The sequence below is a fragment of the Ruminococcus sp. 1001136sp1 genome (assembly GCF_039841815.1).
Lineage (GTDB): Bacteria > Bacillota > Clostridia > Lachnospirales > Lachnospiraceae > Blautia_A > Blautia_A faecis.
In genome coordinates this window covers 230,686-316,209 of record NZ_JBDPGY010000002.1, presented here as the reverse complement: position 1 = coordinate 316,209, position 85,524 = coordinate 230,686, and the positions used below count along the sequence as shown (strand labels likewise).

Annotated in this window: 78 protein-coding genes (1 of these 78 only partly in view); 5 read left to right on the top strand and 73 right to left on the bottom strand. The window is 44.5% G+C overall.

Features of this window, described 5'->3' with window-relative positions; translation table 11 throughout:
* Positions 1-148: 148 nt before the first annotated feature.
* The 8 genes from ABHC48_RS03420 to ABHC48_RS03385 form a co-directional block, all read right to left on the bottom strand.
* The gene (locus ABHC48_RS03420) at positions 149-883 is read right to left on the bottom strand and encodes a hypothetical protein (RefSeq protein WP_195699885.1); all 735 of its coding nucleotides are present in this window, start codon (positions 881-883) and stop codon (positions 149-151) included.
* A 21-nt stretch (positions 884-904) separates the two neighbouring features.
* The gene (locus ABHC48_RS03415) at positions 905-1,840 is read right to left on the bottom strand and encodes a lambda-exonuclease family protein (protein ID WP_195699884.1); all 936 of its coding nucleotides are present in this window, start codon (positions 1,838-1,840) and stop codon (positions 905-907) included.
* Positions 1,841-1,893: 53 nt separating this feature from the next.
* Entirely contained in the window at positions 1,894-2,238 is a 345-nt protein-coding gene (locus tag ABHC48_RS03410; protein ID WP_195699883.1) for a DUF3848 domain-containing protein, read from the bottom strand.
* Between the two features lie 125 nt (positions 2,239-2,363).
* Positions 2,364-3,296 (bottom strand): DUF932 domain-containing protein, encoded by a 933-nt coding sequence (locus ABHC48_RS03405; RefSeq protein ID WP_195699882.1) that lies wholly within the window; start codon positions 3,294-3,296, stop codon positions 2,364-2,366.
* 96 nt (positions 3,297-3,392) lie between these two features.
* Entirely contained in the window at positions 3,393-4,346 is a 954-nt protein-coding gene (locus tag ABHC48_RS03400; protein ID WP_195699881.1) for a DUF5688 family protein, read from the bottom strand.
* A 162-nt stretch (positions 4,347-4,508) separates the two neighbouring features.
* Complete coding sequence (locus ABHC48_RS03395; protein ID WP_195699880.1) at positions 4,509-6,278, bottom strand: RING finger protein; 1,770 nt, start codon at positions 6,276-6,278, stop codon at positions 4,509-4,511.
* Between the two features lie 133 nt (positions 6,279-6,411).
* Positions 6,412-6,843 (bottom strand): hypothetical protein, encoded by a 432-nt coding sequence (locus tag ABHC48_RS03390; RefSeq protein ID WP_195699879.1) that lies wholly within the window; start codon positions 6,841-6,843, stop codon positions 6,412-6,414.
* Positions 6,844-6,867: 24 nt separating this feature from the next.
* On the bottom strand, positions 6,868-7,047 hold the full coding sequence (locus tag ABHC48_RS03385) for a hypothetical protein (RefSeq protein WP_195699878.1): 180 nt from the start codon (positions 7,045-7,047) through the stop codon (positions 6,868-6,870).
* 187 nt (positions 7,048-7,234) lie between these two features.
* Here ABHC48_RS03385 and ABHC48_RS03380 point away from each other — a divergent pair, with 187 nt between their 5' ends.
* The 3 genes from ABHC48_RS03380 (at position 7,235) to sstT (ending at position 9,799) form a co-directional block, all read left to right on the top strand.
* Positions 7,235-7,570, top strand: a complete 336-nt coding sequence (locus ABHC48_RS03380; protein ID WP_195699877.1) for a helix-turn-helix transcriptional regulator — start codon at positions 7,235-7,237, stop codon at positions 7,568-7,570.
* Between the two features lie 306 nt (positions 7,571-7,876).
* Positions 7,877-8,377, top strand: coding sequence for a QueT transporter family protein (locus tag ABHC48_RS03375; RefSeq protein ID WP_148461260.1), 501 nt, complete (start codon positions 7,877-7,879; stop codon positions 8,375-8,377).
* Between the two features lie 198 nt (positions 8,378-8,575).
* Positions 8,576-9,799, top strand: a complete 1,224-nt coding sequence (gene sstT / locus ABHC48_RS03370) for a serine/threonine transporter SstT (protein ID WP_118578572.1) — start codon at positions 8,576-8,578, stop codon at positions 9,797-9,799.
* Between the two features lie 93 nt (positions 9,800-9,892).
* Here the strand turns inward: sstT and ABHC48_RS03365 are convergent, their stop codons facing one another.
* From ABHC48_RS03365 to ABHC48_RS03245, 25 genes are all read right to left on the bottom strand, one after another.
* A complete protein-coding gene (locus tag ABHC48_RS03365; RefSeq protein WP_173735236.1) occupies positions 9,893-10,615 on the bottom strand; it encodes a SigB/SigF/SigG family RNA polymerase sigma factor in 723 nt (240 codons plus the stop codon).
* Between the two features lie 12 nt (positions 10,616-10,627).
* The gene (spoIIAB, locus tag ABHC48_RS03360; RefSeq protein WP_118583239.1) at positions 10,628-11,053 is read right to left on the bottom strand and encodes an anti-sigma F factor; all 426 of its coding nucleotides are present in this window, start codon (positions 11,051-11,053) and stop codon (positions 10,628-10,630) included.
* Positions 11,053-11,397 carry an STAS domain-containing protein gene (locus ABHC48_RS03355; protein ID WP_148461256.1) on the bottom strand — a complete coding sequence of 115 codons (345 nt, stop codon included), beginning with the start codon at positions 11,395-11,397 and terminating at the stop codon, positions 11,053-11,055. Before ABHC48_RS03355 ends, spoIIAB begins: the two co-directional genes overlap by 1 nt.
* Positions 11,398-11,520: 123 nt before the next feature.
* Positions 11,521-12,900, bottom strand: a complete 1,380-nt coding sequence (locus tag ABHC48_RS03350; RefSeq protein WP_187564999.1) for a hypothetical protein — start codon at positions 12,898-12,900, stop codon at positions 11,521-11,523.
* 15 nt (positions 12,901-12,915) lie between these two features.
* On the bottom strand, positions 12,916-13,068 hold the full coding sequence (locus tag ABHC48_RS03345; RefSeq protein WP_021925740.1) for a hypothetical protein: 153 nt from the start codon (positions 13,066-13,068) through the stop codon (positions 12,916-12,918).
* Between the two features lie 67 nt (positions 13,069-13,135).
* The gene (locus ABHC48_RS03340) at positions 13,136-14,428 is read right to left on the bottom strand and encodes a folylpolyglutamate synthase/dihydrofolate synthase family protein (protein ID WP_173735234.1); all 1,293 of its coding nucleotides are present in this window, start codon (positions 14,426-14,428) and stop codon (positions 13,136-13,138) included.
* A gap of 373 nt (positions 14,429-14,801) precedes the next feature.
* Positions 14,802-16,814 (bottom strand): LTA synthase family protein, encoded by a 2,013-nt coding sequence (locus ABHC48_RS03335; RefSeq protein ID WP_347505138.1) that lies wholly within the window; start codon positions 16,812-16,814, stop codon positions 14,802-14,804.
* A 14-nt stretch (positions 16,815-16,828) separates the two neighbouring features.
* Positions 16,829-19,480 (bottom strand): valine--tRNA ligase, encoded by a 2,652-nt coding sequence (locus tag ABHC48_RS03330; protein WP_118583247.1) that lies wholly within the window; start codon positions 19,478-19,480, stop codon positions 16,829-16,831.
* 441 nt (positions 19,481-19,921) lie between these two features.
* The gene (locus ABHC48_RS03325) at positions 19,922-23,992 is read right to left on the bottom strand and encodes an FtsX-like permease family protein (protein WP_195699876.1); all 4,071 of its coding nucleotides are present in this window, start codon (positions 23,990-23,992) and stop codon (positions 19,922-19,924) included.
* Positions 23,993-23,999: 7 nt separating this feature from the next.
* Positions 24,000-24,716 (bottom strand): ABC transporter ATP-binding protein, encoded by a 717-nt coding sequence (locus ABHC48_RS03320; RefSeq protein ID WP_118583251.1) that lies wholly within the window; start codon positions 24,714-24,716, stop codon positions 24,000-24,002.
* A gap of 253 nt (positions 24,717-24,969) precedes the next feature.
* Entirely contained in the window at positions 24,970-25,941 is a 972-nt protein-coding gene (locus tag ABHC48_RS03315) for a hypothetical protein (RefSeq protein ID WP_195477035.1), read from the bottom strand.
* Between the two features lie 141 nt (positions 25,942-26,082).
* Positions 26,083-26,304 carry a CotH kinase family protein gene (locus ABHC48_RS03310; protein WP_330673727.1) on the bottom strand — a complete coding sequence of 74 codons (222 nt, stop codon included), beginning with the start codon at positions 26,302-26,304 and terminating at the stop codon, positions 26,083-26,085.
* A gap of 213 nt (positions 26,305-26,517) precedes the next feature.
* Entirely contained in the window at positions 26,518-28,200 is a 1,683-nt protein-coding gene (locus ABHC48_RS03305; RefSeq protein ID WP_195699875.1) for a GGDEF and EAL domain-containing protein, read from the bottom strand.
* 320 nt (positions 28,201-28,520) lie between these two features.
* On the bottom strand, positions 28,521-29,825 hold the full coding sequence (locus tag ABHC48_RS03300) for an O-acetylhomoserine aminocarboxypropyltransferase/cysteine synthase family protein (RefSeq protein WP_118583257.1): 1,305 nt from the start codon (positions 29,823-29,825) through the stop codon (positions 28,521-28,523).
* A gap of 173 nt (positions 29,826-29,998) precedes the next feature.
* Positions 29,999-30,598, bottom strand: coding sequence for a pyridoxal 5'-phosphate synthase glutaminase subunit PdxT (pdxT, locus tag ABHC48_RS03295; RefSeq protein WP_195699874.1), 600 nt, complete (start codon positions 30,596-30,598; stop codon positions 29,999-30,001).
* A gap of 1 nt (position 30,599) precedes the next feature.
* Positions 30,600-31,475, bottom strand: coding sequence for a pyridoxal 5'-phosphate synthase lyase subunit PdxS (gene pdxS / locus ABHC48_RS03290; RefSeq protein WP_173735228.1), 876 nt, complete (start codon positions 31,473-31,475; stop codon positions 30,600-30,602).
* A 380-nt stretch (positions 31,476-31,855) separates the two neighbouring features.
* The gene (locus tag ABHC48_RS03285) at positions 31,856-32,044 is read right to left on the bottom strand and encodes a small, acid-soluble spore protein, alpha/beta type (protein WP_118583262.1); all 189 of its coding nucleotides are present in this window, start codon (positions 32,042-32,044) and stop codon (positions 31,856-31,858) included.
* Positions 32,045-32,253: 209 nt separating this feature from the next.
* Complete coding sequence (locus ABHC48_RS03280; RefSeq protein WP_021924744.1) at positions 32,254-32,439, bottom strand: PspC domain-containing protein; 186 nt, start codon at positions 32,437-32,439, stop codon at positions 32,254-32,256.
* 95 nt (positions 32,440-32,534) lie between these two features.
* The gene (locus tag ABHC48_RS03275; RefSeq protein WP_195699873.1) at positions 32,535-33,401 is read right to left on the bottom strand and encodes a DUF4097 family beta strand repeat-containing protein; all 867 of its coding nucleotides are present in this window, start codon (positions 33,399-33,401) and stop codon (positions 32,535-32,537) included.
* Positions 33,398-34,123: a DUF1700 domain-containing protein gene (locus ABHC48_RS03270; protein WP_195699872.1), complete on the bottom strand. Its 726-nt coding sequence runs from the start codon at positions 34,121-34,123 to the stop codon at positions 33,398-33,400. Before ABHC48_RS03270 ends, ABHC48_RS03275 begins: the two co-directional genes overlap by 4 nt.
* A 5-nt stretch (positions 34,124-34,128) precedes the next feature.
* Positions 34,129-34,482, bottom strand: a complete 354-nt coding sequence (locus tag ABHC48_RS03265; protein ID WP_148461245.1) for a PadR family transcriptional regulator — start codon at positions 34,480-34,482, stop codon at positions 34,129-34,131.
* Positions 34,483-34,755: 273 nt separating this feature from the next.
* A complete protein-coding gene (locus tag ABHC48_RS03260; protein WP_195699871.1) occupies positions 34,756-35,268 on the bottom strand; it encodes an HD domain-containing protein in 513 nt (170 codons plus the stop codon).
* Positions 35,265-36,377: an RluA family pseudouridine synthase gene (locus tag ABHC48_RS03255; RefSeq protein WP_243284544.1), complete on the bottom strand. Its 1,113-nt coding sequence runs from the start codon at positions 36,375-36,377 to the stop codon at positions 35,265-35,267. Before ABHC48_RS03255 ends, ABHC48_RS03260 begins: the two co-directional genes overlap by 4 nt.
* Positions 36,378-36,670: 293 nt before the next feature.
* Complete coding sequence (locus ABHC48_RS03250) at positions 36,671-38,164, bottom strand: hypothetical protein (RefSeq protein WP_195699870.1); 1,494 nt, start codon at positions 38,162-38,164, stop codon at positions 36,671-36,673.
* 75 nt (positions 38,165-38,239) lie between these two features.
* A complete protein-coding gene (locus tag ABHC48_RS03245; protein ID WP_195699869.1) occupies positions 38,240-40,741 on the bottom strand; it encodes a LuxR C-terminal-related transcriptional regulator in 2,502 nt (833 codons plus the stop codon).
* A gap of 300 nt (positions 40,742-41,041) precedes the next feature.
* Here ABHC48_RS03245 and ABHC48_RS03240 point away from each other — a divergent pair, with 300 nt between their 5' ends.
* Entirely contained in the window at positions 41,042-42,451 is a 1,410-nt protein-coding gene (locus tag ABHC48_RS03240) for an RsmB/NOP family class I SAM-dependent RNA methyltransferase (protein ID WP_195699868.1), read from the top strand.
* A 272-nt stretch (positions 42,452-42,723) separates the two neighbouring features.
* On the opposite strand, the gene addA is transcribed toward ABHC48_RS03240, so the two are convergent.
* Together addA and addB are read right to left on the bottom strand one after the other, a co-directional pair.
* Positions 42,724-46,479, bottom strand: coding sequence for a helicase-exonuclease AddAB subunit AddA (addA, locus tag ABHC48_RS03235; protein ID WP_195699867.1), 3,756 nt, complete (start codon positions 46,477-46,479; stop codon positions 42,724-42,726).
* The gene (gene addB, locus ABHC48_RS03230) at positions 46,479-49,811 is read right to left on the bottom strand and encodes a helicase-exonuclease AddAB subunit AddB (RefSeq protein ID WP_195699866.1); all 3,333 of its coding nucleotides are present in this window, start codon (positions 49,809-49,811) and stop codon (positions 46,479-46,481) included. The genes addA and addB overlap by 1 nt, the downstream gene beginning before the upstream one ends.
* 185 nt (positions 49,812-49,996) lie before the next feature.
* On the opposite strand from addB, the gene ABHC48_RS03225 reads away from it, so the two are divergent.
* Positions 49,997-50,458 (top strand): hypothetical protein, encoded by a 462-nt coding sequence (locus ABHC48_RS03225; protein WP_173717448.1) that lies wholly within the window; start codon positions 49,997-49,999, stop codon positions 50,456-50,458.
* A gap of 87 nt (positions 50,459-50,545) precedes the next feature.
* Here the strand turns inward: ABHC48_RS03225 and ABHC48_RS03220 are convergent, their stop codons facing one another.
* The 38 genes from ABHC48_RS03220 to ABHC48_RS03035 form a co-directional block, all read right to left on the bottom strand.
* Positions 50,546-52,462 carry an NAD(+) synthase gene (locus ABHC48_RS03220; RefSeq protein WP_195699865.1) on the bottom strand — a complete coding sequence of 639 codons (1,917 nt, stop codon included), beginning with the start codon at positions 52,460-52,462 and terminating at the stop codon, positions 50,546-50,548.
* A gap of 111 nt (positions 52,463-52,573) precedes the next feature.
* The gene (hslO, locus tag ABHC48_RS03215; RefSeq protein ID WP_173717446.1) at positions 52,574-53,452 is read right to left on the bottom strand and encodes an Hsp33 family molecular chaperone HslO; all 879 of its coding nucleotides are present in this window, start codon (positions 53,450-53,452) and stop codon (positions 52,574-52,576) included.
* 71 nt (positions 53,453-53,523) lie between these two features.
* Complete coding sequence (locus ABHC48_RS03210) at positions 53,524-54,294, bottom strand: class I SAM-dependent methyltransferase (protein ID WP_195699864.1); 771 nt, start codon at positions 54,292-54,294, stop codon at positions 53,524-53,526.
* Positions 54,295-54,334: 40 nt separating this feature from the next.
* On the bottom strand, positions 54,335-54,679 hold the full coding sequence (locus tag ABHC48_RS03205; RefSeq protein WP_118173824.1) for a helix-turn-helix transcriptional regulator: 345 nt from the start codon (positions 54,677-54,679) through the stop codon (positions 54,335-54,337).
* 61 nt (positions 54,680-54,740) lie between these two features.
* On the bottom strand, positions 54,741-56,186 hold the full coding sequence (locus tag ABHC48_RS03200; protein WP_195699863.1) for a site-specific integrase: 1,446 nt from the start codon (positions 56,184-56,186) through the stop codon (positions 54,741-54,743).
* Positions 56,186-56,470, bottom strand: coding sequence for a hypothetical protein (locus ABHC48_RS03195; protein WP_173769005.1), 285 nt, complete (start codon positions 56,468-56,470; stop codon positions 56,186-56,188). The genes ABHC48_RS03200 and ABHC48_RS03195 overlap by 1 nt, the downstream gene beginning before the upstream one ends.
* Before the next feature lie 144 nt (positions 56,471-56,614).
* Positions 56,615-58,237, bottom strand: a complete 1,623-nt coding sequence (locus tag ABHC48_RS03190) for a hypothetical protein (protein ID WP_195699862.1) — start codon at positions 58,235-58,237, stop codon at positions 56,615-56,617.
* A 58-nt stretch (positions 58,238-58,295) separates the two neighbouring features.
* On the bottom strand, positions 58,296-58,610 hold the full coding sequence (locus tag ABHC48_RS03185; RefSeq protein WP_173769009.1) for a phage holin: 315 nt from the start codon (positions 58,608-58,610) through the stop codon (positions 58,296-58,298).
* Positions 58,600-58,965 (bottom strand): hypothetical protein, encoded by a 366-nt coding sequence (locus tag ABHC48_RS03180; protein WP_118173830.1) that lies wholly within the window; start codon positions 58,963-58,965, stop codon positions 58,600-58,602. The genes ABHC48_RS03185 and ABHC48_RS03180 overlap by 11 nt, the downstream gene beginning before the upstream one ends.
* Before the next feature lie 14 nt (positions 58,966-58,979).
* Positions 58,980-60,074: a reverse transcriptase/maturase family protein gene (locus ABHC48_RS03175; protein WP_195274098.1), complete on the bottom strand. Its 1,095-nt coding sequence runs from the start codon at positions 60,072-60,074 to the stop codon at positions 58,980-58,982.
* A 306-nt stretch (positions 60,075-60,380) separates the two neighbouring features.
* Positions 60,381-60,731: a diversity-generating retroelement protein Avd gene (gene avd, locus ABHC48_RS03170; protein WP_118173832.1), complete on the bottom strand. Its 351-nt coding sequence runs from the start codon at positions 60,729-60,731 to the stop codon at positions 60,381-60,383.
* 51 nt (positions 60,732-60,782) lie between these two features.
* The gene (locus ABHC48_RS03165) at positions 60,783-61,847 is read right to left on the bottom strand and encodes a hypothetical protein (protein WP_195699861.1); all 1,065 of its coding nucleotides are present in this window, start codon (positions 61,845-61,847) and stop codon (positions 60,783-60,785) included.
* Positions 61,848-62,222 carry an AAA family ATPase gene (locus tag ABHC48_RS03160; protein WP_195274094.1) on the bottom strand — a complete coding sequence of 125 codons (375 nt, stop codon included), beginning with the start codon at positions 62,220-62,222 and terminating at the stop codon, positions 61,848-61,850.
* Positions 62,223-62,235: 13 nt separating this feature from the next.
* Complete coding sequence (locus tag ABHC48_RS03155) at positions 62,236-62,811, bottom strand: hypothetical protein (RefSeq protein WP_195699860.1); 576 nt, start codon at positions 62,809-62,811, stop codon at positions 62,236-62,238.
* The gene (locus ABHC48_RS03150; protein WP_195274090.1) at positions 62,808-63,107 is read right to left on the bottom strand and encodes a hypothetical protein; all 300 of its coding nucleotides are present in this window, start codon (positions 63,105-63,107) and stop codon (positions 62,808-62,810) included. The genes ABHC48_RS03155 and ABHC48_RS03150 overlap by 4 nt, the downstream gene beginning before the upstream one ends.
* Positions 63,104-64,033, bottom strand: coding sequence for a putative phage tail protein (locus tag ABHC48_RS03145; protein ID WP_195274088.1), 930 nt, complete (start codon positions 64,031-64,033; stop codon positions 63,104-63,106). The genes ABHC48_RS03150 and ABHC48_RS03145 overlap by 4 nt, the downstream gene beginning before the upstream one ends.
* Positions 64,030-65,205, bottom strand: a complete 1,176-nt coding sequence (locus tag ABHC48_RS03140; protein ID WP_195274086.1) for a baseplate J/gp47 family protein — start codon at positions 65,203-65,205, stop codon at positions 64,030-64,032. Before ABHC48_RS03140 ends, ABHC48_RS03145 begins: the two co-directional genes overlap by 4 nt.
* A complete protein-coding gene (locus tag ABHC48_RS03135) occupies positions 65,202-65,630 on the bottom strand; it encodes a DUF2634 domain-containing protein (protein WP_195274084.1) in 429 nt (142 codons plus the stop codon). Before ABHC48_RS03135 ends, ABHC48_RS03140 begins: the two co-directional genes overlap by 4 nt.
* Positions 65,617-66,099, bottom strand: coding sequence for a hypothetical protein (locus ABHC48_RS03130; protein WP_195274082.1), 483 nt, complete (start codon positions 66,097-66,099; stop codon positions 65,617-65,619). The genes ABHC48_RS03135 and ABHC48_RS03130 overlap by 14 nt, the downstream gene beginning before the upstream one ends.
* A gap of 93 nt (positions 66,100-66,192) precedes the next feature.
* Positions 66,193-67,182 (bottom strand): glycoside hydrolase, encoded by a 990-nt coding sequence (locus ABHC48_RS03125; protein ID WP_195699859.1) that lies wholly within the window; start codon positions 67,180-67,182, stop codon positions 66,193-66,195.
* 15 nt (positions 67,183-67,197) lie between these two features.
* Positions 67,198-67,917, bottom strand: coding sequence for a hypothetical protein (locus ABHC48_RS03120; protein ID WP_195699858.1), 720 nt, complete (start codon positions 67,915-67,917; stop codon positions 67,198-67,200).
* The gene (locus ABHC48_RS03115) at positions 67,918-72,564 is read right to left on the bottom strand and encodes a phage tail tape measure protein (protein WP_195699857.1); all 4,647 of its coding nucleotides are present in this window, start codon (positions 72,562-72,564) and stop codon (positions 67,918-67,920) included.
* Between the two features lie 175 nt (positions 72,565-72,739).
* Positions 72,740-73,345, bottom strand: a complete 606-nt coding sequence (locus tag ABHC48_RS03110; RefSeq protein WP_207661918.1) for a hypothetical protein — start codon at positions 73,343-73,345, stop codon at positions 72,740-72,742.
* 57 nt (positions 73,346-73,402) lie between these two features.
* Positions 73,403-73,819 (bottom strand): phage tail tube protein, encoded by a 417-nt coding sequence (locus ABHC48_RS03105; protein ID WP_195699856.1) that lies wholly within the window; start codon positions 73,817-73,819, stop codon positions 73,403-73,405.
* Positions 73,820-73,835: 16 nt separating this feature from the next.
* The gene (locus ABHC48_RS03100) at positions 73,836-75,218 is read right to left on the bottom strand and encodes a phage tail protein (RefSeq protein WP_195274072.1); all 1,383 of its coding nucleotides are present in this window, start codon (positions 75,216-75,218) and stop codon (positions 73,836-73,838) included.
* A gap of 1 nt (position 75,219) precedes the next feature.
* Positions 75,220-75,438, bottom strand: a complete 219-nt coding sequence (locus tag ABHC48_RS03095; RefSeq protein WP_118173846.1) for an oligoribonuclease — start codon at positions 75,436-75,438, stop codon at positions 75,220-75,222.
* Positions 75,439-75,453: 15 nt separating this feature from the next.
* Positions 75,454-75,912 carry a hypothetical protein gene (locus tag ABHC48_RS03090; protein ID WP_195699855.1) on the bottom strand — a complete coding sequence of 153 codons (459 nt, stop codon included), beginning with the start codon at positions 75,910-75,912 and terminating at the stop codon, positions 75,454-75,456.
* 12 nt (positions 75,913-75,924) lie between these two features.
* Complete coding sequence (locus ABHC48_RS03085; RefSeq protein WP_195274067.1) at positions 75,925-76,443, bottom strand: HK97 gp10 family phage protein; 519 nt, start codon at positions 76,441-76,443, stop codon at positions 75,925-75,927.
* Entirely contained in the window at positions 76,440-76,838 is a 399-nt protein-coding gene (locus ABHC48_RS03080; protein WP_118173849.1) for a hypothetical protein, read from the bottom strand. The genes ABHC48_RS03085 and ABHC48_RS03080 overlap by 4 nt, the downstream gene beginning before the upstream one ends.
* 12 nt (positions 76,839-76,850) lie before the next feature.
* The gene (locus ABHC48_RS03075) at positions 76,851-77,078 is read right to left on the bottom strand and encodes a hypothetical protein (protein ID WP_195699854.1); all 228 of its coding nucleotides are present in this window, start codon (positions 77,076-77,078) and stop codon (positions 76,851-76,853) included.
* Positions 77,079-77,089: 11 nt separating this feature from the next.
* Positions 77,090-78,103 carry a major capsid protein gene (locus ABHC48_RS03070; RefSeq protein WP_118173851.1) on the bottom strand — a complete coding sequence of 338 codons (1,014 nt, stop codon included), beginning with the start codon at positions 78,101-78,103 and terminating at the stop codon, positions 77,090-77,092.
* Positions 78,104-78,121: 18 nt separating this feature from the next.
* Positions 78,122-78,517: a hypothetical protein gene (locus ABHC48_RS03065; protein ID WP_195699853.1), complete on the bottom strand. Its 396-nt coding sequence runs from the start codon at positions 78,515-78,517 to the stop codon at positions 78,122-78,124.
* A 17-nt stretch (positions 78,518-78,534) separates the two neighbouring features.
* A complete protein-coding gene (locus tag ABHC48_RS03060; protein WP_118173853.1) occupies positions 78,535-79,308 on the bottom strand; it encodes a hypothetical protein in 774 nt (257 codons plus the stop codon).
* A gap of 177 nt (positions 79,309-79,485) precedes the next feature.
* The gene (locus ABHC48_RS03055) at positions 79,486-80,589 is read right to left on the bottom strand and encodes a hypothetical protein (RefSeq protein ID WP_195699852.1); all 1,104 of its coding nucleotides are present in this window, start codon (positions 80,587-80,589) and stop codon (positions 79,486-79,488) included.
* Positions 80,590-80,599: 10 nt separating this feature from the next.
* On the bottom strand, positions 80,600-82,231 hold the full coding sequence (locus ABHC48_RS03050) for a phage portal protein (protein WP_195566394.1): 1,632 nt from the start codon (positions 82,229-82,231) through the stop codon (positions 80,600-80,602).
* A 15-nt stretch (positions 82,232-82,246) separates the two neighbouring features.
* A complete protein-coding gene (locus ABHC48_RS03045; protein WP_347505137.1) occupies positions 82,247-83,170 on the bottom strand; it encodes a hypothetical protein in 924 nt (307 codons plus the stop codon).
* 1,100 nt (positions 83,171-84,270) lie between these two features.
* Complete coding sequence (locus ABHC48_RS03040; RefSeq protein WP_195699851.1) at positions 84,271-85,029, bottom strand: HGGxSTG domain-containing protein; 759 nt, start codon at positions 85,027-85,029, stop codon at positions 84,271-84,273.
* A 192-nt stretch (positions 85,030-85,221) separates the two neighbouring features.
* Positions 85,222-85,524 carry the 3' portion of a hypothetical protein gene (locus ABHC48_RS03035; RefSeq protein ID WP_195699850.1) on the bottom strand. The gene runs 39 nt beyond the window's last position, so 303 of the gene's 342 nt are visible here — the last part of the coding sequence; its start codon lies beyond the right edge, outside the window; its stop codon occupies positions 85,222-85,224.

Here is an 85,524-nt window from a genome sequence, read left to right as displayed (position 1 = left end):
TGTAAAAAAAAGTATCAAAAGTAACCCATTCCACTAGCTTTGCCACGGTATATACCGTTCCAGATCTGACGGTCGTTTCTTTTGATACTTTTCCTTAAGAAATCTTCTGCTGAAATTTCAGCATTGATAGCAGATAATGGCACAGGCTTTATGCTGCACTTTTGGTTCGTTTCAAACCATTGAGCGCTCTTTTATAAGTCACCTGGTCCAGTTCCTGTACAGATGAAATTCCATACCGCTTCAAGATCTGCTGCATAGTAACCCCTGTTCTTCCAAGCTCCGCATACAGAATCTGAATTTCTCCATCTGATATCCTCTGAACTTGCACTTTCTCACTGTCAATATCTGTCACTTGAACAGCAGCTACCTGTAACATCTGATAGCTATATACCGTTTCACTTCTTTGGTTTACAATTTCCAGTGCTGTAATCACCTTGTCAGAAGTGGTCTGGATATTTTTTATTGAGAAGCTGTCTTTCACAGACTTTTTCCCATTCTTCTCACTCATCCGTACTTTATTTATCGGAATATAGATAAACGGTGCCGAATACAATTCCCGTCCAATCCCAATATTAAAGCAGGCTCTCTTAAAAGAATCTGATGCAGCACCTTTTGCCTTTTCATACTCGCTTTCCGTACCTACGTCTTCCTTCTGTACCCACTGCTTTTTCTCATCATCCCAGATACTGAGAATGCAATACAGCTCATTTCCAATCATATTATGCCGTCTCTGCCATCCACAAATGCCAAATACCTCATCCAGTATCGTCTGGTCTACCCTTGCATTTTTATAAAGGAGCAGAGTAATCCCCTGCTCCATGATTGCACCTACACGGCACTCAATCTCTTCCGGATTTAAATTCCGGATTCTTTTTTCTGCCATTAGCTTTTCCCCCTGTAATCCCTATGCAACAGACAATTTTCTATATGAGCTGACATTGCTATACTCTGCAAATATTTCTGGTTTTTCCCTTCGAAGCCTTCTGCCGTCCACAGATTCCCGGCTGAATTTCTTCCAGGAAACAACGATTCCATCTAGTTCACCAGTCTCGTATGCCCCCATAACAGCCTTGATCTGATTGGCAAGTCCAGTTTTCTTTTTCTCAAGTTCTTTGACTTTTGAATCAACGTCCTGGTACTCTGCTATAACTTTTTTCATGTCTACATTAAGCTGAATCGTACTTGCAACAGAATTGCTATATTTTGTATTCAGATATTCCTGGGTTGCCTCAGAATCATCTACAACAGGCTCTGTGTCCGTAAGTACGCACTCTTCCCAGAACTCCTTTTCTTTGACGATCAGTTCTTCAATTAAGGAATCATCTCTGTAAATTATGGTGAAGACAAATTTATTGCCACCAATCAGTGCCGCTATATATGCCTTATTCATGCCGCATACCGCCAGGTAGTGCTGTACCTGCAATACATATTCCTCGGGTACACCATTTTTCCACTGGTCAGCCTTATACTGACTCGCTGTCTTTGCTTCAAAGATACATTTCTCCCCCCGCTCATCTGTAACAATTCCGTCCACATCTGCAAACAGATATGGATACTCTTCGTGAAAAATCATTGCATGTTTCTGGCGCACCTTAAGCCCGGTACGGTTCATAAATTCCTTACGGATAATCGGCTCCATCACATTTCCCCAGTAAGTAAATTCGTTTCCGTTATCTGCAACTGGCAGCTTTCCTATTTTTTCTTCCCACAGCTGTAAAATACTTCTGTAAGGATTTTTTCCCATAATCACAGAAGCATCGGAACCACCGATTCCGTTTCTTCTAAGCTGTAACCATTCTTCTCTTGTAAGGTTCCCTGTTGGTGTCATTTTTCGTCTCATAATTCCTGGCCTCCTGTTTTCTTTCATTTTCCAGACTTTTATTCCTTGCTTCTTTATACCGCTTCCGGAAGGTCATATCCTTCCAGGTCTTCTACCTCATGTCCCACATACTCTTCCAGTTCCTGGTAGGAATGGTCTTTTACACCAAGCCATTTCCTGTACATACCTTCCAGAATCCCGCTTGACATATTCAAAAGGTTTAAAAGTGCAACGTCACTAAGCTGTGCTGATTTTGCCAGAAGCACCTCATATAATGATGAAAAGGTCTCAATCTTGTATGCCTCGGCGATCAGATCTGTCGGGTTTTCACACAGCAGATGTTCTCTGTAAGTGGAAAATTCCCCGTAAAGTTTCTGGACAAATTCCTGTTTTAATTCTTCTTTCACTTTTTGCTTCATTATGCCTGTCTCCTATACTCTGAAAAAACATAGGACTATCGCATCCGCTGATATCCATACACGATATAGATGTAATATCCATATTCTGTATAAAAACTGCTTATTGCGATAGCCCCATCGATAATTCATGCTGCCTTGACCAGCTGGTACGCCCGGTCAATCATTGGGTTGCCATCTGCTGTTCTGGCGAAAATATTCTCTTTGTAATTTGCTGTCTTTCTTCTTGGCGTAGAATGTGTTGCAAAATCAGATACTGCATTTACAAAACGGTACCCATTGTTCCCTACGTCTTTCAGATCGGGAGCGTCAAAATAACGCATTCTCATATCTTCCCGAAGTTTCTCAATTCCACGCTTCTGTTGTAAGGTATAATTTTCTTCCATTGGAAGAAGAATCTTAATATAATCCAATACCTGCTTCTCTGACAGCTTGATTTTTCTCAGATTCTCAAATTCCTGTCCCAGCGCAGTCATATATTCATCTGCCAAAAGCAGGGTGTTTTTGGCTTCTTCAATTTTTCCACTGATATCCCCAGTATGGATCATAGACCAGCTCCGCTTTGCAGTACGGAGTGCCAGGTTCAATGTGTTATTGCAAACAACACGGATTGGAGTCAGGGCAGTCTTCACAGCTCCCGAACCGTCATGGGTATTGGAAAATACCATATACGGACTGATCCGCTCACCGCCAATGATAAACTCCCTTGGCAGTCTGGCAAGCATCCACACACGGCGTCCTTCCTGCAGGGAACCGGCTGTCTCATAACGGACACCCTCGCCCAGTAATGTATCTGTAAAAGCAAAGGCTTCTTCATTCTGGATTACCTTGTAACGGTCTGTTACTACGCCCAGCACCTTGCGGTCTGTGTCTCTTACATTCGCTTTGTACCCCTGGATCAGTTCTTCATTTTCTGTGTAGACTGGCTCCTGGAGAACTTTCCAGTTAAGTCCTGCTAGGCGCAATGCATCCTTTGAATTTGGTGCTTCTGCTACCATTGTTCCCAATCCGTGCCATGGTTTTTCTCTTGTATAAAACATTGTCTCCACATTTGCTGCCATAATTATTTCTCTCCTTTTCTTTTCATGATCTCGTCCCAGATTACAACTGCTGCTGATAAAATACTGATAATGATTCTCTGCAATTATGATTCCCCCTTATTCATCACACTGAAACACGTTTCCCTCACCTTTTGCCAGACGGATGCAGTTACTTTTTCCATCATAGCAATAAACCTGTTCTGTCAGCTTCTCTTCGAGTTCTTTTACTGTCCTGGATCCGTTGTGCAGTCTTCTCTGCATTTCTTCCACTGACATATCTGCCCTTACTGCAGATACCATAACTTCATGGACAGATGTGAACACCAGATACAAACTTTCTGCACCTAATACTTCACAGATTTTTCTGCAGACTCCCGGATAGAAAATTGCAGCTGCACCATGATGTAGTATGGTGGTGCTGATACACTTGTCCCCACTTCCTTCCAGAAGGACAGAAGAACTGTCCTCTTCCATGAAATCTTCCCCTTTATACTCCTGCATAAACAGGGCTTTCAGAAAATTGTAATATCTGGCAGGATATAATTTTGATGAATTCCTCACGGCCTCCTTTATTACTTCGTTTTCATCTGTCTTCCATAATTTCAGAAATTCCGGAGCAACTTTCAGTCCGATCATCTTACCGTTTCGGTCTAACAGTTTAAGATTTGGACAAATTGCAATATCCCCCACAGTCTGATATATGCACTGTGTCAGTGCTTCCTCATTGTAAATACTTTCTGCACTAATAAATAAATGCTCTCTTGCCAGCTTGTAATTTTTGCACTGGCTTACCGCCTGCGCCAGACAGAATCTGTCATCCTCACAGATTGTCCCGATAACTGAATCCGCTATGGATGTAATACTTTCCCCAATCTGGTATCTGGCATACAGTTCCGGGACTCTGATGGAAATAACAGATGCATCTCTGTCGGTATTCATATAATGAATCTCCAATGCCGTATCCGATGTCGGTCCTTCATCCGTCAGACTCCCCATACAGTCAGATTTCCAGCCTGTCTGTGAATAAATTGTCTGTTTTAACGTTTCCATGAATTCTTTGTAGTTTAACATTTCATTCCTCCCTTGATGAAAGTAAAAAGAGCTGAAACGCATATTCACGTCTCAGCTCCGTATAACAGGTTGCTATTTGTTATGTAATTAGTTTCCTCCTTCACGGAAATATTACATTAATATATTTTATAATTATACGCTTATAATATTTATATGATTAGTTTACTTTTTTAACAAATTAATTCCATTCAACTTTTGATAATGCTCAATAATCTTATATATTACTTCTTCCGTAAAAAAATATCCTGGTTTATTGTATAAACTTTTAAAAAGTACTTTTGAACGTTTTTTATATTCAAATTCATAAGAATCTTGAACCGATTTTATTATCAATGAAAATTTCTCTTCATTAAAGCTACACCCTACAATATCTTTAAACAAAAATATTTTACCAGTAGTAAAGAATACTATTCCTACATCAAAGATACCAAATCCATCTTTCCCATAAAAGAAATTGCCATTATCATAAATAAGTAAATATTTCTTTCCCTCTTCAATAAACTTTTTATCATATACTTCCTGCAAATCGTTTTTAAAGATAAATGGACCTTGCATTTCTGTTCCTGCAACCCACATACAATCCTTATACCCTCCAAGACTATGCTCATCTGTGTGTCTTTTTATTAGTAAAGGAATATATTCTTCCATAGGTGCTTGCTTTTCCTCAGTACTTTCATCTTTTGATACATCTGAAATCTCGCACTTTAATATGTAATCATACAATCTTGAACAATTTGCACTAGCCATATATTCAGATTTCAAAAATTCTTCCTGTACTTTTCCTATAGCTTGTTTCGCCTCATAATATTGATCCGCTGTAAGCTTATCAAAATCAAATTTTGATAAATCCACCCATTGCTCTAAAAGGTGATCTACTTTCATATATTTTGCTACAGTTGTCTCACCAATTTTCGCATTTATTCCAAAAAAATCTAAGAAATGATATATACTGGCTTCTTCTGGTGTTTTTTTATATTTTTCATATAAAGTAGCATATGGGGAAAAATAATAAGGATATGTAGTAATTGCATTTAAACATCCTATAATTATTTTTTTATCATCTGTTTCATATTTAGTTGTAGCTGTATAAATATTTCTTGCTTGACTCCAACGTTCTTCATTAAATTCTACCCTACCCAATACATTATTTTCGCACAGTTCATTAAAAACAGCATTAAACACACCAATAATTACGTTATAGGCACCACCGATTAGTTTCTGGTGCACTTCCTTGGAATTTCTTAAAGCATTAATTTGACTATTAATATATTCGTCATCTGATTTTCTTTGTGCCGCATCTCCAAAACTCCGCATGAAATCCGTTCCTGCATTTAACATACCAGCCATAATAGCACCTTTAACAGCACCTTTAACCCCAAATCCATATCCTCTCCACTTACTTCGTGAAGCTTTTTGCATTTCTCGATATTCTGCTAATTCAGATTGTTTATTTGTTACCTCCGCATACTGTTCTACAACTTCTGTAATTATTTCATTATAATCCAAATTATAATATTGACCACCAGCATAGTAATTATTTTTTTCAAAGTATTTCTCAAGAAAATTGTCCACTGACATTGGAATATTATATTCATACAATAACTTCATACTCCAATCTAGCATTTGATCCATCCTCACTCCAACTATGTTCGGAAAACTCTTTATAATGGATCCAAAACATGCCGCATTTCTATAAGCCCCTTGTAAATCCAGCATTAATGTACCTGCTGTTAATTCATATACCTTACGCAACTGTATATAGTTCCAATATTTTCCATTAAATCTCACCCTATAACGACCTAACATGAGAACGATATAGTCTTTTTCATCTCTATTTATTAACGACACGAACCTACTTTTAGGGCATCCACACTCCGGACACTCCTTATTACTATCTATGATTTTTTTTGCACATTCTGGACATATTATCACTGATATCTTCTCCTTTCTTTCCATCTGATTACGTAGTTACACTCTAGTCATTTATTCTCTTCTGAATACAAAACAAGCGAACAAAAACCGTTCTTGTTCGCTTATCCCTCTATTTTTACTTTATCACTTCTTTTTATGAAATCTTGGCAATGCTCTTTACTGCGGTTACAAATTCTTCTGTGACCTTTTTACTTCCCGAATATAGAACCGCTTGATTTCCACTTCTCAAGCTAATTGTAATAATTCGATTCATTCCAAGCCACGCAAAAATCGGAACTAATATTATAGTATATGGTGCCGCAAAGCAACAAAGAAGTGCCACAAGCATAAAAAAGATATAATAACCTGTAATCTTCTTAGTTACCCTTACGTCTGTTATGTCCTCATAATAAAGTACCGGAATAGTACTTTTTTTCGCTGGCTTAGTTTGAATGGTCATTTTTTCTTCATCCATTGTAATCGTACTGTAGATACGTCCTTTTCCCAACGCTGTCATGAATGTCCCACTTGCTGATACTAACTTATATTCTTTTTTTGCAATTTCTGTTTTTGTCTCTTCACTCATCTTTTTGCCTCACCACTAATATTTTTATATAAGACCTATTGCACTGCCCACTAATCCAACAATAATTGCGCCAATCATAATACACCAAAACCATTCAGTAAACACACTCTGGAAACTGAAATGAATAACTGTAAAAAGACTGGAATAAATCTTATGTACAATTAATCCCATTACAATGATTAAAATTAGTAATACAACCGACATAGTCTTTCCTCCCTCGTATTTTTATATTTTAACTTTCTATGTACTTCTACCAAAACCATTATTGTAGAAATATCATATTTTCTTTTATTATACCCTCTATAATTCTATCAGTCAATGTTTGATTCTATTAGTTCATTCGTATTTTTATCTTTTAAGGGCATAATCTTTGTTAAAAGGAGGATTTTCCATGAAATCAATTGATTATACCGAGATCGGACATAAAATTCGACAATCACGCATTTCCCATTCCTACTCCCAGGAGCAACTGGCAGAATTAACAGGAATCTCCACAGCCTTTCTCGGACATATTGAGAGAGGAACCAGAGCTATGTCCCTGGAGACGCTGGTCTCTATTTGTTCAGTTCTGAATATCAGCATTGATTATCTACTGCTTGATGAAATCTCCGAAACAGATTCTGAAATAACGGCGCTTATCTCCGAGGTAAAGTCCAAAGGCGATGTCCAGTACCGTAAATTTGTTAATATAATGAAAGCACTAACCCTAGTTGCTGATAAGATTTAAAATGCGTATTTCAACGTTCGATTTAATATAATATATACTCAAAAAACTTCCAGTCCTTATTGTGAGAACCGGAAGCTTTTTCATATTAGCGTTACTATAAATCAACCACTTATGCAAAATGGGGTACAAATGGGGTACGACCACATTTCCTCTTGCATTCCTCTCCCAAATGTGCTATACTCATGCCCGTTGAAAAGCCCGTAAAAATAAGGTCTTAAGCGGCTTTTCCGCCGATTCCCGGCGCAAAATGAATCGAGTGTTCGTGACCTTCCACTCGTAAAACAAAACTAAAGGAGACAAATGAATATGAAAAACAAGAGTACCCTGTTTCTGGTGCAGGCAGCGCTAATTGCGGCTGTCTATGTTGTACTGACACTGGTGTTTGCACCGTTTAGTTATGGAGAGATTCAGGTTCGAATTTCCGAAGCCCTGACCATTCTTCCATTCTTCACACCAGCTGCCATTCCTGGTCTTTTTGTAGGCTGTATCCTTGCCAACCTGCTTGGCGGTGCAATTCCTCTGGATATTGCATTCGGAAGCATCGCAACCCTCATCGGAGCTGTATTTACTTACAAACTTCGTAACAGCAACAAATGGCTGGCACCAGTTCCACCAATCGTAGCCAATGCAGTTCTGGTTCCATTCGTACTTCGTTACGGCTATTCCGTCAATCTTCCGATTCCACTTATGATGCTTACGGTAGGTGCCGGAGAGATCATTTCCTGCGGAATCTTTGGAATGGTACTTCTCACTGCACTTTCCAAGTACAAGAATACACTGTTTGGCAAACAGGCTGCTGCTAAATAATTTTTTTAATTTGCAAACCCGGGTAAGAGGTTTTTATGCTCCTCCTTACCCGGATTTTTTTCTCTATTTTTTCTTTTTTTCAAAAAAGTCTCTCATTTTCATTAATTTCATCATATATTTTATTGCGAATCCTCCCTGCATACTATATAATTAATTAATCTTTTATCAAATTAAAGAGGGAAAGAGGTAAAGAAACAAATGAAAAATTTATGGAACAAATGGACCGGGATTGCACTGGTGAAACGAATCGTCGTTGGTCTGATTCTTGGTGCCATCCTTGGAGTTGCAGCCCCCGGTGCAACCAGCATTGCCATCCTTGGCGATGTATTTGTAGGTGCCCTGAAAGCTATCGCACCCCTTCTGGTATTCTTTCTGGTTCTCAGTTCACTGTGCAACGCAGGAAAATCCCATGGCGGCGTTATCAAAACAGTAGTTGCCCTTTACATGTTCAGCACTGTACTGGCAGCTGTGATCGCCGTTTTCGCCAGCATGATTTTCCCTGTACACCTGACACTTACCAATGCAGCCGCAGACGCCAGTGCCCCACAGGGTATTGTGGAGGTCCTCAGCAACCTTCTTCTGAATATTGTTGCCAACCCGGTATCTTCCCTGGTGAATGCAAACTATGTAGGTATCCTTACCTGGGCCATCCTTCTTGGTCTTGCCCTTCGTACAGCAAATAACACCACAAAAAAAGTCCTTGCTGACATCGCAGACGGAATATCCCTGGTGGTCAGCTGGATCATCAACCTGGCACCCTTCGGAATCTTCGGTCTGGTATTTAACACCGTATCCACCAACGGATTAGACATTTTCACTACCTATGGAAGACTACTGCTGCTGTTGGTAGGCAGCATGCTTTTCATCTACTTTGTAACAAACCCGCTTCTGGTTTACTGGTGTATCCGCAAGAATCCATATCCGCTGATTCTGCACTGCCTGAAGAAAAGTGCCATCACCGCATTCTTCACCAGAAGTTCTGCTGCCAATATTCCAGTAAATATGAAAGCCTGTGAGGAGATGGGGCTCGACCGTGACACCTATTCCGTAACCATTCCTCTTGGTGCAACCATCAACATGGACGGAGCTGCTATCACCATCACCGTTATGACAATGGCAACTGCTTTTACCCTTGGAATCCACGTTGATATCCCAACAGCTATCATCCTCAGCCTTCTTGCAGCCCTTTCTGCATGTGGTGCTTCTGGTGTTGCCGGCGGATCCCTCCTTCTGATTCCTATGGCCTGCTCCCTTTTCGGAATTTCTGACGACATTTCCATGCAGGTTGTAGCCGTAGGCTTTATTATCGGAGTTATCCAGGACTCAGTTGAGACAGCCCTTAACTCATCTTCTGACCTGCTTCTCTCTGCTTCTGCAGAGTTCAGACAGTGGCGTCTGGAAGGAAAAGAGATTAAATTCTAACACCCAATAATGCTCTGGAAAATATGAGAAAATACTTTGCTTTTTTCTCCTTTTCCAGAGCGTGTTTGAAAAAGGCTCTCTGCAAAATGTGCATCACAATTTGTGGGAGATTTCTCTCAGCTTCTTCAATATCCTTTTCTCCATCCTGGAAATCTGAACCTGGGACATTCCCATTTTTTTTGCAACCTCTGTCTGTGTCATATCCTGAAAATACCGAAATACAATCAGTCTTTTCTCCTCTCCTTCCAATTTTTCCAGAATTTCCTCCAGAAAAATCCGGTTCAAAAGCTTTTCATGGCGATCCTCTTTTTCCGGAAGCCTGTCCACAAGCTGCAAATCCGTTCCATCTCCCTGATACACAATCTTGTAAATAGAATCCACCTCTGCAGCCGATTCCAGCGTCATCGCCAATTCTTCCATCGGCATATCCATAGCATCTGAAAGTTCTCTTAGATCCGGCTCACGGCCTAACTTTTTCTCCAGTTCCTCCCTCATTTTACAGATCTTATATTGATTCTCTTTTATGGAGCGGCTCACCTTCAGAATTCCATCATCCCTAAGAAACCGCTTAATCTCTCCAATGATCATTGGTACTGCATAAGTAGAAAACTTTACATCAAATTCAGGATTGAAATGATCTACAGCCTTCAAAAGCCCGATGCTTCCAATTTGAAAAAGGTCCTCCATTTCCACCCCTCTCCCCAGAAAACGCCTGGCAACACTATACACCAGTCCCATATTTTCCGAAAACAAAGTATCTCTTGCCTCTTTATCTCCCTGGTGAATGCGCCCAATGAGAGCAAGAGTGTGATCCATGCTTCCTCCTGATCAATTACCGATTTTTTTGCTCATATGCACACAGGTTCCTTTTCCAACCTGTGAGGTGACTTTAACCTCATCCATAAATGCTTCCATAAAAGTAAACCCCATTCCTGACCTGTCCTGATCAGCGCGGGTCGTATATAAGGGCTCCATTGCTTTTTCCACATCTGCAATCCCTATGCCATCATCCTCAATATCCAGATAAATTGTTCTCTCTTTTCTGACACACTTCATCCGTATCTTATGTACCTCGCCTTGATAGCCATGAATGATACAGTTGGTTACAGCCTCTGACACAGCCGTTTTCAAATCTGCTACTTCCTCCAGTGTGGGGTTCAGCTGGGTGCAAAATGCCGCAGCAGCTACCCTTGCCAACCCTTCATTCTCCGGACGGCTGTCAAAAATAATGGTCATTTCGTTGGAATTTCCCATCAGACTCCCCTCCCTTCCAGCTGCATCTCATTTTCTGTTCTTTCCAGTTCCAGAAATTTACTCACACCTGAAAGCCGCAGCAATTTTTCAATATATCCGCTTACATGGCAGGCCTTCATGCAGCCAGAACGCATCCCCAGAGCCCGGTATCTCCCCATGATCAAACCTACGCCCGAACTGTCCATAAAAACAGTATTTCCAAAGTCAAAACAAATGGTTCTGATATATATTTTTCCCATAATCCTGTCTGATTCTCTCCGGATCAGCTCAGAAGCCGGATGATCCAGTTCCTCAGGCAGTTTAATATTCAGACAGGTTCCCGTAGTTTCAAAAACAGGTTTCATAAATAAAATCCCCCTTTTTTACTCTATTTTGACCCTCTGCACAGGAAAAAGAAAAAGAGATGTGTAGGTCTATCCCGCACATCCCCGGTTCAGAGGTTTCTCATTATTGTAATTCAGAAATTTTTATTCATAATACTGAAAATCACCATTTTCATCATAATATCCGTTTTCGTCGCTGTAATCAGAATATCCGGATTCATCATACCCACTGTCACCAGATGCATCATTGTAAGAACTGTCATAACCAGAGGAATCCGTTTCAGAGGAATCCGTTTCAGAGCCTTCTGTTGTATTGTCAGTTCCATCATTGCTTTCGGAATCAGAGGAATCTTCGCTACCCTCAGACTTACTGTCTTCCGTGATTCCAGACACACCAGTAGCTGAACAGATGGTATTATAAATTCCCATTACATCATCTCCCAGCTGATCTTCATAAACCTTCTGGATTTCCAACGCAGCTGCATCATACTCATTCTGTGTATAAGCTGCATACGCATTCAGAAGTGCCTGATAACTGGTGCTCTTCTTCTGCTCGGCATCAAGCTGCTGGGTGATTTCCTCTGCCACATCTCCGGATTCCTTCGCCTCACCCTGGGCTTTGGAAAGCTCCGCACCCTGGCTGACCAGAGACTCGCTGTACTTTACAATCTGTTGATTGGCTTCTCTGTAAATCCCCTGCTTGATAGCCGGAACTGCCAGAAACCAAAATGCAGCCGCACCTGCTGCCACACCCGCCATAAGTGTCACAAACAGTGAAATTCTGGAATTTTCCCTGTAAACTGCCGGCTGTACCACAGTACTTCTGGAAATCTCATCCGAACCTTCTGTCTTGCCCTTGGCACCAAAAAGTCCTTTTTTCTGTTTCTCAAGTCTGGTCGTTACACCGGTTCTCTCATCTACTTCACGAAGAAAACGTAATGTAGTTGTATTGGTCTTGTCAATACGAGCCGCCTTTTTTAAGGTTCTTCTTGCCTTGCCCCAGTCATGATTCTTCATATAGATCAGCGCCAGCAGATGATAACCTTTGATCAGCTTGGTATTCTGGTTCAGAATTTTGCGAAGCTGAATGGCAGCCATATCCTCATGGCCTTCCCTGCAAAGAGCCAGGGCATTATTATATTTTCTTATTGTCTCATTAATAGCATCCAGTTTATTCGAATTCGCCTGAAGACGATTAATATATTCATTCGCAATATTCCGGGTAGGCTGCAGATTCTTACTGATCACCCACTCGCTAAGAGCAGCAACCACCTCTCCCATTTCAAAATACACAAGACCCAGAAGATTTCTCGCCTGGATATTTCTCTTGTTAAAGGTAAGGCTCTGCTTCAGACAGTTAACGGCTCCTGAAAGGTCCCGGATACTGGCCTTCTCCAAGCCCTGATTGTAATAAAGTTTGGATAGATACTCCACCTTTTTCTGGATCAGGACGTTGCACCCGCAATGAGGACAGTAATCCAGATCCTTATCAGCCAGGAACGCGCCGCAATTCATACAGTTCATTAAGTATCTCCTATTCTATTTCATCCTGCGTCCGCTTTTGGACTCCCTGAGCATTTCCTGAAGAATGTCCAGAATATCCGTCAGCTCTCTATCGTAAATAGCCTCTTCTGCGTCTGTCACATCCAGACAGGGCTCAAATTTCTTCAGTTCCTCTTCGTAATCGATCATAAAATTCCTCCACAGACTCCTGAAAAATCAACCAGAAATCCCATGTTTTCTTTTTTCTGCAGACAATTTACTTTTTCAACAAGAGTGTCTTAATCTCTCCCACCAGGTAAAGAGAACCCACGCAGAACAGCATTCCGTCCTCTCCTTTGGCCTCGTGCGCCATATGAAAAGCTTCTTCAATATTATCAGAGTTTCCAACATCCTTACAGCCTTCTTTGCAAAAGATCTCTGCCAGCTCCGCAGACGGCACCTCACGGTATCCCCCAACCTCTGTGGTCACAACTTTACGGAATTTTATCCTGCTGCAAATTGTATGGATCATATCCTGGTAATCCTTATCATTCACAGCAGAAAATAAAAGTGTCAGCGGATACTCCTTCTGAAACCGCTCTGCAGTCTCCACAAACCTGCGCACGCCATCCTCATTATGTGCACCATCCACGATCACGCCCGGCAAAATGGTCTCCATTCTGCCCTGCCATCTGGTATTTGCAATTCCTGCCTGCAGCTGTTCCATGGTCACCGGAATCCTGTCTTTCAGCACTTCCATAGTTGTAAGCGCCAGAGATGCGTTCATCACCTGATACCATGCAATAAAAGGAATATGGAACCTGGTATCCCCATAATAATCGTCCTCCAGGGAAAAATCAATGCCATCTTTATTATTTCCCAGTACCTTTGCTCCAGCCTGAATTACTTTATAAGCCGGACTTCCAAGCTCCTTTGCCTTCGCAGCGATCACTTCTGCCGCATCCTTGTCATTTCCATCATAGATTACAGGAACTCCCGGAACAATGATTCCAGCCTTCTCCCCTGCAATCTCTCTTACCGTATTTCCCAAAAACTGCATATGATCCAGACTGATAGATGTGATCACGCAAGCCACAGGATTCTCTACCGCTGTAGTCGCATCCAGCCTTCCGCCAAGCCCAGTTTCCAAAGTCACATAGTCCACCCCTGCCTCTGCAAAGATCACCATTCCCATAAGAAACAGCATCTCAAAATAAGTAGGATGGTAACTACCTTCAGCCACAAGCTCGTCCGCCAGCACTTTCACTCTCTCAAAAGCTTTCAAAAAGGTGTCATCATCAATATTCACCTCATTGATCTGAAACCGCTCGTTGATCTTCACCAGATGGGGAGACGTAAACAGACCGCAGGAATACCCTGCCTCCCTGAGAATAGATGTGAGAAACGCACAGGTACTCCCCTTTCCATTCGTTCCCGCAACATGTATCACCTTAAACTTCTCCTGTGGATTCCCCAGTCTCCTCAAACATTCCTTCGTATGCTCCAGACTGTTCTTTTTGGTAAACTTCGGAGTCTCCTCAATATAAGCAACCGCTTCCTCGTAATTCATAATCTAAACCACCATTTATCTATCGTATTTCGTCCGTAACTTCTCATGCTCATAGTAAGCCTGGCAGAATACTGCCTTCTGAATCGTTACATTACTCTACCATTATATAATAGTCACACCAGAAGTCCACCCCTAATCGTAACTTTTTATCCGACAAACCTCGCACAGAAGAAATCAGAGAGGTTCCGAAAAAATCTCATACGGCAGAATTTGGGGTTAAAAAAGGAGAGGACACAGTCTGAGCTCCAGCGGAGCAAATTTGTCCTCTCCTTTCTTCGGTTTCAGCAAAATTCTGATGTTTTTAATTTTTTTTGGCCGCACACCGCGCTCAGAGCAGACCTGATGAGACCAGGTGCCCAGCCGGGAAACGTTCCTATCGGGAATTCACCTTCCACTGACTATCATACAATGCATAAACCGCTCTGTCAAAGCTCTTACTAAGAGCCTTCCTCGTCGAACTGTTACTTCTCTGTACAACTGCCAGTCTGTCAAAATCCGACAGCTCCGTACCCGAGATCACCAGCATGTTCGGACTTACATATGCCGTATCATACCACTCTCCATTCAGCTTCACCTGACTGGACGGGGTGAAATTCGTGCCTTGGATATAATAAGTCCAATCTGTACCCGACACTAACCGAATGGAATCTAAGGTCACATCATAAAGTCCCATCCGCATCTTTGTTCTCTCAAAAGGATTTTCTCCTCCATAAGCATATCGCTGACCGTACAGCACATCATACTGCAGTGTCTCCAGATCGACCTGATAATTCTTGGTATTTCTTCTTGCCTGATGATATTTCATGATCGTACCCTCATGAATACCAACTCTGTCCAGAACCTCTGCTGCGATCTGATAAGAAGCCAGATTCTCATCCTTCTTGGTAAGTCCCATATTATCCCAGATTACATACTCCGTCTGGAAAAGATACTTATTTTTCAGATCCTCCACAGTCAGTCCCATAGTCGGCAGATGATCCCCATACATAACCAGGATCACATCCTCCGGATAGTCTGCCAAAGCATCTGTTAACTCTTTCACAAACTGATCCATCTCATGAATCTGATTCACATAGTACTCCCATTTACAATTCAGCTCATCCGTAGGAGAACCGGAAACTGTAATAGAAGGATTGTCCAGAATGGGCTCGCTTGGATAATCACCATGTCCCTGCACGGAAATGGTATACACATAATCCGGACTGTCAGTAGAATCCAGACACTTAATGATCTCATCCGTCAACACACTGTCTTTTACCCATCCAAGAGGATTCTGCAGGTTCTCATCTGCCATATACTCTTCAGAAGTAAAGGTGTCAAATCCCAGATTGGGGAAAACAGACCTTCTTCCATAGAAGTTGGCTTCATTATTATGTACCGCATGTGTAGAATACCCCAGATTTTTCAGAACATAGGGCACACTTTCGCAGGTAGTCTCCTTAAGAATACTCTTATAAGGATATTCACCTGGTCCAAAATAGTGAAGACTCATACCTGTAATGGTCTCAAATTCCGTATTTGCCGTACCAGCTCCAACAGAAGGAACCTTGTAATATCCGGAAGAATATTCTTTCATCAGCTTCCTGAAGTTCGGGATTGGATCTTCAGAAATATCCAGGTAATTTACCAGTGTTGGGTCAAAGAAAGACTCAAGCTGAAGGAACAGAATATTCGGTCTCTTTCCATCCTCCTTGGTCTTTGGAAGATTGGACTCTGTCTTCTCGATCCGGTTAATCTCATCCTCAGAATAATCCCTCGGCTCACTGATGCCTGTATTAAAAATAGTAGTCGCCAGACAATAAGGATAACCATAATCCTCATAAGCAAACGCAATATTGCCAAAATAATTAGACAAAACCCTTTTTTCAAGAGCCAGCTGTGTCACGCCTCCAAAAGCCACAAAACCAGCAATTACCAGCGGAATCACATACCGGTACTTAATCTTCTGCTCATACTTCGGTCCCTTGACCAGTAGGATCAAAAGCCCCAGCACCACAATTCCGATCAAAATACATCCGATCACCACACCATAAAACGGCAGATATTTCTGCATGATTGCAATACCATCCGTCAGCATATGCAGATCCGGTCCGGTAAATGGTGTAACACGGTTCATCAGAAGAATACAGTTTACGATTCCCAGAAACAGCCAGAAAACGGAAACCACAACTCTCCAAAAGCACCGCCTGTGAAACAGATAAACGATCAGCATTGTAGTAAAAATAAACATCGTATTATAAGCAAATACCAACGGTTTTCCCGTCATATAATCCCAGGCCTCCACTACAGAATGGCGGCACAGTGCCTCTATAAGGAAATAGAGCACTGCGCACCAGAGTGCCTGGAGAATCAGGGAAATCTTATTGCAAAATTTGCTCAGCTTCATGCAAAATCTCCTTTTTATCTCTTAAGCTGCTCAAGCTGTGTTTCAACCTTATCTTTCATCTCTTTGTACTTCGCAAGCTTCTCCTTCTCTGCATCAACCTTGGCAGCAGGAGCCTTATTTACGAAATTTGGATTATTCAGCATTCCCTCACAGCGGGCGATTTCCTTAGTCAGTCTCTCCTGCTCCTTTGTCAGTCTCTCAAGTTCTTTTTCCTTGTCAACAAGGTCTTCCAGAGGCATATAAACAACTGCATTGGAAACAACAACAGAAACTGCATCCTCACCGATACCAGTCTTATCCTGCTGAACATGGATTTCTTTTGCAAAAGCAAGATTTGCAAAGGATTTCTTGCTGTTCTCATACATCTGACAGATAGCAGCATCTTTTCCAACAATGATCAGATGTGTTTTTCTGTTCTGCGGAACATTCATGCTGGTTCTTGTGTTACGGATGCCACGGACAACTTCCTGGAAACTTCCGATTGCAAGCTCAGCCTCAGGAGAATTCCACTCGTCCTTATATACCGGCCAGTCAGAGATCATTATGGACTCTTCCTCCGGAAGCAGTGTGCAATAAATTTCCTCTGTGATAAATGGCATAAACGGATGAAGCAGCTTCAGTCCCTGGGTCAGCGCTGTGCGAAGTGTCCAGAGAGCCTCGTTTGCCGCCTTTGGATCCTCTTCTGCCTTCCACAGACGAACCTTGGCGATCTCAATGTACCAGTCGCAAAGCTCATCCCACAGGAAATCATAGATTTTCTGAACCGCAATACCCAGCTCATATTTTTCCATATTGTCGGTTACTTCTTTGATCACATTGTTCAGTCTGGAAAGGATCCATTTGTCCTCAGCGCAAAGAGAACCAATCTCCGGCTCCGTTACATCCTTTCCTTCCAGATTCATAAGAACGAAACGAGAAGCATTCCAGATCTTATTTGCAAAGTTACGGCTGGATTCTACACGCTCCCAGTAGAAACGCATATCGTTTCCAGGTGCATTACCAGTCATCAGAGTAAGACGAAGAGCATCTGCGCCGTACTTGTCGATTACTTCCAGCGGGTCAATACCATTTCCAAGGGATTTACTCATCTTGCGGCCCTGGGAATCTCTTACCAGACCATGGATCAGTACATGATGGAACGGTGTCTTGCCAGTCTGCTCAAGAGCAGAGAATACCATACGGATAACCCAGAAGAAAATAATGTCATATCCGGTTACCAGTACATCTGTTGGATAGAAGTACTCCAGTTCCGGTGTCTTATCCGGCCAGCCAAGTGTGGAGAATGGCCACAGAGCAGAGCTGAACCAGGTATCCAGCGTATCCTCGTCCTGATGAAGATGCGTACATCCGCATTTCGGACATTTTTCCGGCATTTCTCTTGCAACTACAGTCTCACCGCACTCATCGCAGTAGTAAGCCGGGATTCTGTGTCCCCACCACAGCTGACGGGAAATACACCAGTCACGGATGTTCTCCAGCCAGTGAAGGTAAGTCTTGTCAAAACGCTCCGGAACGAATTTCAGATCTCCATCCTCAAGAGTCTTGATAGCAGCTTTGGCCATTTCGTCCATCTTTACAAACCACTGAGGCTTGATCATCGGCTCTACGGTTGCATGGCAGCGGTCATGTGTTCCAACGCTGTGATTGTGCGGAACAACCTTCACCAGAAGGCCAAGCTTGTCCAGATCCTCTACCATGGCTTTTCTTGCTTCGTAACGATCCATGCCGGCGTATTTACCACCCAGCTCATTGATGGTAGCATCATCATTCATGATGTTTATTTCCGGAAGGTTGTGTCTCTTTCCAACCTCGAAATCGTTAGGGTCATGTGCCGGTGTGATCTTTACGCATCCGGTACCAAATTCTTTATCAACATACTCATCGGCAATAACCGGGATCTCTCTGTCTGTGAGAGGAAGCTTCAGCATTTTGCCAACAATGTCTTTGTAACGGTCATCATCCGGGTTTACTGCAACTGCAGTATCTCCAAGAAGTGTTTCCGGACGTGTTGTTGCGATTTCCACGAATTTTCCTTCTTCTCCAACAACCGGGTAATTGATGTGCCAGAAAAATCCGTCCTGATCCTCATGCTCAACCTCTGCATCGGAAATGGAAGTCTGGCATACCGGACACCAGTTGATAATACGGGAACCTTTGTAGATGTAGCCTTTTTCATATAACTTGATGAAGACTTCCTGTACGGCCTTGGAGCATCCCTCATCCATGGTGAAACGCTCTCGCTCCCAGTCTGCAGAAGCACCAAGCTTCTTCAGCTGGTTGATAATTTTTCCGCCGTACTCTTCTTTCCACTCCCAGGCATATTCCAGGAATTTCTCACGGCCGATTTCTGCCTTGTCGATGCCTTCTTTTTTCAGTTTCTCAGTAACCTTAACCTCTGTAGCAATAGCTGCATGGTCAGTTCCTGGCTGCCACAGTGCTTCGTAGCCCTGCATTCTCTTGAAACGGATGAGAATGTCCTGCATGGTCTCATCAAGTGCATGTCCCATATGCAGCTGTCCGGTTACGTTTGGCGGCGGCATAACAATGGTAAATGGTTTCTTATCCGGGTTTACTTTTGCATGAAAATATCCGTTGTCCATCCATTTCTGGTAAAGACGTTCCTCGATTCCTTTTGGATCGTAGGTCTTTGCAAGTTCTTTGCTCATAATTTTCCTCCTAAAAAAAGAGCCCCTCACACAATTGTGTGAAGGGCGAAATTAACGCGGTACCACCTTCATTATGTGCAAAATGCAAAGTACTGTTTCCCTGAATGTATTTACAGTCTTCGCTCTGTTGTACACATATCTCTTTCCTGTAACGCTGGAATTGCGTGAAAACTTACTGCAGATATCACTGCCTGTTCAGTTTCCCGGCTCAGAAGCTACCTTCAGTGAATGCGGATCTCGAAATGTCTTCCACCACAGTTATCCCTGGACATTTCTCTCTGGGAGGGCATTTACTTACTCCTCTTCTTCAACGCTTTTCGCTGCAGCGGTCTGATCTCCTTGTAAATAGCCGGAAAAAGCCGCCACTTTTATGGATATAACTATAATTGCATTCTTCCGGCTTGTCAAGCTAATTTAAAAATTTCACAATTACAATAATTTTTATTCCACACTCTTTAAGGATTCCACCATATCAATGGTTTTCAGCTTAAAATGCATCACCCCATTCACCACAATGGAAAATATGCTTGTCAGAATTCCACTGTATAAAAAGCTCAGCGGCTTAATATTTCGTCCAAACATAACTGCATCTACCTCAACCGTAGTAATCACATACCTGTGAATGAGAATTCCAAACACTGCTCCAAACATAATTCCAAGCACTGTCAGGATCACGTTTTCCCGAAGCACATACTGGGAGACCTCTCCGTCATAGAAGCCAAGCACCTTCAAAGTTGCCAGTTCCCTCTGTCTTTCTGTAATATTGATATTATTCAGATTATACAATACCACAAAAGCCAGCATTCCTGCGGAAACGATCAGCACCAGGATCACCGCATCCAGAGTGCTCAGCATACGGTCAACCTGTGATGCCAGACTACTGGTATAACTGATGCTGAGAGCACCAGGATTAGCAAGGATCCGGGTTCCTGCCATTTCCAGATCATCCTTGCAGTCTTCCTGCATAGTAAACACAATGTTCTCATACTCCGGCATTTCCCCGAACGTCTGCTCATAAACCCTGGGCGTCATATAAAGGTAATGGCTCATATAATTCTCTGTGATCACAGCCACCCTCACCTTATATTCCTTATCTCCCTTTTTTAGGGGAATCATATCTCCCACCTTTAATCCCAGCAGGGATGCTGTTTTCTCGGAAATAGCAGCACCTTCGTCGGTAAGCTCATATGTTTCCCCGGTAATACGGTTCTTTAAGGTTACATCCCTTGCAAACTCACTCAGGCTCTCTGGCACAAACAGATAAATACTGATGTTGGAGCTGCCTTTCGGAGCACTGATCTTCGTCATCTGTACCCGATTGCAATGGGCGATTTGCTCATTTTCCTTCATGTATTCAAACAGCTCTGCATGTTCTTCCTCTGTAGCATCGCTGTCCTCAATCACCATTCCGTCATAATGCTGAAGCTCCCGGTACTGAATAGCGGCAATATCACTGATGGAATCCTGAATCCCAAAGCCAACCAGCATCAGTCCCATGCTTCCTGCAATTCCAAAGACCGTCATGATCAGGCGCTTCTTGTAACGGAAAAGATTTCGAATTGTGGACTTCCAGGAAAAGCTTAAATGCTTCCATATAAATGTGAGCCGCTCCAGCAATACCCGCTTGCCCTCTTTCGGAGCCGGTGGGCGCATAAGAGAGGCCGGTGTCTCCTGCAGCTCCTTTCCACTTGCAAAAAGAGTCGCTCCAACTGTACATACAACAGAGGCTGTGGAAGCGATCAATGCGAAGCCAGGCTGATAATCAATGGAAATGGTATTTGCCACATTGTGATACATAATCCCATAAGCAGTTATAATAATGTATGGAATGATTTTCTCTCCGATCAGCATTCCCAGCACACTGCCAAGAAGAGTTGCAAAAAATGCATAACAGATATATTTTGCTGCAATAGCAGACTTCTTATATCCCAATGCCTTCAAGGTACCGATCTGGGTTCGCTGCTCCTCCACCATACGAGTCATAGTGGTAAGACTGATCAATGCCGCTACCAGGAAAAAGATGACCGGGAAAACCTGACCGATGTTTCGAAGACGGTCTGCATTATCACCGTAATCCGTATATTCCGGAAGCTCCTCCCTATCTGTGACCATCCACTCCGGCATTCCCAGATCTTCCAGTTCCTTTTTCGCATCATCCAGCTTCTGCTGATTCTCGGCAATCTCATCCTCCGCATCTTTTTTGGCGTCTTCGTACTCTTTCTTTCCATCTGCAAGGTCTTTCTCACCTTTTTTCAAGTCTTTAGCCGCATCCTGAAGCTTTTTCTCATTGTCTGTAATCTCTTTTTCACCGTCTGCAAGCTTCTTCTCATTGTCTGCGATTTCTTTCTCACCATCGGCAAGCTTCGCCTCATTTTCTGCAATTTCTTGCTCTCCGGAAGTAAGCTTTTCCTCATTTTCCGCGATTTGCCGGGCACCGGAATTATACTGTTCCAGACCGGAAGCATACTGCGCTTCACTGTCATTCAGCTTTGCCACATTGGCATCCACTTCCGCCTGTCCGGCAGCCAGGGTCTCTGCATTGGAATCAATTTCTTTCTGGGCTTTATTCAGTTTTTTCTTTGCTGCCTTTAACTGCTTCTGACCTTTTTCCAGTTCCTGTTCCCCTGCCTCTATCTCAGCTTTCGAAGCAGCAAGAGTATTCTCCTGTTCCTGAATCTGAATCCATCCGGCGTCAATCTCTGCCTGACCTGCTGTTATCTGTTCCCGTCCAGCATTCAGCTCGCTTTCTTTCTGAGAAAGCTGGGAAAGTCCATCCTCGACTGCTGCAAGCCCGCTTTCCAACTCACTTCTAGTCGCTGCAAGCTGCTGCCGCTGACTCTCAATCTGCGCTTCACTTGCCTGAATCTGCTGGCTTACCGCCGCCTCCTGTTCTTCCAGTGCAGACACCTGAGCTGCCAGAATATCTATTTCCTCCTGGGAAGCATCCGGATTTTCCAGTGCTGCGTTGTAACTTGCGCGTACTATCTCAAGCTGACTCTGCAGCTCCGTCAGCTGAGCTTTTGCACTTTCCAAAGCACTTATTCCATCCTGAAGCTGTGCTTCTCCTGCTGATACCTGGGAAAGTCCATCTGTAATCTGCTGCTTCTGGGCATTTAACTGGGTTCTGGTACTTTCGATCTGCTGCTGTCCGGCAATGATCTCCGCTTTTGACTGATCCAGTTCACTTTGCTTTGTTGTCAAAGTCTGCTTTGCGGCTTCTAACTGCTGCTCGCCTGCCTCAATCTGGGCTTTTCCATCTGCAAGTTTCGCTTTATTTTCATCTAAAGTCTTCTGATTTTCCTCTAATTCTGCCAGACCACTGGTTACCTGCTTCTGCGCGGAATCAAGCTGAGCCTGTCCGTCAGCAAGCTGGGCTTTTGCTGCATTTACCTGACTCCATCCATCATCCAGCTGGCTTCTGGCAGTGTCAAGCTGGCTTTTGCTGGAGGAAAGCTGACTCCTGGCAGATTCCAGCTGACTTTTTCCATCAGCAAGCTGCGCTTTTGCATCTTCTAACTGGTTTTTCCCATCAGTAAGCTCTGTCTTCGCATCTTCCAGCTGTTTTTTTCCATCGGCAAGCTCTGTTTTTGCGTCTTCTAACTGGGATTTTCCATCTTCATACTCTTTCCTGCCGTCTTCTAAATCCTTTTCACCTTTATCCAGCTCTTCTTTTGCGTCAGCAAGCTTTTCATCTGCCTCTTTTTTCCCATCGTCCAGCTTCTTCTGGGCATCATTGATTTCCTCCTGTGCATCCGCCTTCACAGCTGCAAGGCGGATCTGACAGCGATCATCTGCTATGTTTTCAACACGGTCTTTGATCTTGGCGATCAGATTCTCATAACCGTCTGTATAACTTGTAAGACCCTTTGCTCCATGAACGGTCACATAAATCTGCGTATAAATTTCCTGGTCAAAATCTTCTGGGAGCACATATCCAAATCCATTGACTTCACCAGTTCCAAGGGTGGTATTTCCTCTATTAAAGGAAATATAAAGAGGACTTCTTCCAGTTCCCACTACCGTATATTCTGTGGTCACAAGAACGGGGGAATCTCCTTCTTCACGCAAAGCCACCTTATCTCCTACCTTATATTCATTGGAAGAAGCAAATGTGCTATCCAGAAAAATCTCTCCACTTTTTTCCGGAAGGCGTCCCTCCTGCACATCCAGTTTATTCACTGTGTCATTTATGGATTCAATGTGAAGAACCTTCTGCTTCTGGCCTTCCCCGCACGTCACATCGGTAGACCAGGCACCTTCTGCGGACTCGATGCCATCTATACTTTCTATGGAAGAAACATCATCAGATGTCAGGCCCATTGTGCCCACAACCTTGATATCCATCAGGCTGCTTTCGTCATAATAGGCATCTCCGGAATAGCGCATATCCGGCGAGGAAGCCTGAATACCGGAAAAGAAGGCCACTCCAAGAGCCACGATCAGAAGAATGGAGATAAACCTGGATTTGCTTTTTCGGATCTCCATCCAGAATTCTTTTCTTAATGCTTTCATCTCTCACCTACCACTCAATTTCTTCTACCGGGGTTGGGTGGGCATTCAAAGTCATCTGTGCCACCTTGCCGTTTTTTATTTTAATCACGCGATCTGCCATAGGCGTCAATGCAGAGTTATGAGTGATAACCACTACTGTCATCCCCTTCTGGCGGCACATATCCTGTAAAAGCTTGAGAATCGCCTTACCAGTCTGGTAATCCAGAGCGCCTGTTGGCTCATCGCAAAGGAGCATCTTCGGATTCTTGGCAAGAGCTCTTGCAATGGAAACTCTCTGCTGTTCACCGCCTGATAACTGGGCAGGAAAATTTCCAAGTCTGTCTTTCAGCCCCACCTCTTCCAAAACAGTTTTCGGATCCATGGGGTTCTTACAGATCTGTCCTGCCAGTTCTACGTTTTCCAAGGCTGTCAGATTGGGAACCAGATTATAAAACTGAAAAACAAATCCAATATCGTCCCTGCGGTAGCTGGTGAGCTGGCGGTTATTGTATTTCGCTATATTCCTTCCATCTACCCAGATCTGACCGCTGGTGGCAGTATCCATTCCGCCCAGAATATTCAGAACCGTAGTCTTGCCAGCACCACTGGGCCCTACGATCACGGCAAACTCGCCTTTAGCTATGTTAAAGCTGATCTCATCTACTGCGATTATTTTTACTTCTTTCGTTCCATAAATCTTAGAAACCTTTTCAAGGTGAATATAGTTTTCTGTGGTACCCTGCAATTTATCACACTCCTGTTTTTCAAATATATTTTAATTTTAGTATAGCATTGCAGGTTTTTTTGTTCAATCAGAGAAAGTATGAAATTTCTATAAAGATAACTATACGTTACTGGTCACGGAGTAAACAGTAACAACTATACCAATCGCGTAGGATATGAATTCAAGTGTGCAGTTATAAAAATTATAGTTATTTCAAAAACAGCCTCTGACTTTCCCAGTAAAAAAGTCAGAGGCTGTTTTTCTTTCCTGCTCATCAATTGCAGAATATATAATTACAATCTGCATATCCGTATTTCATAAGGCGTGGAGAATATACATACCAGTATTTATCTGAACTGGAATCAATTACTACCACAGTATCACCGGTATTCAGTTCACCAATCTCATTTGCCGCATCATATCCCATAGCGGATCGAAGAGCCAGATATCCGGTAGGCACTTTTACATACAAGGTAGCATATGCATTTCCACCCACCAGATAATCTTTGTTTACAAATCCATTGGTATCATATTTCGGGGAATACACATACCAGTACTGGGAATCACTTGTGTCCAGAAGCTGTACGGTATCGCCGGAATATAATTCCCCGATTTCATTGGAAGCATCATATGCCTTCATATTGCGAAGTGCCAGATAGCCCTTGGCTACACTGACCGTTCTTACTTCGCCAAAATAGCTGGAATCTGTATCCAGTCCCTCTTCTCTGTACAGGTACTCCTGGTTCACATATCCATAGCCGTCCAGTTTCGGGGAATACACATACCAGTACTGAGAATTGCTACTGTCGGAAACCCAGACGGTATCTCCCGAATAGAGCTCACCGATTTCATTAGATGCATCATATTCCGGTGCATTGCGAAGAGCCAGATATCCGGTGGAAACGCTTACGGTCCACATTGTATCATAGGAAGATACGGAAGATGTCACAGAATCCAGATAATCATTATTCACATATCCGAAATCGTCATACTTAGGAGAGTATACATACCAGTAACCAGTGGCGCCAGTGTAATCCATTACCTCCACCAGATCACCACTGTAAAGTTCTCCGATCTCATTACCACTATTATAGGATGTATCTGTCCGAAGAGCCAGATATCCAGTAACAACATTCACACGATAAGTATTACAGGAAGCCTCTGCCTCCTGCGTAGTTCCGGGAACTGAAAACGCAAGGGCTGCAGCTGCAAGAACAGGTATGCAAATCTTCTTCATTTTCGTCATAGAAAAATCCCCCTTCATATAGTCGTTGCTGTCCACCCCATGACCAGCAACATACAATTTTCTGAAAAAACACTTTTTTCATGTATTTATATATGAAAATTATAACGGATTAACCATGGCTTTTCAACTCCGTTTTTCTTATTATACACCACCTGACTCTGTTTTTTGTAATGCTTCATTTCCATCTTCTGTGCCATAATTGCGCAGCATAAAACTGTCCTCTACAGCTTCTTTCATATTGGTAGCGTCTGCATAATTATTATTCAGGATCAGCTTATCTAAACCATAGCAGGTCTGCCCTTCAATGTAATGATCAAATTCCAGTTTAAAGCTATACCGATCTGTATCGGGGTCACTTGCAATAGACGAAAGACTAGTACATCGCTTCGTAAATAACTATACCAATCACGTAGGATGTGGATTCGAGTGTGCAGGTATAAAAACGTAGGCGTAGCGGGCTACGCCGAGGCTTTTATACCTGTGCAATCGGATTCACAGACAAGTGAGTGGTATAGTTATTTCGAAAACGATGTACTAGTATTTCCCTTAGAGCGTATAAAAAAGCGCTTATCAGAATTATTTTTTCAGACAACCGTAGCTGCCTGTCTTATCTTTTCCATTGAAATATTTCTTTGAAAATTCCTCCGCCGGACAGGGTCTGGAATAATAGTATCCCTGAAGCAATTCCGGCTTATAAGTCTGGACAACGGAAAGGATTTCCTTATTCTCCACCCCTTCCACACAAACCTTTATTCTGGTCTGCTTACTCAGATTCATAATATATTCCAGAATCGCCTGATCCATCTCATCATCCTGAATGGAACGGACAAAAGTATGATCGATCTTGATCCACTGTGGTTTCAGCTTGCGAAGCAATGCAATGGAAGAGTACTCCGTGCCGAAATCATCCAGTGCCATATTGATCCCCATATTTTTAAAATATTCAAAATCATCCCGAAGGCCGTTGGGATCCGATACCTTACAGCTCTCTGTAAGCTCCAGGATCAGCTGCTTCTCCGGTGTGCCGGATTTTTCCACGATCCGTGTCACCATTTCTCTGAAGCCTTCCTGAAGTATCTGGATATAAGAAACATTCACGGAAATTACAAAATCAGGATTCTCCATGCGCCACAGTGCCGCCTGGGCAAGTGCCTTATTCAAAAGCCACTCTCCCACCTGTCGGATGGTTCCGTCTTCCTCCAGGATCGGAATAAATTCCATTGGGGAAACCAGCGTTCCATCCGGCAGATAAAAACGCATCAGAGTCTCAGCACCATAAACCTCCTGAGTCTCTCCGTTCACCAGAGGCTGGTATACCAGCGCAAACCCTCTGCAATTATTGGCAACAGACTCACGGAGCACTTCCTGCAGTCGGAATTTCTCCACCGTTTTTCTGTGCATTTGTCCGGAAAACTGCGCAATGCTGCCACGTCCCACTTTCTTCGCCTGCTCAAGGGCGTATTCCACATTTGCATGCAAAGTCTCGAAATCCTCTGCATCCTGCGGAAAAAAGGCCACTCCGCATGAAATCGTCAACTGGATCTCCAGATTCATCTCCCTGGGGACTTCCACTGAAAATTTCTGCATTTCCTGGTAGATCCGGTCAAGTGCATGCTCGGATTTCTCAGTGGTAATACAATAGAATTTACCTCCTGGTCCCCGATAAGAAATAACGCCTTCCAGGCTCTGACATTTCTGTCCCAGACGCTGCAGAACCTCATCTCCTACCAGATACCCAAGAATATCATTGATTCTCTGAAGTCTGTCCACATCAAAAAGAAGAACAGCACCTTCCATTCCATGACTGATAAATGCCGGAAGCTGCTTCTTCAGCTCATGAAACGTATATAAACCAGTGGGCTGGTCAAACTTGGCATTCACACCAAGATTCATCATCGTGCCAACAAAAAGGCCAAGGCTTCCATCCGCATTTCGCTCCACAATTCCCTGGCACCTTACCCATACATATTTCCCATATTTATTTAAAGCCCGGTATTCACAATTATGCCGGTTGCTTTTCCCCTCAAAAATACGGCCGATATCCTCCAGAAAAATATGCTGGTCTGCAGGATGAATATGCTGTACCCATTCCTTCGCCGTATTCTCTATAAATTCTCCCGGCAGATTGAAGTAATCCACACTTGGCTTAGACCATCTGGAAAAATCGCGTTCCAGATCTGCTATATAAATGTACATATTATCTGAAGTCTGAGACAGAGCATCAAATATATGGCTGTCAAGATTAGAGATATCTATCACACAAAATCACTGCCTTCCCTTTTCCCCTAATACGTCAATATTTTACCATACTTTGCACAATTCTGACTACAGATTTTGACAATTCTGCACATAAAATGTTAATAAAGTATAAAAAGAAGAATAAATAATACAAACATTTTTATGATAATCTGTAATCATTCCGCAGGTGCCAGAGCCTGTCTGAAAAATCATTCCCGCAATCTGCACGCCCCACTTTGCAATATATTTTGCCGAATTCGACTGTTGTAGCCTAAAAAAGGTACCATATCTCCCATTTCAGGAAATACAGTACCTTTTACAGAAATGAATTTATTTTTTAATTACTTTACTGCCTCAAATGCTGCGTCCAGAGCCGCGATCAGGTCTTCCACTTTCTCAATACCGATGGAAAGACGGATTGTGTTTGGTTTGATGCCCTGGTCAAGAAGCTCTTCCTCTGTGCACTGGCTGTGTGTGGTTGTTGCAGGATGGATCACAAGGGATTTTACATCTGCAACATTTGCAAGCAATGAGAAGATTGCAAGGTTATCAATAAACTTCTGAGCGGTCTGTGCATCACCCTTGATCTCAAATGTAAAGATGGAACCGCCGCCGTTTGGAAGGTATTTCTTATAAAGATAATGACTTGGCTCACTCTCCAGTGACGGATGATGAACAGCTTCTACCTGTGGATGTTTAGACAGGTAATCTACGATTTTCAGGGCGTTGCTTACGTGACGCTCCACTCTTAAGGAAAGAGTTTCCAGTCCCTGTAAAAACAAAAATGCATGGAATGGAGAAAGGGTAGCTCCTGTGTCACGAAGGATGATTGCACGAATATAAGTTACAAATGCTGCCGGAGCGGTTGCCTCTGCAAAGGAAATTCCATGATAGCTTGGGTTCGGCTCAGAAATCCACGGGAATTTGCCGGATGCTTTCCAGTCGAAGTTGCCGCTGTCTACGATCACGCCACCGATTGCAGTTCCATGGCCTCCGATGAATTTGGTTGCGGAATGAACGACGATATCTGCACCATACTCAATCGGGCGAACCAGGTAAGGAGTTGCAAATGTAGAATCAACTACAAGAGGAATGTTATGTTTGTGCGCAATTTTTGCAACTTCTTCAATATCAATCAGGTTGGAGTTCGGATTTCCAAGGGTCTCAATAAAGATTGCTTTTGTGTTTTCCTGGATTGCAGCTTCGAAAGAGCCTTCTGCATCCGGATCTACAAATGTTGCGGTGATGCCGCTGGTCTGCGGAAGAGTATGTGCCAGAAGGTTGTATGTTCCGCCGTAGATGGTCTTGGAAGCTACAATGTGCTCACCTGTTTTTGCAAGTGCCTGGAATGTATAATTGATAGCTGCTGCACCGGAAGCAACTGCAAGCGCTGCAACTCCGCCTTCAAGAGCAGCAATTCTCTGCTCGAAAACATCCTCTGTAGGGTTGGTAAGTCTTCCATAAATATTTCCGGCATCGCGAAGTCCGAAACGGTCAGCTGCATGCTGTGAGTTATGGAATACATAAGATGTAGAAGCGTAGATTGGAACAGCTCTTGCATCTGTTACTGGATCTGCTTTCTCCTGTCCAATGTGTAACTGTTTTGTTTCAAATCCCCAGTTTTTAGAATCTCTGATATCTGCCATTTTTCTTTCCTCCGTATGTTTACTATTTTTCATCATTTTTTGTTAATGTTAGTTTTGTTATTGTTTTTGATGTTTTTCTTTGCTGTTGCTTTGTTTTTGTTGATGAATGCATAGTAACATACTGGGGATTATCTGTCTAATATGTAAAAATAATATCTGGTTATAGGTTCATTCTATAACCAGGTATTTGGGGAATTTTTCTTTGCATATTTCTTTACACTATTCAGAAACGCCTCATGTATCCTGTCATCCTCATCCAGTTCCGGATGAAATGCCAGTCCATACTGCTCTTTATACTTTACAGCTACAATATTTCCATCCACCTCAGCCAGTACTTCTGCGCCATCTCCGCATTTCTCAATATAAGGGGCACGAATGAATGTCATGGGAACCTGACCGATTCCTTTCATTTCCCTGATGGTGTGAAAACTGCCAAGCTGTCTGCCGTAGGCATTTCTTTTTACTGTCACAGGCATGGTTCCGAAATACACATGCCCGTCATTAGAGAGGTGGTCAGCCAGAAGGATCACCCCCGCACAAGTGGCAAGCACTGGCATTCCAGCCTGGATTTTCTCTTTCAAAGGCTCAAACATTTCCAGCTCCCGAAGGAGTTTTCCCTGTACCGTACTCTCACCGCCTGGCAAAACCAGTCCTTCAAAGTCTCCATCCAGGTCTTCTTTTTTTCGCAGTTCCACGCACCGAGCACCCAGTTTTTCCAGTTTGCTCTTATGTTCTGCAAAAGCTCCCTGCACAGCAAGGATTCCGATTTTCATCTTATTTGCCCCTCTCTGCCATCAGAAGCTGGATTTCCTGCTCATTGATTCCGACCATAGCTTCACCAAGGTCTTCGGAAAGCTCTGCAAGCATTTTGGAATCCTGATAGTTAGTGACCGCTTTTACAATAGCTGCTGCACGCTTCTTTGGATCACCGGATTTGAAAATACCAGAGCCCACAAACACACCTTCTGCGCCAAGCTGCATCATAAGGGCCGCATCTGCAGGAGTCGCAACACCGCCTGCTGCAAAGTTTACCACTGGAAGTCTTCCGTTTTTGTGTACATACTCAACCAGCTCATATGGCACACGCAGGTTCTTTGCTTCTTCAAAAAGCTCATCCTCACGCATGGAAACCACTTTCCCGATTTCGCTGTTCATCATGCGCATGTGGCGCACCGCCTGTACCACATCGCCGGTTCCTGGTTCGCCTTTTGTACGAATCATGGAAGCACCTTCTGCGATTCGCCTTAAAGCTTCCCCTAAATCTTTGGCTCCGCATACAAATGGCACTTTAAACTGACGCTTGTCAATATGGTAAACATCATCTGCCGGGGAAAGCACCTCGCTCTCATCAATATAATCAATCTCAATTGCTTCCAGAATCTGCGCTTCTACAAAATGTCCGATACGACATTTCGCCATAACCGGAATGGAGACTGCCTCCTGGATTCCTTTGATCATTTTGGGGTCGCTCATCCTGGAAACACCGCCTGCTGCACGAATATCTGCCGGAATCCTCTCCAGCGCCATAACCGCACAGGCACCTGCCTCCTCTGCGATTTTTGCCTGTTCCGGAGTGGTAACGTCCATGATCACTCCACCTTTTAACATCTGTGCAAGCTGTTTATTTAATGCATATCTTTCCTGGCTCATTTTGATTTCCTCCTGTATGTATTGTGCAGAAAAATTGTGGGGCACTGTTTTAACAGATTTCCATTTCTTCAACTGCCTTTTATTTGTCTGAAAGCATACAGGAATACTGTACCGTTATAAATATCCAATTTTTATATATTTTAAAAGGACAGTTCGAATATTTTCTCTCAAACTGTCCTGCAGGACTTGTTTTTTTCCAGCAAAACCTTCAGTGCCCGGGCAATTTCTACCTCGTCTTCTGCTATCAGGATACGCATAATTTTCCTCCATTTTTTCTGAAAAGGAGACGCTTACGCGTCCCCCATTTTCCCGCCCCTCCTAGAGCCTTTTTCAAACAGGCTCTAGCCTGATAACAGGTTGCAGGGGCAAATAATATACTATTATTTTTTCGGTTTCTTTCGCGCCATTATGCCACCGATCCGGCCCGTTTCTTTGGCGGAGAGGCTTTTCCAGCCCCCTTCTAAGACTTTATCCAGAATGCCAAGTTCCTGAGCAATTTCATATTTTGTCTGTTCTTCAGGGGTAAGATTTCCGGATTTGTAAGCTTCTACTTCTTTGTCTTTGTTCATATGTCTATGCTCCTTTTTACAGTGTTTGGATGTATATAGGGAGTATGGACAAAATATAATACATTTATTCAAAGTGGATGCAATTTGACATGGCATATTCCACGCGAACCGTCGCAATATTCTGCCAAGCTGACTGTCAACTACAACTAAGCAGATCGGGGCCCCTTGCAGCTAAGTTTTCGTAGGCAGTGGATCTTGTGCGATTCTTCTTATGCTTTCGGAATAATAATCGCTGCAATAATATATGCCCAGATTCCTGCGCCGCCGAAGCAGGTCAGGATTACCCAGGCCAGACGGACCAGGGTTGGGTCGATATCGAAATACTCGGCAATTCCGCCGCACACCCCGCACAGCATACAGTTTACGGTTGATTTGTATAAACGCTTATTGCTCATAATTGATTCCTCCGATCTGACATTTCTGTCTTATTTTTTTATTTATTACATAACTTTACACCAGAGCGTGTCTGAAAAAAGCGTTCTGCAAGATTTTAGTTTTCCCCAGTAAACTCCACATCAATCTCGCCCATTCCGCATTCCAGCACCATATCTTTTTTGGCACCTTCATTGGAAATGGTTTTCTCAATGCCAAGTCCACTGTACTCAGAATTCTCCAGATCAATCTCACCCATGCCACAGGAAAGATTGTAATTATAGTCCTTCTCTTTTCCAGTTACCACCATGTCAATTTCACCAGCACCGCAGTCCGCATTCAGTTTCTGAACATCAATCTGATCAATGTCGATGGTTCCGGCGCCAACCTGAAGATCACAATTCGCTGCTGTGATATTTCCATAACCGCAAAATTCTCCGGCACCAACTTCCACCGAAAGCTCCTGTACTTTTAAATCGCACTCCAGATCAATGGTTCCCATGTCAACACCCAGGCTTACCGTATCAAATTCTTTCACTGAAGGAACACTGACTTTTATCTGTTTCTTCTTTTTTACATTGCCACTGCGGGTATCTGTAATCGTGATTTTCCCGGAAGTTTCCTTAACCACTACATCGTTCTTCGCATCATTTGCCACATTTACCCGAATCTTGTCACCATCGTATTCCTGGATAAGGAGCTCATCATACTTTAAACTGATTTCCAGATCACTGGCAAAATCCATATCCACAGTATTTCCATCTAAAGCATCCCAATCTATGTCAGAAGAATGATATTGGGCGTTTCCCCAATGGATCAGACCAGCCAGCGGATAATCATTATCCTGAAGCAGCTGTCCAGCCTGATCAAACACATTTCCGCCTGTTTCCACTGCTGCTACAGAAATTCCACCGATACACAAACCAATTCCTGCCACTGCGAAAGCACCTACTGCAATCAGCATTCCCTTTGTTCCTTTTTTCATGCCTGCTCCTCCTTCTTATTCCGATACACGATTTTCTGGAAAAAGTCTGTTACCTTACGAAGAATCCATGGGAAAATCGTGGAGCCCAGCCATCCTGTTAAAATGCAGAAGAGAATTCCTGATGCAAACAAAAGACAGCCGATTCCCATTACCAGAAGTCCCACAGCTGTATTGGTAACCAAAGTTCCAACCCCCACACTCATGCAGGCGCAAGCTGCTACGATAAATGCGAACGCCACAACTCCGGATACAAAAATTGCCAAAAACGGAAACAAGATCACCACCAGTAAAATACTGAACACGCCGCTGGCTGCTGTGATGATAAATGGGGATAGAAATACCAGGGCAATTAGGATCAGGATAAATCTGCTGTTGCTTCCCTTCTCTTTCGGGCGATATCCCCTGTGGATACGATCTGTTTTTCCTGCATGTTTCCCATCTCTTTGGCGAATCTCCGGCATATAAGAAGCCTTGTTTTCCCTCAAGTCCTCATATCCATTCTCTGTATACTGTGCATATTCCTCATTGCTTTCGTCAAGGTCTGCCTTTATTATGGCAGCCACTTTTCCGGGGCTTCCAAGCTCTCTGATCACGGAAGCCTCATTCTCAGGACCGGCTTCGTCAAAATAACTGTTGTAGTAAGCCAGCGCCTCCTGCTTTTCTGCTTCCGAAATATCAGACAGCAGCCTCTCTAGCTGTTTCATAAACTGCGCTCTGTCCATACCTGTTAATTCTCCTCCCTCATGTGGCCGCTGTCCGCATTTCTGCCAACGTCCTCAAACATACTGCCTATCTTGGTGGAATAATTCTTCCACTCGATCTTGTATAAATTCAGCTGTGCCTGCCCTTTCTCTGTCAGTTTATAATATCTGCGATTTCGTCCGGCATATGCCTGATCGTAGACTTCCAGGCAGTCATCCTTCTGCAGGCGGCGCAGCACTGGATAAAGTGTGGATTCTGAAATATCCAGAACTCCGCGTACATCCTGGGTGATCTTGTATCCGTAAGTACCTTCCGGCTCCTTGGACACAACCGCCAGGACAATAGCGTCCAGAAGTGCAGCTCCTGTGTTAAATACCATCTGATCACTCCAATCATATTATATAATTCATCAATATTATTTAATTAACAATACTATATGATATATAATATAGTTTTGTCAATACCATTTTTGAAAACAAATTTCTATATTTCTATCATTTACACAAAAAAAGGCGCAGCCAATGCCACGCCAATATTTCAACATATTTTCTTTCACTTCAAATAACTGATAAATTTCTCCGTCACAGGTGAAAGCTTTTTTATCCTTCACCACAAGCCCAATTTTTTTTCTTTTTCAACGCCTTCTATTGCTTTACCTGGCAGGCAATTTATAGATACTTGTGAGTAATTTTTTGCCTGTATTGGTCTCAAATACGCGCTCTCTGGCTGTTTCAACAGCATTCTCAGACATTTCACTTTCATCTGCATTTACAAGGAAATCAGCTTCCAGAAGAATGCGGTAATCCATTCCGTCTACGTTTGTATAGGTATGGTGATGGCTGACCAGATAGTTGATTCTCTCTTTCATTTCATCATCAATTTCCACATCCTTGAGGAAATTTTCTACCAGCTCAGGACTTTCTTTTTCCTGGTTGGAGCCGTTTGTATTACCATATTTTACGCGGCATACAGGGCAGGCAATGTCGTGGATCACGGCTGCGATTTCCAGAATTTCCTGCTTTCTTTCGGTTAAATTTTCCATCTCGCCAATCATTCTGGCATATGTATATACCTTCAGAAAATGGGCAATATCATGCTTGTTTCCATCGGAATATGCGATCATTTTTGCGATAACATTATTTATGGTTTTCTGTGTTTCTGTCATGTTTTTTCCTCCTCGTTTGCATTCAAAAAGCGGCAGAAATCATCTGGAAGGGGAGCTTCCAGAGTGATTATTTCATCTGTAAATGGGTGACAAAAAGTCAACTTCCAGGCATGTAGCGCAGCTCTTTTGAAGCAGTCATTCCTATTATTTATTCTGCCTTTCGTATTCTTTTTTTCTTTGCTGTTACTCATGTTCAAACATGTTCCAGGATTGTACATCGTATCTCCCAGAAGAGGGTGACCTATCCCTGCCATGTGAACCCGGATCTGATGGGTTCGTCCGGTTTCCAGCTGAAGCTTAACAAGAGTCGCGTTACCGAAATTTTTTATGTTTTTATAATACGTAACTGCATTCCTGCTTCCTGGCAACAGTCCATCTGGAGAAATTGTCATTTTCATGGAATTTTCCGGATCCGGGGCAAGTGGTATAGCAATTTCTTTCCAGACTACAGAATCATTTGCTTCTGATAAATCGCCTTCTGCAAGCGCCAGATATTTCTTCTGCAACTTTCCTTCTTCCCTCTGCTTCTGCAATCTGGCTGCCGCCACCTGGTTTCTGGCAAAAAGTAAAATCCCGGAGGTCTCTTTATCCAGACGTCCAATGGACCGAATGCGTGTTGCCTCATTTTTTTCACGAAAATAGGCTGCGAGCAGGTTAGAAATGCTGTCCTGATAATGGCTTCCGGATGGGTGCGTCACCATACCAGCTGGCTTGTTTACTACAAGTAAATCCTGGTCTTCATAAAGGATCTGAAGTTTCTGGAGTTTTAATCCGTCTTCCAGCTCTTGTCTTTCGAAATCCAATAATTGTTTTTTTCCTTGTTCTATAAAACTACTTGTATCTGGACACACCAGTTGCTTTGAATCAATCCCTTTCGCTTCCAGACATACCTGAAGCCGATCACCAGGCACTGCTATTTCTGTTACACGGCACTGTTTTCCATTTTTAAGGATACCTCCCGGCCTGAACTTTGCCTGACTGATCTGCCTCTTTGTAAGCCCTGCCTCAGCCCGCAAAACCTCTCCTACTTTTCCAGACTCTGTGATCCTTATCTCAAGATATCTTTCCATATCTCCATCCTTGATAGCTCCTGCCCATATCTTTGTCAAAATGAAATCTCCGCTGCTCAAAACACGAAGCTTGTTTAGCTTTATCACATAGTTTATCACAAAATGAAAGCTTATGAAATCCCCTATGATCTTAAAACAGTAAATAATAAACAAGCCGAAATACACATAGGTATTCGGCTTGCAAAATTTGTCATATATTTTTCAGGAAATTCTTTTTGTCCACGTCCCAGAGCGTGTTTGAAAAAGGCTTTCTGCAATCTGCACACTCGAATCCCCATCCTACGCGATTGGTATAGTTATTTACGAAACGATGTACTAGTTTTACCTGCTTATCAGTATTCCATCAGCCTTCCTGCCTCATCAATATAGAACACGTCATCCGGTCCTATATAATAGCTGTCGGAACCATCAAAGTACATTACATTTCCTTCCCCATCATACCAGTAATAAGTATCTCCCGGATCACTTTCCTCTACATAATCTTCATCAGGAATGTAGTCTCCGTATCCTTCACCATCGTCAGCTGTCTGGGCTTCGTAGGCGATAGAATCGGACTCTCGTAAAAAAGCTGCACCTGCATAAATATTTCCATATCCGGAAATCACAGGACTGAGCATCAGATCGCCATCTCCATCCAAAGTAACATCTGCCACATAGATTCCGCTGTCATTGACCAATTTCAGGGCAGTTGTGCCAAGTGTGGTAAAAGTACCGCTGTCAAAAAAATATCCCCCTGTTTTATCACTATTCAGGCTGTTGTAGATTTCCCAGGTTCCTTCTCCATAAAGCCGGATATTCATGGCATTTAAATCTCCATACTGGTACCAGCTGTCAAAATAAGAGATAAACATTTCCAGGCTCTCTCCTTCGGCACTTGGGTCATAATCTTCTCCTTGAGTGAGAGTGGTTTCTGTATTTTCAACGCCCTCAATCTCCGTCAGCTCCAGAGAAGAAATGGCATCCCGGTATTCCTCCTCCATCTCTTCAGCAAAATCCGCTGAAACTCTGTAAGCATAAGCAAAGGTATTGGTATCCGTCTGGAAATACAGCATTTTCCATTTGCAGGCATCTTCATTTGCTCCGGTGGTAAATTCCAGTTCATATGCCGGATAAGTGAATTTCTCTGTATATTCCTGGTTCTGTACTGCTGTGAAATCCTTTATTTCCGATTCACTTACAAAGCCTGCAAACTGTTCCATATATTCCTCCGGGGTACCGGTGAATTCATTGTCATTTAAAGCACTGCAGTTGACGATCACCGTCATACAGTCCTCTGTCATATCGGAATAGAAATACCCTCCTTCCCAACTGGAATTGTTATAAAGAGGGCGCAGTCCTGTATAGCGTTTATTTGACATGAGGACATAGCTTTTCTTTTCCGCGCTGTCTTCGTTTTCAGTCTGACCTTCCGAATTCTCTTCTGCCTGATCTTCCTCTGCTCTGGTAAAAACCGCAGCCCCGTCATTTCCCATATGAAGAGTATCCGCGGAGTCCAGATAAAATCCCTCCAGCCACATGCCCATGCGATTGTACATGTCATATCTGCCATTTCCGTCGTTGTATTCATCCACATATTCCAGATATCCCTGAACATCATCGCCTTCTCCGGTGTGATATACAAACAATCCGTCTGCACTTAAGGTAAGAGTTTCATCAGCCTGTGCATCTTCATTTTCCCATACACCGGAAAGTGCTGCATAGTCAGCTCCGTCCTCTACCTGAAGCGTATCCTCGTTTTCTGCCATTACGCTGCAAATACCAGCTGTGGGAACAACTGCTGCACATAAAATAAACGCGATGACCGCTGTAACTATTTTTCTCTTCATACCATTTTCCTCCTGTCGAAATATGTTGTACCTTTACTATACGTTTTCTCTGACAAAAATAGTATTAACTTCCAGTTAGCTTTTCCCTTCCATCATCTCCAAAAGATACTTGCGCTTCACCCGGACATCCCCGGGAATCTGTAATTTGGAATAAATCTGATTGATGTACTGCTTCACAGTTCCCTCGGATAAAAACAGACTCTGGGCGATTTCTTTGTTGCTCATATGCTTCGCCATAAGCTCCGTAATCTCCAGCTCACGATCTGACAGTACTTTAAAGACCGGCGGATACGCCTCCTCTTTTTTTAACTGATCGCACCGCATTTCCCATTCTTTCCCCATTCTGGTGATCCTGAAAAGAAAATTTTCATTGATTCCGAAAAAGCTTCCCTTCAAAAGCTCCTCTATGTATGGATAATTCTCCACAAATGGCATAAGGATTCCATCTGGAAAAGCCTGGGAAAGTGATCCTCTCAAAAGTTCAAGCGCCTGTTCTGTTTTTCCCAGCTTCCAGTTGGCCGCAAGAAGCTGGATCTGCACATGAAGCGCTACCAGATCGTAGTGAAGAGCCTGACACATGGCAAGAATGGATTCGCTTCTTCCGATCACCTTCGAATATTCTCCCTGGGCAAGATAAACCTGATTCTCGATCATTTCCATCATCGGTCTCCCAGGTGCCAGAAAATTCACCGTAGAAAGCATGTGAGCTCCAAAGAGAGCCGGAATCCGCTCCGTTTGTCCGGTAACTGCATAGTAATAGGCGCAGGTGCTGTCAAAAATATTGACCCAGGTGGTATTATGCCCCTGCAGCAGTTCTTTTCGACGTTCTTCAAATGTATTTCTCATTTTTATGTCCATACAGATAGACAGCCTTTGTGCCAGAAAATCGCAGCAAAGTGCAATGCTCTCCTGCCCATTTCCCTGAATCTGGGTATAAGCCTTTTCCAATGCTATGTGGGCATCAACAAAATTTCCGCGCATAAAGTGAGCCTCTGCGCTCATAATCGTTTCTGCACCCTGTCCGTGTCCGTTTGTGATCTTGTAATAATGAGGCATACACTGGTTCATCTCTTCCAGCTCTTTGTCAAGATCTCCGCTTTTCCTGTGAAACATCATAAGTACAGATGGGGAGCCAAACGTCCAGCCTCCGTCACTTCGGATACTGATGGCAGGTCTTGTCATCTTCTCGCTGGCACTGCGGTGAAACTGACTCATTCTCGAAATATCATTGTACATAAGAAAGCTCTGGATCAGGTCGCATTCGCCCAGAAGATTTCCTCTCTCTTCCTCAGGCAGCTTTGGATGTTCTCTGATGGATGCCAGAAGAAGTTCTTTCAATTCCAGCATTTTTGGAATATTTTTCCAGTTAAACATGCATCTCATAAGAACCAGAATTGCAAGCGGATATTCTTTTAAAACGGAAACCGGACATCTGTTCAAAGCTTCCAGAACCTCTTCCGGTTTTAGAGAAGCAAGTAAGATTCCGGCATCTTTTTGCACCACCCGGAGGATAGCTGCAAAATTCTGATTCCGCCAGTATGCTGACAGGGCATGAATATAGGCACCATGTTTTTCATACCATGCACCATATCTTTCATAGTAGAAAGCCTGCCTGGAATTATCCAGTGTTCTGAACGCACGAAATGCGCACTCTTTCATCATATGGTGAAAGCGATAAGTCTGCCCGTCATTCAGGCAGGTGACAAATGCATTCTGCCTGGTGAGCGTTTTCAGGATCTGGTGTACGTCTTCTCTTTTTGTAATAAATTCTGCCATCTCTTCCGTGAATTCATCTGCAAGCCCCATGGCACTTAAAAATTCTTTTCTGTCTTCTGGCAAAGGATTCAGCATGGAAGCGGAAAACATCTGGTAAATATCAGATGTTTTTCCTGGCAATTCTCCTGATTTTGAAAAAGAACACAAATTCAGGTAAACAGCTGCGAACCATCCTTCGCTGGATTTCAGAAGCTGCTCAAGCTGGCTGTCTGTCAGGCTGGTTCCGCAGCGGCGGATATAGGCTGACAGCTCCCCAGCGTTCAGACGCAGATCGTCTATTTCTATTCTGTGAAGTCTTCCTCCAAGTCTTACAATCCAGTCATCACTGATAAAATGATTTCGGCTTGCTACGATCAGATGCACATTTTCCGGAATCCTCCCTGCCATTCTGCACAGGAAAGTGGCCGCCCGGTCATCTTTTAACAGATGAAAGTCATCTATAAAAATATAACAATTTTCACATTTTTCCAGTTGATAGCATAGAATTTCCGTCAAGAATCCAGCGGAAGCTTCATCTTCCGGGCAATCGTAGTTTTCCAGAAAGTTAAGACCTGCGAAGGAAAATGCATTTTGCACACTTTTCCAGAAGATGGAAAGGTTTTGGGAGTAAATACTGATCCGGATCAGCAAAGCCAGACTGTCTTTCGCCAGTCTGGACAGATACCAGTTTACTGCGGTTGTCTTCCCATATCCCATAGGGGCTGTTATGGCAGTCAGTGCGCTGTTGGAAACAGGCTGCAGGGATTTTTGTAAACGGTCTGATATGTAAATGGAATTCAGGCTGATTTTTTCTTTAGGCATTTCATACCCTCACTCTCTTGTTTTATAAGTATATTGCTGTTTACACCGTTTCCGGAGTATGATTTGTAGGAATAATTTTTCAAACACGCTCTAATGATCATTCTATATTTAATTATAGTGGAAAAACCAGGAAATTCCAATGGATTCTTTTGCTTATGTTTGACTTGTTCTTTTTCTTCCGCTATACTAAAATGTGTTTAAAAAATGCTTTCTGCAAGATGTGTTTCACTGTTTTCGTGAAATTTACGCAGTAAATCTGACACTCATATCATTCTATTTCAGTACTAAGGAGATTTTTCTATGGATTCAGATAAATTATCAGCTCTGCCTCAGGCTTTTCTTCATCGGATGGAGGATATGCTTGGGGATGATTTTGAACCTTTTCTGGCAGCTTATGAACAGCCGCGTACTTATGGGCTCCGGGTAAACACGGCAAAGATTTCCTGTGAGGAGTTTGAACAGATCGTGCCCTTTGAAGTAAAAAAAATCCCATGGGTTTCGAATGGTTATTTTTACAATGAGGATGTAAGACCATCCCGGTGTGCTCTTTATCAGGCCGGACTTTATTATCTTCAGGAACCAAGTGCCATGACCCCCGCTTCCCGTATTCCGGTGGAGCCAGGAGAATATGTGCTGGATATGTGTGCAGCTCCTGGAGGAAAAGCAACTGCAGTTGGTTCCGCCCTAAAGGGTGAAGGACTTCTGGTTGCAAATGATATCAGCACTACCAGGGCAAGAGCACTGCTTCGAAACCTGGAACTGTTTGGGATTCCCAATCTTTTTGTTGCCAATGAAAAGCCTGAAAAAATGGTAAAGAATTTTCCGGAATTTTTCCATAAGATCATTCTGGATGCACCTTGTTCCGGGGAGGGGATGTTCCGTAAGGAGGAAGCTCTTGCCAAAGACTGGACTCCTGAGAAGTCTGAGGAGCTTTCCAGAATTCAGAAACAGCTTTGTCTGAATGCGGCAGACATGCTGCAGCCGGGAGGACAGATGCTTTATTCTACTTGTACCTTTGCACCTTGTGAGGATGAGCAGATCATTTCCTGGCTTCTCAGGGAACGGCCGGAGCTGTCTCTGATTTCCATGGAGGATTATGAGGGCTTTTCCACCGGAAATCCTGAATGGGGAGATGGGAATCCACAACTGAAAAAATGTGTGCGCATTTTTCCCCATAAGATGCAGGGGGAGGGGCATTTTCTAGCCCTCTTGCAAAAGGAGGGAACGGCTGGACCTTCCGCTGGTACTTCTAAGACCAGTCGTCTGGCTGCAGATGTCCGGAAGTATATGGAAGAATTTTTCAGAGAAATCGGGTTGAAAACTTTAGATGGCCAGGAGTTTGACTGGAACCGGGTGGAGGTCCGGGCAGATAAAGTTTATTATCTGCCGTCTGTTTCCTATAATTTCAGAGGACTTACGTTTATTCGGAACGGACTTTATCTGGGAGATCTGAAGAAAAACCGGTTTGAACCGGCTCAGCCGCTTGCACTGGCTTTCCGGAAAAATGAAGCTGAAGCTGTGATTTCCCTTTCTGTGGATGATCCAAGACTGGAGCGGTATCTGAAAGGGGAAACTCTTACAATTGAGCCTGAGGAGGCTGCTCATTCTAAAGGATGGCATTTGCTTTGTGTGGAAGGGTATCCCCTTGGGTTTGGAAAACTTGTGAATGGGACATTGAAGAATAAGTATCCAGCGGGGTGGAGAGTGTAAGTTTGTCAAATTTTCGCTTTCCCTTCCGCCTGCGACGTGCGTGGATGTGGCGTGCCTGGTCTGAGGGCTTTGCGGAGGTTCCGAGAAAATCTTAGAGGACAGGATTTTGCGTTGAAGACATGAGAGGACACTGTCTGAGCTCCGAAGGAGCGAGTTTGGCCTCTCATGTCTTCGCTTTTAGCAAAATCCTGTTCTCTTAGATTTTCCGGGTTCTTCGCACAGTTCTCAGATCAGGCACGCCACATCCACGCACCTTCTGCGAACACAAGCAATCATCCTAACAATATCTCTTTTTTCAACGTAAAAGAATAAATATACTTCTCTTTCACCCTACGCCCAGTCATTCTATGAAGTGCCTGAGCATAATCCTCCAGCTGAGTGTGATACAGATTAACCAGCTTCTGCTCTTCCCCTCTGCGCACACGATCCGTCTTGTAATCAACCAGCACGATCTCATCCCCTTCCAGAAAATAAGCGTCTATGATTCCCTGCACAAGCACACGTTCCTTGGGATCCCATGCCTCATCTATTTCAGCAGCACTTCTGGAAATGACAAAAGGCTGTTCCCTGAAAAGAAGCCCCGATAATGCAGCGACTTTCATTCTCTGCCCCAGTGCCCCATTCACAAAAGACTGAATATCTGAAATTCTGATACATTCTGCTTCTGCCTCAGACATTTTTTTGCTCTGAACCAGTGCGTTGATCTGCTCTTTCAGCTGCTGTGCACTATCCGTTTTATTGTACTCAAGACATTCCATCACACGATGGTAAGCAGTACCTCTTGCCGAACCTGTGAACGCCTCTTCCGTTTCCTTCTTTTCCTCAATAAATCTTGGAACCAGCGGAACAATGTCCGGTTCAAAATATACAGCTTCTTCAATATCCGTATCTTCATGGTAACTCTTCTTTTTCAGATCCGATACGCTGACCTTCACCGGAATATCTTTACGATATTCATAAGGATATACAAATCCAAAACGCTTTTCCAGTTCCGCTTTGATTTCAGGATCCACGATTTTCTCACAATCCCAGTTATCCAGAATATCGTCTTCCATCTGCCCGACAGCCTGTTCCACCACTTCAGCCTCCGTTAAAGTCCGCGCTGTGATCCTTTTCACCTGAAACTCTGCCGGATCATCATAAAGCAGATTATCATGGGATGGCAGCAATCCAAACTCCTCAAAAAGTTCATCCATGCAGCGGTGCCTTGCAAGCGCAGGAAGCACATAATCCCAGTAAGTTTTTCCATTCAGTCTCGTTTCTGCCGGAAGAAGTTCCTGTTCATTTTCGCGGAATCTGTATAAAGAAAGCAGCCTTTTTTCCAGATTTCCTATTGTTCCGGTCATGATCAGTTTCTCCTTGGCACGCGTCAGGGCAACGTAAAGTACTCGGATTTCCTCCCCCAGAGTCTCTTCCAGAAGCTTACGGCGGATCACCTGCTTATACAGTGTTGACACAATCATCCGCCGGTCTGGCAAAATGGCGTCAGCGCCAAGACCGTAATCCGGATGAATCAGAAGTCTGGCGTTCAGATCCTGCATATTGAACTGTTTTCCCATACCGGCAAGGATTACAATCGGAAACTCGAGTCCCTTGCTCTTGTGGATCGTCATGATTTCCACGGAACCTTCTCCTGCGCCAGAAAGATTTACTTCGCCATAATCAACTTCATATTTTTGCAAATGTTCAATATATCGGACAAAATTAAATAAGCCTCTGTAACTGGTCTTCTCATAATCCATTGCCTTTTCCACCAGCATAGCGAGGTTGGCGCTCCGCTGTGCACCATTTGGCAGAGCTTTCGCATAATTACCATAGCCGGTTCTGCGGAGAATCTCAAGAATCAGCTCATGCACAGGAGTGTACACCGCAAGATCACGCATTTCATTCAGCAGGACTATAAAACCATGTAATTTGTGGTAAAGAGTTCTTTCCTGCCCCTCATATTCTTCCAGGAAATTCAACACGCTGTCATACAGCATCCCCTTCGGATGTTCTTCCCGCAAAACGGCAAGCTCCTGGGTAGTACATCCCACCAGCGGCGACCTCAGCACACCCGTCAAAGGAATATCCTGAAGAGGATTATCGCAGACCTGCAGATAATTCAGAATCGTAACCACCTCAAGTGCGGAAAAATATCCCGTCTTTGAAGCGGCATACACAGGAATTCCGTGGGCAGAAAGCACCTCTGTAAAGGTTTCTGACCAGCCGGAGGCGGTGCGAAGAAGGATTACAATATCTCCGTATTTCGCAGGACGATATTCTTTGGTTTCTTTATCAAGTACCAGCTCTTTTCCCACAATTTCCTTAATTCTGTGGGAAATAGCAAGAGCCTCCAGTTCCCGGGCATCCTTTCCTTCCATCAGATCCTCCAGTTCTTCAGAATCCTTTTCTACCAGAAGAACTTCTGCAGGAAGAAAGCTTTCCTTGTTTCCTTCCGGAAACACAGCTCCAGGATAAAGAGCTGCGGCTTTATCGTAGGCAATTCCACCAAGATCTGTTCCCATAATCTGACGGAAAATAAAGTTTGCACTATCCAATACCTGAGACCGGCTGCGGAAATTTTTATGAAGATCGATTCGCTGTTCCGTACTGTCCGTTAAACTGTACTGTTCATACTTTTCCATAAAAAGCTCTGGTCTGGCAAGGCGGAACCGGTAAATGCTCTGCTTCACATCACCTACCATGAATATATTTTTTCTTCCATCTGCCCAGCCGGAAACACAGTTAGTGATCATTTCCTGTACCAGGTTACTGTCCTGGTACTCATCCACCATGACCTCGTCATATTTCAGGGAAAGTTCACGTGCTGCCGGACTCATGTGATAAATATACTTGCTCTCTCCAGTCCAATTACCGTCGTTTTCGCCATTTTCTTCCGCTGCATGAACCCTTTGAATCAGGATTTCCAGCGCAAAATGCTCCATGTCCGTAAAGTCCAGAATATTTTTTTCCCGCTTCTTCTCTCCATACATACGGATAAATTCCCTGGTAAGCTCCACCAGCATTTCTACAGGCTCCCGGCAGGTTTCCAGAAGCACTGGAAGTTCCTCCTCCTTTACGGAAAAATACCGTGTTCCAATATCCTTTAAAATATCCTTTGCATTTTCCCGAAGAGATTTTACCTGCTCTTTCAGCGTATCATCTACAGGATCTTTTGGTTTCTTTCTGGAAAGAGCGGCAAAAGCCGGTTTGCCAAGAAGCTCTCCTGCTCCGTCAAAATCACCGGCGGCGGCTTTCTCTTCTGCTGCACGAATGAGGATGAGATCACTTTGCAGTGCTTCATCATACAGGTATGGTCCTCCTGGCGCATTGCAAAAGCTTCTTGCCTGGGTAATCAGTTCCTTTGCCTGGCAAAGATCCTCCGTAATGTTTTTCCATAACAAATTCATCCATTCTGATGATTTTACAGACTCTAAATCCGTATTTCTATAACTATCTATGCATTCTTCCAGCCAGGTATCCGGATATGGATTGCTCATGGCAGCATTATACAGAGAATAAATCAGTTCTTTGATTCCATCATCTGTTTTGCCTGATGCGTAGCATTCGATAAAATACTTAAACTTTTTGTCATCTTTTATGTAATAGTTCTCCAGAAGCTCCTTCATCACGTCCTCTTTCAGAAGCTTCAATTCTCCCTCTTCTCCTGTCCGATAACCAGGATCCAGACCAATAAGATGGAAATAATTGCGGATCACATAAGCACAGAAGCCATCTATCGTGGTGATCTGCGCCGTATGGATCAAGGTAGTCTGGCGCTGCAGATGCTCATTGTCCGGATTCTCACAGAGAGCATCCTCCAGGGCATTTGCAATTCGTTCCCGCATTTCCCCTGCTGCTGCTCTTGTGAACGTCATGATCAGCAGCCTGTCAATGTCAACAGGATGCTCCGGATCCATCACCTTTTTTAGAATTCGCTGCACAAGCACCGCAGTCTTTCCGGAACCAGCTGCTGCACTTACCAGAATATTCCGGTTTCTTAAATTAATAACCTGCTCCTGTTCTTTCGTCCAGTTCACTGCCATTATTCATCCACCTCCTTCACAAAAGCATCCCACAGCTCTTCATCTGTAAAGTTTTTCAACCTGCGGAATTCATAGCCTGGAATGTCCATATCAAAACCGCATACGCCGCTGTAAGGACAGTAGGTACAGGCATTTTTCTTTCCCATCATATAAGGGGAAACCTGGGCATCTCCGGTCATAATGGACTGTCTGATATGAGAAATCTTTGTTTTTACATAACGGTTTAAAATATCAAACTGCTCTTTTGAGGCTACAGAAGAATTTTTCCGGAAGCTTCCGTCTTTGTTAAAGGATACGGGAATTGACACAAGGGAACTGTCCATTTTTTGTACCAGTTCTTTATCTTTCAGAACCAGTCCGTTCATCTTTAGTTCCTTCAGCACTTTTTCCTGGACAGTCTCTATATCTGCATCTATTTTTTCCTGAATCATAGGATCCTTGATATTGTAATAAAATACCCCTGCAGGAATCACATCTTTATCCTTATGCTTGTTTTGCTCTACGGTAAGGGCACCGTCCATGTAGATCATCAGCTGCAGCTGCAGACCATGATACAAAGAAACCAGATCAAAAGAAGTATTCCCGGTCTTATAATCAATGACCCGGACATACAGCTTCCCATCATCTGTCTCCATAGTATCCACGCGATCGATCCGACCGCCCTGAAAAACAACTTCCACACCTTCCGGCTCAAATTCCCCGGATTTCAGCTGTTTCTGAATTGCCCACACAGTTCTTCGTACCATTCGCTTGGTGCGCTGAATCATATATTCATTGCGTGCACTGCTTTTTAGAATGGTATTGCCATAATCTGCACTTATTTCATCTACCAGGCGGTCTGCCAGCGCATCCCGCTCTTCCTCAGAAAGCTCTGCCAGAGAAAGCTTTTCTTTGTTCACTTCCTTTATCAGAGACTCCAGCACCTTGTGCATAATATTTCCCATATCCATGGCGCGGAATTCATACTCTGCACGCTCCGTAAGTTTGAGACCATACTGGAGGAAATGGGCAAAAGCACAGGCAGAATAACGCTCCAGCCTGGTGGCACTGTAGGGCGACACCTCTCCATAGAGAACCTTTGCCACACTTTCGCTGATAATATCGGCAGGCTTTCTGGTTCTGGAAGCCTCCACCAGCTTCCTGGCTAAAGTCCTATATTTAGGACTTCTAAGATACCAGCTGTAAAGCTCGCTGTACAAAGGACTTCCCTGTCCCACAGCGCCCTCTCCAAGACCTTTCAGGAAGCATTCCAGACTGGTTCCCGGAAGCTCCATGGCGTTCAGGCTGAATTCCTCATCACCTGCATTTTTCACCTCCAGTCCGGGATATAGAGCCTGTATACTGTGGATCAGATATGCAGGACTTATAGGTTCTCCTTTTCCATTTGATAAACTGTAGGAAAGGCACAAATGCTCACTTGGCTTTGTCAGATTCAGATACAGATAAAAGCGCTGGGTGTTCATCAGCTCTTTCGGACCTGGTGCAAGCTCCATTCCCTCATCTGCAAAGAATTCTCTGTCCATCTGGGTCAGAATTCCGCCAGAGTCTGTATTTTTCGGAATATTCCCCTCGTTTACACCTACAAAAAACAATGCCTTTATTTCTTTCAGACGGGTTCTTTCCATATCTCCAACAAGGACCTGATCCATACTGGGCGGGATCAGCGCAACCTTTGACTTGGCAAAACCAGTTTCCAGAAGCTGGACAAATTCCGTTCTTGTAATTTCTTCCTCTCCAAGGATCTCTACCATGCGGTCAAGAAGTTCCATAACAATTCCGTATATCTGGGCGTATTCTTTTTCCAGAGCTTTTTCTCCTTTTTCTTTAAAGAAAAGCTCCTGTTTCTTTAGTTTTTTCTGTATTTCACAGCTTTCGATAAACTGATATAAACTATAACAATATTCACATACTTTTCTCTTTCCACTGGAAAATCCCTGAGCCAGGATCTCAGCCTCCCTCACAAATATTTCCCGGTATTCGTTCAGGACTTGAATATCCTCCGGATCCATGGTCCGGTAAACTCTCACCCACTTCTCGGACCACTTTTTGTAACCGCGAATTCCAAGGGCAAGCACATAATTCTCCAGCATATCCACCTGGTCCCTTGCAAGGCCTGACATATCACAGCGCAGATACCGGAAAACACTTTCGTAGGAAAAACCCTTTGTAACCATTTCAAGAGCAGCACGAATATATTCTATAAATGGGTTCATCAGAATGGTGTGCTTCTCATCCAGGAAGTAAGGGATCCGGGATTCCTCGAATACCTGAGATGCAATACTTTTGTACGCCTCCAGATTTCCGGTAATCACAGCGATTTCTCCGTATTTCAGATTTTTTTCACGGACCAGACGGCGTATTCTCCTGGCTGTCTCTTCCAGTTCTTTTACAGGGGATTCTGCTGCAAATATGCAGATTTCTTCCTGTTTCTTCTCATAGACAGATCTTCTGTAGCGGAAAAGATGCTTCTCCAGAAAGTCAAGAGAGGTGAAATTTCCAAAGCGGCCCTTTCTCTCATCTTTCAGAAGAATGGGATCATCCAAATTGCTGGTCAGACCGGACAAGGTGTGGATCATTTTCCTGCTCATATAGAACAACTGATGTGGTTTTCCCATCTGTAAAGGATTTTCTCCGGCATCCATGGTAACAGTTACCAGAACCTTATCGCAGACATTTAAAAGTTCCCGGATCACGTTCATCTGCACCGGAGTAAAACCGGTGAAGCCATCCAGAAGGAGTACGGATTTTTTCAGTTTATCAGAAAAAGGAATGGCTTTTTTCAAAGCGTCCATCACGCCTTCGCCGGTCATATAATGACCTTCCAGATACTGAAGAAAGGCCTGATAAAGGACACCCACATCCTGCATTTTCATATGAAGAAGAGAGTCTTCCCCTGTTTTTCCCAGCATGTCCTGCAGTTCTTCTTCCCGGATATCATACTGCATAAATTCTGAAATCAGAGATTTCACTTCGTCCAGATAGCCCGGTTTGTTCATCTGGCTGCCAAGATAGGGCAGATTTTTGCGATGCTGCTGCACCAGCTTCTGAAGAACCATACTTTTTCCAGTGTCATCCAGAAGCACCTCCATAGCGCCGCCTGTCTCCTCGAAAATACGATAGGCAAGGCGCTGAAAGCTGAGCACGTCGATATTCAGGATTCCCTTTCCGGGATGCATTTCGACTACGTTTTTCTGTGTCTGCATGGTGAACTGTTCCGGGACGATAATATAGTACAGGTGCTGTGGATTTTCCATAGATTCCCGGATGATCTGTTCACATGCATAATGCGTCTTGCCAATACCGGAGCTGCCGATGATGAATTGTAGGGACACGTTTTTTCCTCCTTCTGCCAATTGTATGGAATAAAAAAGCCTGTATCTGATAAAAAAACATTCTGCTTTATATTCTATCATATTTTCCATGCTTTGATAATAGGATAGAATAAGAAGATTAAAGCCTGGTTTTTGCGGCCAGGATTATTTTTTTCATTATCAGTGCGATACAGGAGGCGCAGTCCATGAGTTCGAAAACCAGGATCATCGTGTTACATATGAAGGAAGTGGTATATACCATCGCCTTTCTGATTCTTGCTGTTCTTCTGGGAATCCTGATCTACTTTATGTTCGGGCCTGGAAAAAGCCAGACCACTTCTGCTGCTGGAGAGGGGCTTTATACGCCTGGCGTTTACCGCAGTTCCCTTACTTTGAATAAAAATACTTTTGACGTGGAAGTTACAGTAGATCAAAACAATATCCAGTCTATTGAGCTGGTAAATTTAAGTGAAAGCACCACTGCCATGTTTCCGCTGGTAAAGCCTTCTCTGGAGTCACTGGCCAGCCAGATTGTTGACAGCCAGTCCCTGGACGACTTGAAATATTCCACAGACAGGAAATATACGTCACAGCTGCTTATTTCTGCCATTGAAGATGCATTAAAAAAGGCGGAGAACCATGTAAGTTCTCCGCCGGCAGAGCAATAAACAAACCTAATTATTTCCCACCTTTACAGCTGCATGCTCCGCGAAATACAGCTGCAAAATGCATGAAAAGCGTACCGTACAATCGTTTTATACTTCAAGCTTCTCCAGAGCTTCCATCCATACCTCTGCGCTTGCATCACTTGGCATACGCAGGTCACCTCTTGGAGACAGTGCCACACTACCTACCTTCGGGCCGTCAGGAAGACAGGAGCGTTTGAACTGCTGGGCAAAAAATCTGCGGTAGAAGATTTTCAGCCATTTCAGAATCGTAGCCTTGTCATAGGTACCCTCAAAGGTACAGCAGGCAATGCGATAGATCTTATCCGGTTCAAAGCCTGCACGAAGCATATAATACAGATAAAAATCATGAAGTTCATAAGGACCAACCAGATCTTCTGTTTTCTGCGCGATCTTGCCGTCCTTAGGCGGCAGAAGTTCCGGACTTACCGGAGTATCCAGAATATCCAGAAGAACTTCTTCCAGTTCTTTCTCTCCGCAGGTATCTGCATAATAGCGGACAAGATGTCTTACAAGCGTTTTGGGAACAGAGGCATTTACACCATACATGGACATATGGTCTCCATTATAGGTTGCCCATCCAAGAGCAAGCTCGGAAAGGTCACCGGTTCCCACAAGAAGTGCTCCCTCCTGGTTTGCCATATCCATAAGAATCTGCGTACGCTCTCTGGCCTGACAGTTCTCATAGGTTACATCATGAACGGAATCATCGTGACCGATATCACGGAAATGGATATTTACCGCCTCTTTAATATTGACCTCCGTCAGAGAAGCACCAAGGCACTGGCTTAATTTGCAGGCATTCTGGTAAGTTCTGTCTGTGGTACCAAAGCATGGCATGGTAATGCAGCGGATATTCTCAGATGGCAGTCCCATCAGCTGGAAAGTACGTGCAATTACAAGCAATGCCAGTGTAGAATCAAGTCCCCCGGAAAGTCCGACCATTGCCTTTTGGCAGTGGATGTGGCTCATTCGCTTCTTAAGTCCCATAGCCTGAATGTTCAGAATCTCCTCACAGCGCATATCACGCTCTTCTTTTACAGAAGGTACGAAAGGATAGGGGGCAAACTTCCTGGTAAGAGAGGTCTCTTCCACTTCCACATCAAAAGGTACGATCTGGCAGTCAGCATCATCAGATGCCGGATAGGTGGAAAGTCGTCTTCTCTCATCTGCCAGTCTCTGCACATCAATTTCTCCGTAGATCACAGTGTTCTGGAAGCGCTTCGCCTCTGCCAGCATGGTGCCATTCTCTGCGATCAGGTTCTGTCCGCCAAATACCAGATCCTGGGAGGATTCACCCTCTCCTGCTGTGGCGTAAATATAGCCGCACACCAGTCTGGCAGACTGACCCTTCACCAGATCACGGCGGTAGGAATCCTTGCCAACCATCTCATCACTGGCTGAAAGATTGACGATAATATGGGCACCGCCCTGTGCCAGATTTACACTAGGCGGAAGTGGAACCCACAGATCCTCGCAGATCTCCGCGCCAACTGTCAGCTCCGGCAGTCCTTCACATGAGAAAATCAGATTGCTGGCAAAAGGTACGCTTTCCTCCCCAACTGTCACATCTGTCCACACATCCGCCCCGGAAGCAAAGTGTCTCTGCTCATAGAATTCATTATAGTTTGGAATGTGAGTCTTAGGTACAAATCCAAGAATATTTCCGTGGTTCAATACTGCTGCCACATTGTAGAGCTTGCCGTTCATCCGCATAGGAAGTCCCACAAAGATCAGCGCATCCACATCCGCAGTCTCCTCTGCAATAGTCAGAAGGCTCTCCCAGGCACTGTCCAGCAGTCTTCTCTGAAGGAAAAGATCCTGACAGGTATAGCCTGTGATGCAAAGCTCCGGCAACACCATCAGCTTGGCATGCTGTGTCTCCATTTCACGGATTACTTCCAGAATTGCCCTGGTATTGGCCTTACAATCAGCAACTGTAACCTGCGGCGTTCCTGCCGCTACTTTAATAAATCCCTGATTCATATCCTAATCCTCTCTTATCTAACCATTTCCACGCCTTAGAGCATGTTTGAAAAAGGCTTTCTGCAAGATGTGCGTCTACGACGGAAAATAGTGATTCTGTCTCAATTCAGCTTATTTGCATCTTCTTAGAATTTCTTTCAGCTCTTCTACTGTAAAATTGTAGTTGGTATTACAGAAATGGCAGTTCATCTCGATTGGCTTGCCTTCCTGGATCATTTCGTTTAATTCTTTTCTGCCAATGCTGATCAACGCTTTCGCTACTCGCTCCTTGGAGCAGTTGCAGCGGAAACGGGTGTCCATTTTCTCATTGATCTGCACGTCAAAGCCTTCCAGCACTTTCTCCAGCAGACTCTCCGGGGTATGTCCCTCCTCTAACAGGTTGGTGACAGAATTGATCTTCTGTACGTTCTGCTCTAACCTGGAAATCACTTCTTCCTCTGCAAATGGCATCAGCTGTACAATAAATCCACCAGCCTGACGTACTGTATTATTCTTATTCATCAGGACTCCAAGTCCAACTGCGGACGGTACCTGCTCACTTGTTGCAAAATAATAGGTCAGGTCTTCTGCAATCTCACAGGTCTGAAGCATAACCTGTCCGCTGTAAGGCTCTTTCAGCCCCATATCCTTAATCACAGTCAGGAATCCAGGACCAACAGCTCCTGCAACGTCCAGCTTCCCTTTGGAATTTGCCGGAATGCAGACATCTGGATTTCCTACATAGCCCTTTACATTTCCCTGGGAATCGGCAGTTACCGTAATTCCCTGAAGAGGGCCGCCGGCCTTGATCTGAAGAGTCAGAACATCTTTCTCTCCCTTCATCATAGAGCCCATCATGGCTCCTGCAGTAAGAAGTCTTCCAAGCGCTGCCGTAGCCACCGGACTTGTATTATGGTGCTCTCTTGCAGTCTCCACCATCTCAGTGGTCACTGCCGCAAATGCACGGATCTGGTCGTTAGCTGCAGTCGCGCGGATGATATAATCATTCATGTGTATTCTCCAATCTATACTGTTATAATGTTAATCGTAATCCTATAGCTATTTATCTTATTATTATATTATCATTTACCATGTTCCCTTACTACAAAGGTAAGCCTTCCGCTATCTTCCTTCGGTGGCTCCAGTGTATAAGCATCATACACTGCCAGAAGCTCCATTCCCGCTTTTCCAATAAGTTCCTTGATCTTCTCCAAAGAATAGGCTCTCTGATAGTGAACCTCCTCATCCTTCTCATAAAGTCCGTCCTCTCTTGGAATAAACAGAGCCAGCTCATACGTATTAATCCCGGTCTCCTCATCATAACTGTTCTCCCAGATAAAGCTTCCCTCATCCCGGTTCTCAGCAATCGTAGTATTCCCGATCATAGTCTGATACTTATAAACCGTATTCATATCAAACAGAAAAATCCCCTGAGGATCCAGATAATTATTTACCAGGGCAAACACATGCTCCAGCTCCTCTTCCTCTGTTATGTAATTCAGACTGTCACACACGCTTACCACAGCCCGTACGGTTCCATAAAGTTCAAACTCCTGCATATCCTGAAGAAGATACAGGATGTCATGCCCGGACTCTACTCGTTTCTCCATGGCCTCTGCCAGCATTTCCCCGGAATTATCCACTCCGATCATGTCATAGCCAGCCTCTGCCAGTATCTCAGTCATGGTTCCCGTGCCGCAGCCAAGATCCAGCACAAGTCCGTCTGTGATTCCCTTCGCTGCAAGCTGCTGCTTCAGCCATTTGCCCCAGGTCTGGTAATCCACATTGTCCATGAAAATGTCGTAGACGTAAGCGAAGGACCCGTAAGCACTGGTATTATAAGCATTTTTCATTGTTTAAAATCTCCTTTTACTACATTTTTACTACAGTTTGCTACACGTCGTCTAAGTTTACGATCGCTATACGTTTCGCGTCCGACCAGGCGGCGTTATCCTTTTTCAGAATATCCAGGACACGGTTAAGCTGTTCGCTTCCTGGGTGGAACGCCTTAACAGCATCGTCATAGTAAAATCTATTTATTTCCTTTTCGTCAAGTACCAGGTTTATAACCGAAACGTCCAGCGCGTCAGCTATTTTATATAGCATATCTACGCTGGGCTGTCTGCTTCCTTTCTCTATATGGGACAAAGCGCCGACGGAACACCCTACCTTCGCGGCCAGGTCTTTCCCCTTCATTTCGCGAAGATCACGGTAAAATTGTATGTTCTTGCCTATCACTGTTTCCACCCCTTTCGTTTGTCTTATAGACAATTATAATAAGCGTCGGCGTTTTTGTCCACTATTTAATTTTACACGCGGCAGACTTAAGCTTGCGTCCTTCCTGGAAAGGAATAACGGTATCTTCCTTCTTTACGCTGTTGGCGTCTTCTGCGTCCTCTGCTTCCGGGTTCCTTACCTTTTCCAGACGTTCGCCAAGCTTTACAGCTGCGCTATTTCTCATTTTAGCAGTAACGTGTCCGTATCTGGAAGCTGTAAAGCCAGCGTCGTAGTGTCCTAGCTGTTCCTGTACTGTATTCATAGCTTCGCCGTCTTCCAGCATAACCGTAGCCACTGTATGGCGTAGATCGTGAAAACGCTTATGGTCGATACCCATAGATCGAAGGTTTTCACTCCACATTTTTGTAAAGTTTCTAGGGTAAATGTAAGTCCCTTTCCTGGTACAAAATACCAGGTTGTCCGGGTTGTATTCTATCCCTCTTTCTGCGGCTTTCCTTTTTTCTGTATTCTGTATCAGCCGCCAGAAGATCAGAAGCAGAACCATTTCTTCGGTAATCATAAGGGAACGCCTGGACAGATCAGTTTTAAGTTCGTCCCTAAATGGGGTACCGTTGTCGTCTACCATCTGATACACAAGCCGTAAGTATCCGTCCCCCAGTGTAATATTATGATCTTCCAGAAGTATTTTTAAGGCTTTCGTGTCCCACTTAGGAAGCTTCTTTATATCGCCCCAGGGAAAGTACCGGTCTACTGTTGTCCAGGGTATCCCTATATCTACGTGCTGCCAGTCAAGGCCAAGTATTTCGCCACGTCTGCAAGCTGTAGTAAGTGTCAGCATATACGCCGGATAATAACGGTACTTCGTTCCTTTAATACCTAGTGTTTCCATATCTTCGTCTGTCAATATATTATTTGTCTTCGGTTTACTTTTTGGCCGCCTTGTCTTTTTTCCAGGGTTTCTATTTATACGTCCCTTGTCTACAGCATATTCTAAAGCAGCTATAATAAGTCGTCGCTGCTGGATAAGAGAAGACGCCGCTACCGGTCCGTGGGACGGTGCCGCTTCGCCTGTGTCGTCGTTAATTTCAAGTTTAAGGTTTCCGTGTTCCTGCTGATCGTTCAAGTATTTTTGTATTACGTCGTCGGTAATGTCCTTAAGCTTGTATCGTCCGATACCAGGTATAATATGTTTTTCTATAGATGCCTTATAATTTATGTAGGTTCGTTCTTTAATACCGGGTTTTATAACAACTTCTAACCAGTTCATTACCCACGTACTAAAAAGAACATTGTCGCCCCCAGGGATAACACCAGCATCAAGCTTATTTTGTGCTTCTCTAAGCTTATCCGCTACTTCTTTCCTGGTCTTTCCATACAAAAACTTCCGATCTGGTTTACCGTCTGGCTTAACGCCGACAGTAAGAACCGCCGCCCAGGTTCCATCTTTACGCTGGTATACGCTACCTTCCCCGTTTCCGCGTCTGTGTTTCTTTGTATTTCCCGGCATTAAAACCACCCTTCTTTCACTCTGTTCTTTGCCATATCGTAGGCGTCCTTTGAACGTTTGGCGGCTACGATATATGTAAGTGGGTTTCCATTTGCAAGGCGGATTCTGATATACACACGGTACTTATCAGACTTCACATTAAACAGCGCCTTAGATATGCTGTAGAACGCGTCAAAGGCTACAGTACAGCCGTCTTCCTGTATAGTTCCCTGGGATTTTTCCGCGAAGTCTACAGCCTGTTCCCTTGTGGAACATCTTTTATAGAATGTTTTATTATTCTGCATAGGCTACCTTCCTTTCGTTGTCTTAAAGTATATTTTTGTCTACAAGACAAGTATATGATATGTTTTATAATTTGTCAATAAGACAACTTTATACTTTCGGACAACAAAAAAGAAGGCGGTTACCGAAGTAACCGCCCACCTATCTTACTGTTTCTTTAAATATGTCTTACTGCTAAAGCCTGTGTACTGCACACCGTTAAGTGTAACCTGGATATACAGCCATTTTGTACCGTTATAGCTTGTGTAGTATCCGTAGTTCTGTACTTTTGTACCCTCTGGAATAAGAACCATAGCGCGTTTATTCTTACCGGCACCGTGACGCATATATAAACCGGTCGTCGTAACGTAGGAACCAGCAAGGGACTTGTCGAAGCTTGCAGCCCCAGAACCCGCTACTACTTTTGTTACACCCGTATTCTGTGGTTTAGAAGGTGTAGGAACATTCTTGTTAAGAAGTTCGTTTACCTTGTTCTGTACGTCAGTGAAATTATAACCGCTGGCTTCCAGTTTCGTCTTACGTTCCGGCATATTTCCCCATACGCCTAAGATCACTTCACGGGCTACCGTAGTAAGGTCTTTTCCAGCTGCCGGGGTAACCGGTGTAACTGTATCGTCGGTATACTTCGGACTGATAAAGCCACGGATATAGCGACCGTTAATTAACAAGGTACGCTTTTTAACAGCGTTGCTGTAGTTACCTTCTGTCACGACGAAGTAACCAGCTTTTTCGTAAACCTCTGTTACAGTACCTACATGATCTGGAACACCTGTACAGTCAGTGGTAGCGAAGTTCATACCATCTTTCCAGTAGTAAAGAACCCCTTCACCTACTTTCGGTACGTGTGCGTCGTTTTCAATCCAGATACCTTTTTTCTTAGCTGCTTCGATCAGATAGTAGCAAGAAATTTCGATAGGCATAATCGGGGTATAACCCAGCTTAATAGCCGCTGCGGACCAGGTACAAGCGCACCACGGCCAGCTATAGTCCATTTTGGTACCGCGCGGGAAAGTCCCCTTATAACTGTTGTAAATCTCAATGATTGTTTTATAACTGCCGTCTGCTTCGTTCTTTCCTACCCAGGAATTAACAAGATCAGCTACAGCCTGTCTGGAATATCCCATAGTATTAACCCCTTCCTTGTTACAGTATTTCGTGATAAAGCCGTACACGACTTTCTGACGTGTTACGTAGTCGCCGACCTGGTTATTATTGGACTTGTCCGCCGGGTCGGTGCAAAGTGCCGCGTAGATTGTCTTCGCGGTATACGGCTTCTGTGTCTTTGCCAGGATACGGGTAAGCGCTCCACTTCCGCCCTGGTGGATAATGTTAATACATTCCATCATAGCGTCGTCGCTTAAGCTTCCATACTTCTTTTCGATCGAAGCGGCATACGTTTTAATCTGTGTTTCCATTAAAGCGTCCTGGCACTTGATACCGCCAGCGGAAGTAATGATAGTGATAATACATTTACCTTTCGCGGAAGTCTTCGTTACCCCGTAGGTTCCCCAGCTTTTATTTAAGTCAGCTGCGATACCGGCCGTATCCAGCTTCTTAAACTCTTTTGGGTACTTCTTCTGAATATTAAGCAGAAGTGTACGGGCTTCTTCGGCGTACCACTGGCCCGCGCCGATCGTAATAGCCTTTTCGTTTTCTGTATTCGCGCCGACACCGGCAAAAGCGCCGTAGTTCTGTTTTCCATAGACCTGGCCGCCGGATTCTACAGCGTAAAGAATTTTTCGTAATACTGTAATGTTTTCTTTTTTCATGTTAAAAGTTCCTTTCTTCCAAAAGAAAAAGACGCCCCGCGCGGCGTCAGATCAGTAATTATTTTTTCGGTTCTGTGTAAGTAAGTGCCTGTTTGCTATCCCCTACACCGTCGGTAGTTGGGTCTACCACGATACCAAGAATAGAAAGAACCATAAACAGGGCTTCCACGACGGAAAGCAATTTATTACCCAGGTCGCCCAGGTCAAGGGTGTAACCGAAGACCGAAGCGATAACCTGGATAAGAAGAAGTACCGCCGGGATAAGTGCCAGCCAGAAAGCCTTATTTTTAATTCTGACTTTCCAGTTAATTTTACTCTTGTCGTTCTGCTCATTCTCCACAGCTGTAAGCTGCTGTACTTTTTTATTCGCCATGATGTTCATTCCTTTCTATTTTCTCATGTTCAATATGTTCTATAAGGTCCGCCCTACCGATACCGGCGCTATCCATACGTTTATGCGCGGAACGTATCGAAGCGTCCAAAAGGGCTACTTTTTTGTCAAGTTCCCGGACCTCTTTTTTGGTCGTGTTAATGTCTTCTTTAATTGATTTTACGTCGTACCCTATCTGGTCCAGCTTAAGACTGATCTTCGTATCGGCTGCCACCTTCTGGGTGGCTTCCTTAATCTGCTGATCTACGTCTTTCTGGCTCTGCGATTTTTTACCCGTAAGTGTGTTATATACAGTACAGGCGATCGTAACAAGGGCGATAAGTAAAGCGAAAGACATTGTTGTATCTCCGGTCATGCTGCTACCCCACTTTCATTTATTATCGTTTCTACGTCTTCTAACAGCTGCATTTTAAAGCGGTAACAGTCGTTATGTTTCATCATACCCATATAAGACTGTAACGTGCTGTTATATCTTTCGTAAGTAAGATTCCCTGCTACGTACTGTTTTGCAGCTGCCTTAAGTCGGCGTTTAATACGTAAAGAAGTAGACTTTCTTACAGTTCTGTGTGTAGACCAGATATGTAAGCCTACGAACTGGATACCCATAGATACCGGACGTATACAAGTCTTTTTGTTTAAAGCAAGCTGTAGTTCTTCGTCCAGGAACTTACTTATACGTTCTTTGATTTCGTGTAATTCTTCCTTACTCTGTGAAAGTATTATTACGTCGTCCATGTAACGTATATAGAATTTTGTTCCCAGTACCTTTTTACAGAACTGGTCTAACTCATTCAAATAGACATTTGCTAAAAGCTGGCTTGTCAGATTACCGATAGGCATACCGCGGTCAGTAAGGCGTTCGGCGTCTTCTACATTGTCACATATAGACAAACCGAAAGCGTTTGTACCGTCACCTTTTACGATAACGTTTAACAGTTCCAACATATCCGGGTCTTTAATTTTTCTTTCCAGAATTTCCATAAGCTTATCATGGTAAATTCTGTAGAAGTATTTCGCTATGTCCAGCTTAAGGTAATACCACTTACCGCCTAAAACTTCCGTCTGCTTTATCATATCTTGCAGACGATCAGCAGCGGCCTTTTGGCCTTTACCGCGCCGACAAGCGTAACTGTCTTCTATGAAAGTTTTATCAAAGATAGGGTAAAGCAAAGAATACACCCACCACTGGGCGACGCGATCACGAAAGGGAAGCGCCATAATAAGCCTTTTCTTTGGCTCATAAACGTAAAATTCCCGGTACGCGCCTACAGTATAGGTGTGGTTCTTTAAGTCGTCTAACAGGGCTAACAGATTTCCTTCAAGGTTATCAGTAAATTGTAAAACGTCACCACGGTACCGCTTACCCTTTGCGGCTTTCCGATAGGCGTTATACAGACAGGTATAGTTACAGTTCGGAAGATATATGTTGCCTACGCGTTTTGCCATTGTAACTACCTTCCGTTTTTCTTTTTCAGCGTGTCGCACCGTTCGCCGAAGCTACTAAAGTACGTCCGTTCCTAACCTTTATTTTCTGCTTTACAGCAAGGATACATAACCCTTTACCTGGTCGCGTGTTACAGCCCTTAAGCTGTAGACTAGAGGATTTCCAGGTTAAGCGGGGCGGAAGCCAATGTTGTCATTGGAATTAGAACGCGGGTTGTTGTCATTCAGATAGAAAACGCCAGCGTTAGACGTGTTGTTCCAATTCCCACCGCGGAAGAAGCCACATTTAATGTCATGTACCCTAAGTATTTATTTGCTTACCGACTGTATCCAACCACCGACCATACGGCCGATTTCGTCTACCATGGCCGCCCAGTTTCCATACTTATCTACAGATAAATACTTAAGTTCTGGGTTCACTGATAGACGAAGATAAGACCGTAGTTTGTCTACTTCTATGTCCAGTTCGGTAAGCGTAGTTTTCTTGTAGTGCTTATGATTAGTTTCTATGACGATTCCCAGAATACGGTACATACAAAGCCTTATTTCCGAAGCAAGGGCGTATCGTTCATGTTTCGGAAACTGTTTTAAGCAAATATTCCCGTAAACTATCATATCTTCTACTTTCGTTTTAATATAAAGTTCTCTGGTATCCGCCATAGTTTTTCACTCCTTTAGTTGGCGGTGTCCGCTGTCGCGGCCACTACAGATTTACAAAAGAATGTAAGCGGGGCGGAAGCCAATGTAGTCATAGGAAACAGAACGCGGGTTGTGGCCATACAGACAGAAAACGCCAGCGTTAGACGCGTAGCTCCAAGACCCACCGCGGAAGAAGCATTTTTCCCCGTCATTCCTTGCGTAAAATCTATCCCCGCCATGATCGCTGTTATCCGAAGGGAAGACGGCTAACGCCTTCAAAATATCCGGTATTGTGATACCGGATTCTACAGCTAAATCTTTAAACGGTGTAGACGGCCACTGGTCGCCGCTTGTCGTCGTTTTTACTGTAGTGCTGATCTTCGGAACACCGCTTACAATGTCGATCTTAAGCGTACCAGCTGTACCAGGTGCCACCAGGGTACCGTCTGGTAAAATAGCTTTCCACTCCGCGCTTCCAGCTGTAAGGTCTGCTGTGTTCTTTGCTGCATTGTTTCCGGTCAAAATCTGGATTTCTCCATTATTTGTACGAAGTCCGATAGCCCATTCCCAGCCGTCGCCGTTCAAACCGTAGATACCGTTCGGGGTTCCGTCGTGTGTCCAGCTGTTCGGACCACTACCAGTAAGCCCCAGGTTAATACGTCCGTCGCTTCCTACAGTTCCAGGTCTGCACTTTTCATGCGGATAACCGTGATCGCTGCCGTAGTTGTTATTTCCGCGTGGGTAGTAACCATTTGCCTTACACCAAAGGGCAATAGCGGCATATTCCGCGTTTGTCATACAATGCCAGCCCGGACCTTTTGCACGACAATAAGTGATAGCCTGGTCCATGTTGGTATAAACTTTCGGCACCTGTCCAGGAAGGCTACACGCCCTTCCGTCATGTACCATAGCCATAAAGGTACCTACAAAGATTTCCGGCTTTTCCGCGTCGTCAACCATGAACGCCGGAAGTGCTTTTGTGCTGTCAGATAAACCGACGTCCTTATAAGACAGCTTCGGGATAATGTTCATAATAGACGGATACCCTTTGTCGTCGTATAATACTGTCTGCTTTCCACCGCTGGCAGCTTCTACAGCCTGTCTGTATGTGTCCTTAATTGAAAATGTAAAAGCCATTTATTTTACCTCGCTTTCTTTCTGTGCCTGGGTCATATCTGGGATACCCCACAGGCATAAAGTAACGTCCCTCATGTTTACGTCTAAAGCTACTTCTTCCAGAATGTCGTAGCCTTCGTCGTCTGTTTCGCCTGTCGGCTGATAATCGTATTCCCTTGCCGGGATTTTTACGGACGCTACATACCAGTTACCTACACCTTTTTCCAGCGCTGTAAAGCCGGAATTAAGGCTTACGTCTACGGTTACAGCTATGTCCTGTAATTCTTCGTTAAGGTCGATTTCGATAGGCTCTACGCCTGGTACGGTAAGCTGTAAAATGGTTCCTTTTGTTTTCCACTTCGCCTTAGTACCACTGTTTACGTGCTGTATTCTCATTGTTATTACCCCCTTACTGAATATTTGTGTTAATGATCGTCCAGGTAAAGCTTACAGACTTCGCGCTACCTAAATTTCTTACTTTAAAGCCGTTACTTGCTTTATCGTAAACTTCAAGGTTTACCTTTCCAATGTCGTCGGCAGCTGTCACACACAAAGTAACGTCATAGTGTGGCGTATTGGTTTGTGTATGTTCTGTACCGGCCGGAATAGGTACCAGGACGAACGGATAAGTAGTAGAAAAATATCCCCCAGGCGTTCCGGTAATAGTGGCTTCGCCCTGTAAGAAACGTTTTTCAAAGTCTACCTGTCTGTTTTTGTGTGCAAGTCCAGCCTGTCTAAGCGCTTCGGTAGCAATAGCACCGATAACGTTATGTGAAAAGCTGATACCGTCAGTCATACGGTTAAGCCTGGACTGTGAAAGTGGTGTACCCTTCTGGATAACTTCTACGTTGTCTGGAACCAGCTTATAATGTCCGCTGTTTTCCGGTACTTCTTGTAACGTATAAGTCTGTTCACCGTTAATAATACGGTCTAACCACTCTACCGGGTCCCAGGTCTGTACCTCTCTTTTTACTTCTTCACTCATAAGGCCACCTCTCTTAATTCAAGTTGGAATACTACCAGAAGATTTTTTTCTTCTGGTTTTGGTACGACGTCCTGGCGCTGGATAAGTAAGTTTCCGTCTTTGTCGTACAGCTTCGTGTTTGTTACGGTACCAGATAAAGTATCATCTAAATAAATGTTTACTTTAAACTTAGCGCCTTCCACTGTTACGCTTTTGATCGGAAGTGTATAATCCTTGCCACTAATCGTACATACTGCCCTTGTAATCGTTTCTGCGACTGCTTTATTAAATACAGCAAGTCCTTTCTGTTCAATCATAGGCGTTTATCCCCCGTTTCCATTTCCCCAGCTTGTACATATCTGGTACTTGTTACGGCGTCGCTTTCTTCCACGGACATTACAGCGCTGTAAATACGCCCTTCCGTAGTTACCGACGGTATGGTACCGGTTTCTGTAACTTCGCTGGATTGTTTATAAGTTTCTATGGTATAAGTGCCGTCTACTGCTTCCGCTATCACGGTACGATATACGCGCCCTTCCGTAGACACGAAAGGTAGCGGGCCGCTGGCAATCGTCCCGGTTTGGTCATAGTCACGAAGAACGGTATCTACCTTTCCAGACACACCAAGACTGGCACTATATAAGCGCCCTTCTGTGGCAGTAAAAGGAAGGGTACCGCATATAGCAGACGCGCCAGCTTCCGGCACGTTGTACCCGTAAACATGGTACTGTGTAAGCATTTCCAGGCCGCCTGTTATGATATACTCAAATTTGTACTCTGTTCCCAGGTGGGCGTGTATAATGTTATCTACAGCTTTTTTAAATTCTTCCAAGAATGTAGGTACGCCGCGCTGGAACACGATAGTAACCAGACATTCCGCCGGGTCTATGTAGACCCTTATCTTTTCGCCGTATGCTTCCGCGATTCTGTGTATCATAGGGGCGCCAAAGTTTTCGTAATTCTGCAAACGTGCTAATACTTTAGGTCGGCGCGTAGCGTAGTCACCGTTTGGAAGCATAGGCAAGCCTACGGACTGTTCCCAAAAAACAAGCCCCCAGGTCGCCGTAAGTGGCGATAGCTGTAGGGCTAAGTCGTCTTGTTTTTCATTTACCAGGTCGTACCCCCTGGCTTTTGCATTTATGATATAAAAAAATAGCTGGCTTTCCTGGTAGTAACTGGCGGAAGATTCTACCATACCTTCGGTACGATCACTTATTACAATGTCTTGTTTTTTAGGTATCACGTAAGACTTACCTTCTTTACGGTAGGTATTTCGTATGGCTCTATCGTTATATCCGCGGTTCCGCCATTTACTGTAAGGTCGTCGTAGTTTGCGACGCCAGACAGCGTACCTAAGATAGCAGCTATCTTTTTATAAACGATAGGGCTTAACTCTTTCGTGTCGTCGTTTCGGTTAAATACCCGCGACTTCACGTATTCCGTGACAAGTTCCGTAAACTGCTGTAGAACTTCCGCCCGGTCTACGTTCTTTTCATATTCCACATGGGCGGAAATGTTAATGTCGTAAGGCGTTCCCGTTATCACAGTTACTACAGCACCACCAGGCGCCTTACCGTATCCGTACCCCTCATATGCTTTAGGGTCCAGGTATTCCTTAATGTCATTTACTATAGACGTATCTAGCGGTCCGTAAGTATCGTCTACGACGACTACGCGAACCGTACCGCGTCCGTCGTGTCCATTATCTTTGTTCCAGCACATATCTACAAGGACTTTTCCGACCTTAACGCCGTAGTCTTTATAGAACCCGTCCACTACCCAGCGTTCGTAGTCGTGAACGTTTCCGCCTGTATCTGGGTTTTCTGCCTTATCTAATATTCTTGTCCAGGCAGCGTCTAGGCTTTCCCGTTCGGCAGCCATAACCACGGTACCTGTATCAGTGATCGAAGTTACCCCAGCTATAGGCGGTTGTAAGATAAATTCACTTCCAGTAGCTAGGTTTCCTTCGTTTCCAGTCAGTGTACAGGTAATGCGAACGTCTACAGCTTTATCACTTAGGAAAATCGTTTCACGATCTGCGGTAAACTCTATCGGGTTCCCTTCTTCGTCTGTAACGACAGAAGTAAAGGTGTAACCCTGTGGGATTCTTACGCCGGGGTCTGCTACAATAGACAGCACCCTTTTATTTGCTGTGGCTTCAATTCTGGTAAGTCCCCTTATTTCCATGTGTTCGTCCATGCGTTCGTCTTCGCAAAACTGCGGGAAAGCGTTCTGTAAAGTTCTGTCCTGTGCTATTTCCAGCTGCATTACCTGGGCGACGTCCGGCATAATCATATCATAGGGAAAGTCACCGACTTCCTTACGCCAGGTATCCGGTATCTGGGATAAAAGAAACTCTTTAATATCTGTCGCGGACTGTAAGAACACTGGTACAAATTCTGGTCTTTCTGTCATACTTCCACCCCCTCTACTAAAATTGAATTTCTGAAAATGTCCGTAAATTCAATGTCTACAATAAAACAAGGGGTTCCGTTTTCGTCTTCCCCTTCTTCTACAGATACACTATCTACGCTTGTTATCCACGGATCATAAGCTATTGCTTCTTCCGCAGCTCGTTTTACTTCCGAAAGTCTTACGTCTTTCGGATAATCACCGCAAATACCATAAGCTTTTACGTCGCTTCCGTATACGTGATTTTCTTCTTCGTTTTCAAAGTCGCCATATACAGGAAATACACCGCGTTCGGTTTCTTCTGCTTTTACGGCGATCATACCTACGGCTTCTGACCCGGTTACGGTTTTTACGGTACCGTCAAGACCTATCACAAATTCCCCAGTATCAAAGTCAAATACCGGTACCCTTAAGTCAATGTCCGCCATAATAACCACACTCCGTATATACTCTGTAATCAATAGGTACCAGGGCGTATTTTACATTGTTCGGCGTACCGTAAGGAATGACCGCTACGCGATCGCCACTTTTGGCACTCTTAGGCGCCATAACCTTACCACTTCCATAGGTCACGGCTACACCGTCCACTTTACAGCTGTTAGAACCCGTCATAGTTCCGGTTCGTCCGCTGCCCGTGATCTTCACTACGATTCCCCAGCGCTGGTGTTCTGACCCTACCAATGGGTACGCTAAAAACTGATCGCCCTTACAGATCGGATAGACAGAAACCGGTATGTCAAACATATCGGCGTCTATGTTAAGTTCTGTTCCTACCAGTTTAAATTTTACTGGATTCGGCTCTGCGGAAGTCGCTTGTAAAAGGTGTAGTCCTTCCAGTACGCTATCCTTCTGACCGTTACCCCTTAATGTACTTAATGCGTCTACAGACCCTAACATACTACCCCTTCTTTCTACTTAGGTACCTTACCAGATGTTATTTTTATAAAATCTTTATGTGAATAACTGCTTACTTCTTATACAGCTGGAAGACTATTTTTTACTGTTGTCGTATTGGATTTCCGGTATATCTTCCGTAGCTGTAAGGTCAAAGTCCAGCTGTATAGCGTCGTCGGCTAAAAATGTATGTGATACGTTTCTTACCCAGTAGCCACCGACCATACCGGTATTTTTTTCTTCTACGTAAATCGGGTCGCCTACGAAGAACTGACCCATAGCGCCATCCGAATTTAAGCCGGACATATTCATGGTAGAAGTAATCTTAGATAAAGACTTAAGCTTTTGTTTTGCCATCTTAGATAAGTTTTTATCCTTGTCGCTGATTTCTTCGTAATACTGGGTATTACCGTATAAGGCTTTATTTTTTGCATTAACCTTTGTGGCCGTTTTTCCAGTTTCCCGGTTAATCAGCTTTACCGTGTTATACATTTCTTCTATGCTACGTTCTCTACTGGCAGATATAAGGTTACCACCTGTTTTAAACGCCCATATCATTTCTGGTACAGTACGTCGCTTTAACAGTATCCCGTTATTTACGGGGTCGTATCTAAACCAAAATTTATCTCCGCCGCTATTCCACGTCCTAGCTAAGACGTCTACCGTAATTTTATCTGGGGCGCCTTTCTTATACAGGACGTGGGAAATAACAACGTTCGTGTTTTCCAGCTTATATACCTTTAATCCTATCTTTTTCGCCATGCTCTTTATGATCTGAGTAGCTGTCTGATTCTTAAAGTAATAATCATCTTCGTGTTTCCCAAACAAAAAAAGCGGGTCATATGCGGTTATACTGTTTGTTCCGTCGTGTTCCTCTTTCTGCTTTTTTATCTCACCGATAAACCAGCGTTTCCCTTTATAGAAAAGTTCTACTTTGAGGGCTAAAAGGTCCAGGCGGTTCCCGTATAAAGACAGCTTAAAAGTCAAGGTACGGCAGCAAGCGTTAAGCTGATCTTTAATAACTGGGTTATCAGCAAGGACACCCGTAAAGTCGTTTCCATCTATTTTAAGCTGTAGTTTTCCCATTGATATAGCCTACCTTTATATTTTCTCGCAATCAGAAGCATTAACCCAACCGTACACCATAGCCCCGCTATAATGTATAAGGTGGTATGGGTGCTTATTGCTGTTTACAATCGTACAATTACATTTTGCCTTTCCGCGTGTTACAGTTGGTCTGGAAGCGTCCGAAGAAATATAAACCGGTCCGCCCTTAAACTGTACCTTGTCGCCTTTCTTGATCGCGGTCTTTTTCTTGTTTTTGGAAGTCGAAGGCTTAGATACTGGTTTCGGGTCCCTTTTCTTTACAGTGATATACTTTTTCGCCTTTACTTTCACTTGTGGAAGTTTTACGTATTCTTTAAATTCCAGATCGTAGTAGTAATCTAACTCTTGTCCTTCATAGTCCCCCTGGAAGGTTTTAATCTTCATGGACCTATTGATATTCATAGCCGGTATGATAACCTGTACCACAGTTCCAGCGTTCTTCCATTTGTTTATAGTATTGATATACCATTGTACTGTTTTTAAATTCTTGTTATTGCAGTACGAAGCGTCATATCGGGAAGGAAAGAAGGACGACCAGCTAAGGCCGTCCAAGCTTTTACCGTCGTTAAAATCGACTTCTCCCTTTCTCCATATGGTTACTGTTTTCGGCGTACTGCTACCATCTGATACGTTGACTTTTGGCGGTATAACTGGAATGTTCAGTATTACGCCGCCACCTTTGATAGTTATATTAACTGTCTTATCACCTTTCATTTATAACAATACCCCCAGGTCTGCGCTACTTATTACTTCGTCAGCGCCTTTCAGTTCCTCTATAAGTTCTTCCAGCAACTCTTTTACAAGCTGCTTTTTGTCCTTGTCGCCGGTATCGTTAAGAATGATCTTTTCAATTACCAGCTTAATTTCTTTTTTCAACGTTTCCGCTTTACTGCTTCCTGTCGGGCTTACCGGGATATTTCCAGCTAAAGCCGGAACATCTGATAACGTACTCTGTACTTCCTGTACCGGGCTGTTTCCCGAATTGTACGTTACTGGTGCGGTTATACCGTTAGCCAGCTGTTCGGAAGCACTTTGTACCTGTCCTACCATCTTTTCAATACCGATAGCCATACCTTCGCCGGTATACTGTCCTATTTTCATCATTACCCTTGACGGTGAATGAATTTGTAACGCCGACTGTATAGTAGAACGTACAGTAGACGCGATCGCCTGGGCCTGTGCGTAGATCGCACCAGCACCAGAAGCAAGGCCAGAAGCAAAACCAGCGGCGGCGTTATAACCAGCACTGTAAAGGTTAATACTGTTAAAGGTTGCAGTTACAGCATTTACTACAGTCTGTGCGGCGGATACCGCTGTACTGGTTCCTGCAAGAATACCAAGGGCTAACCCCTGTACTGTCTGAAGACCTGTACTGTTTGCTGTAGATACGGCGGTAGGTGTCATACCAGTAATACCAGATACTAAAGACTGTATCATAGTCGTACCGGCCGTAAGCGCTGTCGCGGAAGCTGCTGTACCGGCCGCTGCTATACTTGTAGTAAGTGCTGTCTGTACAGAAGTACCGACAGTCGTAGCCGCCATGGAAGCGCTCGCGCTGATCGAAGATAAACCTTGTGTAAGGCTTGTTCCTACCTGGGTACCGATATTGTTAGCAGCTTCACCGGCTCCCGTCGCTGCTGTCGTAAGACTTTCAGTTAAGGCAGTTCCCAGATTAGTACCCAGGGTAGATACTGCTGTGGTCGCTTGTGTTGAAGCCTGGTCTACAGCACTTGTAAGCGCTGTTCCGATATTTGTACCCATTTCGTTAATAGCGGTCGTCGCCTGTGTGGAAGCGTCCGTTATTGACGTCGTAAGACCTGTCGAAAGTGTTTGTGATAGTTGCTGTGTAGAAGCTGCTACCTGGGCGTTTGCCGTATCCAGTCCGGTAGTAAGACTGGTTCCTACCTGGGTACCCACATTCGTAGCCGCCGACGTTGCCGTAGCGGTTCCGTTTGTAAGACCTGTGGTAAGGTTGCTGGTAGTGTTGGTACCAAGCTGTAACGCCGACAGATCAAGTGTAGAAGCACCGTTGTTAAAACTTGTGCTTAAGCTGTTAATAGTGTCTGTGCCTAACTGCGAAGCCGTAGCTTGCAGACCAGCACCGCCTGTAAGAAGGCTGTTGTTTAAGTTTGTCGCCGTTTCTGTTCCCAGGGTCGTAGCTGTTGTAGTAAGCTGGACGCCACCAGTATTAAGACCGGCTAAAATACTGTTCGTAGCCTGTGTTCCACCAGAAGCAAGGTCTACAGTCTGCATACCGGAAAGAATACTATTACTTGTGTTCGTTCCGACTGCTGTAGCACTATAATTAAGTGTTCCAGAACCCGTGTTAAGCCCGTTGGCTACGCTGTTCGTCGCTTGCTGGCCGTAACCTTCCAGTACGCCATAGTCAAACTGGAAATTCTGGGTAGCTGTCTGTGTGGTTTGAGAAGCGGCAGACGCCACATTACCACTGGACGAAGTTACACCAGACGCCACACCGTCACCGGCCGCGCTTCCGGCTTCTTCGCCGTCACCAAACAGCCAGCCTGTAAAGTCACTCCACAAGCCCTTTACGCTGTCTACCAAACTGGTAAAACCAGACATAAAACCATCTTTAATTCCGTCTATAATTTCGCCACCTACAGCTATCCAGTCTGTATTAAAGATCGTGTCTATGATAGCAGAAATTAACTGCGGAATTGCCGCGATAATCATAGGGATAGCCTGTATCAAACCGGTAACCAGTGAAACGATAATTTGAACACCCGCTTGTGCGATAGTGCCAAGGTTTGAAATAATTCCCTGTATCAGAGAAATAACAAGCTGTATACCGCCCTGTATGATAGTTGGCAGCATTTGAGTTAAGCCCGTAACAAACTGCTGGATTAAAAGAACCGCCGACTGTAGGATAAGTGGGATATTAGAAATAATACCCTGTGCTAGTCCTAAGATCAGCTGTACACCAGCCTGTAAAATTACAGGTAACATTTGTAAAATTCCAGATAAAAACGTCGTAATAGCCTGTACCGCAGAAGCGATCAGCATAGGGGCATTTTGTACGATACCTTGAACCAGTGACATTATAAGCTGGGTCGCTGTCTGTAAGATCATAGGCAGACCACTTATAAATCCCTGTACCAGCGTATTTATAGCCTGTGTAGCAGCCGTTAAAAGTTGCGGTATCTGCGGTATCATACCCTGGACAAATTGTAAGATCAGCTGTCCGCCGATCATAATTACCTGTGGTATTAACACAAGTAACCCGTTAATAAACGCGGCGATCGTGGAAGCCGCACCGGAAGCAATCGCTCCAGAATTTGCCTGTATTCCAGATAAGAAGCCCTGTATAAGCTGTACGCCCATACTTACCACTTGTGGCGCGTAGCTTGCTACCATGGTTACAGCTTGTCCTAAAACGTTACTCAGCTGGGCTACGAAAGCAGAAAAGCCGCCGTTCGTGAGTGCGTCGGAAAGACTACCCACCATTTTGGTAGCTGTTTGTGTAACGCTTCGTAATGGACCTTTAATATTATCGTAAATCGCAATACCTAAACCTTCCAGACCAGACTTAAGTATGGTTACATCACCCTGTAAGTTATCCAGTTTAACTGCCGCCATTTGTGCGGCTGCACCTAAACCGTTATAACAAGTAGATGATTCTGCTATAGCTGTCGTTAAATCTTGAAAGTCTTTATCGGAAGCGTTCGCGATAGCCAAAAGACCCGACATAGCTTCCTGTCCACCAAGCATGGCGGCATAACTGGCCTTCTGGTCTTCTGTCATGCCTTGCATACCTGTACGCATATCTGTCATTACTTCCGCGAAAGATTTCATGGAACCGTCGCTTCGTGTAACAGACATTCCTAAAGCGTCCATAGCTGTCTGGGACTCTTTAGTAGGTTTTGCCATACGGGTAATGGTACTTCTTAAGGCGGTACCAGCCTGGGAACCTTTAATACCAGCGTTCGCCATAAGTCCAGTGGCTACAGCCATATCCTCAATGGAATAGCCCATAGCACCAGCGGCAGCACCTACATACTTGAAGGTTTCGCCCATCATTTCTACGTTGGTATTTGCATTACTGGAAGCCGCTGCCATTACGTTAGCAAACCGGCTACTTTCCCCGGCAGACATACCAAACGCGGTAAGTCCATCAGTAACAATATCGGACGTCTGGGCCAGATCAGCACCGGACGCGGCGGCAAGGTTCATAATACCGTCGATACCGGATACCATATCCGTAGTTTTCCAACCGGCCATAGCCATGTATTCCATAGCGTTCGCGGCTTCGGTGGCAGAAAAGGCAGTAGTCGCGCCCATCTGTTTAGCCTTTGTTTCCAAGTCCGTAAAATCTTGTCCCGTAGCACCAGAAATAGACGCTACCGACGACATAGCGGCTTCAAAACTAGACCCCACTTTTACGGCGGCCGCCGTAGCCCCAGCTACAGCAGTTCCGGCAGCTGTAACACCAGCCGCCACGCCTTTCGTGATCGCGGTTATACCTTTACCCAGTCCACTAAGTACAGCGGAACCGGCGGACTTTGCTAAACTTCCGACTTTTGATAAGCCGGAATGTAAAGCAGAAAGCGACGTACTGGCTACCTTTTGTAAAGCGGTCTTTAACCCCTCTACGCCAGATTTACCGTCCGTCGCCTTATTCTTTATATTACTTAAACTGTTTACGATACCAGATACTTTAGTAGCCGCAAACGTCTTCATGTTGGAAGCTAAACTTTTCACGCCATTAACGGCGCCTGTAACGCTTATCTTCCCGATATTTTTAAGCGCGTTTACGAAGCCAACGACACCGGTACGCCCTTCCTGTATGGTAGACTTGAACTCTCTAAAACTGGCTACCAGACTGGTAACCTTCTGTTGTGCCATTGTCTTAAGGTTCGTCGCCAAGTCTTTCGCCGACGTAACCCCGTTCTTCATGGATTCCACAAGCCCGGTTAATTTCTGGGAAGCGATCTGTTTTAAAGTTCCAGGTAATTGTTTAAGGTGTTGGGTTCCAGCGTCGAACTGGTCCATAGCAGCTTTCCAGCGGTTTGTACTTTCTGTAGACTGCTGGATAGGCGCTTGACTTTCCTGTGCGGCGCTCCCTATCTCCTGTATGGTATCGGCCATACTTTCGGCACCACTTACGGCGTCGGTCATACTGTTACCCATACTGTCGGCGATAGAACCGACATTCTGTAGCCCAGAACCTAACCCGTTCGCGGCGCTTGCTGTTTCTGCCATAGAAGCTGTGGAAGAAGACATAGCGGAAGAAATACCCGTAATCTGGCTTTTGAAAGCTTCCGCATTATGTCCGGCGGCGGTCAAGGTACTACTAAAATTATCCGTTAATGTAAGGGTTGCCCCCATTGTAAAATCGGACATTTATATTACCTCTTTTTCTGTCTTGCTTTTGCTGCGCGCTGTTCTTCTTTTATCTTAAGCAAAGTGGCTTGATAAACAAATTCTTTTTCGGAATAGGGAAGGTTATATATCTGACCTGGCGTTATGCCCTGGGTGTTCCAGATATAGGCCAGAAGCTTCGCTTCCCTGTCCGACTTTAAGAGTTTTTTACAGAGTCTTTAACCTTTTTCTTTGCCTTATTTCCAAAGCCAGAAGCATTCTGTACAGCTACGGCGAAGTTTACGATTTCGCCAGGTGGAAGAAGTGTAGATAAAGCGCCTTCCGCTGTATGAACACCTAATTTTTTAAGCAACGCACCGTTTGCAAAAGTAAAGTTGCTACGCTGGTCTTTGTCTACAGCTAAAATAACGATCTTCGTCATAAGCTTGTCGTCGTCTACCTTTGTCTGGATAACGCCGTTTTCGTCCTGGTCGTATGTTACACAGTCTTTCTTAGCCTGTTTATAGTCGTCGTAAGAAATAGCTGTGTAAGGAATATCCCCTAACTTTTCAGAATGGAAGAAGCCCTGTTTTTCAGCTGTAAGGTCTGCTGTATCCATGCCTAAGATTTCTTCCAGGCTTAAGAACTTCGGTTCTTCTGTAGTTACTGCTTCCTGGTCTGCTTCGTCTTCTGTCAGACCTTCCACATAGGACGGTACCGGTGTTACCGGCTCTACTGGTAACGGCTGTGTAGCTGTATTTTCCTGTGTAGCACCTGTGTTAATTTCCTGTTCCTGTTTGTTCATTACTGTAATATCTGCCATTTTTATTTTCCTACCTTTCTTGTTTAAAAAAGGGGCGCTTTTCACGCCCCCGGATAATTAGTTAATAGATTTCAGATACTTGTAGTCGTCAAAAGTAAAGTCCATTTCGATCTCTCCAAGTTCCCCAAGTTCAAAGCTCATAAGCTGGGCGCTGTCGAAGGATACACCGATAAACATAATATATTCTTCGCCCTTAGACGTTGGGTCTTTCAGCTTCGCGGAAAAGTTGTATTTCGCGTGTGGGTTATCCGCCGCTTTACGTTGAAGTCTACTGTCGATTTTGTGCGCTGTAATGGTTCCAGCACCAGAAGCAGCAATTACCTTATGACCTTTCATAAGTTTACCAGCCTGTAAAACTTCTTCTTTGTCATAATCTACGTTCGCTTCAAAGGCTTTTGTTTCCTGCATCTGCTTACCGTTTTCGTCATAAACAAAGCCATACAAACCGTTAATTACTTCGTTAGCATCAAACATTCTTTACACCCCCTTATTAAAATACCGTACTAAGCTTCTGATAAATTTTTTCTGGGCTTTCGTTCGGTGTGATGTCACCTACAAAAAAGGCTTCATTTGCCTTAGCCTTCTTTGTGGCGTTCTCCCCGTAGTAGTCCGGGTCTGGCTCATAGGAAGCGCCTTCTTTAAGAATTTCCTGTGCTACCAGCGGGTCAAGGTACTGCTGCTGTACAGTAGTCGCATAGGTCGCGCGGAAAGAATCTGTATTAGACTTCGCTTTCTTGTATTCCTCGCCAAAAAGTTCCAGATCATGTACCACGTAGTCGATCGTGGAAGAAACGCGGACAGACCCCATTTCTTTAACCTCTCCCGATTTCGGGGAAGTAAGGGTATTTACCCCTTCGTCGATCTCTACAGTGTCGCCCTTCGCTACAAAGATAAGGGTACCGGCTTTCTTTGCGCGTTCTCTGATACTCTTTTTCAGACGTACATTAACCGCCTGGTATGGTACGGTTTCGTCTGTAAGGGAACTGTTAAGGGCTACCGCTGCCACTCTTGCAGCTACAAAAATCGCCATTTCTGCCGCTGTATACCCGTCACAACCATTACCCACGTTAATTACAGGTCTGTAATTGATTTCCCTTGACTTCGCGTTAGCAGTATCCGTAGCAGAATCCCAGGCTTTCGGACCACCTGTTACGAAGGACACGTAGAAACCTTCCTGTCGTACATCTTTTACCCAGGCGATCACTGTAGAAATAATACTTTCGTCAGATACACCGTCTAAGGAAAAAGCGTTAGCGGTTCCGTCTGCTTCGATCTCGTCCAGGAACGCTGTGTAGTTTGTCACAGTAACGACGTCGCCGTTATTTCCGCCCTTAAACTCTACGCCCGCGTTTGCTTTCGGAAGCGCGGTACCCTTAGTCTTTACACGGATATAGTCAGAAGCATTTACCATAGTTACCAGACTATCTACATCAGATACCAGGAACGAAGTAAGCTCTACAGCATTTTCTACCAGACTGATCTTAATAGAACCGTCCTCTACACCGTCTTTTACCACAAGTACAAAAGGTCTTGTAGTTGGGTAGACAGTTTCAAATACCCAGGTATCAACGGTAGCAGCTGCTACTTTAGCTTCTGCTGTAGCCATACGGTAACCAAGTACCTTTTTAGGCTCCCCGTTTGACGCGTGGGTATAAATCTTTCCTACGGAAAGGGAAGAACCCACCGCGTTGTAGTTGTCCCTTAATTCTCTAAGGTTTCCGGTCGTAAGTTCGTTTACCGGTCCCCAGTCAGCGGTAAACGGGTATGCTACGATACCACGACCGCCACTTGTTATAGAAGTTGAAATAGCAAGGATAAGGGAATATACACCACTTAAAATCTTGCTTTCGCCTTCTGTGTACAATCCAGCCATTTTACTTTACCCCCTTGTGTACAGGTTTTTTGAGAAACGCGGCCAAAGCGTCCGCGGCTTCCTGTTTTGTAAGTTCATCTTTTTTTACGCCGTACAATGCACCTGTCATAATGGCGGGCGTTGTGTTAAATACGGCGGCAGACGCGATTAAATCATTTTTTGAGAACGTAGAAGCGGTAACTTTTTCCGCCTGTGCATTCCCGGTTTCTTTAGCTGCCATACTTTCGCTTCCTTTCTATTTTTCTGGTTTTACGTCCAGTCTGGTATACATAACGTCGGCGGTCGACGTACTTGCGTCCCAGCCCTTACGCTTATAAGCCACTTCATACGTAAGTGTAAAAGTAGCGTCTAAGCTTTCGCTGTTGTTAAATCTGGCGACGACGTTTTTTAACCAGCCTACGCGTTTTCCATCTTCTTTTATTTCCAGAACGTTACAGCGATCTTCCAGATCACTTACAAGCGCTTCCTGGTACCTTACAGCTTCGTCCAGTGTGTCCACATACAATGTACACGGCCACGTTACCGTCTGTACGTAAGAATACCGGGTAAGGTGTCTAGCCCTTCCGCGTCCCGGAACGTCAAAAAGCACTACAGGGCGGGAAATGTTCACATTTGTACCACGCTTAAAGGAATTAAGCCCAGCTGTAGACTTAAGCCACATTTGTATAGCTGTAAGTTCTTTTGAATACTCCACATTACCACCCCACTAAAAAAGCGCCCTAAAAAGGCGCTCTACTTCTGACTTTGTTATCTTTCTTAAGTCTTCCTTTGTATCCGGTAAAGACTTTTCAAACATATGTTGACCCGGAACGAACCTACCGGAAAGCTTCATTCCTGTTTTAGCCCCAGGATTATAACTAAAGTTACTACCAGAACCGGAACCAGGTACCCATAAAGACGGCTTTCGTCCAGTAGACTTACTTACACGGTTAGACTGGTTATAGCCTTCTTCCGCTGGTACAGCATATGGACAGTTAGAACCATACCGCACCGACGCGCTACCGCCGCCAGCTTGTACGTCAAATATATTTTCATTTCCGCCGACTGTATAACTTTGTGCAAGTCTTCCAGATCGGCTGTGAATATTTGCCGCTACATTTTCCAAGCCAGCTGTACCAGCTTGCCTAACTATGCGTTCTTCCATGCTGTCTACAGCTGCGGCGGCACTGTTCGCACCGCTGATAAATTTATCAAGGCCACCGTCTAACTCGATTTTTATAATCATAAAAACTTTACCCCTCTGTCTGTTTTGCTGGTCTGATCTTCAAAGGCGATTTTATACGCCCGAAGCATTTCCCTAACAATAACGAACTGGTCGAAAGCTTTATACTGGGTAGACGTTTTTACCGCGCCTGTTGGCGGGGCTACCTCTGTGATATTACCGGTATCCGGGTTTATCTGTTTGGTTTCCCCTCGCGCCATGATTTCAAAGCACGTAGCTACAGCTATTTTAAGTCCTGGGCGGTCCTGTGGTTCTCCTGGAAGCAAAGGCGGCACACCGCCGATATATCCAATACACCAGGTATTCGCCCTGGAAAGGTAAAGGTCTACGTCGGCGTCGTCTATAGGATTTCCCCGCGTATAATACTTTTCCAGAAGTTCGGCTTTATTCAGCAGCATACCGTTACCCCCTTACTCTGTTTTCTTTGTTCGTGTAGCCTTTTTAGGCTCCGGCTGATCTTCGGTAGGTGTTTCCTGTTCCGGCTCTGGTTCTGGTTCTGGTTCTGGTTCGTCTACGACTTCCACCAGTCCATAACCAGAAAGGCGGGTAGCGTCCTTTTCGGACATATCTACCACGGCGCCTACGTCAAGAATGGCACTTTCCACTGTTACGCCTGTTTTTAATACTTTTACCTTCATGGTTTACCCCCTTATCGTACAGTACAGATTTTAATAAGTTCCGGGTACATGATCTTAGGGAAGCCAGCAGCTACAACCTCTACGACCTCACGAAGCGGACGCTCCATAGTGAAGGTACGGGCAAAAATGCCAGGTTCCATGTTATTCTCATAAGTCGGACCCATCTGTACGTTACCGATTTTGTCACCTTCCATAAGGAACACGCCCTTCTTGCTGTCCAGAAGGCGGGCGGTAGTTCTCTTACCACCGTTTGTAGGGTCACGGTAAGTAACCTTTGCGTCGAACGCTTCCATAGGCGGAAGTTCGCGGCCACGAAGGAAAGTGTTAAGTTCGTCCAGGGTAAGAAGCTTATCGCTGTATCCTGTAATTGCCTTTCTGATCGCTACGTCATTCAGTACGATACGGATATTTTCGATACCGGTAACGAATACGTCCGGCGCGTAGCCGTTGTCGTTTCCGTCGATATAATCCTGTACCCAGCGCTCATAGTTTGCCAGGATAGTAGCACCGTCAGCCCCCCACGCTGTAGCAGCGGTTACCTTATTGGCTTCTGGTACGCCAAAATCTACACCCAGTTTAATACCGGATTTATCGTAGATCATAGCACCGTTACCCAGCGCTTGCCAACGAAGCCATTCTACACGGGCGTCAATGTTAGACTTAAGCTGTGCGGTCTTCTTAAGGACCTGCTGTACAGCCATCTTACGGCGACCTTCGTTACCCTTGTCAGACATAGCAGCAAGTTCTTTCTTTGTCAGAATATAGGACTGTCCCATATCTGCAATAGAACCGCTTACACGTCTTACCGGGTCACGATCTGTTAAAGGCAGTTCCGCCCCAGCGTCTACCAGGTCGGCCATGTCTGCCTGTCTTTCAATTACTGTTTCGTTCCACTCCATATCGTAAGTGTTTTCGGAAGGAAGGAAACGGCTACCGATATATCCGGTTTCCACTGGAACCTCGCGGATAGTTTCGGTAAATAACGGGTTCTCAAAGAACTCGCTTAAATTTGCTAATCCAGCCATCTTTATTTACCCCTTTCTTTACACGAATCTGATAGCAGCACCTACAGCTGTTTTAAAAGCTGCGGTACAGCCTACCAGAAGACTTTCATATACCGCACCATGTACAAGAACCTGTCCGGCGGTAACATCTGGATTTTTGCCCTTGTCGTTAACTGTGAATTTAATACTTTCGTCAAGGATAACCGGGTCACTCTTTCCCGTTGGAAAAGCACTTGCCGTATCCTTGTACGGTTCGTACTTACCTGTGGTGTTGTCTTTTACAAGACAAGTACCTTCTTCTACGAAGCCGCCAGTTTCAAACTTAGAACCGTCCAGCGTGATACCATTTACGACATACGCATAATGGGCGCTGGCCTTGATCTCTTTAGCCGCTGCGTAGGATTTTCGTCTAACTGTTACGTCGTTATTCTGCATAACAAAAACCTACCTTTCTACTTTTTATCGTCTTTCTTAATACCCAGCATTTCTAAAGCTTCCGCTTTCTTTGCTTCCAGTTCGCCGTTTTTAGTGCTACCAGCACCGCCAGGACCTTTACCGCGGAAACCATTACCAGAACCACCAGCGCCGTTATCGTCGTCGCCGTCGTCCCCAGCTGGTTTAAATAAGTTCGGTTCGGCGTCGTGTACCTTACGGATAGCGCGGGCAATACTCTTTGCGTCCGCTGTTCCGTTTTCTTCGTCAAACTCGATACTGTCCAGATAGTCAGCACTGATCGCCCTTACTACCTGTGCGGGATTTACAGGATTATACTTACCGGCTTCCTTAAGCACCGCGTTTTCGATAAGCAGCTTCTTACACTGTGCTGTAAGATCGTCCACTTTCGCCGCCTTAGTCTTAAGGTTAGATAATTCTGTTTCGTCGATAGAAGAACCGCTTCCCCCTTCGCCGTCGCCTTTACCAGAAGAACCGTTTTTAATGGTTTCTGCCACTTTGCTAAGTAAGGTCTTATCGTCCGCTTCGACCGTTACCCCAGCGTCCTTAAGTGCTTTACGAACCATTTTTACGGCTTTCTTTGCTACGGTGCTGTCTACGTCGGCCTGGCTGTACTTAGGTCTTTCGTAGTCCGGGTCATAATCTAAAGCGTCGTCGTAAGCGTCCTGGTCTAAAATTTCGTCGTCCAGAAGCTTCTTACACTCTGCTTCATACTGTGCCTTTGTAAGTTCTCCTTTTAAGTAGCGTTCCTGTAATTTTCTAAGTTTTCCCATCTTAAAAACTCCTTTCCGTATTAAGCCCGTCGGCTATATCCAGCGTTCCGCGCTGTCGGGTTCCACGGCCAGTATTTGACGCCCTGGCTATGTTACGGCAATAAAAAACACGCCTTACAAGCGTGTCATATCCGCGGTATCCGCCGCGTCGGTATTATAAAGACTTATGCCCTATAATCAATTATGAATATCAAGACCTAAAGGTACGGTTATGATCTGCCCGTTAAAGCGTTTCCGTACTACCTGTCGGTTAAGGTCTGCCAGCGTTTCCCCTGGTCTTAAGTATTTCTTCGGATTATCCGCGTTTACCATGTCTTTTACCGACGGAAGCCCTACTTCTTTCGCGTATTCGTCATAACTGGCGGCTTTCGTGTAATAAAGGTCGCCGTATTGATCTAAAGCGGCTTTCTGTCTGTCCTTAATACCTAAACCAGAAAGGATAGCTACCCATCTACAGCGACAATGTGGGTGGTTCGGTATACGCCTTCCTGGTAGCCCTGGGTTCATAGGTGTATCATAATCCAGATCATAAGGATTTCTTTTACTGTAGTCGGCGTCTGCCGCACAATAAGCAGACGTTTTACTGTCAAAAGTGGCGTCCCTATACTTACCGTCTACAATATCCGCATTTTCCATAAGGCTGTAGGAAGTTCCTAAAGCGTTCGCCCTAGTCATTTCTGTACGGATAATACGGGAAGCATTATAGTAGCTTTCCTGTATTCCCTGTGAAAGATTCTTAGCGGCGTCGCTATACTGCATTTTCTTTGTAACCAGTTCTTTTACGACTTCTTCACTTTTAGAAGCCACAAGGGAAACACTGGTACGTATACGATCACTGTAGGTTTTCTTATCCGGTAACCAGGGGTTAGCTATAATACCCAACACGCCGGAAGCCGTAAGGTTCGGTACAGTTACCGCGCACTTCGCGGCCTGTTCTAAAATATACGCTGTAGTATTAGCCCCATAAAAAACAGTTCCGCATATCACAGACGTAGCAAACGGCTGTAGTTTTGCGTTTAGTAAATTCAGTTCCGGTATGATCTTAGTAAGGTATTCTTCCTGTATCTTTTTCGCCCACCGTCTGGTAGGAACGAAGTCCGGGTTCTGTTCATTTACATACTTTTTAGCGACTTCTTCCAGGTAGCCTACAGCTGCTTCCTGTAACTGCCCGTATGCCGGGGCAAGTTCAAGAATATGATCGTCTACATAATCTTCCAAAAGGGAAGTATAGTAGTCTACATATTCTTCGTAGTGCTTTTGGGCTTCACTTATCCACGCCATACGCTACCCCCTATTCTGGCGGCTGTGTGATCGTGGAACCTGTAGCGCTGTTCTGCTGATCGTCTGGGTTATCCGGGTCGCCGCCGGTATCCCCCAGGTTATCCGCCCCATATCCAATAGCTGCCAGACTGTTTGTAAGGCTTGTCTGTTGGCTTTCCTCTTTCTGCGCTCTCATTTCTTCAAGTGCTTTCTGTGGGTCGTCGATAAACCACAGCAGTTCATACAAATAACTATCTGGTACAATGTCGGCCAGTTCTGCTACAATGTCGGCGATCTCTTTATTATTCTGTGGAAGATTCCGGCTTATCGTAACTTCCAACCATTCAGACTGGTACAGGTCGTCCCTGGCTTCGATCAGTTCCGGGGTAGTGATTGTTTCATACACACCAGAAACCGTACCGGCAGCATACAGCTTTTGAACATTCAAAAGGTCCGTAATAATCGCGAAGAAGCTACGGAACGCCTGTATAAGAAGTGGTTCCTTCTTACCGGCCTTAATATCAAGACCGGCGTATTTCATTTTGATTTCTGTAGCCGTCGCCCCGTTTAATTCTGCCAGTCGTGGGGTGTTGGTCGTGTCCATAATGTCGTTTTTCGTTCTAGTAAGACCATTTTCTACGGCGTTGTCGTCCTGTGACTGGGCTATAAAGCTGGCCTTACTATCCTTGTCCTTAAGTGCCAGGGCGCGGGCCTTTCGCATTTTCAGAACTTCGTTTTCGTCTACATCTACACCAGTTAAGCATAAATACTGATCTTGTAGGTACTCCATAAGGTTCGCTTTATCACTTAAACCGTGGCAGTAAGCTACAGCAAGTGGAACGACACCGTAGGAAAGATCAGACTTACCGTATCCCTTCACACGTTCGCTGTATTTCGCCGGTAGCTGGTTCTGGCAGACCACAACCGGGATACGGCCGGCCTTATGCTCTATCGGGTTCCCGGTCTTCGCTTCGGTTTCGTCCAGGTGTAAGCTTTCCATACTGTCACCGGTATAGTAAGTAACGTAGCGATCGTCGTAAACCTCTACTTTTGTTTTCGTGGTTTCGCTACCATTTTCCCATACCCCTACTTCATAACGCCGGAAAAGAAGCCTTAACCTCTTTCTGCCGTCGTAAATCGGTATGATCTCCTGTACCGGGTATTCACTGTAATCAATCTTACCTTTTTCGTCTACCCATACGATAATAGAACCAAAGCCACCTATACACATATCGCGTAACAAGTCGGAAAACTCCCCTTGTGCCTTATCCTTTAGCAGCTTCATAACTTTTTTACGGTATTCCGTGATAATCTCACGTTCTTCTGTTTCTTCGTCGTCCTGGTCCGGGTCTTCGACTGTATAGATAGGGGACTTACCTAGCATATAGTCCACAAGCGTATCTATGATAATCTGGACATAGTTAGAAATCAGCTTATTTTCTGTACCGCCGTCCCTAGCCTTGTCGCGCTGTTCGATTTCGTCCAGTTCACCGTCATAGGCTGCCTGGTACAAGTCTACAGCGTTATCCTTTATCCAGCTGTCGTGTTTTGCCACCATAGCCGCGACCCAGGAAGCGTTATCTTTAATCCAACGTTCCGCGGTCACCTGGTTTACTTTTTTCATTTCTGCCAATGTCTGCGGAATGTATGAAGATACCGCCATGCTATTACCCCCTTTCTATACTCCCGACTTTTCACGGTCAAAGGCTGTAGCCTTGCCAGTGTTCGGGTCTATGTTTCGTGCGGCCCTCATAAGCAAGAATAGGGCCATTACTAAGTCGTCGTGTGGAACGTGTCCCGGTTTACGTGGTTCGGCGTTCGCTGGGACATAAAAATTTATTGTTTGCTGGCGTTTGGCTTCCCTTGTAAGGTGTTCCACTTGCCACCGTAATTCCTTCCATAGTTCCAGCTGGTCCGGGTCTTCCGGTGCTTTCGGAACTTTGATTAAATCGTTATGGTTAAAATCGTAAGCCAGGTACCCCAACTTAGATTTACTTTCGTCACCGGCTGCCTTAAACTTATAGGCTTCTACCAGTCCGTCGTTATTTCTGTCGAATAACTCTTTAAGGTGGTACGCCAGCGGTTCACCGATTCCGGTACCGTCACATACCCCACCGATAGCACCCCAGTAACGTATGATCTTCGGTAACATATCCCTTACTTTGCTATGCTGTTTTCCGACCCACTGATACAAGCAGATCGGAACTACTGTACCGTCCCGTAAGAGATCGCCGACGATAAACGTAAGGGCGTCGCGCTTATGAATACCTACAGACGCTTCTACGTCTGTGGTTTCTTCTTCCTGTCCGGCTACATCACACGCCCATATGTATTTATGTCCCTTGACCGGTTCTACTTGCATTTCAAAGCCACCGGAATACATACGGGCTACGCCTTCCGCGGAAAAGAAACGACCGATAGCGTCTACAGCTTTAAGAAGGTACTGTGTCTGTATGGCTATGTGGTCCATTCCCAGACGGGCTACCTGGTTATCAAACGCTTTCTTGTAGTTCGTGTTACCGGAAGCGATAACCGCGTAGGCGTCTATCTTAAATACCAGCTTCGGCCGGTACCCCAGTTCCTTTTCTAAGCGATCTTCCATATCGTGGGCCATCAGTTCGCCACGATAGATAAAGCTGTCCTTTGTCCAGGCTACACCCCATAGCACCGTAGTAGCATTGTTAAACGAACCCATAGGCTGGGCGTCACGCTCCCACTTATCAGCGTCAATGTCCTGGCTTTCGTCGCCTTCCAGTAGTGTATAGGCTGTCTGGGACGCAACGTTAGCCGTAGGGTTAATGGATAGGAACGCCCATTTATTACTATCGCGGGGCGGTCCGATATGGAATTTATAGCCATCTGATTTACTATACTTGCAAGGCTGACCGTCTACCTTCGCTTGACCGGACGTTATCACGCTACCGGCAAGCCCGCCACTGTCCAGCGTTGGGGCGCCTTCCAGACGGTCCATAGACGCTTGTATCTGTGGCTTGTACACCGGGGCGAATTTTACGCCCGATACAGGTACACCGAAGTACCAGCCATACAGCAGTAAATAGTGTTGTAAGAAGGCGCTAATCTCATTCTTACCAGCCTGTCGTGTGATCTGTACCACGAAGTACCAACCCAGTCCGTTTAAGCAGCTATAAAGAATAGCGTCGGCTACCTGTATCTGGTAGTCGAAAGGGTCATTTTTACGAAGAAGCCGCCACGCTTCCCGTAGGTTCTCCCTCTTAAACAGATCACCGAAGTTACTAAGTACGTTGTACGGTATCCCTTGTTTCGCTGCCCGGACGGTCTGGGGTATCGCCGTCATTACCGGGGCGCCGGTCAAGGGGTCCGTGTCTGCCACGTAAGTAAATTCTGTCTGATATTCGTATGTCATAGCACGAAGTCCGCGTAATCTGCTTTCTTAGGCAGCTGTACGCCTTTATCGCATATGCTACGGATATGATGTACTGTATCTGTACATAAGCGACACGACTTAAACGGACACCGGTTAAAGTCCCCGTTCTGTTCGCTGTACTGGCAAGTCAAACAGACACAACCCCTACAGCTTTTATTATCTTCTGCCATAATATTTACACCCCATATTCTAAGTAAAAAAGTCGTAGTTTCTCATAAATACAAGAAAAAGCCCTGTGTTTACACGGTTTCTGGTTATCAGAAAACCTGTAACAAGGCTTTTTACTACAGTTTTTACTACGTTTCCTGTTCTTTTTGTGTATGATCTTCGTTATTTCCCTTACTTTGCGCTTGTCCACCCCAGGACACGTAGACTTCACCTTTAGACGCTGCCCTTAACTCTGCATTAAGAGAAGCCATAATGTCGTCTGGTCCGTCGTCCTTACCTTCTATAAGGTGTTTCTGTCCGATCAGACGCCGTAAGGTGTTCATAGCACGATCTAAGGCGTTATCTTCAATCGTTCCAGCATGGTAGAAAGTCTTCATACCGTCACCTTCACGACATATAACCCTAGATTTTCTGTAAGCCACTTCTTCGCCTTCCAGATCACGGTCTTTTACAAACCGGTCTTTATGCTTCTGTAGATAGCTTACGATCTTAACGGTCTGTACTTTTATCATCATATCCAGGGCGTTAAATTCTTCTTCCTGGTTAATGCTTTCTAAAATGCTTTCTTCCTCTGGAAGTAGTACCTTAGAAAAAAGACCGTGTTTTGTGGAAGCTGCTATTTGTCTGGCGCGTCCTTCCGCTGTCTTCGGACCTGTAGCAAGCCCGCCGTGTATCTTACACCGGCCATAGCCTTTATGTGGTGTTCCCATGCCCGCCGGATTCTTACAAGGCTGTCCGTTATGCATGGCGCCGCAACAAAGGTTATAGTTTTTCCTGGACAAAGCTATTATGTTCATTTTATCCGCCTGGTCGGAAAACTGGCGTTTAAGACGCATATCGTAAGGGTCGAAGCCTTCCGGTAACTGCACTTTTTTTGTAGTTGCCACTGACTTTACCCCCTTTTTTGTGTGTCGTCGTTCGGAAAATCGACGTTTCAGCGTGAGAAAAAGGGACAGGTCCCAGAAAATCCGGGTTTCCCTATCCCTTAATTTGTACATTATAATAGCATTGTAATGCTATTATATAAGATTTTCGGAATAAATACAAGCCTAGTTTTGTCTTACAGAAAACTACTGAAATTATTTATACCCATTGACAAACTCAAAAACGGAATTAACCACTTGATCGCAACGGTAGTAATACTGGTCTTTTGTAAGACCTAAGATAGTCAAAGTCTGCAATAAGCTATACTGTCCTTTAATAACCCAGCGATAGTAAGCAACCCGCCTAAGTTCAAGGGGTAAGCGGTCGTAAGCCATTTCCAGCATGATCTTATTAAGCATACCATTTGTAATTCCGTCCGTGGGCTTACAGCCACTATTAACCTTTACCTGGTCTTCCATAGGCTCGCGCCTTTGTATATGCTCCCAGTTATCTAACCA

What these genes read in the sequence shown, in the direction of transcription:
- ABHC48_RS03420 (WP_195699885.1), bottom strand. Translation starts at nt 883, where the DNA reads ATGGCAGAAAAAAGAATCCGGAATTTAAATCCGGAAGAGATTGAGTGC.
- ABHC48_RS03415 (WP_195699884.1), bottom strand. Translation starts at nt 1,840, where the DNA reads ATGAGACGAAAAATGACACCAACAGGGAACCTTACAAGAGAAGAATGG.
- ABHC48_RS03410 (WP_195699883.1), bottom strand. Translation starts at nt 2,238, where the DNA reads ATGAAGCAAAAAGTGAAAGAAGAATTAAAACAGGAATTTGTCCAGAAA.
- ABHC48_RS03405 (WP_195699882.1), bottom strand. Translation starts at nt 3,296, where the DNA reads ATGGCAGCAAATGTGGAGACAATGTTTTATACAAGAGAAAAACCATGG.
- ABHC48_RS03400 (WP_195699881.1), bottom strand. Translation starts at nt 4,346, where the DNA reads ATGTTAAACTACAAAGAATTCATGGAAACGTTAAAACAGACAATTTAT.
- ABHC48_RS03390 (WP_195699879.1), bottom strand. Translation starts at nt 6,843, where the DNA reads ATGAGTGAAGAGACAAAAACAGAAATTGCAAAAAAAGAATATAAGTTA.
- ABHC48_RS03385 (WP_195699878.1), bottom strand. Translation starts at nt 7,047, where the DNA reads ATGTCGGTTGTATTACTAATTTTAATCATTGTAATGGGATTAATTGTA.
- ABHC48_RS03380 (WP_195699877.1), top strand. Translation starts at nt 7,235, where the DNA reads ATGAAATCAATTGATTATACCGAGATCGGACATAAAATTCGACAATCA.
- ABHC48_RS03375 (WP_148461260.1), top strand. Translation starts at nt 7,877, where the DNA reads ATGAAAAACAAGAGTACCCTGTTTCTGGTGCAGGCAGCGCTAATTGCG.
- sstT (WP_118578572.1), top strand. Translation starts at nt 8,576, where the DNA reads ATGAAAAATTTATGGAACAAATGGACCGGGATTGCACTGGTGAAACGA.
- ABHC48_RS03365 (WP_173735236.1), bottom strand. Translation starts at nt 10,615, where the DNA reads ATGGATCACACTCTTGCTCTCATTGGGCGCATTCACCAGGGAGATAAA.
- spoIIAB (WP_118583239.1), bottom strand. Translation starts at nt 11,053, where the DNA reads ATGGGAAATTCCAACGAAATGACCATTATTTTTGACAGCCGTCCGGAG.
- ABHC48_RS03355 (WP_148461256.1), bottom strand. Translation starts at nt 11,397, where the DNA reads ATGAAACCTGTTTTTGAAACTACGGGAACCTGTCTGAATATTAAACTG.
- ABHC48_RS03350 (WP_187564999.1), bottom strand. Translation starts at nt 12,900, where the DNA reads ATGAACTGTATGAATTGCGGCGCGTTCCTGGCTGATAAGGATCTGGAT.
- ABHC48_RS03345 (WP_021925740.1), bottom strand. Translation starts at nt 13,068, where the DNA reads ATGATCGATTACGAAGAGGAACTGAAGAAATTTGAGCCCTGTCTGGAT.
- ABHC48_RS03340 (WP_173735234.1), bottom strand. Translation starts at nt 14,428, where the DNA reads ATGAATTACGAGGAAGCGGTTGCTTATATTGAGGAGACTCCGAAGTTT.
- ABHC48_RS03335 (WP_347505138.1), bottom strand. Translation starts at nt 16,814, where the DNA reads ATGAAGCTGAGCAAATTTTGCAATAAGATTTCCCTGATTCTCCAGGCA.
- ABHC48_RS03330 (WP_118583247.1), bottom strand. Translation starts at nt 19,480, where the DNA reads ATGAGCAAAGAACTTGCAAAGACCTACGATCCAAAAGGAATCGAGGAA.
- ABHC48_RS03325 (WP_195699876.1), bottom strand. Translation starts at nt 23,992, where the DNA reads ATGAAAGCATTAAGAAAAGAATTCTGGATGGAGATCCGAAAAAGCAAA.
- ABHC48_RS03315 (WP_195477035.1), bottom strand. Translation starts at nt 25,941, where the DNA reads ATGACGAAAATGAAGAAGATTTGCATACCTGTTCTTGCAGCTGCAGCC.
- ABHC48_RS03300 (WP_118583257.1), bottom strand. Translation starts at nt 29,825, where the DNA reads ATGGCAGATATCAGAGATTCTAAAAACTGGGGATTTGAAACAAAACAG.
- pdxT (WP_195699874.1), bottom strand. Translation starts at nt 30,598, where the DNA reads ATGAAAATCGGAATCCTTGCTGTGCAGGGAGCTTTTGCAGAACATAAG.
- pdxS (WP_173735228.1), bottom strand. Translation starts at nt 31,475, where the DNA reads ATGAGCCAGGAAAGATATGCATTAAATAAACAGCTTGCACAGATGTTA.
- ABHC48_RS03285 (WP_118583262.1), bottom strand. Translation starts at nt 32,044, where the DNA reads ATGAACAAAGACAAAGAAGTAGAAGCTTACAAATCCGGAAATCTTACC.
- ABHC48_RS03280 (WP_021924744.1), bottom strand. Translation starts at nt 32,439, where the DNA reads ATGAGCAATAAGCGTTTATACAAATCAACCGTAAACTGTATGCTGTGC.
- ABHC48_RS03275 (WP_195699873.1), bottom strand. Translation starts at nt 33,401, where the DNA reads ATGAAAAAAGGAACAAAGGGAATGCTGATTGCAGTAGGTGCTTTCGCA.
- ABHC48_RS03270 (WP_195699872.1), bottom strand. Translation starts at nt 34,123, where the DNA reads ATGGACAGAGCGCAGTTTATGAAACAGCTAGAGAGGCTGCTGTCTGAT.
- ABHC48_RS03265 (WP_148461245.1), bottom strand. Translation starts at nt 34,482, where the DNA reads ATGGTATTTAACACAGGAGCTGCACTTCTGGACGCTATTGTCCTGGCG.
- ABHC48_RS03260 (WP_195699871.1), bottom strand. Translation starts at nt 35,268, where the DNA reads ATGACAGAAACACAGAAAACCATAAATAATGTTATCGCAAAAATGATC.
- ABHC48_RS03250 (WP_195699870.1), bottom strand. Translation starts at nt 38,164, where the DNA reads ATGAAGAGAAAAATAGTTACAGCGGTCATCGCGTTTATTTTATGTGCA.
- ABHC48_RS03245 (WP_195699869.1), bottom strand. Translation starts at nt 40,741, where the DNA reads ATGCCTAAAGAAAAAATCAGCCTGAATTCCATTTACATATCAGACCGT.
- ABHC48_RS03240 (WP_195699868.1), top strand. Translation starts at nt 41,042, where the DNA reads ATGGATTCAGATAAATTATCAGCTCTGCCTCAGGCTTTTCTTCATCGG.
- addA (WP_195699867.1), bottom strand. Translation starts at nt 46,479, where the DNA reads ATGGCAGTGAACTGGACGAAAGAACAGGAGCAGGTTATTAATTTAAGA.
- ABHC48_RS03225 (WP_173717448.1), top strand. Translation starts at nt 49,997, where the DNA reads ATGAGTTCGAAAACCAGGATCATCGTGTTACATATGAAGGAAGTGGTA.
- ABHC48_RS03220 (WP_195699865.1), bottom strand. Translation starts at nt 52,462, where the DNA reads ATGAATCAGGGATTTATTAAAGTAGCGGCAGGAACGCCGCAGGTTACA.
- hslO (WP_173717446.1), bottom strand. Translation starts at nt 53,452, where the DNA reads ATGAATGATTATATCATCCGCGCGACTGCAGCTAACGACCAGATCCGT.
- ABHC48_RS03210 (WP_195699864.1), bottom strand. Translation starts at nt 54,294, where the DNA reads ATGAAAAATGCTTATAATACCAGTGCTTACGGGTCCTTCGCTTACGTC.
- ABHC48_RS03200 (WP_195699863.1), bottom strand. Translation starts at nt 56,186, where the DNA reads ATGCCGGGAAATACAAAGAAACACAGACGCGGAAACGGGGAAGGTAGC.
- ABHC48_RS03195 (WP_173769005.1), bottom strand. Translation starts at nt 56,470, where the DNA reads ATGCAGAATAATAAAACATTCTATAAAAGATGTTCCACAAGGGAACAG.
- ABHC48_RS03190 (WP_195699862.1), bottom strand. Translation starts at nt 58,237, where the DNA reads ATGAAAAAAGAAAACATTACAGTATTACGAAAAATTCTTTACGCTGTA.
- ABHC48_RS03185 (WP_173769009.1), bottom strand. Translation starts at nt 58,610, where the DNA reads ATGGCGAATAAAAAAGTACAGCAGCTTACAGCTGTGGAGAATGAGCAG.
- ABHC48_RS03180 (WP_118173830.1), bottom strand. Translation starts at nt 58,965, where the DNA reads ATGTCTTTCGCTTTACTTATCGCCCTTGTTACGATCGCCTGTACTGTA.
- ABHC48_RS03175 (WP_195274098.1), bottom strand. Translation starts at nt 60,074, where the DNA reads ATGGCAAAACGCGTAGGCAACATATATCTTCCGAACTGTAACTATACC.
- avd (WP_118173832.1), bottom strand. Translation starts at nt 60,731, where the DNA reads ATGGCGGATACCAGAGAACTTTATATTAAAACGAAAGTAGAAGATATG.
- ABHC48_RS03165 (WP_195699861.1), bottom strand. Translation starts at nt 61,847, where the DNA reads ATGGCTTTTACATTTTCAATTAAGGACACATACAGACAGGCTGTAGAA.
- ABHC48_RS03160 (WP_195274094.1), bottom strand. Translation starts at nt 62,222, where the DNA reads ATGAGAATACAGCACGTAAACAGTGGTACTAAGGCGAAGTGGAAAACA.
- ABHC48_RS03155 (WP_195699860.1), bottom strand. Translation starts at nt 62,811, where the DNA reads ATGAGTGAAGAAGTAAAAAGAGAGGTACAGACCTGGGACCCGGTAGAG.
- ABHC48_RS03150 (WP_195274090.1), bottom strand. Translation starts at nt 63,107, where the DNA reads ATGATTGAACAGAAAGGACTTGCTGTATTTAATAAAGCAGTCGCAGAA.
- ABHC48_RS03140 (WP_195274086.1), bottom strand. Translation starts at nt 65,205, where the DNA reads ATGACAGAAAGACCAGAATTTGTACCAGTGTTCTTACAGTCCGCGACA.
- ABHC48_RS03135 (WP_195274084.1), bottom strand. Translation starts at nt 65,630, where the DNA reads ATGGCGGACATTGACTTAAGGGTACCGGTATTTGACTTTGATACTGGG.
- ABHC48_RS03130 (WP_195274082.1), bottom strand. Translation starts at nt 66,099, where the DNA reads ATGTTAGGGTCTGTAGACGCATTAAGTACATTAAGGGGTAACGGTCAG.
- ABHC48_RS03125 (WP_195699859.1), bottom strand. Translation starts at nt 67,182, where the DNA reads ATGGGAAAACTACAGCTTAAAATAGATGGAAACGACTTTACGGGTGTC.
- ABHC48_RS03120 (WP_195699858.1), bottom strand. Translation starts at nt 67,917, where the DNA reads ATGAAAGGTGATAAGACAGTTAATATAACTATCAAAGGTGGCGGCGTA.
- ABHC48_RS03115 (WP_195699857.1), bottom strand. Translation starts at nt 72,564, where the DNA reads ATGTCCGATTTTACAATGGGGGCAACCCTTACATTAACGGATAATTTT.
- ABHC48_RS03110 (WP_207661918.1), bottom strand. Translation starts at nt 73,345, where the DNA reads ATGGCAGATATTACAGTAATGAACAAACAGGAACAGGAAATTAACACA.
- ABHC48_RS03105 (WP_195699856.1), bottom strand. Translation starts at nt 73,819, where the DNA reads ATGTTTGATGCTAACGAAGTAATTAACGGTTTGTATGGCTTTGTTTAT.
- ABHC48_RS03100 (WP_195274072.1), bottom strand. Translation starts at nt 75,218, where the DNA reads ATGGCTGGATTGTACACAGAAGGCGAAAGCAAGATTTTAAGTGGTGTA.
- ABHC48_RS03095 (WP_118173846.1), bottom strand. Translation starts at nt 75,438, where the DNA reads ATGGCAGCTAAAGAAACCGGGAATGCACAGGCGGAAAAAGTTACCGCT.
- ABHC48_RS03085 (WP_195274067.1), bottom strand. Translation starts at nt 76,443, where the DNA reads ATGATTATAAAAATCGAGTTAGACGGTGGCCTTGATAAATTTATCAGC.
- ABHC48_RS03080 (WP_118173849.1), bottom strand. Translation starts at nt 76,838, where the DNA reads ATGCTGCTGAATAAAGCCGAACTTCTGGAAAAGTATTATACGCGGGGA.
- ABHC48_RS03075 (WP_195699854.1), bottom strand. Translation starts at nt 77,078, where the DNA reads ATGAAGGTAAAAGTATTAAAAACAGGCGTAACAGTGGAAAGTGCCATT.
- ABHC48_RS03070 (WP_118173851.1), bottom strand. Translation starts at nt 78,103, where the DNA reads ATGGCTGGATTAGCAAATTTAAGCGAGTTCTTTGAGAACCCGTTATTT.
- ABHC48_RS03065 (WP_195699853.1), bottom strand. Translation starts at nt 78,517, where the DNA reads ATGCAGAATAACGACGTAACAGTTAGACGAAAATCCTACGCAGCGGCT.
- ABHC48_RS03060 (WP_118173853.1), bottom strand. Translation starts at nt 79,308, where the DNA reads ATGGGAAAACTTAGAAAATTACAGGAACGCTACTTAAAAGGAGAACTT.
- ABHC48_RS03055 (WP_195699852.1), bottom strand. Translation starts at nt 80,589, where the DNA reads ATGGCGTGGATAAGTGAAGCCCAAAAGCACTACGAAGAATATGTAGAC.
- ABHC48_RS03050 (WP_195566394.1), bottom strand. Translation starts at nt 82,231, where the DNA reads ATGGCGGTATCTTCATACATTCCGCAGACATTGGCAGAAATGAAAAAA.
- ABHC48_RS03045 (WP_347505137.1), bottom strand. Translation starts at nt 83,170, where the DNA reads ATGGAAGATCGCTTAGAAAAGGAACTGGGGTACCGGCCGAAGCTGGTA.